Genomic DNA, 115,343 nt, shown 5'->3' on the forward strand with positions numbered 1-115,343 from the left:
GGCGTAAAAGTCCTGCACCTGCGGACCGGTATCAATCGGGAAGGGGAAGTTTGGATTTCCCGGCGTGTAGTTTTCGCGTGAGTTCCAGAAGCCGAAGAGGCGATGTCTTGTGCCGATGTTCTGGTCAATCCGGATGCCGTAAACCGATTGGGTATTGGTGCTGGTGGTGAAGTAGGCAAAGTTGTTGATCTGTCCGGGGAGATTGGGTGGAGGAATGTAGGCCAGGATTTTCTGTGCCAACTGGCTGCGGTTGGTGGGGACCTGGTTGTTTTGAAATTCGGTGCGGCACATCACTCCATTTACGGTCTGGGTCGTGTTGGGGTCGAAGATCTGGCCAGTGAGCAGGACCCGGCCGGTGCATGGGTTGACGGGGTTCCCGGCCACAGGGCCGCCCAAGGTAGCAGAAAAATCTCCATTCCGCTCTGCGGCCGTGGGAACGGTGCTGAGGGCCGTACCGCCGTTGTTATAGCGCAGCTCCTCAAAAGAGAAGAAGAAGAAAGTCTTGTCGCGGCCGTCGTACAGATGGGGGATGCGTACCGGACCACCCATGGTGATGCCATAGTCGTTCTTGGTGTCTGGAGGGCGTTTGAACTGGCTTTGTACGGAGGGGTTTCCCGCGTTCAGGGCAAGGTATCCGTTGTTAAACCAACTGTTGGCGTCCAGAGCGGCATTTTTGTAGAAATCATAGATGACGCCGTGGTAGCTGTTGGTGCCGCTGCGGGTCTTGAAGTTGGCCAACCCGCCGGTAGTGCGGCCGAACTCAGCAGGCAGGGAGGTAGTTTCGACGCGGAACTCCTGTACGGACTCGACCGAAGGCGTGGTCTGGTCAAAGAGGCCGGACCCATTTTCCGAGCGCTGTGTGCTGATGCCATCGAGCAGATAGTCGCTGCCCAAGGTCTGGCCGCCATCAATCTTGGCGTAAGTCGTACCACCGGAGGTGCCGGGTCCGACAGCGCCTGGGGTGAGAAATTCGAGCGTCTGAAGCGAGCGAAGCGCACCGGAGACCGCCAGCGGGAGTTCCTCAACCTGCTCGGAAGTGATGACAGTACCGATGTCGGAGGTGGAGGTTTCCAGGCCGGGGCCATTCGCCGTGACCTGCACGGTTTCAGTGGCTGCGCCGGCCTGCATGGTCACATTTTGCGAGAAGCGTGTACCGATATAGACCCGGATGCCGGATTTCTGAAAGTCACGAAAGCCACTATAAGCGACCGTGAGGGTGTAGGTGCCGGGGCGGACGGACGGAAAGACATAGTATCCGGTGGAGGAGGTCCTGCCCTGATATTTGGTGCCGGCATTTTGTTCGGTCAGGGTGACGGCGGCATTCGCAATGACGCTGCCGCTCGAGTCTGTGACGGTGCCATCGAGAGAGCCGGTGTCCAGCTGGGCGAAGGCGGGGTAAAGCGGGGTGAGAAGCAGTGGTATCAAAAGGATAAAGGCGAACTTGTGGAAACGTATTCCTGGAATCACTGGGATTGCCTCCTTGTAAACGGGGCCGCTTGGTCCGTTCGAATATTTCTTGAGTAATCGTTTTCTAAACTAGGTAAGACCTTTAGCAACTTCAACGAGGAGATTAGTGGAAGAAAAAATACACTGTCAAGGATTTTTGTATCTGCGCCGACGGAAAACAGCCGGCGAAGGCCTGCGGGATAACGTTAGGGCCGCCCTCTGCGTCCTACAATGAAACCATGCGTGCGCGAGCCTTTTTTTTTCTTCTTGTGCTGCTGATGACCGCGGCTTATGGATGGTCTGCATCGACGGCGAGCGCGCCGCATCTGAGCGTGCAACTGGTTGTACCCCCAGCGGAGATTTATCCCGGGCAGAGTTTTACGGCGGGGCTGTATTTCAGGCTGGAGCCGGGATGGCATGTGTACTGGATCAATGCCGGGGACTCCGGTGAACCGCCGCATTTGCGCTGGACGCTGCCGAAGCAGATAAGCGCTGGGCCGATGCAGTTTCCAGTACCGAAGCGGCTTCCCCTAGGGCCGCTGATGGACTTCGGATATGAAAATGAAGTGCTTTTTCCGGTCCCCATGCACGTCGGGCGGGACTTCCGACCGCCTGCAGACGGCAAGCTCGTGCTGGGTGCGAAGGCAGACTGGCTGGTCTGCCGCGAGGTCTGCATTCCTGGCAAGGCGCAACTGGATGTGGAAAGGAAGGCGCTTGCGGCGCAGCCGGACGCTCCTGGTCTGATCGACAGCGACGAGCAACTCATGGCCCGGATGGCAGGAACACTGCCAAAGCCGCTGCCGGCGGGAATGCAGGCGAGGTTCCTTCCGACGGCGACCGGATTCTCTCTGACCGTCCTGACGGGAGAACGCGAGACCGCAGCCGAGTTCTTTCCCTTTGAGCAAAATCAGATGGCCAATGCCGCGCCGCAAAAAGTAACTCCGCTGAAGAATGGAGTGCGGATTGACATCAAGAAAGATGAAAACCTGCAAAAGCTGCCCGATGTTCTGCATGGGTTGGTGGTGCTTGCCGGCGGGCGTGCCTTTGATGTGAATGCTGTCCAGGGGACGCTGGGGGCACAAGCGGACGCTGCGGGCAGCGCGGGGATGCTTGCTCGGGTGTTGTGGCTGGCTTTTCTGGGAGGCATCGTTCTGAACCTGATGCCGTGTGTGTTTCCGGTGCTTTTTATCAAGGGGTTGTCGCTACTGCACTCCTCAGCGCAGGAACGGCGGAAACTCCGTGTACATGGGCTGGTGTACACGCTTGGCATCCTGGTTTCGTTCTGGTTTATCGTCGCGCTGCTTCTGCTGCTGCGTGCTGGCGGGCGGCAACTGGGATGGGGTTTTCAGTTCCAGTCGTCGGGATTTGTTGCGATGATGGCGCTGCTGCTGTTTTTTCTTGGGCTTTCGCTCGCCGGGATGTTCGAGATCGGACTTTCGTTGACGAGCGTGGGTTCCGGCCTGGCGGCAAAAGAGGGCAACAGCGGCAGCTTTTTTACGGGCGTACTGGCGGTCATTGTGGCCACGCCGTGCACGGCCCCGTTCATGGGGGCAGCCATCGGATATGCTTTGGCGCATTCGGCGCTGGTGAGTTTTCTGGTTTTTACGGCGCTGGCGGTGGGCCTGGCTGCCCCTTACCTGCTGTTGACGTTTCAACCCGCATGGACGAGGGTCCTGCCGCGACCGGGAGTTTGGATGGAGCTCCTCAAACAGGCCACAGCCATTCCTGTTTTTGGAACGGTGATCTGGCTGGTGTGGCTGTTTACGCAGACCGCGGGGGCGAATGCACTGACTGGTCTGCTGAGCGGGTTTGTTCTGCTTGCGGTTGCCGGGTGGATCCTGGGCCGCTGGCCGGCCCGGAGAACGGCAACGATAGCGGCGGTGCTGGTGGCACTGGGTGCGGCGGCAGTGTCGCTTGTTTCTGCGAGCCGCCTGGCAGAAGTCCCGGTCCGGGCGCGCGCGGCAGCAACCTCAGAATGGCAGCCGTTTTCTCCGGGGATCGTCGCGCGATTCCGCCAGGAAGGACGGCCAGTCTTTGTGGATTTCACGGCCAAATGGTGCCTCAGCTGTCAGGTGAATGAGCGTGTCATTTTGCAACGCGCCGATGTGCAGCAGAAGTTTCGGCAGGGAAATTTTGCGTTGGTGCGCGCAGACTGGACCAACAGCGATGAGGCCATCACGCAGGCGTTGAATGCATTGGGTCGCAGCGGGGTGCCGACCTATGCAGTTTATGCCGCTTCGTCGCAGGACCCTCCGCAGGTGCTTCCCGAGGTGCTGACTCCGGGGATTGTATTGCATGCTCTGGATGAGGCCCAGGGAAGACACTGAGGAATCACCGGTCTCTGGCTCAGGATGGTTGTGTGATGGCGTTTTCCGTTCCGGCGGGCGTCGCCGCACTTTGCTGCCAGAGTTCACTCATCAGCAGGCCCCGCAGGTACTCGCAGCGCTGGACGCGCCGCCATCCCGCAGATTGAAGTGCTGAGGCATGGTCGGGCAGTTGCTGCGGACCGAGCGCGGTGAGCAGGCGAAACACTCGGTAGAGGACAAAGACCACGGCTGCGGCAACAGGACGCATCCAGCCGCCTGAGGGAACAGCAAATTCTGAGATGGTCCAGAATGCGCCTGGGCCGGAGAGAGCAGAGACACGTTGCGCCAGCCGTGCGACCTCAGCAGTTGTGAGGCAGTCCAGAAAGAAGTGGGTCGCGATGAGATCGAAGGGAGGGTTCAGGGATGCGGAGCGTGGGACGTTCCACTCGCGCAGGTCCGCCTGTTCCAGGGTCAACCGGTCCGTGGCGTTCACCTTTTTCGCCCGACGGTAAAGCGCCGCCAACATCCCGGCACTGCAATCGACGGCATGGACCCTGGAGTCCGGTGACTGCGCCAGCAGTTGCGCTGTGAAGCGTCCATCACCATCGCCCAGCACCAGCGCGCGTTTCTGTCCAGCCATCGTATGCAGAAATGTAAAGCGGCAGCGTTCCAGTGCATGTCCGAAGCTCAGGTATTCCAGCCAGCGGTATGGTCGTGCGAGCAAACAAAAATGCGGAATCGAGCCGGGCCGAGGATGCTGCCTGCGGGTGCTCATGATCTCGAATGCAGAAGTCCCAGCAAGGGGGTCAGCAGGACCAGGTCGGCGGCGGCGCGCAGATGGAGGGCCTTCAGATGGGTCCGGTTTCGGTCCAGCCAGGCCAGTAAGAGAGCACTGGCAGCAAGCTCAAGAAGAAAGGCCCCGGCGGCACTGGCATGAAGAAGCAAATCGGCGGTGCCGAGGAGCAGCATCCCCAGGGCAAAAGCGATCTGGCGCGATGTGCCTCCGCTGTGTCCGGCCTCCCATTGTTCAATCAGCCAGCAGTTCATCCATGCCAGAAGGAAGCAGGCCGAGACTGGCAGAAACAGGTCAGCAAACCGGCCGGCGGGGCATGCGGCAGCAGGTGCTGCGCAGACCAGCGCGAAAATCAGCCCGACGATGGCCTCTTTGGAGAACCAATGGCGAAGTATCGCAGCCGGACTGCCGGTTGCCGGAGCGGTGGACCGTTCATGAGGATGGAGATTTTGCGTCCCGCGGTTATGAACGGTCACGAAATACACTGTTGCGGCCAGTGCCAACAATGAGTCATGTTCGCGAATGACCGCGGGCATTTGCCAGACAACGAGGGCCAGAGCCACCAGAAGGTTGATGACGGCCAGAGGCAAAAACAGAAGGCGATGCCGCCAGTGGAACCAGTGCCGCGTGCGCAGGGGAACCATGGCACGTCTGGCGTCCAGGAGTCGATCACCCAGGTAGACAGACCAAGTGCCGAGTCCCAGAGCGGCGGGCTCCCAGAGAGGCAGATGGGTGTGAGTCACACGGGCCAAAGCGAGACACCAGCAGACCGCAACCGTCGGTGCATCCAGGCTGGTGAGGTGCCAGATGCTCAGCAGCCGGGCGAGTCGATGGAAAACTGTGGGGCCAAGGCGCTTTCCCAAGATGCGAGAGACAGAGATTTGGGGGGCAAGCTCCACAGCATTGATTTTACGGCGCGCCCTGGAGAGCAAGGCGGGATGGTGTCACACTCCAGGGGAGGCGGGAAAGGTCAGGTCCAGGACTCGGGGTATCGGGATTTGGGGTATTTTGAAAGCGCCCCTGCGAGGCCGCAGGGAGAAGGATCCAATGGTCGGGACGGGCAGATTTGAACTGCCGACCCCTCGCACCCCAAGCGAGTGCTCTACCAGGCTGAGCCACGTCCCGACAACAGAGGTCTTTTTCAGTGTACACGGTTTTTGATGGTCTGTTTACCTGTGGAAGACCTGGCGGCCGAGAGGAGTGCGGCCGGATCCGATGAGGAGGCCAGCAGGGCCGTGGCCCTTCTCAGGGGCGGCGTCTGTTCCTTACAATCAAAGGCATGGTTTCAGCAGTGCTCCGGAAAATCACAGTTTTAGGCATGTGTCTGCCGCTGGTGCTGGCGGCACAACAGATGAAGCGCGGACGCAAGTACACACCGCCGCCGCCCACATGCAAGATCACGGTCACAGTCACGAAGGCGACCAATGGCAAACCTGTTGAGAATGCCGGAGTGGTTTTTCATCCCATCAGGAATGGTAAAGATGACGGCAACATGGAGCTCAAGACCAATGAAGAGGGCAAGGCCGTACTGGATGTCATTCCGATTGGCGATACGGTGCGGCTACAGGTCATAGCAAAGGGCTTCCAGACCTATGGGGCCGATTATGTGCTGGAAGGACCGACGGAAGAGATCCAGGTGAAGCTGAATCCACCGGGACGCCAGTATTCCATCTATGAAAAGCACGACGGCTCACAGGTAGGAGGGCAGGATGAGGTGACCACGCCTGCGTCTCAGGAGGGCCATTCCCAGCAGCCGCATTAAGGGACTTCTGTGTGGCACTCAGTCTGCATCGTCCGGATAGAGGGCGGTGATTTCGATCCTTCCATCGCAGACGGCCAGAGGATGATTGATGGTGAAAGTGTCCGATGATCCCGGAGCGGAGATTGCGATGCGGGAAATCTGCGGGCAGCCCTCACCCGTGGTCCATCCCATCTGAAACCAGACTTCGCCGCGAGGAGCAATCAGCAGCCTGGGCTGGGGTGTGACCGAGGCCGACTGAACCGGCCCCTGGGCAAGTTTCGCGCGGACGGTTGACTCCGTCACTCTTTCCACCTTGATGCTGGAGACTGGGTCGCCGTTTTTATCCAGAAGGGACACGGTGGGGAAGCCGCTGATCCTGCAGGGAGCCAGGCCCTGGTTATAAAAGGCCAGTTTGACCGCGTGATAGTCGCCATTGACGGAGGCAGCAATCTCTGTCACGGTGAGGTCCCGGCTGTCGCAGGGTCCGGCGGCGCTGGTGTCTCCCGATTCTGGGCGCTTCAGGAGCTGCGGTTTCGCCGCAGCGACGAGATAGGGCGCATTCGGGTTGCCTTCGGTCCGCAGGAGTGGTGCGTCGTCGTTTTTAAGGCCGGGGGCGCTGCCATTTGCAAGGCTGTTATGGGCCGCATGGGAACACCCTGCCAGGAACGGGTACACGACGAGAGCAAAAACAGCAATGCGGGGTAGCTGGGAGAGCATGGTACGGCCTCAGACGTTGCTTAAGTGGCTTGGATGCCGGATGCACTGCTTGTGTTGCAGTCCGGGTGATACGCCTGCCGGAAAGCGACGCAGATCCAGCAGGTAAAATCAAGGTATATGGATAGTTTACAGGGAAAGGCCGCGCTGGTCACGGGCGCGGCCCGGCGTATCGGGCGCACACTGGCCCTGACGCTGGCCCGTGCCGGGGCAGACGTCGCGATTACCTACCGCAGCTCGGAAGAAGAGGCCAGACGCACACTTGAGGACCTGCGTGCGCTGGGCGTGGCCACATTGGGGATACGCTGCGACGTGCGCAATCCTGCGGACGTGGAGGAGGCAGTGGCGGCCACGGCAAAGCATTTTGGTCGGCTGGACCTGCTGGTAAACAATGCCGGCACTTTTGAGACGGCCAGGCTGGAAGAAATCTCCGTGACCCAGTGGGACAGCATGTTTGAGACAAATACGCGCGGGCCCTTTCTGATGGCGAAGGCTGCGTATCCTCACTTGAAGGCAGTGCGTGGGAGGATCATCAACATTGGCTCTCTGGGAGGGCTGCACCCGTGGCCGACGCATGGGCACTATTGCACATCCAAGGCCGCCCTGCACATGCTGACACAGACCATGTCCAAGGCGTTTGCTCCGGAGATCAGCGTGAACTGCGTGGCCCCGGGAATGATTGTGAATGGAGAAGTGCCCGAGAACTACGAATACTTTGCGCAGAAGACGCCGATGAAACGCAATGGCAGACCTGAAGATGTGGCCGCGGCGGTGATGTTTTTTGCTACCGGACCGCACTTTATCACCGGACAGATTCTGGGGGTCGACGGGGGCCTAGGGCTGTAAAGTCTGGTACATCGGGCAGGACATCGTGTTCCGGCCAAGGCGGGCAGCGCAGATAATCAGAGTGTGGACCCGGTACGCAACACAGAGAGCATCGCAGAGTACCTGAACTACTTGCGCGTAGAAAAGGGGCTGCGTCCTCTGACCTGTGCGGCCTATGAGCGGGACCTGCTGCAGTTTGCCGAGTATCTGGAACGAGAAAACAAACGGCTGGTTGCGGCGGACCAGAGGGATGCGGCCGGATTTCTGGAACACCTGCGGCATCATGCTGTGGAGGCCCGCTCGATCGCAAGAAAACTTTCCTGCCTGCGCGGATATTATCAATGGCTGCTGCGAGACAAGCGCATTCCGAATGATCCTACGGTCAATCTGGAATCACCGGATGCATGGAAGGTGCTGCCGAAGTCACTGGCTGCGGCTGAGGTGAATGCGATGCTGGAGCAGGCGGCAACGGCTGCCGGACATCCGGAGGCGGACGCACTTTCCCTGCGGGACCGGGCCATCCTGGAGCTGTTATATGCGGGCGGTCTGCGGGTTTCTGAGCTGACCGGGCTGTGTGTTGCCGATCTGTCGCTGGAGGCCGGACGGGCGATGGTGAGGGGCAAGGGAGACAAGGAACGAATGGTACCGCTCGGTGTGCCGTGCATCCGGGCGGTCAAGGAATATCTGGAACGGGGACGTCCACTGCTGGCCCGCAAGGGTCGATATCATGAGGTCTTTCTTTCCGCGCGGGGCAGGCCGCTGTCACGCCAGTGGATCTGGCGGATGGTGAAGTCCCATGATGTGCACGCAAGTCCGCACAAGTTGCGGCACAGCTGCGCCACGCATATGGTCGAGCATGGCGCAGACCTGAGGACGGTGCAGACATTGCTGGGACATGCAGACATTGCGACGACGCAGGTGTATACGCATGTAGCGCTGGGGAGGCTTCAGGCGGTGGTCCGCCAGCACCATCCGCGGGGGCGCAGAGGCCCGGCCGCAGGGGCAGGAAGTCCTTTGGAATGAATGGGCGAGACCTTTTGGCATCTACCAGGAACGAGCTTTATGACAGAAGCGGATTTTGGTGTTCAACCGAAAAGGCTGGTTGGGCGGGAAGGCAAGCCGCAAGCAAAGGTGCTTGTGGAGGAGTTTCTGTCTGTTCTTGGCAACGAGCGCGGCACCTCTCCGCACACACTGCGGGCCTATGAACGAGAGCTGCGCGGATTCGCGGAGTACCTGTCCCGTGCGCAGGGGACGCAGGTGGAACTGGAAAGGATTGAACACCTGCAGGTCCGCGCCTACCTGGGAACACTCTATGCAAAGGGTTTGTCCAAAGCCTCAGTCGCGAGAGCACTGGCGGCCATCCGGTCCTGGTTCAAATGGCTGGCAAAGGCAGGGTATGTGCAACAGAACCCGGCAGCGCTGGTGGCGACCCCCAAGCTGCCCCGGCACCTGCCGCGTGTGCCCACGATCGAGGAGATGAACCGCGCTGTGGACGGCGTGAAGGAAGAGACCGCGGCGTGGCCTGCGCGCGACCGCGTCATTCTTGAGCTGCTCTATGGTTGTGGAATTCGCAATGCGGAGCTCGTCGGCCTGGATCTGGACGACATTCTTTGGACAAACGACGCCATTCTTGTACGCGGGAAAGGCCGTAAGGAGCGATATGTTCCGCTGGGAGACGGGGCAGCAGAGGCTTTGAGGGCGTATCTGCCAGAGCGGCAGCAGCGGTTGCAGGGCGCCGGAAAACACTCCCCGGCGCTGCTGCTGAATGCCAGGATTCGCGGCAACCCGCGGCTGACGACGCGCAGTGTAGGGCGCATCGTAAAAACGTTGGCAGTGGCCAGCGGACTGCCAGCGGAAGTCCATCCGCACACATTACGTCATGCTTTTGGGACGCATCTGCTGGAGGAGGGCGCAGACCTGCGCGCCATCCAGGAGCTGCTGGGACATGAGAGATTATCGACCACGCAGAGATACACACAACTGACGGCCAGACAGGTGGCTGAAGTGTATGATCGGACCCATCCCAGGGCGAAGTAGTCCCCTGGGTTCGGGCCTGGAAGCCCGTGCCTTGCTGAGCAGCGCTGTCCGCCAGACATTGTGAGGGTGAGATGTGAGGCCCTGGGGGCAAGGATCGACCTCGATTCACAATGCAAATTTTTGAGGAACTGGCAGGTCAAGGCCGGCGTAAAGGGATGTATGCAGGCCATCTTTGAAGACATTCGTTATGCACTGCGGCAGTTTCGCAAAGCGCCGGGATTCACCATCACAGCGGTTTTGACCCTGGCGCTCGGGATTGGTGCCAATACGGCGATCTTCAGCGTGGTATATGCCGTGCTGATGCACCCTTCCGGGGTGGATGCGCCGGAGCGCGTGGCTGTGATGCGGACAAAATATGCGGCCCTGGGCATGGATTTTCCCGTCGTCTCCGTGCCTGATTTTGCCGATGCGGCTTCATTGAAAGAGCAAGTGGAAGCGGCGGCATTGGAACGCGGCAGTAGCTACAACATTGTCCACGACGGAAGAACGGAACACCTGGACGGGTCGCAAGTGACGTGGCAGTGGTTCAACGTTTTTGGGGCAAGGCCGATCCTGGGACGGACATTTTCTCCCGAAGAGGACAGGGCCGATGCGAATTATGTCGCCGTCCTGAGCTATGGTGCATGGCAGAAACTGTTTGGCGGTGCGCGCAACGTCATCGGGCAAACGATCATACTCAACGAGAAGTCTTATCGCGTCATTGGCGTAATGCGCAGCGACTTCGACTGGCCCCGAGGCAATGAATTGTGGACGCCCATGGGGCTTGATCCCAAAGAATACGACCTGAGCAACCGTTTTAATGAAGGCTCGACGGCCTTTGTGCGTCTGCGACCGGGAGTAACACTGTCGGCGTTCAATGCCGGGCTGGCAGCGAAATCGCGCGATGAATATCGGCGGGAGGGGGCCAACAGCTTTGCAAAAAGGTCACAATGGGGCATGTCCTCAACTCCGCTGACGGAATTTGCCGCCGGGCCTTTGCGCAAACCGCTTTATGTGCTGCTGGGAGTGGTGGCGTTCGTATTGCTTATCGCCTCAGCAAATGTTGCTGGACTTTTTCTGGCGCGGGCCTCAGCGCGAAGTCGGGAGTTTGTGGTGCGGACTGCGCTGGGCGCCAGCGCATGGAGACTGGTCCGCCAACTGCTGGCTGAGACTGTACTGCTTTCCGGCGGTGCTGTGTTGCTTGGTGTTCTCCTGGGGCCGGTATTCGGACGCATGTTGCTGTGGATGGTCCCGCGGGGCCTTGGGGAAGGTTATGCCGTAAAGATGTCCAGCGAAGTGCTTGCGTTTACGGCAGGGGTGGGCCTTCTGACTGCACTGATCGCAGGCATAGGACCGGCGGCGAAGATTGTCCGCTCGCAGAAAAAGCTTGATTTGCATGAGGGAGGACGGAGTGTAACGGCCTCGATTGATAAGCAGCGGCTGCGCAGTGCGTTTGTGATTGGTGAAGTCGCCATGGCCTTTGTACTACTGGCCGGCGCAGGGCTTTTCCTGGCCAGCCTGCGGCAGCTGCAACAGGTCCATCCCGGGTTTGATCCGCATGGTGTGCTGATGGGCACGGTATATCTCTCAGGAGAATCCTATAAAGAAAACCGGGAGCGGCAAGGGAATTTTGTGAATTCCGTGCTGCAATTCATGGAAGGCCAGCCGGGAGTGAAATCCGCAGCCGCCGCAACCTTTGTGCCTTTCAGCAATCAGGATGCGGCCAGCTCCTTTACCATTGAAGGTCGCATAACGGGACCGAATGATCCGGGACCGCACAGCCAACTGAACTATGTGACAGCAGACTATCTGAAGGTCATGCAGATTCCATTGCTGGCCGGACGGTGGATCCGTGATGAAGACCGCGCGGATACGCAAACGGTGGTCGTGATTGACCAGAAGCTGGCGAAGAAATACTGGCCGAATGAGAACCCCATTGGGCAGCATCTGCGGTCCAGCCGTCGGGATGCATGGGCCGAGGTGGTGGGGGTGGTGGCTGAGGTGAAACCTGACTCACTCGAAGAGGACACCAGCGATGGCATCCGGTATTACTCCTACCAGCAGGGAACTCCGGGGCAGGCCACTTTTGTTGTGCGAACGAACGGTGATCCCTATTCGCTGGCGTCCGCGCTCCATCGCGCCGTTGCTGCGGCGGATTCTTCCCAGGCGGTGTTTGATATCAGCTCTCTGGAATCGCGCGTGCAGGCTTCGCTGGCATCGCGACGATTGATTGTGTGGCTGTTGACGGCCTTTGCCGGACTGGCGCTTCTGCTTGCGCTGATTGGAATCTATGGACTCATCAGCTATGTGACGCTGCAGCGTACGAATGAAATCGGTATCCGCATGGCGTTGGGCGCACAGCGAGCGCAGGTGGTTGGGCTTGTTCTGAAGGACGCGCTGCGCTGGGTGACAGCAGGACTGGTGGTAGGGATGGGACTAGCGCTGGTTGCAGTTTCCGTCCTGAGACATGCTTTTGCCGGGTTTGGGGAAGGCATGGCCGTGTCGTTTGCCGTATCTCTTACCGCACTGCTGGTTGCTGGTGCGGCCGCCGGGCTACTTCCGGCGCGCCGGGCCGCGTCCATTGACCCGGCGAAAACGTTGAGGAACGAATAGGGAAAGGGCCTACCGGGTGTGGACGCCGGCAAGATAGACTGTCTTTCCATTGGTCACGGTCCGAAGCACCCGGGTTTTCAGAATTTCCGGCGGGGGGACGGTCGTCACATCCCGATCCAGTACGACAAAGTCCGCAAGAAAACCAGGGGCCAACCGTCCCTTTTTCTGCTCCATGAATTCCGCGTAGGCTGAACCCTGCGTGTAGGCGTAGATGGCCTGCCAGATCGTGATCTTCTGCTCGGGGTGAAAGTCCATCGTTCCGGCTTCATTCATTCGAGTGATCGAGGCATAGAGTCCGCGGAATGGCGTGATGGGTTCGACCGGGTAATCGGTGCCGAAGGCGAGGGGAACGCCTGCATCCAGGAACGACTTCCAGGCATAAGCGTATTTCGATCGTTCGGGGCCCAGACGCTGTTCAGCCCAGTTCATGTCTGTGAGCAGATGGTTGGGCTGCATGGAGGCAATGACGCCGAGCTGGCGGTAACGGGCAAAGTCGGCGGGGTCGACCACCTGCGAATGTTCAATGCGGTTGCGCTGCCCAGCCAGGGTGGCGCGAAGGACCTTGTGCGTACCGACGCGCAGGGACGTCATGTTGGCCCGTAAGGGGCCTGCGTTCTGTGCTGCGGCGAAGGCATCCAGCGCCATGCTCACGGCGCGATCACCGATGGCATGAAAGCCCATCTGAAAGCCGGCCTGCGCGCGCTCGGCAGTCATCTGATTGAGTTTCTGCTGGTCATAGCGGGGGATCCCGGAGTTGCCTGGATCATCGCTGTAGGGGGCCTTGAGCGCAGCCGTGCGCGAACCGAGTGATCCATCCATAAAACCCTTGAGCATGGTTGTATGCAGCATAGGGTCATCCTGGGGATGGGAAGACTGGTACTGCTTCAACTCCTCCACGGAGAGATTGAAGGGCATCCATTCGCTGATGCGGACGGGCAGCTTGCCCTCGCGCTCCAGCTGCTCGTAGATGAGGAAATCCTCGCGGTCCGAGAAGTCCTGCACGGACGTGACGCCGTGCTCGACTGCATCGGCAAGGGCAAGCTCGATGCCGCGTCTGCGCAGAGCCAGGTCGGGCGGAGGAATGTACTTCTCCACCAGCGATTGTGCTGTTTCGCGGAGGATGCCGGTGGCGTCGCCGCTGGCATCGCGGTCGATCTTTCCGCCTGGGGGGTCGGAAGTGTTCCGGGTGATTCCGGCAGCGGCCAGCGCTGCGGAGTTGGCGACGGCGATGTGTCCATCCACGCGGACGAGAAAGGCCGGATGGTCCCCGGTAACGGAATCCAGGTCACTTTTAGACGGCAATTTTTTCGTGGGCCAGAGGGTATGGTCCCATCCACCTCCAGTCAGCCATGCTCCCGAGGAGCTGGATTTCGCGGCCATCTGGATGCGCTGCTGCATTTCGGCGAGGGAACGGACCCCGGTCAGGTCCACGGAAAGCTTAATGCGTCCCGCATCGCCCAGATGGGCGTGGGCATCATTGAACCCGGGCATGACAAAGGCGCCATGCAGATCCACTACCTGGGTAGCGGGGCTTTTCCAGGGCTGGATGTCCGTCTCGCCTCCGGCAGCGACAATGATGCCGTTGCGGATGGCCAGCGCTGAGACCCGCTGCGGGCGGCCAGATTCGAGGTCCACGCCGGTGAGAATGTTGCCATGCAGGTAGATGGCGTCAGCGGGCTTCGTCGTCTGCGCTCCGGCAACCGAGGCAAGGGTGGCAAGGAAAATTGCAAATCTCTTCACGCAAGGGAGTCTATCAAAGCGCGGAGGCGAAGACTCACGCTTGCAGAATGTTCAGGAAGCGGTTGGGCGACAGCTGCGCTCCTGGAAAGACGAGGTCCAGTTTTGTTGCCCCGATGGTGCGGTAAGCGGCTTCGCCGAGGACCTGCCGGAAGTCAGTGGTGATAGCAAGGTCGCGGCCCTCGTAGAGCTGTTCTTGCTTCATTCCTGGCCATTTGCCATAGACGCGGCCGCCTTGGACCGGGCCTCCCAGAACAAACATGACGTTGGCGTGGCCGTGGTCTGTGCCGCCGGTACCGTTCTGATGGACGGTGCGTCCGAACTCTGACATGGTGACGAGGACGATGTTTTCCGCCTCATTTCCCATGTCTGTCCAGAAGGCGGCGAGGCCTTCGCTGAATTCCCTGAGGCGGTTGGCCAATTGTCCGTTGACGCTGCCCTGGTTCTGGTGGGTGTCCCATCCGCCGATGTCGGCAAAGGCGGCTTCGACGCCGAGGTTGGCCTTGAGGAGCTGGGCCATCTGGCGCAGGCTGGACCCAAAGGGGCCGTTGGGGTAGTTGGCCCCGGGGGCAGGCGTGTATCGGGCAGGGTCCGCGGCCTTGAGCATTTTTACGGCCTCGAAGGTCTCCGTTCCGGTACCGTGAAGCACTGCATTGACGCTCTCGTCGTACATGCTTTCAAAAGAGGCGGCCACGGGGGCCGAGGCGGGGTCCGGACTGCCGACGGTGAAATCACGCAGATTGCTGAGGGCGACCGCGGGGATTTTGCCTTGCAGGGTACGAGGCAGCTGTGGTCCGAGGGCCACAGCGCGGAAGGCAGAGTCTCGGCCGGAATGGGGCGGCCCGGCCTGAAGAGCGCGGTTGAGCCAGCCATCGGGCGTGGACTTGAGACCGGGGGTACCGCTTTCCATAAAGTCCTGCGCATCAAAGTGCGAGCGTGTTGGGTCCGGGGAGCCACAGGCATGGACGATGGCCAGATGCCGCTGGTCCCAAAGAGGCTTGAGGGGCTGAAGGGCCGGATGCAGCCCGAAGAAGCCGTCGAGGTCCAGAACCTGATTGGGCGGAATGGCGATGGAAGGACGGAGTCGATAATATTCGCTTTCGCGGTGGGGGACAACGATGTTGAGGCCGTCGGCGGCGCCACGCTGGAAAATGACGACAAGCTTTTTACCCTGGGACCGGGCCGAGGCGAGCTCGCCGAAGACGGTGCGAGTGAGAAACGCGGGAACAGCGGAGGCGCCAACGACGGCCATCGCTCCATTCTTCATGAATATCCGCCGGGTGATTGGCATAGGGACGGCTCCTGAGGAAATCTGCCTCTCTGTACATGCAGACTCAGGGTGGGGCAGGAAGTTGCGGTGGGGCGGGGAAAAATCCGGCCAGAGGCGAGAGAAAAGCCACGATCAAGGTCATCGGAAATTCATACAAATCGCCTGTATTGATGCGGTCGTTCCTGATATTCTGAAGTGGCTATGCCTACCAAACAGGAACTTCTGAAAGACCCCATCCAGCACATCGACATCAAGAAATACAACGTGGTGGAGCTGGTGGAGGCCATGAAGCACATGGCCTACAGCTCCCGTGACCTCTACCGGGCAGCTTCGATTTATGAGCGCATGCTGCGCGACAAGGAGTGCGGGGTGATCCTGTGCCTGGCCGGGTCGCTGATTTCGGCCGGTCTGAAGCAGATCTTCATTGACCTGATTCGCAACAACATGGTGGATGCTGTTGTTTCCACGGGTGCGAACATCGTGGACCAGGACTTCTTTGAGGCACTGGGTTTTCGGCACTGGATCGCGGACGACATTCTGAAGCAGGGCACCGAAGACGCCATGCTGCGGGAGCTGATGATTGACCGCATCTACGATACGCTGATTGACGAAGAAGAGCTGCGGATTTGCGACGAGACCACCGAGAAGATTGCCAATGCGCTTGATCCGCGGCCTTACAGCTCCCGGGAGTTTATCCGTGCGATGGGGGCATATCTGGAGCAGGAGGGCAAGACGCCGGAAAAAGGCGGCGTGGATTCGATTGTTTACGCTGCGTACCAGAAAGATGTGCCGATTTTCTGCCCGGCGTTCAGTGACTGCTCGGCGGGGTTCGGCCTGGTGGCGCACCAGCATGCACGCCAGGACAAGCCGAAGGTATCCATTGATTCTGCGAAAGACTTTTACGAGCTGACACAGTTGAAGATTGCCAATCCAACAACAGGCCTGCTGATGATTGGCGGCGGTGTACCGAAGAATTTTGCGCAGGACATTGTGGTTGCTGCCGACATTCTTGGTAATGAAGCGCCGATGCACAAGTACGCCATTCAGATTACGGTGGCCGATGTGCGCGATGGAGCGCTGTCCTCCAGCACGTTGAAAGAGGCCAGCTCCTGGGGCAAGGTCGATACAACTTATGAGCAGATGGTCTATAGCGAAGCCACTCTGGCCCTGCCTTTGATTACGGGCTATGCCTATCACAAGAAGGCGTTTGAGGGCCGCCAGGAGCGCCGCTGGGCGCGTCTGCTGGAGCCGGTGACCGCCTGATCCGGCCAAGGCAGGAATGCGGAAAGCATCAAAAATGGAGGCCATCAAAAGGCCTCCGTTTTTTGTTGGTCGGCCCAATTTTCCTCAGAGAAGACCTGTTCAAGGCGGATTTTCCGGGACTATAATGCCCTTGATTCATTCAAAAAACACAGGATTTCTTTTCCCCTGATGGAGTAAACGATGATGCTGGTTGTTGCTCTCATCGCCGGAGTCTATCTGGCCTGCTTTCTTTGGTTCCGCTCGCTGTGCAAGTCTGCCTTACGGTTCCACCACTTTCCCATGCATCAGGGCCGGGTGTCGAACCTGGTCCCTTTTGAGCGGGGTCTGGAGATACGTTCCCGAAGTCAGAACGCATGATGTTCCTCCTCAACGATGACCGGCTGGGAAGATGAACCGGAAGCGCTGTTTACGGCTTCGGCTTCGGCCCGAATCTGCAAGACGGACAGCCAGTTGTCCCGGCGAGGGTGTTCTGAGATCCACGGCGGCAAGGGCATACAGAGATAGCTGCTTAGTGCCTGGGCGTGGCCCTCGTACATCTGGCGCAACTGCTGTAATCGCTGTTGGGAACGGGGATCGCGACAAAGGCGCATTCCGGACTGGCATAGCTGGTCGTAGAGCATATGAAACTGCTCTTCGGTGAGCCGGTTCGGGAGGTTGGCAACGGTTTTCAGGGAAAAAATCTGTGCAAGGTCAGCCAGAGCATGACGGGCCATGGCAAAGGTAAGTTGTGCCTGGCGGGCGGGGCGCTCCTGTACCCCGGCGATGAGCAGGGCACAGGTGTCCAGGACGGCGGTGAGGGCACTGAGCCAGCTCTGGTGTGTGTGCTGCGAACGGAAATAGCAAAGCAGCGGGTATGAGATGTGGCTTTCCAAAAGCTCGGCGGACCAGCGCTCCCATTCTTCGAGGAGCAGTGTGAGCGCGGCATCGCCGCCAACAAAAGAGTGTCTGCGCAGAAGTTCCGCTGCAGTGGGAGGGGATCCTGCGCGTGCGTCTAACAACGAAATACTGACTTCGCGGCGCGAAAAGGCGCTGTAGAGAACAGGGAAATACCCGATGACCATGGCGACGAAGCCGAGGCCCATGCCGGCTTCCAGAATGACCAGGTCGCGGATGAGGTAGCTGTGTGGTACCACGTCGCCGAGGCCGAGGGTGAAGAGGGTCGTTCCGCTGACGTAAAGGTCCGAGCGAAGCCCGACGGGCCGCCCGAGAGGGTCAAGGAAAGGCGAGCTGAGGCCGTAAAAGATGAGGGCGAAGCCGAGCACCAGCGCCGCGGCCCAGATAATGATCAACAGCACAAGCGAAAGCGGACCGTAAAAGCTGAGCATAGTTTCGCGCTTGCGTTCGTTGCTGACGCGGCAGGCAAGCCATGCCCAGGGCCTCCAGGTAATAGCGTAGAAGAGGTGGGTGATGCGGAAGCGGCCGGTGGCGCGTCGGGGAAGAATGACGGTCTGGAAGGCATCCAGCAGCGCCAGCATGAGACAGGCGACTCCGGCAATCAGGCTGAACAGGGGCATTGGATTTCTTCCAGTGGAGTTAGGGGAACATGGAAACGCGAGTGCGTCAATCGCTGGCCAATAAGATTTCCTGCCGCCGCGATTTTACATCACGCATCGGAGGCTGGCCGAAGAAGCGGCAATATTCGCGGCTGAACTGGCTGGGACTCTCGTAGCCAACCTCAAAGGCGGCGCGGGTGGCGTCCAGGCCATCGTGCAACATGCGTTCGCGCGCCATGTGGAGGCGCAGCTGCTTCTGGTATTGCAGAGGACTCATACCGGTGAGTGAACGGAAATGATGGTGGAAGGTGGAGACGCCCATCTGGGCGAGGGCAGCAAGCTCCTCGACGCGGAGGGGCCGGGCATAATTCTCAAGCAGCCATGCGATGGCCCGGGCGGCCCGGTTGCTCTGCTCGCCCAGTGTGGCGATGGCGCGCAGGTGTCTTCCCTGCGGACTGCGCAGCAAATGATAGATGATTTCGCGCTGCAGCAGGTGGCTAAGGAAAGGGACGTCCTCCGGGGTGTCCAGCAGGCCGACCAGGCGGCAGCATGCATCCAGCAGCGCTGGGGACGCGACACCAATGGCCATGCCTAGTGCTTCAGAAGGCGATGGGGGCGCGGGAAGTTCGGCCTCATGCAGCACCCGGCGGACTTCGGGCAGGTCCAACTTCCACAGCAGGCTGAGGAGCGGCTTCTGCGGGGTGGCTTCGAGGACCTGACTGACAACGGGCAGGTCCACCGAAGTAAGCAGAAATGAAGACCCATCACAGAGATAGGAGGTCTTGCCGATGTTGACGCGCTTTTTTCCCTGTACAAAGAGGACCAAGCCAGGCTTGTAAGCGGCCGTGGTGCAGGCGCTGGGCATGCTGCGGCGGTAAAGTGCCAGACCGGGTATGGCGGTAAGGTTCTCGCCCTCCTGCGGAGTGCGCGCAGCGATGCGCCGAACCAAGTCAGAGTGCAGGGCGGAGGTCTGCTGCCTCAGGTCTTTACTGGAATGGGGTTGGCTAAACACGGGCCTCCACTTTCAGGGTAACTCCAAACCTGGGCCGGAAGTGCATAAAAATCCAGAGTTCAAGAGAAATAGGCAAGAAATCGGCAGAATCAGGATATTCTCCGGCGGCCGCTTTCGTCTCTAATCCGGTAGAGAGCAACTACACAAGACTTTCTCTCTGAGGAGTGTGACATGTACAAGGCCAAGGCCTATGCGGCCAAGAGCGAGACCTCTCCGCTTGCGGCGACGACGATCCCGCGACGCGAACCGACGGAGCAGGATGTGCAGATTGAAATTCTGTATTGTGGCATTTGCCACTCAGACCTGCATCAGGTGCGGAATGAGTGGAAAGAGGTCATGCCCACGGTCTATCCCTGTGTGCCGGGGCACGAGATTGTTGGGCGGGTCACGAAAGTGGGTGCAGGTGTGACGAAGTTCCAGCCTGGGGACCTGGCCGCGGTCGGCTGCATGGTGGATTCTGACGGGACGTGTCCGGAGTGCAAGGCCGGACTGGAGCAGTTCTGCGCAAACATGACCCTGACCTATAACTTTCCGGACAAGCATCTGGGAGGCGTGACCTATGGCGGATATTCGGACAGCATCGTTGTTGATGAGCGATTTGTACTGAAGGTGCCGGGGAACCTGGACCTTGCCGGGACGGCACCGCTGCTGTGCGCCGGCATTACGACCTATTCGCCCATGCGGCATTGGGGAGTGACGAAGGGAAAGAAGGTAGGCGTTGTTGGACTGGGAGGTCTGGGGCACATGGCAGTGAAGTTTGCGCATGCGCTGGGTGCGCACACTGTGGTCTTTACGACTTCGCCCGGTAAGAAAGAAGACGCACTACGGCTGGGTGCAGATGAAGTGGTCATCTCGCGCAACGCAGATGAGATGAAAAAGCATGTTGGCAGCTTCGATTTCATTCTGGATGCGGTGTCAGCCGAGCACGACATCAACGCCTACCTGCAACTGCTGCGAAGGGACGGAAACCTGACGATGGTCGGTGCGCCGGAAAAGCCGCTGCCAGTCAGTGTCTTTGGTCTTATCTTTGGACGGCGCAGCCTTTCGGGTTCTCCCATTGGCGGGATTGCGGAGACCCAGGAGATGCTGGACTTCTGCGGGCAGCACAACCTTACGGCGGACGTAGAAGTGATTCCGATCCAGAAAGTGAACGAGGCCTATGAGCGCCTGCTGAAGTCGGATGTGAAGTACCGCTTTTCGATTGATATGGCTTCACTCAAGGCTGAATAAAGGCAGAAGGAGATCCATGCCCCATGTAACCGTGAAGTTGTGGCCTGGTAAATCGGAGCAACAGAAGAAGCGCCTTTCCGACGAGATTGTGAAGGATGTGATGTCCATCCTGGACTATCCCGAGGAGTCGGTTTCCATTGCGATCGAAGAAGTTGGACCAAAGGAATGGACGAAAAGCGTGTACGAACCGGAGATCCAGGCCAAGTGGGACAAACTCTATCACCAGCCGGGGTATAAGCCATCGGGTGATGAATCGAGGCAAATTGGAATGAGCAGCATGACGCAGAAAACCTGGTCGAAGGACGAGTTGCGCAAGATTGCCCATACGGATGATCTGCACATTTCGCCCTTTCGCGAAGACGGCAAAACCTATGGCACGCCTACATGGATCTGGTCTGTCGTTGTAGACGATGGTCTTTACGTTCGGGCCTATAACGGAAAGCACTCACGCTGGTACCAGGCAGCGATGCGACAGAAGGCAGGCCGAATTACCGCTGGCGGCATCACGAAAGAAGTGTCCTTTGAGCCGGTCGAGGGGGCCATCAACGACCGCATCGATGATGCTTATCGCGCGAAGTACAAAAGTAGTCCGTACCTGGGGCCGATGATAAGCGCCAAAACGCGTGCAGCAACGGTAAAAATCGTGCCCCGCGAGCCCAACGCATCAGCGTTCTAGCATCTACAGGCGGACATGGGAACCAGGCATTCAAGCTGGTGAGAAAGGAAAGGGAATCGGAATGGAGATCAAGAGAGCAGGCTCGCAGGCATCGGCCAAAGGCCCATCCGATTGGTTTACAGGTGCGGTGCGAATGGATCCACTGTTCGCCGCGCCTGCGCCTGCGCGTGACCTTTGAGCCGGGAGCGCGGACGGCCTGGCACACACATCCGCTGGGACAGACGCTTCTGGTGACGGCGGGTGTGGGATGGACGCAGCGCGAAGGAGGCCCGGTAGAGGAAATCCGGCCGGGTGACGTGGTGTGGTTTGCGCCGGGGGAAAAGCGTTGGCACGGCGCAACAGCAACGACAGGGATGACGCACATTGCCATACAGGAAAGTCTGGACGGCAAGGTTGTGGAGTGGACGGAACAGGTGAGCGAGGAGCAATACAAGGGATCAATCTACAAGAGGTGAGAGATGGAAAAACGCAGATTAGGAAAGAGCGGCCTTGAGGTTTCTGCTCTTGGTCTGGGCTGTATGGGAATGAGCTTCAGCTATGGGCCACCGAAGGACAAGCAGGAGATGATCTCGCTGCTACGTGCAGCCTTTGACCGGGGTGTTACGTTTTTCGATACGGCAGAGGTGTATGGACCCTATCTGAATGAAGAACTGTTGGGTGAGGCGCTGGCTCCGGTGCGCGGGCAGGTGGTGATTGCAACGAAGTTCGGTTTTCAGCTCAAGCCGGACGGCAGTCCGGGATGGCTCGGGCTGAACAGCAGGCCAGAACACATCCGGCAAGCCGTGGAAGGCTCGCTGCGGCGACTGAGGACGGACGTGATTGATCTTTACTATCAGCACCGCGTGGACCCGGACGTGCCCATCGAAGAGGTTGCCGGAGCGGTGAAGGAGCTTATCCAGCAGGGCAAAGTCAAGCATTTTGGATTATCTGAAGCGGGAGCACAGACCATCCGCAGGGCCCATGCGGTGCAGCCGGTTGCGGCGCTGCAAAGTGAGTACTCCTTGTGGTGGCGGCGGCCGGAAGAGGAGATCCTGCCTTTGCTTGGGGAGCTGGGAATCGGATTTGTTCCTTATAGTCCGCTGGGCAAAGGCTTTCTGACGGGGGCCATTCAGCAAGATACGCAGTTTGACAAGTCAGACTTCCGCAGCACACTGCCGCGCTTTACTCCGGAGGCACTCAAGGCGAACCACGCCCTGGTGGATCTGCTCGGACAGATTGCACAGAAAATGAAGGCGACGCCGGCACAGATTGCCCTGGCCTGGCTGCTGGCACAGAAGCCTTGGGTGGTGCCCATTCCAGGTACGACGAAACTCGCGCGGCTGGAAGAGAACCTGGGCGCAATCCATGTGGAGCTGTCTGAGGAAGATGTGCGGCAGATCGGCGATGCAGCCGCCAAGGTGCCGGTGCTGGGCAACCGTTATCCGGAGCACATTGAACAGATGACATACCGGTAAGCATGGACATGGGCGGCCAGAAGATGCAAGGGGCCTTTCTCGTCTACACTCGTAGCATGAGTGAGATGGGCCGCCTGCTCATGGGGCTGGGACTTCTTTTGCTCGTTGTTGGCGGGGCCATGCTTTTGCTGGGCAAGAGCGGGCTTCCGCTGGGACGACTGCCCGGAGACATTTCTTACCGCGGGAAAAATTTCTCATTCTATTTTCCGCTGGCTACTTCCATCTTGTTGAGTCTTGTGCTTTCAGCCCTTTTCTACCTGTTCTCGCGCTTCCGGCGGTAGACTAAGAAATTGTGAGTCAGGCAGGACAACTGGGCTTTACCTTTGAGCCAGTACGGGAGCCGGCGAGGCATGTCTGGAAGGTATCCGAACTGGTTGGTGAGGTGTGCGCGCACCTTGAGCGCCAGTATGCCGATGTCTGGATTGAGGGCGAAATTTCAAACCTAAGGGCTGCTTCTTCCGGCCATATTTACTTCACCCTAAAGGATGATGAGGCACAGCTTGGAGTTGTGCTTTTTCGCAGACAGGCCTCTCTTCTGCGCTTCCGGCCGGAAGATGGTTTGCAAGTGCTGGTCCGCGGCCGTGTTTCAGTTTATGCGCAGCGCGGACAGATGCAGATGGTTGTAGAATTCCTGGAGCCGGTGGGGGCCGGATCGCTCCAGATCGCATTTGAACAGCTCAAGGCAAAGCTGCAACAGGAAGGGCTTTTCGATCCGGCCCGCAAGAGACCTCTGCCGGCTTATCCACGCTGTGTGGGCATTGTTACTTCACCGAGCGGAGCAGTCATTCAGGACTTTCTGAACATCGTCAACCGCCGTCACGCTGCACTTGATGTGCTGCTCTATCCGGCGCTGGTACAGGGCGGGTCTGCTGCGCAGGAGATTGCATCGGGAATTGAGTATTTCAACCAAACGCGCAATGTGGATGTCATTGTGATTGCACGCGGAGGCGGATCGCTCGAAGACCTTGCTCCATTTAATGCAGAGGGGTTGGCCCGGGTGATCGCGGCTTCAGAGATTCCGGTCGTTTCTGCAGTGGGACATGAGACAGACTTTACGATCGCGGACTTTGTGGCGGACCTCCGTGCGCCGACGCCGTCTGCTGCTGCTGAGTTGATCACCTCTGCGCTGCACAGGGTGGAAGAGCATGTTGCAGCGCTGGCTCTGCGTCTAGACCGTGCCTGTCGTTACCGCCTGCTCCATGCGCGCGACCGGCTGGCGCGGTTGCATGCCGAAGTGGTGTTTGCGCGTCTGCGCGAGGGATTTGGCCGCCGCCAGCAGCACATCGATGAGCTGCGCTTCCGCATGGACGCAGCGATGGGGGGCGCCTTCCGTAGAGCAGCACTGCGTCTGCATGAGGTTTTATCGCGTCTGCAGCGGCAGGATGCGACCCATAAGATGCAATTCTGGAGGGAGCGCCTCGGTGCTTTGGAATCCCGGCTGGCACATGCACTCCAGTACCGAGTGCGTCAGGGAACAGCCAGACTGGATGCAGTCGTGAGGCAATTGAGTGCGCTGTCTCCTCTGGCGGTTTTGCAGCGAGGCTATGCCCTGGTTTTTGACGAAGGTGGAACGCTGATAAGACAAGCGGCCCAATTCAGTGCTGGAGAACAGATGACGGTGCGGCTGGCCGATGGAAGTGTGGAGGGCCGCGTGACAAGAATTCTTCCGGAAAGAACATCGAGGCAATGAGGAAACTTTTTGGTACGGACGGCATCCGCGGTGTGGCGGGAGAGGCGCCGCTTGATGCAAAAACAATTTTTGCAGTTGGAGTTGCGCTGGCGCATCAGGTAAAGGCGCGAAACAGCCATCCTCGCGTCCTGCTGGGTATGGATACACGTGAATCCAGCGCCTGGATTGCTGGTGTGCTGCATGCGGGACTGAAGCAGGGTGGTGCTGAAACAGAAAATGCAGGCGTCATTACGACGCCTGCGGTCGCGTATCTTGCCCGGAAGTACGGCTTTGATGCAGGCATCGTCATCTCAGCTTCCCATAATCCCTGGCAGGACAACGGCATCAAGGTCTTTGGCGGGGATGGTTACAAGCTGCCCGATGAAACAGAACTGCGAATCGAAGAGGAGATCTTCCGGCAGCTTGAAAGTGTTTCCGCGCCGGACAGGTCTGCGACCTCTGCTCCTCTGCCGGAGGAGAAATTTCGCAGAGACTATGAGCAGTTTCTGCTCTCTGTTGTCCCTGGTCTGGACCTCGCAGGGATGAAGCTGGTGCTGGACTGTGCGAACGGGGCGGCCTCGGTGATTGCTCCGGAGCTTTTTGTGCGACTGGGCGGGCAGGTCCACTTTACGCATGTTGCGCCGGATGGCCGGAACATCAATGCCGAATGCGGGGCCCTGCATCCAGAGATTGTTGCTGCGGAAACGAAGTCTGCACAGGCCGACATGGGAGCGACCTTTGACGGGGATGCGGACCGGGCCTTGTTTGCTGACTCCCGAGGGAATGTTGTCAACGGAGACGCGGTGCTTCTGCTGGCGGCCCGCGACATGCAGGCGCGAGGGCTGCTTAAGGGCAATGTGGTCGTGGCAACAACCATGTCCAATATGGGACTGGAGGCCGCGCTCCGCCGTAGCGGCATCCGCATGTTGCGCGCGCCGGTGGGCGACAAATATGTACTGGAGCGTATGCAGCAGGAGGGTGCTTCTCTTGGCGGGGAGCAGTCAGGGCACATTCTCTTTCCACACCTGGCGACGACAGGCGACGGGCTGATGACTGCACTGGTGGTGCTGGACATTGTGCGGCGGGCAGGCAAGCCGCTGCACGAGCTGGTAGCCGACCTGAAGGTGTTTCCGCAGGTGATTGTGAATGTGCGGGTAAAGGAGAAACGGCCGCTCGAACAAATTGCAACCGTGACAGATACGATTCGCGAGGCCGAGTCGAGCCTGGCCGAAAATGGCCGTGTGGTGGTGCGCTATTCAGGGACGGAGGCCCTGGCCCGCGTGATGGTTGAGGCCGAATCGGAAGACAAGATGCGGTACCATGCAGAGCGGATCGCGGTCGCTATTCGGGAAGCGCTGGGGGCATGAAGAGCAGAGGATGGCGGTTTATGCCGGCGCCGCCGTCACGCTCCGATATACGGGCGCAAAGCCAAGCTTTCGCGCCACGCCCAGAATCCTGTCAAAATCAAGGCTGATGGTGGCACCTGCCTTCTGCGTGACCTCATCTTCGATGGGAAGGTCGAAATCATCGGCGCCATAGAGAAGACCTTCCAGCGCGCGTTCGTTCTGCGTCAGGACAGAGGTCCGGATGCGGGGAATGTTGTCCAGATAGATGCGGCAAAGGGCAAGATGGCGCAGGTATTCTGCGGTGCTGACTTCAATGCCGCCAAGCTGCGTGAAGTAGGGTTTGTAGGTCCAGCAAAGAAAGCTGGCAAGGCCGCCGGTTTCATCCTGGAAGCGGCGTGTACGGTCCAGATGGTCCAGCCGCTCGTCCAGCGTTTCATCAAAACCGATGACCATGGTGGCAGTTGTTTTCAGTCCGGCCTGGATGATGGCGCGCTGCGCTTCAAAGTATTCAGCCACGGTGTATTTGAATTTGCTGTGGCGGCGGCGGAAGTCTTCGGTCAGGATCTCGGAACCGCCGCCGGTAATCCAGCGGACCCCTGCGGCTTTGAAGCGCAGTGCGGCGGTAGAGTAGTCGAGTCTGGCATGGTCGGCGAGATACATGAATTCAGCGATGGTCAGCGCATAAAACTCCAGGCGGTCTCCGTAACGTGCACGGATGGCGGCGAAGAGGTCGCAGTAGTAGTCGAGCGGCAGATGCGGATTGAATCCGCCATTGAAGGCAGCAAGGTCGCCGCCAAGGGCCAGCAGCTCATCCAGTTTGGCAAAGACCTGTTCCTGCGAGAGGACATAGCCGGCCTGATCCCCGGGCAGGCGATAGAAGGCGCAGTAGTCACACTGGGCCACGCACACGTTTGTATAGTTGATGATGCGCATCACCATATAGGTACAGGAGCCGGGAGCATGGTAGCGTGACCGGACAGCAGCGGCCAGCTTGCACAGGTCCGCATCGCTGGCATGGTGCCAGAGCCAGCGCGCCTCATCGGTGGAAATGCGCATCCCGGTGTGGACCTTCTGCTGGATCTCCTCAAATGTTGCGGTGGATGGGCTCACGAGGTTATTTTACCTGTGCAGCGTAATCGCTTGATTGGCTCATCCTATTCTTGACGAGGGCAAGGTACTTTCCATGCGCAACATCCTACGAAGTGTTGTGGCCGCTTTCACCGTGATGGCGGCCATCACCTGTTTTGCTGAGAAGGCCCCGGTGGTGAAAACGGACAAGGGCAAAGTGAAGGGATATCTCAGCACTGATGGCAAGGTCCGTGTGTTCAAAGGGATCCCCTACGCTGCGCCTCCGGTGGGAAAGCTGCGTTGGCGGCCTCCGCAGGCCGCTGCAAAATGGCATGGAACGCTGGATGCGACAAATTTTGGCCACCACTGTATGCAGCCTGCTGTTTTTCAGGACATGATTTTTCGTGATCCTGGCCCGAGCGAGGACTGCCTGAATCTGAACGTGTGGACCCCGACAACAGACAAACATGCAAAGTTACCGGTGATGGTCTGGATTTATGGCGGAGGTTTCTATGCCGGGGCCGCCTCCGAGGCGCGGCAGGACGGGGAAAACCTGGCGCACCGGGGTGTGGTCATTGTTTCCATGAATTACCGGTTAAACATCTTCGGATTTCTGGTCCATCCGGAGCTGACGGCCGAGTCTCCGCAACACGCCTCGGGAAACTACGGCCTGATGGACCAGGCTGCTGCCATCCAGTGGGTGCGGCGGAACATTCGAAACTTTGGCGGCGATCCGGACAATATCACAATTTTTGGAGAGTCGGCGGGGTCCTTCTCCGTGAGCGCACAGATGGCCTCGCCTTTAGCAAAAGATCTGATTCATCGCGCCATTGGAGAAAGTGGCGCGGCATTCAGTCAGCGGGAGCCCTTCCCGATGCGAGAGCAGAGGGAGAAGGAAGATGTGGAGAAGCTGGAGGAGGTATTCGGCACATCGAAGCTGAGCGATTTGCGGGCGATGGGCGCAGATGAGCTGCTTAAGGCAGTCACCCCGCAGCCGGGGCATCCGCCGGCGCGCTTCTGGCCGGACATTGACGGCTATTTCCTGCCGGCACAGGTCGACTCCATCTACGCCGAAGGCAAGCAGGCACATGTTCCTTTGCTGGCAGGATGGAACCGGGACGAAGGCAATATCCCGCAGAAGAGTATCACGATGGCCGAATACCGCAAGTTTGCTGAGAAAGAGTTTGGTCCGGATGCAGAGAAGTTTTTGTCTGCCTATGCAGCAAATGATGAAACAGAGGCCATCCGCGCACTGCGCGACTATGCCGGGGACCGCTTCCTGGTATATGCCACCTGGCGATGGATTGAAGCTCAGGTGGCCACCGGCGGCCAGCCCGTCTATCGCTACCATTTTGAGCTTCCTTCGCCGGGAGACAAATTTCACCCGGCAGGCACAGCCTTTCATTCCGATGATATCGAGTACGTCTTTGGGACGCTCGATTCGCGAAAGGAAATGGCGGTGCGTCCGGAGGACAGGGCCTTGTCAGAGCTGATGCAGAGCTACTGGACGAACTTTGCCAAGACGGGAGACCCCAATGGTCCTGGTCTTCCGCAATGGCCCCAGTACAACGCGGCCACCGGATGGCAGGTGATGCATTTGAATGCTCAATCCGAAGCGCGTCCGGACAAGACTCGAACACGATATCAATTTTTGAACGAAGTATGGAGCAGGCCCGCGGCACAGTGAGTCAGAAATGAGAGCAGACCTGCTTTGTGTGCCTGTCCGGGGCAGGAGGAGCGGGCGCAGACTGGATGCTACTCTTCTTCCATGTCCCGCTCGGTGCGTGCGCATCTATTGCTGATTGCTGTTGTTTTTGTCTGGGGCGCGACGTTTGTCGTCATCAAAAACGCGCTCCAGGACATTTCTCCTTTGCTGTTTAACCTCATCCGGATGGCCCTGGCCTTTGTGTGCATGGCCGTGGCTTACCGGCGTCAATGGAAGGACCTGACCTGGCGCGCTCTTGGGTATGGGGCCATGGCCGGTTTCTGCCTGGCCCTGGGGTATCAGTTTCAAACGGCAGGCCTGCGTCTTACCTCGCCCTCAAAATCGGCCTTTCTTACCGGGTTGACTGTGGTCATGGTCCCGCTGTTGTGTTCTGTACCGTTTTTGCGCCCGACAACCTCGCCTGCACCCCGCTGGAATGCGTATGTGGGAGCAATGCTGGCCTTTGCAGGAATTGTCCTGCTAACGACGCCAGCGCATGTCTACGCAGGACTGGGGGCGATGAATGCAGGCGATCTTCTGACGCTGGGATGTGCCCTGGGGTTTGCATTGCATGTACTGGCCCTGGCCCATGCTGTGCCACACGTTGCCTTTACGCAGCTGGCACTGCTGCAAGTTGGGTTTTGTACGTTGTTTATGGCCATGACCGGGCCCTGGCTGGAGCATTTCTGGGTGCACTGGACCTTGCGTGTGCTGCTTGCTCTGGTGGTGGCGGCCTTGCTGGCAACGGCTGCCGCTTTCACAGTCCAGTCCTATGCGCAACAATATCTGCCGCCGACGCATACGGCATTGATTCTGGCGCTGGAGCCTGTTTTTGCCTGGGCCACGTCGTTTCTTTTGCTGCATGAAAGGCTTGGCCGGAGGGCGTCTGCCGGGGCCATTCTCGTGCTGGCTGGCATCGCGCTGACGGAAATGGTTTCGTCTGCCGGGGTAGCCACGGCGCATGAAATAGCATCTACGGGGAAAGAGGGGCCATAGATGACCCGATGTTCTGATTTTCTTCAGTCTGGCAGTGACATCCGGGCCGGATTTGGCGTCTAACAGCATGAGAAGAGAAAGTGAACCCTGCCCTTTCGCACGCCATCTGCTTCATTTCCCTCGGTATACTGAAGTATTGGACGGCGGCTGCGCCGGCAGTTCTGAGTGCATTTCCGAAAAGATACGAGGTTAGATCGAATGAAATCCCTGCTTGAACGGCTTCGCTTACGCCGTCTTACCACGACTTTTACCATTCTAGCTACACTCTCCGCCGGGATCATCATTGGTTCTGTCATGTCCCATGGGGTCCACGGACAGGAGACGAAGGTGGACAGCTCAGATGCAACTCCGCTGAAGATTCCTTCGCCACGCGATCTTTCCACGGACTTCACCCGGATTGCGAAGGAAGTAGGCCCCGCGGTGGTGAACATCAATACGGAGACTTTGCCGAAAGAGCAGCAGGGGCGCAATCTGCGGCGCTTCCACCGTATGCCGCAGAATCCGGATGATAATGACAACAACGACAACAATGACAATGATGACAACGGTGACCAGGGCGGGATGCAGGATTTCTTTAACCGCTTCTTCGGGATGGGCCCGGACTTTGGCCAGCCCGACGACCAGGCGCGGGAGGCGCTTGGTTCCGGCTTCATTGTTGACCCGAAGGGATACATCATCACCAATAATCACGTTGTGGAGAAGGCCGACCGCATCTATGTGAAACTGGCCAGCGATCCGGAAGGTGACCAGGGACATCCGGCCAAGGTGATTGGCACAGACAAGGCCACGGACCTTGCAGTCATCAAGATTGACGTCGACCATCCGCTGCCAACGGTCAAACTTGGCAATTCCGATTCGGCCCAGGTAGGCGACTGGGTGATCGCCATCGGCAGTCCCTTTACCCTTCAACAGACGGTAACGGCGGGCATTATTTCTGCAAAAAACCGCAGCATTCAGGGCGGCCCGCAGGGACAATTCCAGCATTTCCTTCAAACCGATGCGGCCATCAACCCGGGAAATTCCGGCGGCCCTCTGGTGAACATGGCCGGAGAGGTGATCGGCGTGAATACGGCCATCTTTACGCAGTCTGCTGGTTACCAGGGAATTGGTTTTGCGATGCCTTCCAATACCGTGGTGAATGTTTATAACGCGCTGATCGGACCGGAACACCGAGTGGTACGTGGATCGATTGGCATCCGGTTCCAGCCCAATATTTCGAGCGCCGTGCAGCGTGTTTATGGCGTGAAGAACGGTGTCATTATCAGCGCAGTATCTCCTGGATTACCGGCCGATAAGGCGGGCCTGAAGACAGGGGACGTCATCGTCAGCGTGGATGGTCGTCCGGTGAAAGACGGAGATGATCTGGTGAACCAGATCACCGCACGGAAACCTGGAAGCACGGTACAGATTGGCTATCTCCGTGATGGTCAGCAACATACGGCCACCGTCTCGATCATGGACTTTAACAAGATGGAGGCCATGTCGGGAGAAGCGGAGCAGGAAGGGCCCTCCGGTGGAAACGGCGGAGCGGATACATCGCAGAGTAAGCTGGGCATTACGGTCAGCGACCTGCCGCAGAATGCTCCGGGTAACCTGCACGGTGTGCTGATACAGCGTGTGAAGCCCGGGTCTTTTGCTGACAATGTATTGCAGCTCTCCGGCGCGGAAGGACAGCTCATCACCTCTGTGAACAAGCAGCCGGTCCATAACAAAGCTGAGTTTAATGCCATTGTTTCCGGGCTGAAATCGGGACAGGATGTGGTCCTGAGCCTGGTCGATCCTCAGCGACCGAATGCAGGCAGCACACTGGTGGGCGGAACACTGCCGTAACCGCGGGTGTTCCTTTGGGAACCAAACTGGCCAGGCATCCCAGAATACACGGGGTGCCTGTGCTGTTTTACTTGCAATGAAGCCGGTTCCCTTATAACCTCTCGGAAAGAACGCTTTTCAAAGTCCCTGTGCGAGGTTTTTCGTCCATGCTTTTTGTTCGAGCATGCCCAGCCATTTTTTTAACTGCGGTGTTGGTGGTAACGCCTGCATTTGCGGGGCGCAGTCATCGTGCAGCCACTTCAGGCCACAGCAAAAAGAGGCTTTCCCACAAGCACCAGGTCATTGGACAGCGTGGAATTGACAATGAGCGCGCAAGGGAGATCCAGGAAGCGCTGATCCGCGAAAAATATATGAGTGGCGAGCCTTCCGGCCAATGGGATGCAGAGACGGAGGCGGCCATGCAGAAATACCAGTCTGATCATGGCTGGCAAACAAAACTGGTCCCTGATTCTCGGGCCTTGATCAAGCTTGGCCTGGGACCAGACCACTCCGGTGCCCTGAATGCCTCCACTGCTGATCCGGCCAGTCCTGGAGTAAGTTCCGGGGCTGCACCCCAGTCCTCTGGACCTGTGACTCCCAGCGTGGCAGCAGCCAACACTCTGGCTTCGGCACATACCATCCGAGACTGACAGACAGGGTGGCCGTGGCGGGCCTGGTGCGGCCGGTTCGGGGGCCGTATGAGTCCCGGAGGGCCTGATCTTTTTCCCAAGATTGTTTCGGGGAAAGGTCCGGTCCGGTTTCCTAGCGCACTGGTTTTGCTTCAGAAAACGGTCACGGTGTGATACACCTAGAAAGTAGTGTCTTCTTCCACGTTGACACTTGATTTTTCACTCTGTTACAACCTATACGTTCTGCAACACCCTCCAGAAAGTGAATCCCAGGCTGAACTGGCGCTTTGAAAGCTCGCCGAAGCCGAAGTGCAAGGCGCTGGAGGTGGTGTGGACGAGCTGTAGAACATGGACGAGATACTGCGACAACTCGGGGATCTGGGCATTGGCTCCGTGCCGACGATGATTCTTTTTCTCCTGCTGGTGCTGGCCTATCGGTTTCTGGTGTATGGGCCGCTCACCAGGACACTGGCCGAACGCCGCGAGCGGACAAAGGGCGCCATTGAGCGTGCGCAGGCCGCCATTGCTGCTGCTGACGCCAAGACGCAGGAATATGAAGCAAAATTGCGGGCGGCGCGGGCCGATATTTTCCGGCACCGCGAGCAGCGCATCCAGCAATGGAACACGGAGCGCGACCATGCGCTGGCATCGGCGCGTCTTACCGCGCAGGAGCGGGTCCGCGCGGCACAGGCTTCGATGGCCCAGCAGGCGGCCGAAGCGCGTAAGCAGATTGAAGGCTCGACCGAACAGTTGGCCCAACAAATTCTTCAAGCCATTCTTCCAGCAGGTGTGGCTCCGGTGGAGAGTGTCCGTTGAAGCGTAGTTTCTGGCTGAAATCAGCAATATGGATGGCCGCGGTCCTGCTGGTGATTGCTCCGGCAATGCGTGCTTTTGCTCAAGAACCGGCGCAAGCGCAGCCTGCCACAACCAAGTACGAAAAGATGGATGCCCCAGAGACGAACAGCGAAGAAGAGGGCTATCGTCATTCAGCGGCCGTCCAGATGATTGCAAAGTGGCTGCACACGGACACGGAAACGGCCACGCAGATTTTTGAGGACTTCAATTCGGCGGTGCTGATTCTGGCCATTGCCGGATTTCTGATCAAAGTATTGCCGAAGGCCTTCCGTAAGCGCTCAGAGACCATCTCAAAAGAGCTGGCCGATGCACGCACGGCGACAGAGGAAGCCAGCAGACGGCTAAGTGAGGTCGAGGCGCGGCTGGCGAAACTCGACTCGGAAATTGATGCGATTCGCCGCCAGACCGAACGGGAGATTGAGGAAGACGAGAGGCGCATCAAAGCCCAGATCGAAGAAGAGCGCAAGCGAATCATTGAATCTGCGGAGCAGGAGATTCAGGCCTTCAGTGCGGCCGCGCAGCGCGAGCTGAAAAAGTTTGCCGCGGACCTGGCCGTGGAACGGGCCTTGCAGCGCATCCATCTGGGTGCGGATGCCGATCGGATCCTGGTGCAGAACTTTACGGCTGAACTTGCCAGCACCCAGAACGGAAAAGGAGGGCAGAATTGATGGCCTCCGTAGCGATCGCTTATGCGCGGGCATTCGCTGATGTGGTGATGGAGGCCCATCTGAATGCAGACGAGGTCCAGAAGCAATTGGACAACTTCCTTGGAATCTGGTGGGAGAGCGATGATCTGCGCGAGGTCTTTCTGGATCCGTCATTTCCGGCTGACCAGAAGGTGGCGATTCTGGACAAGTTGAATGAGCGGCTGGGGATGTCACAGCAGGTGAGGAACTTCCTGGCAGTCCTGATTCAGCATGATCGCATGGACGTTCTGGGCGAGATTCTCGATGAATATCGCAAGGAAACGGACCGTCGGCTGGGGATCTCTGAGATCCAGGTGACGACGGCGCGGGCCCTCGAAGCAGACGAGCGGAGGGGGATTGAGCAGCAGGTTGCTGTCATGACCGGGACCCGGGTGCGGGCACAGTATTTTGAAGACAAGTCGCTCCTGGGCGGGGTGGTCGTCCGCGTAGGCAGCACGGTGTATGACGGTTCAGTACGCGGCCGGCTGGAACGCTTGAGGAAGCAGTTGGCGGGGTAGGATTCGTATCCCAGCCTTGGCCATGCAAAGGATGGGGATGCGCAAAAAGTTTTTGAGCTTTGGGAAAGAGAAGCAATGGCGCTGATGAGAGCAGACGAGATTACGCAGCTCCTGAAGGAGCAGATCCAGAATTACGATGCAAAGGTCCGTGTGGATGAAGTGGGTACCGTCATTTCGCTGGGCGACGGCATTGCCCGTATTCATGGCCTGGACAAGGTCATGTATGGCGAGATGATTGAGTTTCCGCACGGCGTGTATGGTCTGGCCATGAACCTGGAAGAGGAGCAGGTGGGCGCTGTGCTGATGGGCGACTACACCGAGATCCGCGAGGGCGACCAGGTCAAGCGCACAGGCAAGATCCTGAGCGTGCCGGTGGGCGAGGCCCTGATTGGTCGTGTGGTCAATTCTCTGGGGCAGGCGATTGACGACAAAGGCCCCATCAACACGAGTGAAACGCTGCCGGTGGAGCGCATCGCCCCGGGGGTGATTGACCGCCAGTCGGTCCGCGAGCCGATGATGACCGGAATCAAGGCGATTGACAGCATGATTCCGATTGGCCGTGGGCAGCGCGAGCTGATCATCGGTGATCGCCAGACGGGCAAGACCGCGATTGCGCTGGACACCATTCTCAACAATGCGAAGAACGACCTGATCTGCATCTACTGCGCGATTGGGCAGAAGCGCTCCTCGGTGGCGCAGGTAGTGCAGACGCTCACCGAATATGGCGCGATGGATTACACCATTGTCGTCGCTGCAACGGCGTCTGAGCCTGCTCCGATGCTCTATCTTGCGCCGTATGCGGCATGCGCGATGGGTGAATATTTCCGCGACCGAGGCAAGCACGCACTGGTGATTTATGACGATTTGTCAAAGCACGCGGCGGCCTATCGTGAAATTTCGCTGCTTTTGCGGCGTCCACCGGGCCGCGAGGCGTATCCGGGCGATGTGTTCTACCTCCACTCGCGTCTGCTGGAGCGCGCTGCCAAGCTGAGCAAGGAAAAGGGCGGCGGGTCACTGACGGCACTTCCGGTGATTGAGACACAGGCAGGGGACGTTTCGGCATATATTCCGACAAACGTGATTTCAATTACGGACGGGCAGATTTTTCTGGAAACCGACCTTTTCAACTCGGGCGTCCGTCCGGCGGTGAACGTGGGACTTTCGGTTTCGCGCGTAGGCTTTTCAGCGGCGATGAAGGCCATCAAGCAGGTTGGCTCGACGCTGAAGCTGGACCTGGCGCAGTATCGCGAGCTGGCGGCGTTTTCGCAGTTCGGCAGCGACCTGGACAAGGTGACGCAGCAACAGCTTGCACGCGGTCAGCGCCTGACGGAATTGCTGAAGCAGCCGCAGTTCCAGCCGCTGACGGCCGAGCACCAGGTGGCGGTTCTGTTTGCTGGGACCCAGGGCCTGCTTGATGACGTGAAGGTAGAAGAGATCCGCGCGTTTGAAGAGGGTTTTCACAAATATCTGGATTCGGCGCAGACAGCGTTGCTTAAGGAGATCGGAGAGAAGAAGGCGCTCGATGATGATTTGCGGAACAAGCTGAAGGCCGCGATCCAAGAGTACAAGCAAAACTTCTTCGCCGAGCATGAGTCGGCGCAGGTTGTGGCCGCAAGGTAGCAGGAATGGCAAACGTTCTCGATTTACGGCGGCGCATTCGCAGTGTGAAGAACACGCGCCAGATCACCAAGGCGATGAAGATGGTGGCGGCGGCAAAATTGCGCCGGGCGCAGGAAAAGGCATTGTCCTCGCGTCCTTATGCGATGATGATGACCTCTGTTCTTCAATCGCTGAAGCGACGCGTGGACACGGTGGACCCACAGACGGGGCAGCCGCACCCGCTGCTTGCGGTGCGTCCGGAAAAGAACGTGTTGTTGATTGTCGTCTCGGGTGAGGGTGGGTTTGCGGGCGCATTCAATGCGAACATCATCAAGGCCGCGAATACCTTCATCGCGCAGCACAAAGATGTGCAGATTGACATTGAAGCCATCGGCCGTAAGGGACGGGATGTGCTGCGCAGGCGCTATCCGCTGGCCCAGTATCTTGAATCGCAGAAGCAGGGAGATGATCACTTTCCTGCTGCCGAACGCCGCCGCGTGGCCCCGATTGAACTGCTGGAAGACCACCATCATGGCATTCTGCATAAGCTCACTTTTGAGCAGGCGAGTGAACTGGCGCACGAGATCACATCGCTCTACGCGCACCAGAAGATTGACGCAGCATACGTGGTCTACAACGAATTCAAGTCGGTGATCCAGCAACGTGTGGTCGTCGAGCGGGTCCTTCCGATTCTGGAAATCGGAAAGAGGGAAGTTGCACTGGCCCAGGAGATGACGCAGGAAGAACGCGAGCGCGCAGGCGAAGCCGCCATCTCCTCCGGAGTGACGTTGAGCGAGGCGGAAGCTGAGGCCGATGCCAAACAGGCCGAAGAAGAGTCGCGCCGCTTTGGAACGGCGGACGTGGATTACATCTACGAGCAAAGTCCGGGTGAGTTATTCAACGCACTGCTGCCGCGCTATGTGGCTACGCAGCTATATCATGCGATGTTGGAATCGGTGGCAGCGGAGTTTGCTGCACGAATGACGGCGATGGATTCGGCGACGAACAATGCTTCCGAGCTGATTGATTCGCTGACGCTGGCGATGAACCGCGTGCGTCAGGCGGCCATTACCAAGGAACTGATTGAGATTGTCAGCGGCGCAGCCGCATTGTAGAGAGAACGAATTTCTTATGGCAGAAAACATTGGCAAAGTGATTAAGATCGCCGGACCGGCGGTGGACGTGCAGTTTGAAGAATCCAAAATGCCGCCTATCTTTCAGGCGCTTCGTGTGGTGAGCGAAGGGTTTGATGTGCCCCAGCCCATCGATGTGATCCTGGAAGTCCAGCAGCATCTCGGTGAGGGCCGCGTGCGCTGCGTCGCCATGGAGCCGACCGAAGGCATGGTGCGCGGCATGAAAGCCATCGATCTTGGCGGACCAATCACCGTTCCTGTCGGACGCGAGACCTTGGGCCGTGTGCTTAACGTCATCGGGAAGCCTGTCGATGAGCTTGGTCCTGTCCACGCCAAAGTGCATCTGCCGATCCACCGTCCAGCCCCGGCGTTTGACGAGCAGTCAACGCGCGAAGAGATGTTTGAGACGGGCGTGAAGGTGATTGACCTTATTCAGCCCTTCCTGAAGGGTGGCAAGATCGGCCTCTTTGGTGGTGCCGGAGTGGGCAAGACGGTCATCATCCAGGAGCTGATCAACAACGTCGCGCTGAAGCACGGCGGCTTTTCCGTATTTGCTGGAGTCGGCGAGCGCACCCGCGAGGGCAATGATCTCTGGATTGAGTTCCAGGAAGCGGGCGTAATTGATCTGAAGGACCTTTCAAAGTCGAAGGCGGCGCTGATCTACGGGCAGATGACGGAGCCGCCGGGTGCGCGTCTTCGTGTGGCGCTCACCGGGCTGACGGTGGCTGAGTATTTCCGCGACAACGAAGGTGCGGACACGCTGCTGTTCATTGACAACATCTTCCGGTTCACGCAGGCCGGTTCTGAGGTTTCAACCCTGCTGGGCCGTATGCCTTCGGCGGTGGGATATCAGCCGAACCTCGCCACGGAAATGGGCGAACTACAGGAGCGCATCACTTCAACGAAGAAAGGCTCGGTCACCTCGGTGCAGGCCGTGTATGTTCCGGCAGACGATCTGACCGATCCTGCCCCGGCAACAACCTTTGCCCACCTGGATGCGACGACAGTGCTCTCGCGGCCGCTGTCGGAACTGGGAATTTATCCTGCTGTCGATCCGCTGGCTTCGACCTCGCGCATTCTTACTCCGCGCGTGGTTGGACAAGAGCACTATGATGTGGCGCAGGGTGTGAAGCGTATCCTGCAACGCTATAAGGACCTGCAGGACATCATCGCCATTCTCGGCATTGATGAGCTTTCTGAAGAAGACAAGCTCACGGTGGCGCGTGCACGCAAGATCCAGCGCTTTTTGTCGCAGCCGTTCCATGTTGCCGAGCAGTTCACCGGTATCCCGGGGCGCTACGTCAAGATTGAGGACACGGTGCGCAGCTTTAAGGAAGTGCTCGAAGGCAAGCACGACGATATTCCAGAGCAGGCGTTCTATCTGAAAGGCTCGATTGAAGACGTGCTGGAAGCCGCAGAGAAGATGAAGGCGAACGCATAAGACCATGGCGAACCAACTGCACATCCGGCTTGTCACTCCGGACCGCGTTCTGGTGGATTCCACCGCCGACGCAGTCGAGCTTCCTGCGCGCAACGGCTATATGGAGGCGCTCTTTGGCCACGCTCCACTGCTTTCTGAATTGGGTGCGGGCGAAGTGCGTACACACGGCGGCCGCGCGGGAGAGCAGCGCTATTTTGTAAGCTGGGGTTTTGTGGAAGTGCTTCCGGACCGCGTGACGGTGCTGGCTGAAACCGCCCTGAAGCCGGAAGAGATCAACGCAAGCGAGGCGCAACAGGAGCTGGATCGCGGCCAGAAACTTTGGAGCGAGGCCGGCGATGACGCCGAAAAATACGAAGAAGCCAATCAGGTAATCGAAGGGGCCGAGGCGAAGCTGGCGAGCGCAGGACAGCGGTCTTCCTGAAGTCCATAGCGGAATCGTCCTGAAACCTATCATTTCTTCTGCTGAATCAGGGGCAAGGGAACTTTCTTGCGATTTTCTTGCGTCCCGTCTTCAGGCCCATCGTGTATCTTGGTCCATGGCAAAAGATGCGTGTGGAAGCAGCAGCATTGTCAGATGTAGGCCGTCTTCGCTCGGTCAACGAAGATGCCTACGGCCTTCTGCCACAGGCGAATTTCTTTGTCGTGTGTGATGGGATGGGTGGGGCCGCTGCGGGTGAAGTGGCCAGCCAGACCGCGGTTGTGGCCGCCCTGGAAGAGACGGAAAGCCGGAAAGAAAAAGGTCCCGACGAACTTCTGAAAGCCATCGTCGCCACAGCCAATCAACGCATTTTTGCTCATTCGCTACAGGACCCTTCTTTACACGGAATGGGCACGACGCTGGTTGCGCTCCTGGTTTGTGATGAACAGGTCTGGATCGCGCACGTGGGCGACAGCCGTTGTTACCGCTTTCGTGCCGGACATCTGGAACGATTGACACAGGACCATTCACTCGTGGGGGAACAGGTACGGATCGGGCAGCTTACGGCTGCTGAAGCCGAACGCTCTCCTCTTCGCCATGTGATTACGCGAGCGGTAGGGACGCAGGAAAGGGTTGTTGCGGACATTGCCCAGCTTTCGGTGCAGCCGGAAGATCTGTTTCTCCTGTGTTCCGATGGGTTGACGAAGGAAGTTTCCGAGCCAAAAATTGCGGAGGTCCTCTTGCAGGAGGGAGATTTACGGCTTCTTTGTCAGCGATTGATTGATGAGGCGAATGCAGCCGGCGGGGAAGACAATATTACCGTGGTCCTGGTGCAGGTGAAGTAGCCTGCTGACTCGCTGCCACCCTGACTTGCCTGATACACTCATCTGTTTTGCTTGAGGTGATGCGAATGAGTGAAATCAGAAGAGTAGGTGTTCTTGGCGCCGGGACCATGGGTAACGGAATTGCACATGTCTTTGCGCGCAGCGGACTGGAGGTCTGGTTGTGTGACATTGAGCAGCGATTTCTCGACCGCGGTCTGGAGACCATCCAAAGGAACCTTGAACGCGAGGCGGCGAAACAAAAAATTTCCGCCGAAGAAGCTGCAGCAGCGATGGCACGCATTCAGGGAACGCTCGACCGGAAATCATTGGCAGAATGTGATTTTGTGATTGAAGCTGCCACGGAAAAATTTGAGGTCAAGCGCCAACTCTTTACCGAGCTTGACACACTGCTTCCCAAGCACGTGATTCTGGCCTCTAATACTTCTTCCATTTCCATCACGAAACTTGCCGCCCTGACCAAGCGCCCGGAGCAAGTCATCGGAATGCACTTCTTTAATCCGGTCCCGGTGATGAAACTGGTCGAGGTGATTCGTGGACTGGCGACTTCGCGGACAACCTACGAAAGTGTAAAGGCGCTGGCAGAAAAGCTGGGAAAAACCCCGGTGGAAGTGAATGATGCTCCGGGGTTTGTGTCGAATCGTGTGCTCATGCCGCTGCTGAATGAGGCGATGTATGCGGTGATGGAGGGTGTGGCCACTCCTGAGGCCGTGGATGAGGTCTTTAAGCTGGGCATGGCCCACCCCATGGGGCCTTTGACGCTGGCCGATTTTATCGGACTGGACGTCTGCCTGGACATTATGCGTGTGCTGCATGAAGGGCTTGGAGACCCAAAATATCGACCGTGTCCGTTGTTGATAAAAATGGTGGATGCGGGCTGGCTGGGCCGCAAAAGCGGCAGAGGATTTTATCGGTATCAATGATGAAGGAAGGCCAGGGGCCTTCTGTTTTATGACCGGCGAGGAGCTGGCCATTTCTCACAATGCCATATTTCGAATCAATGGTGTTTTCGCCGGGCGCCGGTGTGTGCAGGGTGTCGCCGGCCCATCTTATGCTCTTTCGCAGGCGCTGGAGTCGATGTCTGCTGCGGAGCAGGCAAAGCTCCTTGGGGAGCGGCAGGCTCAATTTTGCGGACGATGACCCCTTCCAGGCGATAGCCTAGTTCTTCTGTGTGCGCCGGATGCGAAGCCCCGGTGGAAGGATCGATGGCGATCGAATCGTCCGAAGCGACTCGGAAGAAAAAGACCGGGACCCTGCCGATTTTGTCGAAAGATTGTGTGCCAACGCGCACGGGGAGGTATCCCTGAATGTTGCGCTGCCGGAAGGCCGTTTCATAACGGTGTTTTTTTGTATTCCAGGTAAAGACGCGCACCTGGTCAAAATCATAAGGAAGGCCATCTTTATAGGGCCCCAGCACGGTCACGTATTCGGGGACCTTGCCTTCAGGAAAATTGGCAGCCTCGGGATCGTAAACGGTTGTCAAAGGGTAGGCCCCGACCATGCGCTGGCCTTCCGCGTAGCCAGCAATGGCGTCGGGGACATCAATATCAAGCCGGCGCGAAAGCGTCCATCCCACCCTTCCCTGCGCATCACGAACGAGCCACCAGTCTTCCATCGGGGGCGCTTCCGGTGCTGATGCGGCCTGTTTGTCCTTCCTGGATTGGTCAGCTTTGCCGTTGGCTTTTGCAACAGGCAGAGGGAGGGCCTGAGGCGGCACCGGTTTTGGTACAGAGGCCCGGACGAGCATTTGCAGCTTATCATTTTCGGGAAGGAGGTAAAAACGGGCCTCCTGTCGGCCTGGTTTCAGGTGAAGATAAAGATCATCGCGCAGCGTGGCAGTGGCGATGACCGGATCATTCTGATGCTGTTTTTGAAGGTTGAGAAACTGCTGAAAAGTGTCCTGATCAATGACTCCATGTTCTTCGATCCAACCGATTTCTCCCTTGTCTGTTTTTACCTTCAGGAAGCGGCGTGAACGCTCCAGAACTTCCAGCCGCTGTCCGTTTGTGACATTGGCCACCCGGTTGGAGACTGCGGCGATGCGGTCGCGCAGAAAAGTCTCTTTTGCGACGACATAAACATATTCCCGGGGTGGTTTTGGACGGAAGCGGCCACATCCTGAGAGAACCAACACAACAAGGAGCGATACAGAAAAAATCCGGCGTAAAGACATGGAGAAAAGAACGAAAGCGCAGGTAAAGGCGCACTTCCGCTATTGATTTGAGCATAGCATCGAAACATGCCTTAAGCGACGGAAGGATGCGTAAGAGGGCATTTTATTGGGTTGCAACAACCCGATAAGCACCGGCAGGGGAGGTTGATGCCGTAGAGGCAGTAGCAAAAGAGATGAGTTGGCCTGCAGTTGCGGCGGTGGTGTCTATCTTAAAGACCTGAAGGTCAGGGCTTCCTCCGGAACAGACGACCGCAATGTAAGTGTCCGAGCTGTCCTCGATCAAGTCAGAAGGGTTTGTGCCGGTTGTGTACGGCGAATTGGGCAGCGAGGTGAGGGCGCCATTGGCAGACAGCGCAAAGCCATCCACAACACCGCTGTTCGTGGCGACGTAAACATAGCTCCCATTGGAGGAGACGATGACTGCCATGGGCCCCAGGTCAGTTTGAACGGGCGAGGTGGAAAGCTCGGAGAGTGCGCCGTTGGCTGCGATTTTGAGCACACGCAGACCATTGGTGCCATTGACGACCGTGCCGGTTTCCGTAACAAAAAGATAAGTGCCACTGGGATCGACAGCAAGCCCATAATCAGCATTGCTGGAATTCTTGGGGTGAAGGTTCTGGAAGAGGCTGAGAGTCCCGGCGCTGGCACTGAAATTCAAGATGTCTACCCCGCCTGTACCCAATGAGATGTAAACGAGCTGGTTGTTTGGAGTCACGGCGATGCGCACCGGGGTCCCAACATCGAGGGTGAGAGCGTTGCCTTGCGCGGTCAGGGCACCGGTGCTGGTGTTGATGGCGAAAAGGTATGCTGATGCATTGGTCCCGGCCACACCTTGTGCTGCAATCAGCCAGTTTCCGGTGGTATCGACTTTCAAGGCAGAGGGAAGAATTCCGGTCACCAGGGGGTTACCGCTGTTCAGGATACTGAGTGAGCCGTTGCTGTTGATACTGTAGCCATAGATGCCGCCATCGATGCTGCCCACAAATAGAAAGCTGTTTTGGGGAGTGATGGCCAGAGCGCTGGGGGTCACCAGGCCAAAGTTATAAGGAGATCCGGAAAGTGAGGCCACACCGCTGCTGGTGATATTGAAAGCCGCAAGAGTCAGGGGATTGGTGCTGATGTTCGCAATATAGAGATAGTCTCCGCTGGTAGTGTTACCTCCTCCGCCTGAATGATTTTCATCGGGGAAAAATTTGCCTCCGCACGATGACAGAAAAAGGCATCCTGCAAACGGCAATATCAGGAGAGAGCGAAACATCCAATTCATTTTTCACCAGTCACTTCCATCTTACTTAAGCGAGAAGAGCGGGTATACTTCCCATGAACATATGCGATACCGTTTCTGGCTTGTTTTTCTGGTTTTTCTGCCTGCCATTTTCTGCCGCGCCTCCTGGGCCGAAGAGCCCCGGTTCTGTGAGCCGTGCGTACGTGCGGACGAGGATTTTCTGGCTTCAGACGTTCTACGGGGGCGGGGCAGCGCAACCCGAGATGAGCACCTGGCCGCAACTTTTGTTGCCTCCTTGTTTGAAGGCTTTGGGCTGGAGCCGGGTGGTGATCACGGTAGTTTCCTTCAGAAAGCTCCTTTACCGAACCCGCTTCCGGACCGTGTCCAGCGGCATCTTGCATCCTTTGAAAATGTGCCACGCACGGAGACATGGAATGTTGTTGGCATCCTGCGGGGGTCCGATACAAAGACGCGGCAGGACGCGATTTTGCTCACCGCCCACCTTGATCATTTGGGCGTGGGTCAGCCTGTGAATGGAGACAGCATCTATAACGGAGCAGATGATGATGCCTCCGGGACGACGGCCGTCATTGAGTTGGCCCGGGTGTTGAGCCAGGGAAAGCGTCCGAAGCGTACGGTGCTTTTTGTGCTTTTTGGTTCAGAGGAGCTGGGAGGCTTTGGCAACCGGTATTTTCTGGACCATCCGCCCGTACCGCTGGACCATATTGTTGCCAACCTGGAATTTGAGATGATTGGGCGACCGGATCCAGCCGTGCGTGCGGGTCATTTCTGGCTTACCGGATACGAGCGCAGCGATCTTGGTCCAGAGCTGGCCAAGCACGGTGCGCACCTTGTGGCCGATCCGCACCCGGAGCAGAAATTCTTCCAGCGTTCGGACAATTATGCCTTGGCCAAGCGCGGGATCATTGCGCAGACGGTCTCCAGCTTCAATCTCCATAAGGACTATCACCGTCCGAGTGACGAGATCAGCAAACTGGATTTTGCTTATATGACGACCGTGATCTCGTCCATGGTGAAACCGGTGCTGTGGCTGGCGAATACGGAGTGGAAACCAAAATGGAACCCGGGCGGAAAGCCATAAAGTTTTCTGGCCCGCCCGTTGACGTGGTACAACCGGCGGGCCGCTTCTTCTGATTAGAAGTTGAAGGAGGCCTGTAGCGTAAAGCTACGGTTGCCAGGTGTACGAGGTCCGAAAAAGCCCCCGGCTAGCGACTGCGATTTGCCGAAGAAGGGGGAGAGCAGAGTTCCATTCGGTGTACCCAGGTTCTCATGATTCAGAATGTTGGTCCCGAAGGCCGAAAGGGTCAGGCTGTATTTGCGCGAGACTGTCTGGTCCAACCGGCCAGGGCCACCCTGGTTGCCGCTGAGTCCCATAAAGCCTCCGCGTCCGCGACCCCCGCCAGGACCGTGCGGGCCGCCGCCGCTGGCCCCTCCGCCCTCTACCCGCGGCCCGATGCCGATGACTTTGCTGACGCGCATATTCAGGCTGATGTTCTGTGGTCCTGTGCCGTATCCATAGGGAATGATCTTTTCATTGGTGCCAGCCGGATTGGTATTGAGGCAAGGCACGCCGTGAAGACCATAGTTTGCCGGATTGATGGCGCCCTGTTCTGAGCAGCTTGCTGCAAAGGTAGGACGGGCATTGAACTGATTGTTTGCAGTCAGATCGCTGCCGATTGTGATGTCATAAGGGGTACCGGAGTTATAGGCCACCATCGGAGAGAATGACAAGGCCCAGGGCGCCTGAATATTTCCAAGAACAACAAACCGCTGATGGATATCAAAGCCCATGCGTCCATAGTCCAGCTTCAGATCATGTGGGTTGGATGGCATGGAGTTTACCCCACCGGTATTGCCCAGTGCGTTGTTGTACATGTAAAAGCCAAAGAGAGTGAAGCGGCGGAAGCGCGCATTTCCACTGGCCAGGATCTGGCTCTGGCGATAAAAGCCCTCAGACTGATAGGTGTATAAGTTGATGGGCGGAGCCGAGAAGCCGGACGCGGGGATGTTCTCATAAGTGCCGTCTGTGGAGTCCCAGAAAGGCGCAGTAATGTTGTTGGTAAGGTACTGGTGGACGCCCTGGCTGTAGAGATAGGTGACGTTCATCGTTGCCGTTTTGCTCAACTGCCGGTCAATCCCAATCGCTGCTTGCATGTCCAGCGCAGCATGGAAGCGTGAATCTGTCTGATAGTACGTCGGCGCGGTGTTTTGATTGCTGGAATTGTTAAAGCTCTGGATGTAGATCTGTTGTGCAGGGTGGTACTGGTTATAGCGGATGGTGAAGATGGGGAAGGGAGTACTGCCTCCACCGCCGAAGGTGTTGGCAACGCCCCAGCGCTGGAAGAACCAGCCGTATCCGGCACGCAATACGGTCTTTGCCGGCTTGCCATCGCCGCCATCGAGGGCATAAGCAAGGGAAAAACGTGGTGCCCAGTCGTTGATGTCGTGAATATAGTTCTGGGCCTCCCACCGGAGTCCGTAGCTGAAGGTAAATCGAGGATTGACTTTTAAGTCATCCTGATAGAAAAGGGAGGCGTCAAAGAGGGTTGCGCGTGCAGTGTACTGACCGTTGTTGATGATCGTAACTTGGTACTTCTGCGGATTATGGCTGATGTAATCGGACAATGATTGGTAGGTATAAAGACCGTTTGTGCCGGCGTTGCTGAAGTTGGCGTCGCGCGTGGCGCGAAGTCTGGCACCAAAATTCATGGAGTGCTTTCCGGCCGCTGCTGTGAAGTAGTCCTGCAGCTCAAAGTAGTCCTGATTATCGCGCACCGTGCCGCTGTTGCTGCCACCAGTTGTGAAGGCGCCCTGCACAGAGATGGTGGGATCCACAGAAAGCGGCGTCTGCGTGGACCGGCTGCGAGTATATTCAAAGCGCATGTCGTTTACCACGCGCGGACTCATGACCCAACTGTTGCTGAGCTGAATCTCGTTTTCAATGCTATGGGTGTTATAGCCGGTCGAAGGCAGGCTGGTTTCACCGATGCCGGAGTTGGATTGCTGGTTACGAGTAAAACTATAACGGAGCGTGAGGGTGTTATTTTGCCCGAGTTGCACGTCCAGGCGAGGACTGACGTCAATGCGCGTGCTGGGATTGCCGACGGTTTCATTCAGATAAACGGGACTATTTGCATCCGTTGTGTTTACGGGGTCAATCGCATCAATGATGTTGACGTTTTGATTGTTCCTGCCAAAGGTACTCAGAAAGAAAGAGGCGTTTTTGGAAATCGGACCGCTGACATCGCCATGGATGAAGTAGGAATAGTATGGCGGCATCTTGATAGGAGGCAGGGTCGTCGATCCGGTCTGCCGGTTAGAATTCAAAATCGGGTTGGATGAATTGAATGCCGAGTCATTGCCAAAGACGTTGACGCTGCCGTGAAATTTGTCAGTACCTGGTTTAGTAAAGATTTCAATCCGCCCATAGCCTAAGCGGTCGTACTGAGCAGAAAACGGGTTCTGGTTAACGCGTATCTCACGGATGGCCGATTTGGGAGGAAGCTGTCCGCCGGTGAAGCCATCAATATAAATCTGTCCACCATTGGGACCAGCAGAAGGGCCGGCAAGCGCCTGTAGTTCGTTTTGCAGCTCGTCGGGATCGTCAGAAAGCGCGTCGAGGTCCTTGCCCTTGATGACAATTGCGTTGGCATTGTTCTCAGGGTTGGTGTCCACGGTAGTGGTTTCCGCCTGGACCTGTACCTGCTGTTGCTCAACCTGGATCTGAAGGGAAACATCGTACTGCTTGGATTGTCCTGCAGTAATTGTGACCGCCTTGGATTGCGACGGAGCAAAGCCCTGCGCCGTCACAATAACAATATAGGTGCCGGGAGCAAGATTGCTCACCTGATAGGCACCCGTTCCATTGGAGGTGACGGTGGCGACCGTGTGACCGTCCGGCGTTGTCAGGTTGACGGCTGCGTTCGGAATGACGGCGCCAGTCGGGTCGGTCACCTGGCCATGTAGCGAACCTTTTGCGGACTGGGCCTGAGCGCCGCAGGTCAACAACAGACCAAGCAAGACAGGAAAAAAAGATAGCAGAACTCTCCGTTTCACAAAACTCTCCAAGATTGCAATTCGTTCGTGCGATATGGTCTTCTTTGAACATCAGAGCATTTGCCCCGATGTTTACTGCGGCTGACCAGCACCGCTGGCGGCCGCATCACCTCCACTGCCGAGGCTCCAGGAAGAAGAGAAAAGGCTCTGGCTTTCTTTGGTAGAAGCCTGAAGCATGGGTTCGACTCCGGCAAGCAGCGTAATGGCAGTAGCGCTTTCCGGTGACCCTTCCGTAGCGACGATCATGACTGCGTCACCTTGATGCAGATCAGAAATCTGCACTGTGGGGGCGCGCTGAATGACCTGTTGAAGGTCTCCGCTGTGTTGCTGCGGTTGGCCGCCCATGGGCATGGGACGAGCAGCGGCCTGTTCCGGGACTCCGTTTTGACGGGCAGCGCCTTTCAGGCGCATGGCGATCATCTGTGCCATCTGTGGGTCAAGCCTGTGCAACTGCGAGTCAGGAGTGAAGTGGATCGTGACCGGCTTTTTTGTGGCAAGGTCGGTGACGGTAATCACCTGGGCCGCAGCATTCACGCTTAGGACCGTGGCCGCGATATTGCGGAAAGTCCCGGCGACGATTTCATCTGCGTTGAGCTCATTGCCGTCCGGACTGCGGTCTCCGCGAGCGCGCAACTGGTCTCCAGGCCTGATCTGGTCCAGAGTAGAGGTCTTGGCATCATCGAACTTGACTGAGTCCTGAGCATAGCGGCGGACGATTGTCCTGGGAGTGGCATGGATTGTGATTGTATGCGTACCTGAGGCCACGATGATTGTTCCGGTGGAGGGGTCCACAGACTTGACAATGCCTCCGGCGCCTCGGCGTTGCCAGTCCTCGCGCTCCTGCTGTTGCTTCTGAGCGATGTCGCTTTGTTTCATCGCAATGATGGTCTGCGCCGTATAGCTATTCGGACCAGCCGCAGCGCTGGCGCGGACGAGAATGCGATCGCCGACGGCGAGGTCCTGGACGTGGATGGGCGTTGCGCTGCTAAGGTCTTTCTGGCCAGGCTCGGCACGCAAAATGCGCGTTGAATCGGTCGTAGCAATCGTGGAAATTGCGCCAGAATCCGTCTTGATCGTGAGAGTGTTTCCATTGATGGTTGTGACTGTGCCGATCAAACGAGCTGCTGAGGGCGCCTGTGCATACAAGGCCGCCACCGAAGCGGACACCATGAAAGCGAGAGTGGTGCGAGCAAATGGCATATTCTTCCCGATACCTGGCCCCCGAGGGCGGTTGCTCTGCGGGGAAAACCTCAGTTGGTAAGACGAACAGATTGCTGGAAAGACGCAGAAAAATTACGCTTAAGGATTGTTTAAGCATTCTTTCAGGGCATTGGATCTGCCCGGAAACGGGCTTATCCATTTATTATCAGCAAAGAACCAAATCCGGAACCTCTGATGGCCATCACAAATGTGAACAAATCTTCTATGAGTACCATTGCGTCCCCTGGCGGCACGAACAAGAGTGCGATGGCAATGGTAACAACGCTGTTTTTTGTGTGGGGTTTTTTGACATCGCTGAATGACATTCTGATTCCCCATCTCAAGTCCATTTTTTCGCTGAATTATGCCGAAGCGATGCTGGTGCAGTTTGCTTTCTTCTGCTCCTATGCAGCATTCGGTATCCCCTCCGGCAAAGTGGTGGAATGGATTGGCTATCAGCGCACGATGGTGGCGGGTTTGTTTACGATGTGCGCTGGTGCGCTGCTGTTCATTCCCGCTGCCAGTGTGCCCTCGTTCGCCCTGTTTCTGACGGCCCTGATTGTTCTGGCGGCGGGGATCACGGCCTTGCAGGTGGCGGCGAACCCCTATGTTTCTGTGTTGGGTCCTTCGGAAACGGCTTCAAGCCGGCTGAACCTTACGCAGGCATTCAATTCCCTGGGCACGGTGATTGGACCGCTGCTGGGAGGCTGGCTGATTCTGCGCGGAGCCAAGGTGCTCGATACGAGCGGATTCTCACCGGAGCAACTGCGAGCCTATCGCATTCATGAGGCGGCAACGGTGAAGTTTCCTTACTTCGCGATTGCTCTGGCCCTGGTGGTGCTGGGACTGGCGATTGCGCTCTACAGGTTTCCGCGGATTGACGCCACCAGAGATTACCGTCCCATGGGCGAGAAGAAGGACAGCATCTGGCGCCATCGCCATGTAGTCCTGGGGGCGGTCGCAATCTTTGTCTATGTCGGCGCAGAGGTTTCGATCGGCAGCTTTCTGATTAACTACTTTAATCAACCGGAAATTGGAGGACTGAGTGCTCTTGCGGCTTCGGCCCTGGTGCCGTTCTACTGGGGTGGCGCAATGGTAGGCCGCTTCATCGGTTCAGCCATCTTACAGAAGATGCAGACCGGAAGACTGCTGGGGCTGTGTGCAATGGTGGCGAGCGTTCTGGTGGTGGTATCCATGCTTACGCTTGGCCATGTGGCCATCTGGAGCATCCTGCTCGTGGGTCTCTTCAATTCCATCATGTTTCCCAGCATCTTTACCCTTGGCATTGCTGAAATGGGACCGCTGACCGGAGAAGCTTCCGGATTGCTGGTAACTGCGATCGTTGGCGGCGCCCTGATTCCTGAAGTGCAGGGAGTGCTGGCCGATCGCATCGGCATTCACCACGCCTTTGTATTACCTGTGCTGTGCTATTTGTTCATTGCTTATTACGGATTCAGCGGATCACGGGTCATCGCGGCTGAATCATAAGGCGCAGCGCAGACAAGGTGCGACCACAGGAGCCTTACTGCTCTTTCTGCGGACATTCACAATAGCAGCTCGGGACCGGGCTGAATCGCTCTTCGTTCAGGGTGCTGTAGGTCCGGCGCATTCGTCTGCTCTGTTCATGCAATAAAAATCAGGTCAAAAAAAATATTTAACCAAACGGTTGACAGCGGTCTCTGGGTGGCCTAAGATTCAACCAAATGGTTAAGTCTTCCACTGCGCAGCTTGATTCTATTTTTCATGCCCTTTCAGATCCGACGCGGCGCTCGATTTTGCGCGTCATAGCGGGCAAAGAGAAGACGGTAGGGGAAATTGCACGTCCTTATCGGATTTCTCTGGCTGCTGTTTCCAAACATCTCAAGGTGCTGGAATCAGCGGATCTGATTACGCGTGAAAGACAGGGGAGTTTTCAGGTTGTGCGCCTTAAAGCCCAATCGCTGAAGACAGCCGAAGAGTGGCTGTCTTATTACAAGCAGTTCTGGAATGAGAGACTCGATGCTCTCCAAAACCTCTTTGAAGGAGACAAAGAATGACGGACACACTGAAGCTGCAACTGAAGCGTACGATTAAAGCCTCCCCTGCTGAGCTTTTTGCTGCATGGACCCAACCTGAGCTGATGAAAAAATGGTATGCGCCGGGAACAATGACTGTCCCGGTGGCGGTTTCTGACTTGCGTATCGGAGGAAGCTATCGGTTGGAGATGGCAGATGGGCCGGAGCAGAGGCATGTTGCTGTTGGTACCTATAAGCAGATCATTCCCAACAAGCTGCTGGCCTTTACCTGGAATTCAGATTGCTCTACGGACACATCAGCGGAAACGCTGGTCACGATTGAATTCACAGAAGTGGCTGGTGGGACCGAACTGGTCCTCACCCATGAAGGGTTCACAGATGTGGAGACCAGAGACAAACACGAGCATGGCTGGAACGGATGCCTGGACAATCTGAATCAGCTGGCAGCAATTGTCCCTGTTCTGATGTGAAGCGGAAAGTACGCTGCCATTCTTTTCTGAGCAGCAGGGAATGGCAGCGGGTCTTCAGTCTCGCATACGTGATACATCATAGGCCCGCCGCACTACAGGAGAGGAGAGCACAATACTCGTTGTAGGAATCCCATAGGGCAGCAGGCGTTCGATGATCCGCTCTAGTTCTTCAATGGATGCAGTGGTCACCTGCAGAAAGAAGGCGTCGCCGCCCGTAACGTGATGGCATTCGCGTACCTCAGGCAGATCCTTCACGAATTTCAGAAATGGGTGATATCGCGGACCGTCGCAGGTCATACGGATGATGGCAAGAATCGGGTGGCCGAGGGCCTTGCGGTCTATTTCAACCGAGTAGCCGCGGATCACTCCTGCCTCCTCCAGGCGGCGGAGGCGCTCGGCCGTAGCTGAAGGAGAAAGTCCGATTCGGCGTCCTAACTCAGCATAAGAAGCGCGGGCATCTTTTTGCAGCTCTTCGAGCAATTTTCGTCCGTATTTGTCTAGTAATTCAGAAGAATCCATAGGCAAATCGCCAAACTTCCATTTAATCAATCGTAAATGATGGTATTGTCCGTGGAAATGCCGTTTACGAGACAGTTACGATTTTCTAGCATTCAAGCCATGGGTCCCCAAGGAATTCTGGAACTTTCCGGGCAGCCACTAAAAATCGAGGAGATTGCCTCCGTTGCGCATCGAAAGCGCAAGGTAGCTGTTGCGAAAGATGCATGGCGCAAGGTCAATGCGTCGCGGTCCATAGTGGAAGGCGTCATCACGAGCGGGGAAACGACTTACGGCATCAACACTGGATTTGGCAAGCTGGCCGACGTGCGGATTGCTGATGAAGACCTGAAGGCGCTGCAACACAACCTTGTTCGCAGCCATGCGAGCGGCGTGGGAGAGGCGTTGCCGGAGCCGGAAACGCGGGCCATGTTGCTGCTGCGTGCCAATGTTCTGGCCAAAGGGCACAGCGGTGTGCGGCCGGTTGTGATCGAAACACTACTCTCGCTTTTAAATCACGAAATTCATCCTGTGGTCCCTTCCCGCGGTTCTGTCGGAGCAAGCGGCGATCTGGCACCGCTGGCGCATCTGGCGCTGGCACTGATGGGCGAAGGGGAAGTTTTTTATCAGGGCAAGCGAACCAGAGCGTGCTGTGCTTTGAAAGAAGAGGGAATTTCGCCTCTTGCGCTGGAAGCAAAAGAGGGGCTTGCGCTTCTGAATGGTACGCAGGCCATGGCTGCTGTTGGAGCGCTTGCGCTGGACCGGGCCCAGCGCGTAACGCTGCTCTTTGACCTTGCCGGAGCCATGTCCCTCGAAGCCCTGCGCGGCACACCAACACCATTTGATGAGCGTATCCATGCCGTGCGGCCCCATTCTGGACAGGTCCAGGCCGCCGCGCACCTCCGCTATCTGCTGCAGGACAGCGAGATACGCGAGTCGCACCGCCACAACGATCCTCGCGTGCAGGACGCATATTGTCTCCGTTGCATGCCGCAGGTCCACGGAGCAGCTCGGGGCGTGCTGGCCCATGTGCGTGAGGTGATCGAGACAGAAGCGGGTTCGGCCACAGACAATCCATTGATTTTTCTGGATGAAAACGGCATTGTTTCTGGCGGTACGATCCTCTCCGGCGGTAATTTTCACGGTGCTCCATTGGCCCTGGCGCTAGACTACGCCGCCATTGCGCTCACTGATTTGATGAGCATCAGCGAGCGCCGTATTGATCGCCTCATCAATCCCGATATCAACGAAGGGCTTCCTCCATTTCTATCAGACACGCCCGGAGTGTCATCCGGCCTGATGATTGCACACGTTGCTGCTGCCGCGCTGCTGAATGAAGCAAAAGTATTGGCGCATCCTGCAAGTGTAGATTCAGTGCCGACATCGGGCGGCAAGGAAGACCATGTTTCCATGGGCATGACATCGGCCTTGAAGCTGCGCCAGATCGTAGAGAACGCCGAGCGCGTGCTGGCCATCGAAATGATGACTGCAGCCCAGGGGCTCGATTATCGTCTGCCACTGAAGCCCGCGCGCGAAGTTGCAAAGGCGAAGGCTGTGGTGCGCAACTGTGTGCCGCACCTCAAAGAAGACCGCGTGCTCTCAGGAGACATAGAAAAACTGACGGCAGAGATTCAATCAGGCACGTTTGATGTTTGGAGAAACTAAATCGGACAGAGCAGGAGAAACAACATGCTGCAAACCACCCCAGAAACAATCCGGGCGCCGCGCGGCAACAGGCTCAACACCAAAGGCTGGCAGCAGGAAGCTGCCCTGCGCATGTTGATGAACAACCTTGACCCGGAAGTTGCTGAGCGCCCGGATGAACTTGTCGTTTACGGTGGAACCGGAAAGGCAGCGCGTAACTGGGAGTGCTTCCATGCAATCGTCCGTGCGCTGAAGTCGCTTGAGAGCGACGAAACACTCCTTGTGCAGTCAGGCAAACCGGTGGGCATTTTTCGGACACATGAGGCTGCGCCCCGTGTGCTGATTGCCAACTCGAACCTGGTTGGCCAGTGGTCAAACTGGGAACATTTTCACGAGCTCGAACAGAAGGGCCTGATGATGTATGGCCAGATGACTGCCGGCTCGTGGATCTACATTGGCAGTCAGGGCATCGTGCAGGGAACATACGAGACTTTTGCCGAGGCAGGCCGCAGACATTTTGGCAGCCTGGATGGTAAGTTTGTCGTTTCTGGCGGAATGGGCGGAATGGGTGGCGCGCAGCCCCTGGCAGCCACTATGAATGGGGCACGCTTTCTCGGAGTCGATGTTGATCCGGCGCGCATTGAGAAGCGCTTGGCCAGTGGATACTGCGACCACATTGCGCATACGCTTGATGAAGCGCTGAAAATATTGGATGCTGCCAGGCGCGCGGGCAAGGCCGTTTCTGTTGGGTTGGTGGCCAATGTAGCTGACGTGTTGCCGGAGCTGATTCGCCGCAACATTGTTCCTGATCTTCTGACTGACCAGACCAGCGCGCATGATCCGCTCCAAGGATATGTTCCGAATGGGATGAACTTGCGCGAAGCTGTTGAGCTGCGTCAGCGCGATCCTGAAGAATACAAGCTGCGTTCTATGCGCACCATGGCCGAGCATGTAAAGGCGATGCTGGAACTGAAACGGAGAGGTGCAATTACCTTTGATTACGGCAACAACCTGCGTACCCAGGCCAGGATCGCAGGTGTAGAAGATGCCTATGAAATTCCGGGATTTGTGCCCGAATACATTCGTCCACTTTTCTGCCAGGGAAAAGGCCCATTTCGCTGGGTCGCACTCTCCGGTGACCCTGAGGACATTTACCGCACAGACAGGCTTGTTCTTGAACTGTTCCCGGAAGATGCAAGCCTGCACCGCTGGATCGAACTCGCGCAGAAGCGCATCCACTTCCAAGGCCTGCCTGCGCGCATCTGCTGGCTTGGCTACGGGCAGCGGGCAAAATTAGGTGTGGCGATCAATGAGCTTGTCCGCAAGGGTGAGATTTCTGCACCGATTGTCATTGGGCGCGACCATCTCGATGCAGGCTCAGTCGCCTCGCCTTATCGAGAAACCGAAGGGATGCGCGACGGTTCCGATGCCGTGGCGGACTGGCCTTTGTTGAATGCACTGCTGAACACAGCCGCCGGAGCATCCTGGGTGAGTATCCATAATGGCGGCGGAGTGGGCATTGGATACTCGCAACACGCCGGAATGGTGGTTGTTGCTGACGGCTCTGAGCTGGCGGCACAGCGCCTGGAGCGCGTTTTAACTACGGACCCCGGCATAGGCGTGCTTCGTCACGTAGACGCAGGCTATGCAGAGGCGATTGCCTGCGCAAGAGAGAGGAAGGTCCGCATTCCCATGGACGAGGGCCACGCGTGATCCAACTACACGAAGACAGTTCCTGGCCGCGCGCACATTGCTGGCTTGCAGGCAAACCTATGGCTTCAGCGCGTGGATTGCTGCGCGTGCTCGGAGCACCGCTTACGCTTGGATCGATCACACCCAGCCACTGCGATCTTGCTCCAAAGGCAATCCGTGATGCGCTTGTAAGCTTCAGCACCTGCGACATCATGCACAACCGGGATGTGCGGGAGCTTCGCGTAGAAGACCTTGGAGACCTGCCGCTTGCAGAGCAGAGTGTTGAATCAGCGCAGCAGCCTATCGAACAGGCAGTAACAAAGGCTCTGCAAAATGCCGATGCCATCGTCCTCCTCGGAGGAGACAACTCTATCACCAGGCCGGCACTGCATGGCATCAACAGTAATTTGCAACAGTGTGGGTTACTGACTCTGGATGCGCACTTTGATTTGCGTACACTTGAAGGCGGCCTGCGCAATGGAAACCCAGTCCGTGCGCTACTCAACGACGGTCTGCCGGGCGAGAACATCGTGCAGATCGGCATCCAGTCCTTTGCAAATTCCTGGGAGTACTTTCGTGTTGCAAAAGATGCGGGGATCCACGTCTGGCCGGTGGAAGCGGTGCAGTTGCAAGGCATCCGGAGAGTCGTCTGCGATGCCTTAAATGAGCTCGCACAGAAAGCGGAAACCATTTACGTCGATCTTGATCTTGATGTGATGGACCGCGCCTTTGCACCAGCCACAGCAGGTGCGCGTCCTGGTGGTTTGACTCCATCCGATGTGCGAGAGGCGGCGTATGTCTGTGGCGCCCATCCGAAGGTGAAAGCAATGGACCTGGTCGAAATCGATCCCACACGCGACATGAACACAATTACATCGTTGACCGCCGCATCTTGCCTTTTGTCTTTTGCTTCAGGACTGCTGGAACGCCTGTCATGAACCAAAACGAACCACTCCTGGTTACAAATTGCGCGCAACTCATTACTCTGGCTGGGCCCACACGCCCACGTGCTGGCCTGGAGATGCGCGAGCTTGGCATCATCCCCGATGGGGCCATGCTGATCAGCAACGGGCGTATTGCTGCCACAGGTCCCCAAGCAAAGATTGAAAAGCTGGCCAGTGCAGACGTGCAGGTGGTGGACGCAAATGGGCGAATTGTTCTGCCGGGATTCGTGGATGCACATACACATCTGGTCTTTGCCGGGAACCGGGCCGACGAATTTGAGATGCGCTGTATGGGTGCCACCTACCAACAGATCGCGGCGAGTGGCGGTGGAATCCGTTCGACGGTCCGCAAGACACGCGCTGCAACTGAGGCGCAATTGGTGGCAGCAGGAGAGAAATATGCAAAATGGTTTCTTGCCGGTGGAACAACAACCATTGAGGCCAAGTCTGGCTATGGACTGACAGTCGAGGACGAGTTGAAGCTTCTGAGGGCCATCCGGAGTGTTGCAAAAAATACACCGCTGCGCTGTATTCCTACCTTTCTTGGGGCGCATGAAATTCCAGAGGAGTACAGGTCCGATTCCGATGCTTACGTGGACCTTGTTGTGAAACAGATGCTGCCGCGGGTGGCCAAAGAGAAGCTTGCGGAGTTTTGTGATGTCTTTTGTGAAGAAGAGGTCTTCACCGTAAAGCAAGCGGAGCGCGTATTGATGGCGGCCAAGCAATACAGGCTGGGACTAAGACTCCATGCAGACCAGTTCACGTGCTGCGGCGCAGTTGAATTAGCGGCAAGGGTGGGAGCGAAGACAGCAGACCATCTTGAGCAGACAACATCGGAAGGCATTGCCATGATGAAAAGGGCGGCCATCCAGCCCGTTCTGTTGCCCGCTTCGGTTTACGCCATTGGCTCGCAGAAATACGCTCCGGCGCGAGAGATGATTGATGCAGGACTTGCGGTTGTGCTTGCCACGGACTTCAATCCTGGATCGTCGCCTACGACTTCTATGCTGATGGTCCTCTCCCTGGCCTGCACCCAAATGAAAATGACACCAGCGGAGGCCATGACCGCGGCCACGATCAATGCTGCGCATAGCCTCAATCGTGGCCAAGAACTCGGCAGTCTTGAACCCGGAAAAATCGCTGACTTTGTCATTTTTGATGCAGAAGATTATCGTGAACTGGCCTATTTCTTTGGTATGCCGCGGACCGTAGCAGTCTTTTCTGCGGGCCGACAGGTTGACCTCTGCCCAGTACTCTGATACTCATAAGTCAACCACCATGCAACCCCTGTCCAGCCGCCGTAATCGCGCTACAACCGTGCCGCAGGTCTCTATTTGCCTCAGCATGATTCGAATTATCTTCGAACATTGTGCGGGTGCGTAAGGCAACGGAGAGCCAGTAAGCAGCAAAGGCCACCACCCGCAGCGGGACGGTGGCTTTCTTATTTTCAGAGGAAAAGGAAGCAAGCATGAACGATGTTTCACTCAATGATGTACAGGCCGCGCGCGGGCGTATCCGCGATTTTATTTACTGCTCTCCTGCGCAGCACTCGGCGGCCTTGTCACAGATGACTGGCCAGCAGGTCTTCCTGAAACTGGATAATCTACAGCGCACCGGAGCATTCAAAGAGCGCGGTGCTTTGAACAAAATCCTAACCTTGACAGAAGCTGAAAAGCGGCGCGGTGTGATTGCTGCCAGCGCTGGCAATCATGCACAGGCCGTCGCCTTCCATGCCACGCAGCGAGGGATCCAGGCGCGGATTGTGATGCCTCTGATGACACCTCTGGTCAAGGTGTCCTCAACTGCTGGATATGGTGCGGAGGTTGTTCTGCACGGCGCAAATTACGATGAAGCTTGTGCCGAGGCGCTGCGGCAGGCAGATGCCGAAGGCCTGACCTTCCTCCATCCATTCGACGATCCCGATGTCATTGCCGGACAAGGCACCATCGGGCTGGAGCTTCTGGAGCAGGTCCCGAACCTTGAAGCAGCGGTCATTCCGATTGGCGGAGGAGGTCTCATCAGCGGAGTCGCCTGCGCCATCAAGGAAAGCAATCCAAAGGTCCGCGTGATTGGTGTGCAGACAGAACGTCTGCCTTCCATGCTGCGCGCGACCGAAGCAGGCAAGCCGGTCACGATCCCTGCTGAAGCGACCATTGCTGACGGCATTGCAGTCCGCCGCGCAGGCGATGTTACGCTCTCGCTGGTGCAGCGCTATGTGGATGAGATCGTCACCGTCGACGAAGAAGAGATTGCGAAGGCAATTCTCGTTTTGTTAGAGCGCGAAAAGACACTTGCAGAGGGCGCAGGCGCTGTGGGGCTGGCAGCATTGCTGCAAAAGAAAACATCGCTGATGGGCCAGCGTACCGCGGTCCTGGTCGGAGGTGGCAACATTGATGTCAGTCTCCTGGCCAAGATTATTGAACGCGGGCTGGTCAAAGACCATCGCTGGACAAGACTGCGCATTCACCTCACAGACAGGCCCGGATCGCTGCATCAGCTTACGAAAATTATTGCCGATGCACGGGCCAATATTGTGCAGACGTCCTATGACCGCGCTTATTATGGCGTGAATCTTGGCGATACGGTCATTGATTTTACGCTGGAGACAAGGGGCAGTGATCATGTGCAGCAGCTGGCTGAAGCCCTTACTGCATCTGGCTATCGTTACGAGTGGATCCAATAACGGAGTAAAATAAATGACGGCGCTTCACTCGCCCTTTGAGGAGGCAGCCGAGGTCACTATGGTACATCTTACGGGAGCGGCAGCAGCTGAACTGACGCTTGATCCGCCCAACTGGAGTGAGCAGCGACAGCTTGCACATCGCATGCTCGACGATATCTTCGATCATCTTGAAACGCTGCGCGACCAGCCAGCTTGGCAGCCGGTTCCGGCGCACGTGCGTGATTCTCTGCGCGAGCCGCTGCCGCGCTTGCCGCAAGGAGAAGAACGGGCCTATCAGGACTTCCTGCACAATGTGTTGCCCTACGCTTCTGGAAACCGGCATCCCCGCGCGTGGGGGTGGGTCCGCGGCAATGGCACTCCCTTTGCCATGCTGGCTGAGATGCTTGCAGCCGGCATGAATACACACGCGGCCGGGGGGCAGCAGGCCGCAACTTATGTGGAAGAACAAACCATTGCCTGGCTGGCGCAAGTGATGGAGATGCCTGTTGGATCAAGTGGAATTTTTGTCAGCGGCGGCACGATGGCCAACCTGCTCGGTCTTGCAGTGGCGCGCCATGCAAAGGCAGGATTTGATGTCCGTGAAGAGGGGTTACAGGGAACGCATCAGGCCCTGGTGGTTTACGGGTCCACAGAAACCCATATGTGGGCACAGAAAAGCCTGGAGTTTCTGGGCCTTGGGCGCCGTGCCTTCCGCAGGGTCCCGGTCAGCGAAAATTTTCAAATCGACACGGAGGCCTTTCAGCAGCAGGTCCGCTGTGACCGCGCTGCCGGATTCCGCCCGATTGCTGTCATCGCCAACGCCGGCACGGTCAATACTGGTGCGATCGACGATATCCTGACGCTAAAGAAGATCTGCGAGGAAGAAGACCTTTGGCTGCATGTAGATGGTGCTTTCGGCGCGTTACTGAAATTCTCACCCGAATACAGGCACCTTGTCGCCGGAATCGAGCTCGCCGATTCGCTCGCGTTCGATCTGCACAAGTGGATGTATCTTCCTTTTGAGGTCGGATGCCTTCTGGTGCGCGACGCAAAGGCCCATGCTGATGCATTTGCTGCACAGGCCAGTTATCTTGAAAAAGCAAACCGAGGGATGCTGGCCAATGGGCTTCCTTTTTCCGACCGCGGCATCGAGTTGAGTCGCGGCTTCAAGGCGCTGAAGGTCTGGATGTCGCTTAAGGCCTACGGAACAGAAACGCATGGGCAACTTATTGCGCAGAATGTTGAACAGGCGGCGCATCTGGAAATGCTGATCCGCAAACACCACAAGCTCGATCTGCTTGCTCCCCGAGTGATGAACGTGGTCTGCTTTCGGTACCGTCCGCAGGACCACATGGGTGTGGAAGAGATGAACAAAATCAACCGTGAGATTGTTCTGCGCCTTCAGGAATCCGGCGAGTTCGTGGTTTCAGGCACTCTGCTCAGAGACGATTACGCCCTCCGTGTTGCGAACACGAACCATCGCAGCCGGATGGAAGATTTTGCTGCGCTGGTGGAGGCAGTCGTACGTCATGGAGACGATCTCTGCAGCGGAGCTTCGCCCGCGTCGATGTAAGTCCGTACTCCAAAAAGGCGCGCGTTTGTGAGGTCTAAAACAGGTTCTCTCCGGCTTCGCTCCTGACTGCCTCAAGAAAACTCCGGAGCTCGCTGATACGCGGCAAGGCCAGATCTTTCGTGCTTTGCAGACGGATCTTAGCAGGCAAGGTGTCCAGATGTTTTTGTAAGGTCTTGATGGCATGAGTGAAAGTCTGGAAGCGTGTGTCGCGCCCTACTTTGGAGACGGTGCGCAAAATGCCGATTGCGCCAAGCTGTTCAAGGATGTCGGCATCGCGCAGAATCGTGGCTTCCAGGCTGGTAGGTTCATCCTGCGGCTGATGTTCGCGAATAGCGTCAAGGACAGCGGCGATTTTTTCGTTCGGGAAGCCAATTCTGTTGAGGATGCCTGGGGCCTGTCGGCAAATGTAGGAAACGTGGTCCCAGCGAGCCAGTTCGGAGGGGTCTTCGGGACGGTGTCCGACAAAGACACCAAGGTCATGCAGCCAAACGGCGGCGAAGACTACGTCGTCGTCATACTCCAATGATTTACCAATTTGACGGGTAAGCTCGTACAGCCGTGGTTGATGTCCGTATTTGTCTGCTGGTTTGGCTTCGCGGTGAATGAAGTCAACCAGAGCAGTGCGAAACTCGGGAATCATCTGAGTTTAAGGGTATCAGAGCAAGGGGCAGGGATGGGGAGAAAAGAGGACCAGGCCTGCATCAGCCTGGTCCTGGGTGGAGCGTTCAATCGCCAAAGGCGGCAGCCGGGTGTGGGGCGTATGCGTGGGAATCAAACGCCGGACGAAGGGTGCGTCTGCTTTCTTCAAGTTTGAAGCGCGAAATATGTTCCTGAAGGCGTTTTGCACCGGCCTGGACAGAGTTGACGATGGCGTTGCTTTCAGGAATGGCAGCTGCATTTTCCTCGCCAAGGCGATTGATCATGTCCACGTTCGCACTGGACTGTCTGGCTGCCTCAGACTGCTGCATGGCCGCGGCTGCAATCTGGGCGATCATGCTGTCCACCTGATCTGCCATGTGGATGATGCGCTGGAGCGCCTCTCCGGCGCGGGTGGTGGTTTCCACGCCCTCATTGACCGTAGCAGTACCGGCTTCCATTGCTTCGACAGCGGAGCGGGTGTGAATCTGGATGCCTTCGATCATCTGCGCGATTTCGCTGGTGGCATTGCGTGTGCTTTCAGCCAGGCGGCGGACTTCTCCGGCGACTACAGCAAAGCCGCGGCCCTGTTCACCGGCGCGGGCTGCCTCAATGGCGGCATTTAGGGCCAGCAGATTGGTTTTCTGCGCAATCTCTTCGATGACATTCACAATGCGGATGATCTGCTCAGATTCCTTGCCCAGGCGCTGGACGGTGGCTGCAGTATTACGCACGGAGTCGGCGATGGACTGCATCGAGAGGAGCATTTGCTCTACGGTGGATCCCCCTTCTTTTGCAGTCTTTGAGGCCTCTTTGGCGTTTTCTGCCGCATTTTGGGCGTGTCTGGACACCTCGGCAATACTGATGGACATCTCCTGCATGGCTGTGGCCGCCTGCTGGGTCTGGAGACTCTGCTCCTTGGTGCGCCTGAAGGATTCAGCCGACGAATGGGCCAGCTTTTCAGCGTCACCATTCACCGTGTTCGAGATTTCCATCATGGTGCGGATCATTTCACGCAGGTTGTCCTGCATACGGTTGATGGATATGGCAAGGCTGCCGACTTCATCCTGGGAGTCGGTGTGCAGCGCTTCTCCTGTCAGGTCTCCTTCCGCGATCTGCTGCGCACGATCTGCCACAAGAACAACGGACCGTACGATGCGGCGAATCGTCAGTTCAGCAAGGGAAGATCCGATTAGGCCGCCAAACAGAATGGAGAGCCAGAGATAGATGGCCTGTAATCTCATAGAGTGGATGGTTTCATGCAGGCTGCTATTCGTTGTGTGCATCAGCGCCGAGACGACTGTGGCCACTGTGTTCCTGCAGGCCGCCTCATGGTTCGCGACCTCTCCCTGCAAAAGATCGTAGGCTTTGCTTGTGGCGTCGCTGCCCTGGCCGATGGCCATTGCTTCTACCCGCTGCTGGCCCTGTTCGAAGGCCCGATATTCATTGAGGAGTTTGTCTACCTGTCCGGTACCAGTCATGGAATCAATGACATCGCGCTGCGCTGCAATCCGCGAAACAGCGTCCTCAGCCTGCGCTTTGCTCTTTTCCAGTAAATCTTTGTAGCGGTTGGCCATCGCTGGATCGATACCAAAGAGCATGTATGCCTTAAGGGCGTTGGAGGACTCAAGGATGGCCGCCCGCAGGTCCCGAACGGCACTTAGAGCTGGAATCTGCTGGGACGTTACATTTTCTGCCAACTGGCTTGCCTGCCGCATCTTAAGATAAGCAGCCGTTGAACCGAGAAGAATGCTTAACAGTAATACACCTGTGCTCAGGCGTAGTTTGTTTGTCAGGCGTGACTGGGTAAGTGTCATGGCCTCATCACTTCCTTTTTGGGGGATCACTAGTTCAGTTCAAAATTGATGTCCACGCCAACCGTGGCCGGTCCATCTCCCGGGGCAAACTTCCAGCGCTTGACGGCCTCTTCCGCAGCCGGGGACAGCATCTTGTTTCCTGATACCGCTTTGACTGCGGTAACACTGCCGTCAGGGGAGACTGTGGCCTCCACATGTACAATGCCACCAATTCGCATACGCTTGGCTATCTCCGGATACACTGGCGGAACGCGCTTTTCTACGCGGCGTTCTTCGCTGTGGCCAGGAAGTGCCCATAACAGAAAGGCGAAGGTCAGCGCCAATCGCCACAAGATTCCAAGAGCAGATTTACTGTGTTTTTGAGATTTCATAGCGACCTCAGACGTTGTCTGAGAAGCTTATCGGCGAAAATGAGCGAGACTTGAGATGCAATCAGGAAGGGGTTCTCACCCTCGACAAGGGTGTTTGAGAAAGGCTGGCGGGAAAGGAGCCCTTTCAGCGGGCCGCGCCAACGGCTTCAAAGGTCAGGTCGGTTGCTTCCATGCCAGTCCGGGCGCGCCATTCCTCAAAAAGCCGTCCATAGCTCAGCGTCAGCATTTCAGAAGGGGAAAGCCCAAGTTTTTTTGCGATGGCATCAATCCATTCATCAGGCCCTTCCAGCTCTGCAAACAGACCAATCGGAGTTTCGTCGAGAACACAATGACCGATGGAATCTGCATATTCGGTACGCCATTTCTCATAGGTAAAAGCTGGCTTGTAGCCAAGCTCCGCAAAGATTGTGGCCATGGCCTCCCCGTCTTTCACCTCCGTTTCTGTTTCCACGCGATGCTTGTGCCGGGAATTGTGCTCGTGACCGGGTGGCAGGCATTTGTGGGTGACAATCCACTGCTTGCCATAGCGGCGCAGGCGCAGGATGGATTGTTTGGCGCGAAGTGCGCGGTCGGAAGTGTCAAACAAAACGTTTCTCTCAAAGGTACGCGGCGTAATCTGACGGAAGCCCAGAGAAAATAGCTTCTGCTCAAGGGCCGCAGCGTCTGCAACCCGAAACTTCACTTCGATTTCGACGGCACTCATGGATTCAGAGTATCGTGCGTGCGGCCGGTGCGTATAGGGTCTGATTTCGGGGAGAGAGAAAAGAAAGGCGGAGATCGGAAGGAGAAAAATCTCCGGGGCCGATGTTTACTTCTTTGTTAATTCGTCCAGGAGTACCTTGGCTTTCGTTGCCAGCGTATTGGCGCCATCCAGATCATTGTCCAGCAGGGCCTGCCGGGCCTTAGCGAGAAAAGTTCGAATCTGGATGGCGGTTTTCTGCTGGTCGGAATTGAGACCACGTTCGATTTTGTCCAGTCCCGTTTCCGTGTTGGTAATCATTTGTTCGATGTCGCGCCGTTGTTGAAGATTGGTGGCATCTCCACCGGCCGTCAACTGTCCAATTGGAGAAGCGTCGGCGGGCGGAGCCATGGAGGCCAGATCGCTGGGTGATGGTTGGGCTGCTGGCTTTTCCGCAGCGGTTTCAGCAGAGGACGAAGCTGTTCGGGAGGAACCGGGTTTACGGCGCGAGACATGATGCGGCCGTGATGGTGTTGTCGCCTCCTGAGTATTCACCAGCTCAACCCGTGGTGGAATCGGGGGGGGCAGAGCAGGCAGAGCAGGATAATGGGCCATGGCTGATGGCGGAGGTACAGGGGCCTGGGCCTGTTGAGGAAGCAGGGGCTTCTCCTTGTGACTGCACCCGGTCACAGAGAGCAGGAAAGAGAGTGCTGCTGCGAGCACCGCGGTCCGACAGGCGGTGTTCATCCCCAAGGCTCCTTTGCAAAAGGCATGCTTTTAACCGCATCTGCATCCAGATGCCCACGCAGTCTGGAGTCGGAAGCGGTCAGGGCCGGAATCTGCAGAGTGAAAGTTGTTCCTTTGCCTACCTCTGATTCTACGCTAATCTGTCCGTTGTGCATCTGAACGATGCGATAGGTCATGGCCAGCCCGATTCCGCTGCCTTCCTTTTTGGTTGTGAAGTAGAGATTAAAGATTTTTGAGCGGATGTCAGGGGGAATGCCCTCGCCTTCATCGCTGATCCGCAGATAGCCCCAGCGCCCATCTTCACTGAGAGTGACGCGGAGAACACCCCCTTCCGGCATGGCCTGTGCCCCGTTCAGGACAATATTCAAAACAGCCTGCTTCATCAGGTCTGCATCGATTTTGGCCATGACCGGATGCGCGGGCATGGAATGGACAACATGTACATTCCTTGTTTCCAGTTCAGCCGAGGCGAGGGCCAGCACGGCGTAGACTACCGGTCGGAGGTCCTGCTCCAGGAGTTTCAGCTCAACCGGCCGTGAGAAATCGACCAGCGTTTGGACGACACGGTCCAGGCGCTGAATTTCATTCTGGATAACATCGAGGTGGCGTTTGGCAGAAGCGTCGTTGGTGGTAAGTTTATTGCGCAGCAGTTCCAAATGTACCACGATTGCATTGATGGGGTTCTTTACCTCGTGGCCGACTCCGGAAGTAAGCTGGCCAAGGGCGGCCATGCGGCGCGAGATTTCCAGCTCTGACTCGATTTCCTGCACGGATTCAAGATCATGCAGAGTGAGCAGAGATCCAAGGCCATGCCGCTGCTGTGAAGCACGATCGTCATAAATAAAGTCCAGTGAAATTTCGACACGCCGTCCTGTTTCTGTTGTGATCTCTTCCTGTACCAGTCCGAGCCCGCGGTCGAATGCTTCACGCACAATCCTGCCGAGAATTGTGGAGGAATCGAAGATTTCCTGTGCGCTGGCGCCGAGGATCGTATTACGGTCCTTCCCGAGAAAACGCTCTACTGAGCTGGACACCAGAACGGCACGGCCGTCGCGTGTGAATAAAATAATGCCATCCTGCAGGTTGGAGAGGATCTGATCAAGGTTTTCCTTCAGAGAAGAAAAGACCTCTTCCACATTCCTCATGCGCCTGCCGAGGCGTTCAATTTTGTTGGAGACCTGAAGAATCGCGTCACCATTGTGGTCTGAGGGTTCAGGTTCAGTTGCTACGGGGCCAGTTTCCTGCGCCTGGATCTCTGCGGTCAGTAGATCAAGACGTTTGCTGATTCCTTCGATAGGTTTGAAGGTATAGGTGGCCACAAGTGCCGCGACCACAAGAGAGATGACCACAGCAAAACCAATCAGGCTGGCCGCTTCCAGAAACCATGGGCGGAAGGCATTGCTTAAAAACGTGGTCCGGATGCCAATGTGCACAGTCACAAAAGGCTGGTTGTTGCGCTCCAGGGCAAGAGAAACATCGTAAACGCGCGGCGGACCGAAGACCACCTTCAGAATCTGCACCATAGACGCCTTGCGAAGAGAAGCATAGGCAGGACGCTGAGGAACAATCTGGTCCTGAAGAACGGGGTCGGTGCTCAGATAGGCGCGGCCGTTCTGGTCAGCAATGGAGATGTCAAAGACCGTGGGCGAGTAACTGATTACAGAATTAAGAAGCGCTGTCAGCGCGGTGTCTTGGCGCAGCGCATTGCTTACGGCCGTGCGCACGGCAGCCGGATCATTTGGGTCAAAGGGCTGGTTGCGGGTCCCATTCTCGATGGCCTGCCGCGTCGCGAACAAGAGCTGGTGCGCAACAATGTCGGTTGCATTGTAAGACTGGTCAATGTGCTGTTGCAGCAACTGGCTGAAATAAAGCCAGGAAAAGACGGACACTACGGCAAACACGAGTCCGGTAATCGCAAGAACAAGTTTCGTCTTCAGCCGCATTTCTGGTCCTTAAAAAGTAAGAAAGAGGAGGGAACAACTCTACAGCCCTCTTTGCTGCTGAATGTGCATTATTGTATCGCCAACCAGGCGAATGGCTGGTGAAATCTTAATCGTCAGACTCAACGCCGTTTCCGGATCCCCCATATTCTTTCAGCTTGTTGTGAAGGGTCTTGAGGCTGATGCCCAGGATCTCTGCTGCTTTCGTCTTATTGTTGTTCGTGGATTCCAGGGTCTTCATAATCAGACGGCGTTCGGCCTCATCGACGGTGGTGCCTACCTCGACCTGAACAACATTTCCTGGGCCCTCCGGCAGATGTTTGGCAGGTCTGCTGCCAAATCCTGGGGGGAGATGTTTCGGTTCCAGATAACCATTGCCACATAGAATCACGGCGCGCTCAATCGTATTCCGTAATTCACGAACATTTCCGGGCCAGTCATAGGCCATCAGACGGTCCATCATCTCAGAAGTCACCCCTGCCACCTGACGGTCATGCTTTTCGTTCATGTCGCGCAGCATGGAGTCTACAATTTCAGCGATGTCCTCTTTGTGTTCGCGCAGGGGAGGCATGTGGATATTGAAGACATTCAGGCGGTAATAGAGGTCTCCGCGGAGGTGGCCGTCCGCTACGGCGGTTTCGGGGTCTTTGTTTGTGGCGGCCAGGACCCGAACATCGACCGGGGATTCGACTTTGCTGCCTAGACGGCGTAATCTTCGGTCTTCCAGCACACGCAGAAGTTTTGCCTGTGTGCCAATTGGCATTTCACCGATTTCATCCAGCAGCAAAGTACCCTCTTCGGCCAGCTCAAAGCAGCCGGCGCGACGCTCCAGCGCGCCTGTGAAAGCACCTTTCTCATGGCCAAAGATTTCACTTTCGATCAGAGTTTCCGGGATTGCGGCGCAGTTTACGGCGACAAAAGGCTTGCTTTTGCGCGGGCTCAGGTCATGAAGGGTACGTGCTACAAGCTCTTTGCCGGTACCGCTTTCACCGGTAATCAGAACAGAAACATTGTTGCAGGCAATGCGCTCGATGAGAGCATAAAGCTCCTGCATTTTTCTGGAGGAACCTACCAGATGGCCGAGTACCCCGGTTTCGCGCAGTTTACGGCGCGTCACCTCAAGTTCCAGCTGGGTTTCCCGCTGGCGAGTAGCATTGGCAAGAATTGTGCGCAGGCGGTTGGGATCAATCGGCTTCTGGATGAAGTCGTAGGCGCCCATTTTCATGGCCTCTACGGCCTGTTCAATGCTGCCCTGAGCGGTGAGGACGATGACTGCAAGGTTCTCCAGCTTCAGCTCTCCCAGACGCTCCAGAAGCTGCAGGCCGTCCATGCGAGGCATCTTCAGGTCAGTGATAATAATCCCTGGCTGCCAGGCTTGGGCACGGTCCAGTCCTTCTAGCCCATCGCGCGCTGTCTCTGTTCGGTAACCCCAGCCGGAGACCAGTTCTGCCAGTCCCGTCAGAGCATTTTCTTCGTCTTCAACGATCAGGACTTTTTCTTGAATCGGCATAGATACTGCGCATTTCCTTGTTGAAAGAGGCTCTTTCGTTTGTAACACGGGGCCGCTTGGTTTGACTCACAAAAGGCGAGTCAGGAAAGGTCTGATGCAGCTCCTGTTTTGTAGTAAAATAAGAGTGCATATCCGAGGTCCTTCTTCCGGAAGTCCGGATACCCCAAAGCTTTGTTGGCGAGCTTTCCAGCCCCTGAACATAGCGACACTTAATGATGATTTTGAGGAGACAGAGTTTCCATGGCTAAAATCGCCAAAACAGCAGACCGCAAAAAGGTAATGGATACGTCTAAGAGCACCGACTGTCCAAAATGCAGTAAGCCTACCAGAATTGTAAAGCGAGTTAAGGACCGTGAGCGCGGGATTCCCGGTGGAATCTACATCTCATGCTCTGCCTGTGATTTCTACGAAAAACTCTAAACTCTGGTATAACGACGCGAAGGGCCGGCATCGATTTTTCGGCCTTTACGTTTTAACTCCAGGAGCAGCCTTGCGAGGCTGCTTTTTTTGTCCTGTTGTGCCGCTTCCCGGATTCTTTCTCGAAAAAGAAAGCGGTAGCAGGTTCCGCAATGCTACCGCCCAAAAAGCCTGAAAAGGCAAACTTGAAGCTCATGGTCCTTGCACGGCTATGCCAAGGACTGTATAAGCAGGCACCTGAATATTGGCGGTGTATGATCCGTTCGACTGTGTAAGTGCCAGCGACTGGCTGTTGATTCTCTGCCCATCCACAATCTGGTAAAGCACGGCGTGAGGAGAAGAGTAGCCGGTGTTTTGCAGATTGATCGTGATGGAGGAATAGTTTGCTGACGTCGGGTTGATGATCAGCAGAGAATCCTGGTTGGGCGTATAGAATGCAGTGGTTACTAAACCTCCGCCACCCGAGGGCGGGGCAATAGAAGCTGCCATGTAACCACCGGAGTTCATGTCCAGATAACTGGAGGAGGCCATGAGCTGGTAGGCGTAGAACTGCGGGTACGGTTGCGGAGTGCTATTGGTAGTGTATTGGCAATCCATATGGCTATCCCAGGTCCCGATGATGCAGAAGTAGGGATAGTTTGTAGCGGCGTAATAGGCCAAATCCCCTGGTACAGCTGCTGTTCCGGAGTAAACGGTGTTGAGCAGATCACTGACGTACATCGCGTTCCAGAGGGGAGCATAAGTGGGGTCGTTCCGGCAGCAGTCCTGAATAAATGCCCAGTTGGTATTGAATTCATCCACGTAGATGGGTGTGAGTGCGCCTGCGGGCTGTTGTCCCGCCGCAACCAGGGACGCCACCTTTGCAAACTGCGATGCCGCGCCTCCCGGTGCCTGAGTTCTTTGATACAGAGAGTTGTTGCCGTTGTAAGTGTCCCAGGTGGCATTCACATCCTGACTAGCCATGATGTAGTTGTGGTAACTTACGAAGTCCACATAAGGCGCGGTGGAAGAATTGGTAAGCAAGGCTGTGATCCAGGTCTGGTTGGCCCCGGCTGTGGTTGGGCCTCCGACGCGGATGGTGGCGCCATCGGCAGCGGCCTGCTGCTTCATAAGCGGAGCAGCGGCAGCATAAAGTGCGAGATAGGTATTCAACCGGTTCGTGTTACCACATAAGCTTCCGGAATCTGGCTCATTCCAGATCTCATAGTCGGTCACAACTCCGGGAAATTTCTGATCCATATGGGCGACGTAGGAAGCTGCCAACTGGGCCCAGGTATTGATGTTTGTCGGTGCGACAGTGGTATTTCCCGCTCCGCAGGGGTTGGGATTCGGTTGCAGCCAGACCGGAGTATAGGCAACTTGCAGGATGACATGGACTCCAAGTGCTTGCAAGTTAGCAATTAACGGATCAATCTTGGTCCAGTCTGGAGTTTGAGTTGCATAAACCAACGGCACGTTCGCGTAAGTGCGCGAGACCTTGAATCCAGCACTAGCTGCCAGTGCCATATCTGAGGGATTGTGTAGGCCGTCCAGGTGATTAATGGCCAGAATGCCTGATGGAATGGGGTACTTCGTGTTGTTTCGAGAACCAAAATCAACACTGATTCCAGAAAAGACGTTGACGACGGCACCACTTGTTTTGTTGAGAGTGGGATCGGTGACCCGAACCGTATGTTTTCCCGGAGTGGCCGGTGCTGTATAGAGGCCATCGCCGGCGATGGTACCAACGGTCGTGTTGCCTCCCACGATGTTGTCTACCGAAAAGGTCACATTATTGTCAGGAACATTGCAGATCTGTCCCTGGAAGGTCTGCTGTCCATTCACGGGAATGGAAGAGACGTAAGGATCAATGGTGAACAGCGGGCTGGTCGTAACGCTGATGGTAGTAGAAGCGGAGGCCGATGTTACCGCCTGGCTTACCGCTTTGACGGTATGCGTTCCAGTCGATGCCGGGGCTGTATAAAGTCCTGAAGTAGAGATGAAGCCAACGCTGCTGCTTCCATTCTGGACTCCATCCACATACCATGTCACAGCCTGATTAGAGTTATTGCGGACTGTGGCGGCGAACTGCTGCTGGCCCGAGGGCAGAACACAGGAGGAGCGTGGCGTAATTTGAACGCTTGTTGATGTATCTCCCACGATCCCTGTGCCGGTGTAGGAAACTGTAGCCGGGCTGCCGGATGCATTAAACGATACGGTGAAGGCGCCGGAAACGGATCCTGTCGCAGTAGGAGTGAAGACTACGCTGATCGAGCAACTGGAGTTTCCAGCTAAGGTGCCGTTACTGCTTCCGTTGGGAATGCATGTATTGGTTACCTGGAACTCGTTGCTGCCGGTGACGGCAATGGAATTGATGGTGAGCGGCGTGGGCTGCTGATTAGTCAGGGTCACGGTTTGCGGCGTGCTGGAGCGGCCTACAATCTGGTTGCTGAAGCCCAGACTATTGTTGCTCAGCGTTACGGGAGCATAAGCGTTGCCCGCAATGGCAACCGTTTGCGGCGAGTTGCTGGCATTGTCGGTGATGGTAAGGTTTGTACTACTGTACCCAACTGCGGTGGGAGCATAGGTGATGGAGATGGTGCAGGAACCGCCTGCTGCCAGCGTCCCTCCGCAGTTATTGGTCTGCTGAAATGGTGCGGAAATCTGTATCGAAGAAATGGTAATGGCCGTAGATTGTCCATTCGTGAGTGTGATCGTCGCCGGAGAACTGGTTGTGCCGATCGGCTGATTTGCAAAGGTGTACTGTTTTGGCGAAACCGTAACGTTGCCCGTACCTCCTGTTGAAGTCGACGAACCTGTTCCCGAACCTGAAAGATAGAGCTGCGTGACCGCACCAGTGCTCAGCTTCGCATTTACGACACCAGTAAAGGCCCCGGCCGTTGCAGGTGTTGAAGTTACTGAGATGTTGCAGCTGGCGCCAGCAGCCAGAGTATTCGGACTGATCGGGCAAGTGTTTGTTTGTGAGAAATTGCCGTTCACCGTGATGGTGTTCAGAGTTAGCGCTCCTGTGGTGGTATTCGTGAGCGTGGCTGTCTGCGGAGAACTCTGTGAGCCTGTGGTTACAGGATCAAAGCTGAGTGAGGTTGGATTAAACAGTAAGGACCCTGTTGTCCCCGTACCTGTGAGCGGAACAGACTGCGGGCTACCGGAACCGTTATAGGTAAAGGTAGCAGCCTCGGCTTTGCTACCAGTAGAAAGCGGACGGAAAGCCACCGATATGGAGCAGGATGCCCCAGCGGCCAGAGAAGCCGGCGATGTAGGGCAGGTATTTGATGTTGTGATGAAGTCCTGTCCCAGGCTGATCGAGGACAGGGTAATTGCCGTAGAAAGTCCATTCGTGACTGTAAGGGTCTTTGCGCCGGAAGTTTGGCCGACGGCTGTGGTCCCCCACGATAAATTTGTTGGTGAGAAAGCTATCCCGCCGGAAGTACCGCCACTGGGGGCACTGGCTGTTGCCGTTAAATAGAGCTGCGTGACCGCTCCGGTGCTGTCCTTAGCGTTGACGGTACCAGTAAAGGTTCCGCTGGCTGTAGGGTTTGCCGTCACCGTGACGGTACAACTCGCGCCAGCAGCCAATGAGCTTGGACTTATCGGGCAATCATCGGTCTGAGAAAAGATCCCATTGACCGTGATGCTTGTAAGCACGATAGGGGAGGATGTCTGGTTAGTCAGCGTGGAGCTTTGCGTGGCGCTGGAAGTTCCCGCGGTCAAAGAGGAAAAGGTGAGCGAGGAGGTGTTGTAAAGCAGGGGACCAACCGTGCCTGTTGCAGTGACTGGGACTGACAAAGGAGTGTCAGAACCACTATAAGCAAAAGTCAAGGGCTCACTCTTGGTCCCGCTGGAGAGCGGACGGAATGCCAGCGTAACCGAGCAGGAAGCACCAGACGCCAATGTATTTGGAGACAAGGGGCAGGTATTTACTGTTTGTACAAAGTCCTGTCCTGAGGTGATGGATGTGATTGTTAATGGCGTGGACTGGCCATTATTGAGCGTGATGCTTTTGCTACCCGAGGTCTGCCCTACCGAAACCGAACCCCAGGACAGGCTGGAGGGTGAGCTATAGACCGTGCTTCCTGTTTGTGGCGTTGTATCTGCTGGGGAATTGGCCGTGCGTATATCACTTGGTACTCCGCCCATGCCGCTTAGATAGAGCTGTGTCGTGTTGTTCGATCCATCCTTCACATTGATCGAACCGACGGTGCTGCCATACCCAACAGGATTCGAGGTAACGGTAATGGTGCAGCTGGCCTGGGGAGCCAGAGTTCCTGGGCAATCGTTGGTTTGGGCAAAGTGTCCGCTGACGGTAATGCTGGCCACTGTAATCTGCGAAGATGAGGTCTGGTTTGTCAGCGTGGCTGTTTGCGGCGGACTTACGGTGTTCGGCGGAACACCAGCAAAAGAAAGGGACGGAGGACTGAAGAGCAGTGACCCGATTGTTCCCGTCCCCTGTAATGTGACATTCTGCACACCGCCAGCAGCATCATCGGTGATGGTGAGGTCTTCATTTTTGATGCCAGATGAGAGTGGACGAAAAGCGATCGTGAGTGAGCAGGATGCGCCAGCGTTCACCATCATTGGAGCAGTAGGGCATGTAGTGGACGAAAGGATAAAATCCTGCCCCAACGAAATCGAGGAAATCGTAAGGGGGACCGTCTGATTGTTCGTAAGAGTGACGGTCTTCGGGCCTGAAGTCTGGCCTACGGAAATTTTTCCCCACAAAAGTGAATCTGGCGAGAAGGTCACCTGCTCGGTCGTGCCTCCAAGCCCTTTCAGATAAAGCTGCGTTGTATTTCCCGATCCATCTCGAACATTGACTGAGCCAGTGAAAGTACCTGTGGCAACTGGATTGGATGTAACGTTGAACGTACAACTGGTCTGCGGAGCCAAGGTGCCGGGGCAGTCATTTTTTTGAGCAAAATGGCCGCTTACTGTGATGGTTGCAAGGGAAACATTGGCTGAGCTTTGATTCATCAAGACAGCCTGTTGCGGTGAACTTGCCTGTCCTGGAGCCACTCCGGCAAAAGAGAGGGAAACGGGATTAAAGATGAGAGATCCCGTTGCGCCGGTGGCGCTTAATAGTGCAGAGTGCGGACTTCCAGGAGCATTGTCAATCAGTGAAAGAAGCTCTGTCTTGGATCCTGACGAAGTCGGACGAAAAGCAACGGAAATTGTGCAGGATCCGCCTGCCGGGATTGTAGCGGGGGCGAGCGGACAGGTTCCGCCGGTCTGGATAAAATCTGGCCCTATGCTGATATAAGAAATCGCAAGGGATGTGGTCTGGTTGTTCGTGACAGTGATGATCTTCGAACCGGAAGTCTGTCCCACGGTCACAGTGCCCCAGGTCAGCGATACGGGAGAAAAGCTCACAGACCCCACAACAGGTTGTCCACTGTCCGATCCTGAAAGATAAAGCTGAGTTACATTTCCGAAGTTGTCCCTAACATTGATCGAACCAGTGATGCTGCCGGATGCGACGGGTTTCGAGGACACCGTGACTGTACAGCTTTCACCGACTCCCAAGGTGCTTGGTGCGATAGGGCAGTTCGTGCCTTCTACAAAATGACCGCTGACAGTAATGCTTTGGATGGTCACTGGAGAGGACTGCTTATTTGTCAGTGTCGCATTTTGCGGCTGACTTGTGGACCCGGCCGGAACTCCAGGAAAAGAAAGAGAAGTGGGGGAAAAAATGAGGGAACCAGTCGAACCTTTGGCAGCGAGAGCAACATTGTGAGGGCCGTCCCACGCATTGTCATTAATCAACAATGACCCGGAAACATTGCCAGTAGAAGTGGGCCGGAATGCAACAGATATCGTGCATGAAGCACTGGGGGCCAGAGTAGCGGTTCCTGTCGGACAGGTATTTCCGGTTACGAGGAACTGATCGCTCGCAGTAACAGAAGCGATCGAAACTGCGACGGACTTGCTCATATTTGTGACCGTCACGGTCTTCGAGGAGGAAGTCTGCCCCACATTGACACTGTGCCAGGACAGAGAGCTGGGAGATACAGACAATTGAGCAATCGGATTGGCATGGATCCCGCACCCGCAAAGGTTAAGGAGGAAAAGACCCAAAAATAGGACCTGGATTTTGCTGAAATCTACGAGAATGCCTGATCGATTGCGTCGCATGGGAACCTTCTTCTGTGAACTGGACAGTTTTTAATAACAAAAAATAGTGCAATGAAAGAAGCAATTAGTTAACTTGTTTTGACTTAGATATGTTTGAGACTAAGTAGCTCCGGAATAAACTTAAAGCGTGAATGGCTTTGATGCCGGTCACGCGGAAATGGATATCCCTCCACAACAAACATTTCGGTACGACTATGCTTTTCCAGACGTTTCTGCCTATCTCGCTCGTGAACAAATAGGACAAATCGCATGTGGAATAACATCCGCTTCTAGCTCCAGTCGGGATGACCAGATCTTGCATCGTTGAGTAAAAACTAAAAAATCAGACCCTATCTTATCTTTTAAATAGAAAATTCACACGAGGTATTTAGTAACATTAGAGGGCAATTACTATACTCCTACTCGCATGAGTATTTATTCTTATCACGCGATGAGAGTTTTATCTCCAAAGGGAAAGGCGAGAGATATTAGAGGCCAGGCAGGGTACGGGACTTACGCCATGAATCGAGAAATTCCATGTGCCTGGTAAAGAAATTTCATGGGAAGCGTGGACAGGAAGAGAGAGGCGAACTAGCGGGAAACCATGCGACGGCTCATCGCGTAAAGGATGGCTTCGGTCCGGCTGGAGACTCCTAGCTTGTCGAAGATGTGAAACAGATGGTTTTTAATGGTGTGCTCGCTTAGATTCAGTGAGGCGGCCATTTCGCGATTAGTCAGGCCCTCAGCCAGCAGGTGCAGGACCTCTTCCTCCCGCGTGCTCAGGATCGCGTCTCCCTTAGAATCAACAATTCTCAGAGACTTGAGACTGGACAGCGATTCAATCAGATATCCTAGCTGCTCACTATTTGCCCAGACTTGTCCTTTATGAACGCATGTCACACACTTGCAAAGTGTGGCAAAGTCTGTATGGTCCGCAGCGAGTACACCGCGGGCCTGTGCGCGGAAAAAGGCTACCACATGCTCTTTGGTCAGATTGGAAGAAAGCACGATCGATCGCGCTGAGGGGCACATGGCAGAGACTTTATCCAACACAGTAATAGCCTGAGGCTGGTCTTTCTTGTCTGAGCACTGAATCAGAACAATGTCGGGTTGTTTTTGGGAGAGGAGCCTGGTGAGTTCATCCAAATTTTTTACGCAACCCAGGATGGAAAATTGAGGATGTTTGGAAAAGGCCTGTTCAAGCAGCTCCGAAGTAATTCGAGTCGAATCAACAATGACAATAGAGATACGCGACTGAGTAGGGAAAGTGCTCATACATGCCTTTCGTTACAAATACTTATATCCTATGGCAGTTTATAAGAAATGAGAAATTACAAAAAGTCGTTGCCGGGCGAGGATATTATTTTTTGTGGTTACACCGGTTTATCAAGCTATGCAGATGCAATGATTGAAATTGCTATGCAGAGCTAAGTTTATAGCGAAAATACAGTTTTTGTGCTTATCAAAAAAGTAACGAATACTGATAGCGGCAAGAGTAATCAAAATGATCAATCAAATATTACTTTTGCAGTGATCCGGAGTTCCCATTTCCTATTTGATGCCATTTCGTCCTAAGGTTATTTCTCATTTTCTGCCTGGCGGGAGGATGGGCCGGGAGTAGGAACTGGATAATCGAAACCTTCTCTGGTTTTTCGGCTATAGGCCGGTCCTGAGGCCGGCTGCTTTCCGTCAGAAGTGTATCGTCTAAGATCACGAAGCGTTTCCTGTTTGTCCCAGGCATACTCTATGGCGAGACGAGTCAGGGCATAGGTCACAATATCGCTGTGGTGAAGGTCCTGCATCTCAGGGTCTCGGCGGAAATTCAACCATAAGCGATGGACGAGCTGCACATCATCTGCCTGGAGGGCAGGGGCATGAGGACCAATATGGAAGCCCTGCGCTTCTCCATTGGACATGACCACGTAAAAGGTAAACTGCCGCTTCGGCTCCGGAAGGTTTTCCCAAGCCTGACCAATGTGGTAGGCCTGCTCCTGCGCAGACATTTTGGTGGAAAGCCCGGAGACCAGGGCAGACACTTCAAGAGCATTGGCAGTTTGGACTAATGCGGCAAAAATATCACCTGCCGGGACTACCAGCAATGAAATGTGTTTTCCAAAGCTCTCGGCAATGGACACCGCCTTGGTAAAGATCATCTGTTCATGCTCGCTGAACAGCTGGTCTGCGGCCTCGATGTATTCCGGGCCGCCCGCACCTACCATGCGCGCGGTCAACACCACAATGTCCTGATCATCAGTGTTTGTGCGGGAAAGGGCCCATTTGAGCGCAAGGGGGTTGGCAGAATCGCGCATTGTAACCAGAACTCCGCCTGGCCGAATGCCAAGTGTTTCCCGGCTTATGGTGCCCTGGTTTTCGAGCTGGAAATGCTCCTTCATCTGTTTGACGGTGGCGGCATGTTTCTTTTTGTTCCGGCTCTCTGAAACAGTAAAGATGGCATAGAAGGCCGCTGCGAAGGCGACGCCGCTTTCCGTAGCTACGCTTTTGGTGAAGAGATTTACGATGGCGATGGTCAGAAGGGTAAGGAAGACACACAACAGGCCAATCGGCAGCTCGGTGTTGCCAATGCGGACGTTCAGCGGGACTTTCCAGCCACGATCCCCCTTGTATTTCCAGCGCAGGACCAACATGGCAAGCGAGTTGAAGGTAAAGCTCCAGATGACGCCAAAGGCATAGGCTTCACCCAGCGTAATGACATTTCCGCGGCTTACGATGATGGTGAATAGCTGCAGCGCGGTCACAAGATTGATGATGCGATAGCTGGTACCAAACTTCCGGTGGGGCTTGCGAAACCAGTCCGTCAGCACTCCGTCTTCGGAGATGCGCATGAGAACGCCGGTGGACCCGATGAGGGAAGTATTGATGGCCCCGGAGAGTATCAGAAATCCGACGATGACGACAAAGACACGGAAAACAATGCGCAGAGAGAGCGGTCCGACCATATACATGGCCAGTCCGGCAATCAGATTGTCGCGGTAGACCGGAACACGCACCGAATCGGGAATAATCATCACTGCAAGCAGCGAGACGATTCCTGTAAAGACAAAGCTGTAAATGGCGATGACAATGGCTGCGCGCTTGAGGTTTTTCAGCTTCGGATGTTCAATTTCCCGATTGACCTGGGCCAGTGTTTCTTCGCCGCTCATGGCGAGAATCGAATGGCCAAAAGCCATCAGAATGCCGAAGAGCCCGAGCGATGTCGCAAACTTTGTTCCCGCCAGAAAGCCGAGGGCGTCCTTTGAAAAGTGCAGATTGGACGGTACCGGAAGCGGGGGCAGGCTGGCGCCTACATGAAACGCTGTATAAAAACCCCAGGCCAGCAAAAGAACAACCATAATGGTGGTGATCTTCATCACCTCCAGGGCTTTATCGCTGGATTCCTCAATGCCCTTGATGTTCTGCCACCAGTAGTAAATTGTGACAGCGGCGCAAAAAAAGGCCGATGTTTCATTCATCGGCAACTGGCGTGCGGTGTGTGCGGCGCTTAACAGGGCAGGAGGCAACCAGCCGTGAGAAGCGCCAACTTGCATCAGTTCATTTAATAAGCCGGTAATGTACTGGCCGGCAGATACCCCAGAGATCGGTCCGGTCAGAATGTAGTCAAACATCAGTGCCGAGACGCTGAGTTTAGCGAAAGTACCGCCCAGTGCCTCCTTGACTACACGGTAGACGCCGCCGCGCGTAAACATGGAGCAGCTTTCCACGTATACGGCACGAACGGCGAAAGAGAAAAGCATGACACCCAGAATGAACCATGGAGCTGCTTTTCCAACGGCCTCCTCTGCAATGCCACCGGCATAGAAGGCCGATGATCCCAGATCGTTCAGGACGACGGCGGCCGCGCGCCAGAACGAAATAAATGTGAGCATCACCGAGGAGGCAACAACCAGCCGTACCCGGTTTGATTGTGGAGCGGAAAAGGTCTGACCAACAGGCATGGTTATGGGTGAATCGTTTGCTACCCAATGCAGGGCGAACATCTGCCTCGGCAAGGACGCTCAGCGCTGAGTGTATGTCCTGACCTCAATGCAGTCAAATCCTGTGCTCGGCTCATTCTCCGAAAAGCTCCTGCAAGTCTTCAATAAAACTGATGATAATTACAATGGCCGAACCCGCAAGGCCGATAAAGAAAAGTATCGTCAGCAGGTGCATCCCGAAGTGAATGAGCGCGCTCACAATGAATATTGTACCGCCAGGCCAACCAGACAGTGTTAGACTCAGCCTCGGATGCGACTTTTGACCCGTCACCCTGTGCTGCTGGGGCTGATTTCAGGTATTCTGCTGGATTTGCCGTTTCCGATTGCAGGCCCTTTACCGCTGTGGCGCGCGGTCTTTGCCTGGATGGCCTTCGTGCCATTGCTCTATGGGATCCTCAGCGAAGCCAATCTCCAGCATCCACGTTATTTGCGTCGTAGTGCTCTGGCTGGTTACACGTGCGGAGTATCGTGGTATGTCCTGAACTGTTATTGGATCTACGACACCATGCACATTTACGGCAATGTGCCGGGGCCGGGCGCGGCAGGAATTCTGCTGCTTTACAGCATGGTGCTTGGCCTGTACTTTGCCCTGTTCGCACTGCTGATGGCCATCTGCCGGAAAGCCTTCAGCAAAGCTGCCATTGTACTGGCATGCGCACCTTTTTTCTGGGCAGCCATTGAACTGGCTGCTTCGCGCATAACCAGCGTTCCCTGGGACCAGCTTGGATATTCGCAGGTGGACAACTTTCTTCTGACTCGACTTGCCCCCTACACCGGCGTTTATGGTATCTCTTTCACCCTTATGGCGGGAAACTCGCTGCTGGCTGCCGCCTTGCTTGCGCATTCCGTACATGTAAGGCTGCGGACAGGCGTAGGAACAGTCCTGCTGATTCTTTTGCTGCAATCCGGGTCCTTCGTTCGGCCCAAACCGGAACCGACCTCGGACTATGCTGTGCTGCTTCAGCCCAATCTGGACGTAGGCGTTTCAAATTTATGGGTCGGGCCCGAATGGAATGAGAATGCCATGCAGATTCTCAATCAAAGTCTGGTCCACTGCACGCCCATGATCGCCGGAATGCCTTCTGTTCATGCAGCGGTCGTGCAACCAAAGTGTCCGCAGGACCTGCCTGCTCCGGGACTGGTCGCATGGCCTGAGTCCCCGTCAGCCTTTCGCAGCAATGATCCACGCTTTGTTGCTCTGATGAGAGAGATTGCTACGGCAAACCGCAGTCCTGTAATTGCAGGGGCCATTGGAGAAGACGAGACGGGCGAGTACAACTCGGCGGTTTTTACGGCCCCCGATGGCAACATCATCGGACGCTATGACAAGATCCATCTGGTGCCGTTTGGCGAGTTTGTCCCTTACCGCGAGATCTTTTTCTTTGCAAAGCACCTTACGCAGCAGGTTGGAGACTTTAACCGGGGCAGATATCGCCGGGTCTTCCGTGCCAATGGGCATGAGTTTGGAATCTTTATCTGCTATGAATCGATCTTTGCCGACGAAGTGCGTCAGTTTGCCGTGAATGGAGCACAGGTTTTTGTCAATATCTCTGACGACGGCTGGTATGGGGATACCAGCGCTCCATGGCAGCACCTGAATATGGCGCGAATGCGCGCGATTGAAAATCATCGGTGGATCCTGCGCGACACAAACAATGGGGTCACAACGGCCATTGACCCGCTGGGGCGTGTGACCTACAGTGCTCCCCGGCATGAAAATACATCCCTGGCGGTCCGCTATGGGTATGAAAATGGTCTCACCTTCTACTCACGAAACGGTGATGTCTTCGCGGGGCTTTGTGGGATAATTTCCATAGCAGCGATTGCGCTGGCATTGCGTTTTCGTCTGCAAATCAAGGCAAAAGTCAGGTCTCATTAGGTGCTGAACGATCTCGAATTCGCTTATGCTCCCGTGCGCGACAAAGTGCGCGACCTGCGGGAGTATCTTTGACCCGAACGGGTTACGCAAACAACTAGCGCAGATTGAAAGTAAACTCTCCGACCCCGGAATCTGGGCCAATGCGGCCGCGTCACAGCCTCTGATGCGTGAACGTAAGCGTATGGAAGAACAGCTTGCCGCAGATGAAGAACTTGTGCGCCGTACCAGCGACATTGAAGCGTATTTCGACCTGGCACGGGAGGGGGAGCCAGTTGAGGAAGATCTTGCGCGTGAAATCAAGGCGCTGGATGAGTATGCAACGAAACTGGAAGAGCGCACGATGCTCTCCGGCGAGACCGATCCGCTCAATGCAATCGTGACAGTCCATCCAGGAGCCGGTGGAACAGAGAGCCAGGACTGGGCTGAGATGCTGATGCGTATGTATCTCCGCTGGGCCGAACAGCAAGGGTTCAGGACGGAAATGAACGATTACCAGGATGGCGAAGAGGCCGGAATCAAATCCGCAACCTTTACCATTTCGGGAGAGTATGCATTCGGATTGCTTTCGGGGGAAAGCGGAGTGCACCGTCTGGTGCGCATCTCCCCTTATGATGCAGCGAAGCGCAGGCATACTTCATTTGCATCTGTCTTTGTTTCTCCAGAAATTGATGATTCGATTGAAGTGGAAATCAAAGCGGAAGACATTCGCGTAGACACGTATCGCTCGGGCGGCAAAGGCGGACAGCATGTCAATACCACCGACTCCGCGGTGCGCATTACGCATATTCCTACCGGGATTGTAGTCTCTTGCCAGAATGAGCGGTCTCAGCACAAGAACCGTGACAAAGCAATGAAGATGTTGCGTTCGCGGCTCTATGAATACGAGTTGGAAAAGAAGAAGGCCGAAACAAAAAAGCTTGAAGACGCGAAGCTGGACATCAATTTCGGATCGCAGATACGTTCTTATGTGCTGCAGCCTTATCGCATGGCCAAAGATCATCGCACCAAAGTAGAAGTGGGTGATGTTGATCGGGTCCTGGATGGTTATCTGGAGCCGTTTATCCGCGGATATCTGCTTATGCGCAGAAACGGTGGCATACCGGCTGCCGCCGATGCAGAAGACGACCTGGAGTAGGCTCACTGAAGGAGAGGTGGCCGGGTTCTTCCCAAGAGATGGACCCGGCCCTCTGCTTCAGATTCAGAAGGCCAAAGTCTTTTTTGATGGGTCTCAACCCTCCTCGCGGGGCTTCTGTCCCGCCATCTGGGACAGGGAGCTGAATGACTTGACAAATCTCTCTTTGAATGATTACGTTGGCAACGTTTCCAAGCCTGCACCTTTCGCATAGGTTTTGTTGGATGTTACAGCAGAGGGCAGGGGAAATGAGATGTAGTTTTTCGAGGAGGCGGTATGAAATCGGTAGGCCGGGGTCTTCTTGCCTTTCTGGCGGTAGTTTTCATGATTGCTGTGACGATGTTGCCGCTTACGGTCCATGCTCAGGCCGTTTCCGCGACATTATTGGGCAGCATCACTGATAAGACCGGGGCGAGCATCCCCAACGCAAGAATTGTTATCCATGAGCTTTCTACTGGCATCCAGCATGAAACAGTAACTAATGGAAGTGGTAACTACACCTTCCCCGACCTGCCACCGGGTGCATACTCCGTTACAGCAGAAGCCACCGGATTCAAGAAGGAAACCCGTGCTAGCGTGGATGTTGTTGTAAATACCGCTACGCGTGTAGACCTGGAGCTTGAGCCCGGAAGCGCTACAGAAACCATCACGGTGACGGATGTTCCTCCGATTCTGCAAACAGACCGTGCTGATGTGAGCACGAAGTTTGAGGCGCGTCATGTGGAGGACATGCCATTGAGCGTAAACCGTAATTTTCAAGGCTTGTTGAATCTGGTGCCGGGAACGACGCCCGCCACGTTTCAGCACTCACAATTTTTTAATGCGCAGAGCTCGCTTCAGACAGAAGTAAATGGGATACCCCGGATGGGGAACAGTTATCAGATTGAAGGGATTGATGACGATGAGCGGACCGGTCTGCTGCAAATCATGATTCCACCTGCTGATGCCATACAGACAGTAGACATTTCTACCAACAACTTCGAAGCAGAGCTGGGCCGCGCCATTGGAGCAGTGACCAATGTGACATTAAAGTCCGGTTCCAATGCTTTTCATGGTTCGGCGATTGAATATCTGCAAAATAGTGCGTTTGACGCGCGATCATATTTCAGCAAAAAAGTCGGCCATGTAGCTTACAACTACTTTGGCGGGAACTTCAGTGGCCCGATCATTCGAAACAAGCTTTTCTTTTACGGGGACTACTATCGCACATCCGATCATGAGGCCAATTCCAATACACTCACCATTCCTCCCAAAGAGTTTTATACGCCGAATGCGAATGGTTACATTGATTTGAGCGCGCCTTTGAAGAGCGATGGTACGGGCCAGATTTACGACCCGAATACGGGAAACCCTGATGGCAGTGGGAGGACACCATTCCCGAACAATCAGATTCCCTTCAATCGGGTCAATCCTGTTTCCTTAAAGCTGCTGCAGCTTCTGCCAGCTGAGATCCCGGGTAGCTCGCTCGCGGCACCCAGTAACAACTACTTTGCTGTGCTGCCCTTTCAGAAGACGGCAGATTCATATGACGCGAAGATTGATGCACAGCTTACTGAGAAAGACCATCTGAGCGGTCGATTCAGTTATCAGCATGTGAGTGTATTTCAGGCACCGGTTTTTGGAGACATTGCCGGTGGTCCGGCGCAGGGAGCATTTGAAGGAACGGGAATCCAGAATGCCATGAGCACTGGAGTCAATTATGACCGTGCATTTTCGGCCACATTGCTTACCGAGGTCCGTATTGGCGTTGCGCACTACCACAACGATGCGACGCCGGCAGGGTATGGCCATGACTATGCAACGCAGATTGGTGTTCCTGGCGTGAATATCAGTCAGTTCACAAGCGGACAGGTAGGGATTGATCTGGGATCGTTCAGCAGTCCGATTATCGGGTACTCAGCATCATTGCCGTGGAGGCGTGGTGAAGCGAATATTGATTTCGTTAATCACTGGACAAAAATCCTCGGCAACCACACTTTCAAGTTTGGTGGAGACCTGCGCCGGGTCCAGGACAATCTACTGCAGGATCAGACTTTCAGTCCGCGCGGAGTGATTCAGTTCCGCGAAAATCAGACTTCGATCAAGGGCGGCAAGACGAACGTCGCCAATGATATGGCCAGCTTTCTTCTGGATGTACCGAGTCAGGTGGGACGCGACATCAACACTTACTCTCCGGCGTATCGGCAGTGGTGGTTGTTTCTTTTTGCGGGAGATAAATGGCAGGCCTCTTCTAAATTGACCTTGGACCTTGGACTACGCTGGGAGTTTTATCCTCCAGCTACGCCTGGCAAAGCCGGCGGGTTTTCCAATTATGATCCAACAACCAGTACGCTGGTCATTGCTGGAGTGGGGAACAATCCTTCAAACCTTGGCATGAAAACACGCTACACCTATTTTGCGCCGCGTACAGGGTTTGCCTTCCGCGCAACGGACAAGACGGTGCTGCGAGGCGGATTTGGCATCAGCTATATGCCCTTTCCTGACAATACTTACGCTTACAACTATCCAGTGCGCGCCAACAACAGTTATCAGCCGCTGGGTGCTTATACCGCTGCTGTATTGGACAATGGCCAGATTGCTACATTCCAGGCAGGATTTCCGGCGCCGAAGCCAATCGAGGTCCCCTCAAATGGTTTGCTGGCTGCGCCTAAGAACCAGTCTTATGTCGTAATTCCGAAGGACTATCAGAATCCTTATGTAGAGTCATGGAATGTTGCTCTGGAGCAGGCCTTGGCCGGGCAGTTCACCATGCAGCTGTCCTATGTGGGCAATCATGGTGTCCGTATTGGTGCGGCACAGAACATAAACCTGCCACCCGCGCTGGGATTGGGTCCGACCGCAGAACCAGAGGCCATTGCGTTTGGCCGTACTGCCGCTACCAACGTGTATTTCCTTGGCTTTTCATCGAATTATCAGGCGCTTCAGGCGCAGCTTCGGCGGAGATTTACCAATGGTCTGGCCACAGAAACCGCGTTTACCTGGGGTAAAGGGCTCGGCTACCAAAGCGGCGATGATGGAGGATTGACCTTCTGGATTGATCAGCGCCGCAACTATGCTCCTAACGACTATGATCGTCGCCTGAACTTTGAGGAGAGCTTTACGTATGAGTTGCCATTTGGAAAAGGAAAGCGTTGGCTGAACCGAGGCGTTTCCTCTGTTGCCTTCGGAGGATGGAAACTGTCAGGCATCATTTCCATTGTGTCAGGAACGCCATTTACGGTGACTGCAAATGGTGGCTCAATCAATACACCCGGTCAAACGCAGACGGCAAACCTGGTGAAGCCCTTCCATGTCCTTCATGGAATTGGTCCGGGCAGGTCATGGTTTGATATCACCAGCTTTGCTCAGCCGGTGGGATGCACCGGCACCCCTTGTGCTGTTCAGTATGGAATCACGATGGGCAATACCGGGCGCAACCAGTTCTATGGGCCGGGTTTTATTCAGGACAACGTTTCTGCCTTTAAGACCTTTCCTCTTTGGGAAAGCCTGACACTGGAGACCCGTGTGGACGCCTTTCAGCTAAGCAATACGCCGCAATTTGCAAATCCAAGCTCTTCTTATACCAGCAGCACGTTTGGTCAGGTCACTTCCACCATTGGCAGCGGATCGGGTGTGAATGGGACCGGAGGCGGTCGCGCACTTCAGCTCTCTGGAAAGATTCGGTTTTAATGACAGAGATACCGGTTTCCGGTACAGAAGTGACGGGCCAGTTTTCCCAATGTAAAAAAATCATGCGAACGGTTTACCATGAATTTGTCTGCAATGCAGGAGGTTGAATGTCGACGTCGCGCCGCGCGTTCCTGGCCGGATTTGCTGCAACCGGAGTCATGTCTCAGATGCGAGTCATGGCCCAGCGCATGAAAAACTGCCCCTTCCGTCTTTCAGTCATCAACGACGAGATAAGCCAGGATTTTGACCATGCCTGCTTCGTGGCGGCCAATGATTTCGGCCTGGACTGGATTGAACTCCGCGGGATGTGGAACAAGAACATCAGCAATCTGGATGCGAGTGAAATTGCGGAGTCGCAGCGCATTCTTTCGAAATATAAGCTGCGCGTAACAGACATCGCGAGTCCGCTATTTAAGACCGACTGGCCTGGGGCCCCAGTTTCAAAGTTTTCCGAGCACCGCGACCAGTTTAAAGCCAGCTTCGATTTCAAGCAGCAGGATGAGCTGCTGGATACCTGTATTGAACTGGCCAAAGCTTTCAAGACTGAGCGGATCCGGTGCTTTGATTTCTGGCGGTTGGACGATCCGCAGAAATACCGTGCGGCCATCAACGACAAGCTGCGCGAAGCCGCGGCAAAATGTGCAAAGCACAATCTGATTCTTGTGCTGGAAAATGAGATGTCCTGCAATACCGCCACTGGAGAAGAGGCAGCAGCTGTCCTTAAGGCCATTCCCGACAGAAATTTCATGTTGAACTGGGATCCAGGCAATGCGGCAACTTTTCCTGACAACACACCCTATCCCAATGGATATGATCGATTGCCCAAAGACCGCATTGGCCATTGCCATTGCAAAGATGTGAAACGCCTGGCCGGTGGGAAATATGAATGGGCCCCGGTCGGAGCCGGTGTTGTGGACTGGGTAGGTCAATTCCGGGCCTTGAAGCGTGATGGCTATCACTACGCAGTGAGTCTGGAAACACACTGGCGTGGTGCAGGAACTCCGGAGGCTTCAACGCGCATCAGCATGAAAGGCCTGAAGGACACATTGCAAAAGGCCGGAATCGAGTGCTGAGGCCGTGTCCTGGAAGCTTACGTTTTTGCTTTCCTTGCTGTGCAGCATAGGCTGCAATGCTTTGGCGCAAAGCAAGCCGCAGCTTTTCACGATTACGCATCCGGCAATGGGTACGGTCTTCACCTTATACATTTATGCAGGCAGCAGGGAAGAGGCTGATGCTAAGGCAAATCCTGTTTTTGATGAGATTGACCGGCTGGATGACCTGCTCAGCAACTATAAGGAAACCAGCGAGCTTTCCCGCATCAACCGTCTGGCAGCCATACAACCGGTCACAACAGATCCAGAAACATTTCAGTTCCTGGCTGAGGCCCTTGACTGGAGTGCGCGAAGTGATGGTGCATTTGATATTACCGTAGGAAAACTGATGAAGGCGTGGGGATTCTTCCGCAAACAAGGGCGCGTTCCCATGCCGGCGGAATTTGCGACACTACGCAAGCAAACCGGATGGCAAAAAGTCAGACTGAATGCCGCCAGGCGTACCATTCGATTTACCTCGCCGGGGATTGAGCTTGATCCAGGAGGTATTGGCAAGGGTTTTGCTGTTGACAAGGCCGTCAGCATACTTCGCTCAGAGCAAGTTGCGGCTGCAATGTTGTCGGCGGGCAGCAGCACAATCTACGCTTTAGGTGCGCCTCCGGGGGAGACCGGGTGGAAGGTGGAGGTCCCGGACCCCCGCAATCCTGCAATTGTGCTTTCGACAGTTACATTAAAGGACATGTCGCTTTCAAGCGCCAATTGCTCTGAGAAGCATTTTGTTCTGAATGGTCATCTCTATTGCCACATTATGGACCCGAAGATGCTGCGGCCTGTAGAAGGGATGTTACAAGTAACGGTAACGGACCCGTCGGCCACGAATAGTGATGCTCTGTCGAATATTTTGTTTGTCAGAAACCCAGAAGACAGCAGAGCGTTGATGCACTCACTGCCTGAAGATTCTGCACTTGTGATTGCCGGAACACAACAGAAATCCGTTTGCTATTTGATGAACTGGAAGGCCCCGGTGGCTCCAGGCCACTGCTGAAGTGAGGGACAAGAAACATGAACCGCAGAGAATTTGTGCAAGGTATTTCCAGCGCCGCTGTTACGGGCGCGGTACTTCGTACTTCCGGGGCGAAGGCGCTTTCCGCCAATGACCGCGTACGCGTGGGAGTCATCGGCCCGGGTAGCCGCGGGCAGGAGCTGATCCGCCAGCTTCTGCATCTTCCTGGTGTTGAAATTGCAGCGGTGTGTGATGTCTATGATCCTCGTTTTGCTCAGGTGAACCATCTGGTAGGCAGACAGGTGCCTGGATATCAAGACTACCGACAGCTGCTTGCGCGCAAGGACCTGGATGCAGTTGTGGTATCTACTCCGGTTTCGCTCCATGCAGAGCATGTCATTGCCGCCGTTCGTAGTGGGCGGCCGGTGTATGGAGAAAAAGCGCTCGGATTCACCCCGGAGGATTGCAGAAAGATTGTGACCGAGGTAGAGAAAAGCGGGCAGGTCTTTCAGATTGGTCACGAATATCGCTATGCAGCCTGGGTACAGGAGAGCATCAAGCGCGTTCATGAAGGCCGCATCGGAGAGCCCACACATATCTATGCTTATTGGCATCGTAATAACAATTGGCGCAGACCAGTTCCGCAGCCTGATCCGGAAGGCAAGTTGGAACATCTGATTAACTGGCGGCTCTACCGCGAGACATCGGGCGGTCTATTGACCGAGCTTGGCTCACATCACATTGATCTTGCTAACTGGGTCTTTGGCGAGCAACCATCCAGTGTGCTGGGAACCACCAGTATTGTGAAGTATCACGATGGCCGAACGGTGGGCGACAATGTGCAGGCGGTCTTCAAATATTCCAAAGGCAGACGGCTCTTCTTCAGTTCGCTGACAGACAACGCTTCCTTAGGGAACCAGCTCTGGATCTACGGTACCGAAGGGAGTGTACAACTGACGATTGAAGATGCAACCTTCTATTACGAACCCAAAACGCACCACGCAACGCTTGCACAGGAGACTGTAATCCAGCGAGGAATTACTACTGGTGCCTCTTATCAAACCAAAAATGAGATGCCCTATCGCGGCCCCGGGGAAAAAGTGAATACCCCAGACGCCGAAGACCCGACTTTGGCCTCGTTGCGGTCGTTTATCGAGTGTGTTCGGACCAGGCAGAGGCCCTTTGCCGATGTCTATGTCGGTTATGCCTCTGCAATTGCGACTTCGATTGGAAACCAGGCCTTGGTAGAAGACAATGTTCTTGCAATTCCGAAAGCCGACCAGCCAGCCCGATAAGGGCCACTCGGTATTCTGGTAGGCGAGGCAGGGATCGAACCTGCAACCTACGGCTTAGAAGGCCGTTGCTCTATCCAATTGAGCTACTCGCCCGTGGAAGGTGCTGTCTCTATTGTAACGGTGATTGCGTGATTCAGCGCAGTGGCAAAGACGGACTGCGCGGCGCTCAGGCTGTTGGAACACGCTGTGACGTAAAGTGTTATGCCGTAGCCCTCATGATGATTCACGACAGCCGGACGAAGGACCCAATCGGCGCGGCATAATGGTTGTTTCACCCGCCGAAGAGAGAGCGCTGCAGTGCGGACCCAGGCTTCATGAAGATCGAACGCGGCAAAGAGTTTCGGGTCCCGCAGTAGGATGTCGATGTAGCAGGCAATTCCGGTATGGGCAGATTCTTGTCCGGCATCCAACTCGTAAGGATCCAGATCGGCGGCGCCCAGAGGCCAGAGATCACATTTGGAGGTAAACACCGGCGAGCCTGGTAAATGGAGAGTGTGCAGTGCATCAGCCAAAGCTGGATTGCCTGCCGCCTCGGATATTTTGCGCAGATCCAGGACCTCCTTCCGCAGATCTACAAATCCATGCCAGGGAACAACAATCACTGGCAAATCGGGGCCGATTTCGGCAGACCAGTCAGCTTCCATTGGTTACGATTCCGGTTGTAGCAAGAAGGAACCCGAAGAGGGTCTTCTCGGCCCAATATCCGTCATCACCCAGGCCTGGTGCAAGAAAAGCACAATGGCCGCCATGCCCGGTTTCGATGAAGCTTACATGCGGATTGTTGAGGAGAGCCTGACGGGTTTCCGGGCGCATGCGGATGAAAGGGTCATCGAGGGAGTGAACAATCAGCACGGGCAGTCCCAACTGTGCCGCTACGTGGGAGCTGGCCACGGCATCGTAGTAATCATCGGCACTGGCGAAGCCTCCGAACGGTGCGACCACGTATTCGTCGAAGTCCCTCATGCTGTGGATTTTCTGAAGAATGCGGTTGGTACAAAGCGACAGATATAGGCGAGGGAACAGATCTGCTTTCCGCCGGATGCGTGCCAGCATCGAGCGTAAAAAGTATTGCTCGTACACCCGGTTTTGCGGCTCATGCAGCGCGGAAGAAGACACGGCCAGGTCCATCAGGGGAGAAATTCCGATTGCGGTCTTTAGGTAAGGCGGAACATGATTGCCGAACTGACCGGCATAGTTGAGCACCAGATTTCCACCCATGGAATAGCCGATGAGGGCGACGGCATGCAAGTGGTGCTGTTGTACGATGTGCTCCACCACCCGCGCCACATCCTGCCAGCAGCCGGAGTGATAGATGGCTGGAGAAAGTCTGTCGGTTGCGCCGCAACTCCGCATATTCATGCGGACCACGTTGCAGCCGGCCTTCCAGGCGCGGAGTGCGTTTCCGAGCATGTACTGCGAGGCAGAGGAGCCTTCCAGCCCATGAACCAGAAGAACGGTCAGCCGTTGCGAGCGGACCTGTTCGGGCTGCCAGTTGACATGACACAGGACGCTGGAAGGCCCGTATTCCTCATACCCGGGAATAGGGTCCTGCACTTTGACCAGAATTGCTTCCGGTTCAGGGAGAGGGCCGTGAGGACGTGGCAGGAAGTTGCCGGCCAGGGTCATCAGATGGCCATTGCGCAGAAGGCGGCGTGGGGTGAAATCGGTACACCATCCGTTTGCGGAAGCGTTCTCTGCCAGCTTGATGAATGTGTTTGTGCCGCTCATGCAGGCCGCAGCTCCTGGAGCAGGGTGGCCGCGTGGAGAACGCCCTCCGGTGTTTCTTCGTGCTTGAAATAGGCGAAAAGGTCGCCTTCTGCGACACGCATTTTGATCAGATTGCGTATCCGCGCCAGTTCCTGAGCAGGATAGCTGCTTTTGCGAAAGCGATAACAGGAGAAGGGTGCGGTTTTTTCATCTGGTGTGCTCAAATCATCGCTTTCTGCCACGCAAAGGGCCGTCTGATGTTTGCCGAGGATGGCGTAGACCTCTTCTGTAAACCAGGAGCGGTGACGAAATTCAAAGGCCAGACGCAACTCTGTGGCTGCGGCCTCTGCGAGGAAGGAGGCGAGCCGTTCCGGATGCGCCGGAAAATTCGGCGGCAACTGAAAGAGAACGATGCCCATCCGTTTTGCATCCAAGAAAGGTTGAAGAGAACGAAAGAAGGCGGCCAGGCTCTCCTGGTACCCATCGAGACGAAGGATGTGCGTGATACGCTGGGGCGCCTTAAAGGAGAAACGGAAGTCCGAACCTGTAGCGGCAAGCCAGGCCTGCGTCATGGAAGCGGAGGGAAGGGCGCGGAAAGTGTAGTTGACCTCGACGGAATTTACGCGCTGGGCATAAAATTCAAGGAATTTTTTCGAGGAGAGTTTCTGAGGGTAAAAATCCGGTTTCCAGCTTGAATACGCCCAGCCGGAGGAGCCGAGATAAATCGTTCCAGACATTCAGAATTTGGGGAGGTCAGAGCCCTGGGGCGGCTAGTGGGGATCGAACCCACGACATCCTGAGCCACAGTCAGGCGTTCTGCCGCTGAACTATAGCCGCCGTACAGATATTGATTGTAGCATTTTTTGAACATGAAGCCGCAGATCTTGTCACAGGCAAGTGGAAATCTGAAGTCGAGGACACGGCTGGGGTCCGGGCTCTTCGCAAACGAGAATCTGGACCTGCTCTCGCGTGTGCTGGATGAATGGTTTCGGATTCCCGGCACCTCCATCCGGTTCGGCCTGGATGGTATTGTCGGATTGGTGCCCTGGGCCGGCGATGTATTGGCGGGGTTCGCTTCATGCATCATCCTTGTGGCGGCATGGTTTCGCGGCGTGCCCTACGTCACACTCGTGCGAATGCTTGTGAACCTGGGAGTCGATGTGGTGGTCGGTGCAATCCCGGTCATCGGAGATATTTTCGACATTGCATGGAAGGCAAACCGGCGTAACTATGCGCTGCTGGCGAGGCATCTGGATCAGCCGCATCGTCACACCTGGAAAGACTGGACATTCCTGCTGCTGATGGCAGTGGTCCTTCTGATGATTTTTGCTCTACCCTTGTTTTTGCTGCTTCTGGCTGTGGAGTGGTTGAAGGCCCACATGATGGCGGGTGGTCCCCACTAATCAAGGACCAAACTTCCTGTACAATGAAAGAGAAATCGGGGCGTAGCGCAGTCTGGTAGCGCATCTGCTTTGGGAGCAGAGGGTCGGGGGTTCAAATCCCTCCGCCCCGACCATTGAGATCCTGCTATTGATTCAAGCGAGGCGGCCTATCTCGGCCGACACACCCGCCTAGTTCAGTTTCGTCGGATGGATTGGATCTGCTGAAATCGTCTGGTTGCTTTTATGTTTGGAGTGGAAGGCAAGATGGGGTTTCAGCAAAGAGAAAAGGCCGGGATGGTCCCGGCCTTCGTGACTGATTTGAATAAAGCTTACGCTGCTTTTGCTGAAAGCGCCTTCAGGCGTGCAGCCAGCCGGCTTTTATAGCGGGAAGCTGTATTGTCGTGCAAAATCCCCTTTTGCACGCTTTTGTCAATCTGAGAAACAGTTTTGCGGAACTGCTCGCTTGCCGCCGCCGCATCGCCCTTGGCAAGTGCCTCACGCAAGGCACGGATGGCCTTGCGGACCCGGCTTCTGTTGGCGCGGTTGACTGCAGTCTTTCGTTCTGTCTGACGGGCGCGCTTGAGCGCCGAAACATGGTTCGCCATTGTATTCCTTCAATTTCCTTTGGAAATGGGATGCTGGCAGAAGAGACGCTTGCCGCATCCGCCGCAAAATATAAGTTTACTGATTTCAGGAATGCAGGTCAAGATGAGTGCCAGGCGCGAATCCTTGAAGGTGCAGGTGCTTTGAACAGATTAGGGAGCCTGTTTCCCGCTTAGTACTTTCAGAACGATGACGGTTTCATCATCAAAACGCTCTGTAGTCTTTTGAAATTTGCCCACTTCAGTCATAATCGCATCGGCAATTTTTGATGCGGATTTGTGCATGTTCTTTTTAACGACTGCGGCCAGGCGTTCGCTGCCGAACATCTCTCCAGCCGCGTTCTGGGCGTCTACAATGCCATCGGAGTAAAAGATCAGCGAGTCACCGGGCTGGGTGGAAAGGGTGAACTCCTCATACTTTACATTGGGGAAAAGTCCAAGAGGAAATCCTTCTGCTTTGACAGTTTCCACTTCTCCATCCCGGCAGAAGAGCGGCTGGACCGCCCCGGCATTTGACAATTGCAAAGTTAGATTTTCATCGTTCCATACGGCATACAGCATCGTGACATACTGCGAATCAAGATGGCGCTCCTGCAGAGCATCGTTGAGGGTCTTGAGCATTTCCGACGGGGAGAGCCTGTGCGTGGCTTCAGAGCGCATAATTCCACTCACCAGAGCAGCATAAAGTGCAGCAGGAGCGGCCTTTCCGCTGACGTCGCCCAGCACAATGGCGCTGCGGCCGGATTCGTAAGGGATGAAATCATAAAGATCGCCGCCGAGGGTACTGGCAGGCAAAAATCGCGCTGAGAGCTCCGCGCGTGTATGTTTCGGCTTTACTGCCGGCAGCAGGCGAAGCTGGACTTCGCGGGCCATGGCCAGGTCAGCTTCCAGGCGCTGTTCCTGCTGGGCCACTCGCTGATACAGCCGCGCATTTTCAATCGAAATGGCCACCTGAGCAGCCAGAGTGGTGATGGCCCTTTCATGGTCCTCGTTAAAGAAATGAGGGCGTGTATGTTCGATGTCAAGAATGCCAATGACCTTGCCCTTATAGATGAGAGGCATGGCCATCTCGGACCGCGTCTCCGGATTAAACATGCGATAGCGAGGGTCTTTGCGCACATCGGGGGCGTGTATCAGCCGCCTTTCGGCGATGGCAGCGCCCACCAGTCCCTGATCCAGGGGAAGTTTCTCCTCAGGATAGAACCGCTCTCCGAAACGCAGGGCGAAGCGGTTTTCCAGCACCTGCTCACGTTCGTTCAGAATCCAGATGGAAAACATCTGGTAATCAATCACACGGCGCAAAAGCGTACCGATTCTCTCCAATAAGGACTCAAGGTCAAGAATCGAGGTGATTTCCCGGCTGATTTCATTCAGCACCTGGAGCATCTGTGCCTGCCGGGCCACTCGCGTATACAGGCGAGCATTCTCAATGGCCTGCCCAATACGGGATGCTGTGAGCTTCAACAGATGCAGATGTTCCTGCTGGAAGTAATCAGGCTGCTCGGATTGGATATCAATGACCCCGATGACCCGATTTTTCACAATAAGCGGTACGGCCAGTTCAGAGCGTACATCCGGATTGACATTGATGTAGTTGTCGGCAACTGTTACGTCTGGCACGAGTACCGGTTCTCGCGTGAGCGCTGCCTGGCCAACCACCCCCTTGCCCATGGGGATGCGCATCCGTTCAGCCTCCGGGGTATGGCCGATCTGGAAGCGCATGCGCAATTCATTGGTTCGGTCGTTGAGCAGAAGGATGGCAAAGATCCGATAATCGATGACCGCGCGCACCAGATCTGCCGTGCGCTGCATGAGTGTCTGGAGGTCGAGCGTCGTATTGAGCGCATCTGCCAGGCGGACAAGAAATTCCGTCTGCAGCGGCTCAACGCGCACCTGGGTTTTCGGTGGAACTGGGGACGGTGGTCTATAGTCGCCCTCAAAGGAATGGTCTTCGGGGCGTGCCTCGTCTCCGTTCCGGGCCCTGACTTGCTCTTTGCTCACGAAACTCCTGTTGCGCCCCAGTCGAAAAAAGGTACAGGAGCCATCATATCGCGTCACAATGGGCTGCTGTCACGCCGCATGGATGAGGAAGATGGTTCCTGTCATTACTGTGCGTCAAACTCGTGCAGGATGCTGACCGAAGCGCTGGCCCCGATGCGGTTGGCCCCAGCTTCCAGCATCGCCCGTGCATCGGAAAGGGTACGGATCCCGCCTGAGGCCTTTACGCCACATCGTGAACCAGCTACGCCGCGCAGCAGCGCTACGTCCTGAGGAGTAGCTCCTCCAGTGGAAAACCCAGTACTGGTTTTCAGATAATCTGCTCCTGCGGCAATCACCAGTTCTGAAGCCCGCAGTTTTTCCTCAACATTCAGCAAGCAGGTCTCAAGAATCACTTTTACCAGTGCACCTGCCTCATGCGCCACCTCTACCACCCCATGAATGTCCTGCTGAACACGGTCATTCATACCGGATTTCAGCATGCCGATGTTCAGGACCATATCGAGGTCATGCGCGCCCAGCTTGATCAGCTCCACGGCTTCTTCGCGTTTGGTAACGGAAAGAGAGCTTCCCAGCGGAAACCCGAGGACCGTACCAACGCGGACACCAGTTCCAGCAAGAACAGAACAGGCTGTGCTTACCCACGACGGATTGACCATGGCACAAGCAAAGCCATATTGCGCAGCTTCTTCGCAGAGCCGCACCACTTGATCTCGGGTGGCTTCCGGTTTCAGCAACGTATGATCGATTACGGCAGCCAGATGGGTCCGGCTTGAAAGGGCTTGACCTGCAAAAGCGGCTGCATCAAAAAATCCATTACGGAACTCTTCTTCAACGGTTGCAACTTTGGTCGTCATCTTTGAAAGAACTACTCCACGGCGATTACTCGGGATAATCCGGGGGCATCAGACAGATATCAGGGAGGTTACGAAAGCGTTCTGCATAGTCCATTCCATAACCCACGACGAACTTGTTCGGAATGCTGAATCCTACATAATCCGCATCGATTTTCACCAACCGGCGGGAAGGTTTGTCCAGCAGTGCGGCGATGCGCAGAGACCGGGGCCGATGCTGTGCAAAAAGCTTCTTGAGAAAGTCGAGCGTGAGCCCGGTATCAAGAATATCTTCCACAACAATAACGTTTTTGCCTTCGATGGGTTGGTCTACATCTTTGATGAGTTTGACTGCGCCGCTGGTTTTCTGTCCCTTGCCATAGCTGGAAACCGCAACAAAATCAAATGTATTCGGTACGGTAATGTGCCTTGCCAGGTCTGCCAGAAAGATTGCAGCTCCTTTCAGCACACCCAGCAGAACGATGTTCTCTCCGGCATAATCCTGGTCAATCTGGCGTCCCAGCTCAGCGACACGTTCTGCAATCTGCTCACGGCTGAAGAGGACCTGGAGATCGGGCGAGGTTTTCGTGCTCATCACTGACTAGAATAGCCCGCTATACTCAATTACGTGTACCCTTTTATCCACATTGGCAGATTTTCCATTGGTACCTTCGGCATCATGCTCTGGCTGGCTGCGGTCTGCGCCTGCTGGGTGCTACACCGCAACTTTCGCCGCTGGAAGATAGACGCGGATGCAATCGGAATTGTTGCGTTATCCACGGTGGCCGGTGTCATCGGCGCAAAGTTGTGGCACGTGCTGGAAAGTCCGCAGGTTCTCCTAGAGAACCCCTGGGGAACGCTTCTGGACCGCGCCGGGTTCGCCTGGTTCGGCGGTCTGGTGCTCGGGATCCTTGCCCTTCTTTGGCAAAGTAAAGGCGCTGGTTTAAGCAGGCTGGGGATGCTGGACCTGGCTGCTCCTGCGGCGGCCGTAGGCTACGGTGTAGGTCGGTTAGGTTGTCTTACTTCCGGAGACGGCGATTACGGGATCCCGACGAACTTGCCCTGGGGTATGAGCTTTCCCAATGGTCTTGTACCGACCCCGCCGGGTGTTAAAGTACATCCTACGCCGATCTATGAATTGATTGCCGCATTGCTGATTGCGTGGTTTCTCTGGAAGCGGGGAAGGCCTTCCACCGGACGTCCAGCGGGAGAAATCACGGGCGAATATCTGGTCCTGAGCGGTCTGGCGAGATTCCTGGTTGAGTTTATCCGGATCAATCCCAGGATCTACTGGGGAATGAGCAATGCTCAGGTTGCTAGTATCGGATCGGTCCTTGCGGGCCTGCTGCTGATTTTGTGGGCCCGCAGGGCCCGGAGACCGGTCGTGATTCCGGCAGCGCCGCAGGCGAGCCAGACCCGTTAAGTCCCTTCGATCAACTGCGGATGACCGAGCGTATCTGAGGCAGCCCCTGGACCGAAGCGCTCATTTCCGTGTTTCTGTTGATTTTTTGAATCAGATTTCGGGTGATTTCCTCATCTGTTTCCGTGCTGTTCTGCAGGCTTACTGGATAACGGACAACAGCCTCAAGTCCGCTGCTTGTCAGCTGCAATTGCGCTGTTGGTTTCAGCGGAGCAAGGGGAAGTTCATAGCGTCGTTCCAGATTGCCATGCTGGCGGTCCAGCGTTTCCTGATATTTCTTGTATGCGTTGTTTACGACATCGAGCATGATGGATTCTACCAGCTCATAGTTACCCGAAGGTTGCAGCGAGATGGCCACTTCATGCCAGGTATAGGCTGTGCCTGGCACTTGACGGAACATGGGCGTGGTGGACTGAAAGAGAACGGAATTGGCAAAGGCAACAATCCTTCCTGTGGGATGCAGATCGGCGCCTGTTCCTGATAGTTCCAGCAGGTAAAAGCGGACAAAACCAACGTCAATGACATCTCCGGTAACACCAGCGATACTGATGCGGTCACCCACTCGGATGCCATAGCGCCCGATGAGAAAAAAATAGGCGGCCACGCAGAGAAGAATTGTTTGCAGTCCTACGGCCAGACCAGCTGTAATAAACCCGGCAAAGGTGGCCAACGAGCTGAATTCACTCACCACACTGAAGATGAGTACCAGGCCAATTAAAAATCCAATCACAAATCGGCGGACGACAAGAAACTGCCTTCTTCTTCTTGCGTCAGTGACATAACGAAAGATGGCACGCTTCCATAAGTTAGAGACCAATAGAAGAATGCCCAGAATGCCCAGCAGAACAGCCACAGTGATGAAGATAGAGCGAAGAATGGAACCGTATTGGCCGGCGATGGAGGCGCGCCAATCAAGAAGGTTGGCCTTGCTTTCTTCCAGAGCAGCCGCTTCTTTGCCTAAAGGAATTTCGACCGCGGCAAGCTGGTTGAATTTGGCCGCAAGCGCATCAAAATCCTGCCTGGTGGGGACGGCCTGACCAGCCTGGGGATTGTCTGCCGCAGCCGACAGTGCGCGTCCCTGCTGGACGGTCTCCTTCATCGCGTTGCGCAGAGGAGTACGCATGTTGTTGATCAGGTCTTCCAAGCGCGCCGTCTGATCGGTCAGTGTGTCCAGTTCATGCAGTGTCAGCGATTGTGTATAAAGACGCCGCAATTGCCCAAGAAGCCCATTGGAAGGGGTGGATTGTGGAGAACTAGCTGGAGTGGATGGTTTGGTGCCGGGATTGAAGACTTCCGGAACAGAGTTCTTTAACTGCGCCACACTGGCAGCGAATCCGTTCTGCGGGACCTGCGTTTTCTCCGGATTTTGTTTGTCTTTCTGGCTTTGTTTTGCGTTGACTGCAATCGGGTTGGAGGTTTGCGTGAGTTGCGTGAGCGCGCCCACCATGGACTGGCCAAGGTCCAGTTCTCCCTGAAGACGGTCCCGCTGCTCTGTCAGAGCTTGGACGTTTCTTCGGGGGGCCACAGAAATCTGGTTATTTAACTGGGTGATTTGCTGTTGCAGGGCGGCGTTATGGGCCTTGGTGTCTTCGAGAAACTTAAGCATTTGCTGCCGCGAAGTCGAGGTTGCGGATGCGTTATTGTCATTCGGGAACAACGGTGCAGCATTTTCAGCCGATGCAAAGGCATCGGTTACCACCTGGGCAGCTATGGATTCCGCGTTGGCCTGGTAGAGTGCGTCCGTGGGCAGACCGGCGGGTTCCACCTGCGTCTTGATATTTCGGTACCAGGTAATGACATCATTCAGATGCTGAAGGACCTGGTCGTCAGTCAGCAGCGGCGCATTTGCTTGCTGGGCAGAAAAAGGCAATGCCGCAAAAAAAATTGCAACCCCAGAAAGGCCGCGTGCGAGCCGGGGAGAGCTGAACAATCGCATGATTTTCATTGTAAGGGGCTTGTCTTTCAAAGAATCTTTTGCCTCCAGACTGCTTTTTGCGCATTTTCTGCTTCTTAGTGGAAGTCAAAAGGTACAGCTATGAAGAAAACTGGACCGGCATGGTTATTTTTGGTTGCAGGGATGACAGCAATGGTTGTCAGCGGATGTTCGGGAAGCAAAAATAAAGCAACAGCGGAAAATTTTCAGGCGGCGCTGAATACGTATTTCGCCACTCGCAGCCAATGCCTCTTTCCTATCGCACTGCATTTTCCGTATGAAGTGGATCCATCCACCAGCCCGAAAGTGGAACAGGCCCGCATGGACGCGCTGATGCATGCTGCGTTACTCAAGCGGGAAGCAGACAAGAGCATCCATGTGTATATCTATTCACTGACTCCGGCAGGAGAGAGAGCCACCAGCAGCTTCTGTTATGGTCACCGGCAGATAACCAGCATTGATCATTTCACGCCCCCGGCAAAAGCGAACGGATTTCTGCAAACCCAGGTGAGCTATCACTACACCGTGACCGAGGTCCCGGTCTGGGCGAAGACTAAGGAAATTCAGGATGCTTTTCCTGAGTTGGCAAAGGCGTTGGCTGGAAATGCAACCGGAAAAACGACTCTAGCCAATGCTGGAGCGGGCTGGCAGGTACCTGAATAAACTCAGACAATCCAGCCGCCGCCCACAACTTCGTCGCCGTCGTAGAAGACGACAGCCTGACCCGGCGTAACCGCCCGCTGCGGCTGGTCAAATGTGGTGAGGACTTCCGCCGGGCCACACATTTCAATCGTGGCCCAGGCAGGTTCGTGGCGGTGCCGGATCTTGGCCTTGACGCGCATCGGCGCTTCGAGCGAAGGGACGGAAATCCAGTTCAGATCGCGGGCCCGAAGGGTCCGGCTCATGGTCTCAGGCTCTCCGCCAACGGTTACCCTGTGGGTGACGCTGTCAATCTGAATCACGTAAAGCGGTCTAGGCGAGGAGACACCGAGGCCCTTCCTCTGGCCGACGGTGAAATTGTGGATGCCCTGATGATGGCCGATGACTTCGCCTGAGGTCGAGACAAGTTCGCCAGAGGTGTCAGGCATCGCTTCTCCCTGTTCGTCCAGATAAGCGTCAATGAAGCGCTTGTAGTCACCGCCGGGGATGAAGCAGATCTCCTGCGAGTCCGGCTTGACTGCGATGGCGAGCTGATGCCGGCGGGCGATGTCGCGGACCTCAGGCTTAGTAAACCCGCCAAGCGGAAAGAGGGTGCGCGAGAGCTGCTCCTGTGTCAGGCCGAAGAGGAAGTAAGTCTGGTCCTTGCTCAGGTCAGCGGGGCGCTTCAGGATCCACCGGTTGCGCTGCGGATCATACTCATTACGGGCGTAATGGCCAGTGGCAATGCGGTCGGCGCCAATCTGACGCGCACGAACAAGAAGCTGATCAAACTTGAGGTGATTGTTGCAGAGCGAGCAGGGAATCGGCGTGCGTCCTGCGAGGTATTCCGAGACGAAGGGGCGGACGACATCAAGCTCAAAACGCTCCTGTTCATTGATCAGGTAGTAGGGAATGTTTAGCGCTTCGGCGACACGACGGGCATCATAGACGTCATCGATGGAGCAGCAGCGGCCCTGCACCTCAGCGGGCATTCCCTCGCGTCCGGCAAGGCGGCGCTGGTTCCAGAGCTGGAGCGTCAGGCCAACGAGTTCGTAGCCCTCGTCCTTGAGCATGGCAGCGACGGTGGAGGAGTCCACGCCGCCGGACATGGCCACAGCTACCGTATTGTTGAAGGTCTCGTGCATGGGGTCCGCTCTTACCAGTATCTCATTTTCCACAGGTCTGCGCCGGCGTCGTTCAGCGTGGCTTCAGACGTTTTTCAGGCAGGCTTCAGGTCGCGTTTCTACAGTGAAGTCACGAGGAGAACTTGTTATGAAGCCAATCATCACAATTGCAGTCGTCAGCATTCTGGGCATGGCCAGCGCGGCCATCGCAGAGAAACCGATCAGAAAATCAGAGATGCCCCCAGCCGTGCAAAAGACCGCAGACGAGCAGAGTGCGGGCGCAACGGTCCGGGGCTATGCCAAAGATGTGGAAAACGGAAGGGTGGAGTACGAAGTGGAATTGCTCGTGAATGGGCATACGAAAGACATAACGATGGACCCGCAGGGCCGTGTGACTGAGATAGAAGAGCAGGTGGAAATGGCCTCGTTGCCGGTGGGTGTGAGGGAGGCGCTGCAAAAGCGCGCCACTTCGGGAAAGATTGTGAAGGTGGAGTCATTGACCAAGCATGGCAGCTTGGTTGCCTACGAGGCCCAGGTGGTCAAAGACAGCAGGCATTTTGAGGTTCAGGTCGGCCCGCAGGGACAAACGCTGGACCATGAGGAGTAAGAGGAGTGTCCCAGGTGTCGGAAAACCTGGGACATTCCTCTTTCGGCTGGATCTGGTGCCTACTGACACTGTGTGAAGGCAAGGGTCTGTACGTTTACGGTGAAGGCATTGGAAAGGGTATAAGACTGGCTCTTGATCTCCGACGGATTGCAATCAGTAACTCCTCCCGAAGAAGGCACGAATGCCTGTCCGTCGATGACATACGTCGCCAGAGGCGCACTGAGAGTAAGAGTGATGCCGCTGGACGAATAAGTGCCTATGTAAGCACCTCCGGCTGGAAGCACCATAGAGTAATTTACGCAGTCTGTTCCCGTGGAGCAGGAAGAATTGGCCGCTGTTTCTACGGTGAGTGTGGCTGCGGACTGGCTATGAATACCCGGCACAAGAGGCAGGGTGTAGGTCGCACTGTTGACTGTTTCCAGAGCGCTTAATTCGACATCGGTCACGGCCCCGGCATTGGAGCTATTCTGCGAAGTCACCAGTCCGGAGAACGTAGCTGTGCTGTTCGTGACGGTTCCTGGCCATAGGTCTACGTTTCCAACGGTTTGACCATTCGCCACTCCGGTGATAATCGAAGGCTGATAGGCGGTGCCTCCGGAGGTGACGCCTAAAATGACCACATCATAAGTACCTGCGGGAATCGGGCAAAATACGAAGGACCCATCCGCTCCGGCCAGAGTGGACATGATGATGCGGTCCACGCCGGTAGAGTCTTTCTGTTCGAGTGCGACGAGGACCGTACCATTGACAGGCTTTCCGGTAGACTGGTCCAGCACCGTTCCGTTGATGGAAGTGGAAGTAGTGCTGACTTCTCCGGCGTGGAGCACTGGTTTCAGACGATACTGACCGTTGCCTTCCTGTACGATCGAGGCGCAGGTATTGAAATCAATATTTAAATCTTTAGTTTGGCCCGCGGCGATGTTAAATCCGCCATTTGCGATTTGCCCCGAAGGTATTTTCAAGCCCGTCTTTGACTCACTTGAAAGCTGGAGTGTGTGGATGCTGCCGTCTGAGGCAAGGACAACGCAGTTTGCTGATCCATTGCAGGCATTGTTAGAAATGCTCATGCTATTGTCGGCGAGAATGAGGCGAATCTGCTGGTAATTGCCTGCCTGAAGCTGCTGTGCATCTCCCAGTGTGGCAAGAAAACATTGGTTGTTTGCCTGTCCAAGGAGGTCAATCTGCTTAGGACTGGATTTGAGACTAGGAGTCAGGTCCTGCCAGCCGGAATCATTGTCGCCCGCTGTAGGACTAACGTTCGCCTGGACGTCGGTTATGGTGACATAGACATGGGCGAATGGACCATCAGGGCCAGCGCAGGTTGCTGGGTCACTGATGCTTACCGTCGCCATGCCCATGCCGCTGCCTGAGCCTGCTGAATTCGCGCTGCTTCCGCAGGCTATGGCGACAAGGCCAGCGAGCAGTACGCCACTGGACAAACAGAGAGAAAGAAGGATCTTGCATTTCATGTTTTTCTTCCTTTCGTGGGTCTTCTCACACACAAGGAAGGAACCAGGGCGCGTTCTATGAGAACACTGGACCAGGAGAAAAGTTGCATTTCCTCCTTTTATCGGCTGCAAAGGTGTTTTGAAAGGGAAGTTGCGGTCTCCTGCTGACCGGGCGCTTCGAGGAGCTAGCCCAGAGTACCCGCGTTTACGGGGGCCAGCTCACGCAGACGGGCAGCCGCCTGCGGAATGATTTCAAGCGCAAAGGTGATGTCGTCTTCAGTGTTGAGCTTGCTGAGCGAGAAGCGTAGGCTGGCGCGCGCCCTGGCCGGAGGGAGACCCATCGCGGAGAGGACGTGAGATGGCTCTGTGGCTCCCGAAGCGCAGGCAGATCCGCCAGAGGTGGAAAGCCCCTTCAGGTCCAGCGCGATGACCAGGGCTTCGCCTTCGAGGTTGTCGAAGTAAATGTTCGTGGTGTTTGCGACACGAGCCACCTTCCGGCTGTTGACCCCGGTGTCTTCTACCTCCGCGAGGATGCCCTGCTCCAGGCGGTCCCGGAGCGCTTTGATGCGCTCGATGGTGCCGTCCGTGAGTGCAGCGCAGGCAACTTCAGCAGCTTTACCGAGGCCCACAATGCCGGGAAGGTTCTCTGTGCCGGCGCGACGCTGGCGTTCGTGGGCCCCGCCAAAGAAAAGGGGTTCCAGCTGGGTGCCACGGCGCACGTAGAGGATCCCTGTACCTTGCGGCGCGTGCATCTTGTGTCCGGAGATGCTGAGCAGATCGCAGCGTAGACTCTGCACATCGATGGGGAGTTTGCCTGCAGCCTGGACCGCATCGGTATGGAAGTAGATGTCGGCCTCCGAGGCGATGCGGCCGATTTCGCTCACTGGCTGAATGGCCCCGGTTTCATTGTTGGCCATCATGATGCTGATGAGCTTTGTGTTGGGGCGGATGGCGCGGCGCACCTCCTGCGGGTCTACGACGCCCTCACTCGATACGGGCAGGAAGGTGACCTCCATGCCACGCTCGCGTAGCTTTTCGGCAGCGTGGAGGACGGCGTGGTGCTCGATGGACGAGGTAATCAGATGGTCGCCCTGCTGCATAAGACCGAACAGTGCCATGTTGTCACTCTCGGTGCCACCTGAGGTGAAGACAATTTCCGCCGGTCGGCAGTTGAGCAACGCGGCCACAGATTCGCGCGCGTGTTCGACCGCAGCGCGGGCCTGCTGGCCCTGCTGGTGGATGGAGGAGGCGTTGCCAAACCGCTCAATGAAGTACGGGCGCATGGCTTCGAGCACCTCGGGCAGCAAAGGTGTCGTTGCATTTGCGTCCATATATACCCGTTTCATTGTGATGGCCTCTCCCTGTAGAGTATTTTACGGCCTTGCGGAGGAGAAGAATCTCTGAGTTTTGTGGTTCAGTCTCAACGAAGATTTGACGCACATCGTATGCGGCTTCTGTTAGGCTTTGTGGCGCAATCATTTTCAAGAGGAGGAACGACGTGAAAGCAATCAGGGTCTTTGGTATTGCGTTGCTTTGTTGTTTGATGGTCCCGACAACGCGGGTTTCAGCACAGGGCACGGCGGCGCAGGAAACTCCTGCGCAAACTTTTAACGGTCTCATGAGCCTTCTGGAAAAGGAAGTTGTGAGTGCAGCAGAGGCGATGCCCGCCGACAAGTATAACTTCGCTCCCACGCAGGGCGAGTTCAAGGGCGTACGCACTTTCGGCGAACAGGTGAAACACGTGGCAGAGGCGAACTACGGGTTTTTTCAGGGATGGAGCGTTCCCGGTGCGGTGAAGAGCGGGGACATCGAAAAACTAACGGGCAAAGACGACATTGTGAAGGCGCTGCGGGACTCATACGCATACGCGCACAAGGCCCTGGATACGCTGACTCCGGCCAATGCGTTTGATGAGATGAGCTTTGGTCCAGCGAAGACGACGCGGACAGGGATTGCTGCCTTCTGCATTGCGCATTCCATGGACCACTATGGGCAGATGGTAGTGTATCTGCGTATGAATGGGATTGTTCCCCCGGCCAGCCGAAGAGGCAATATGTAAGGCCACAAATGCAAAAAGCCCGGGTCTATGTGAATCCCGGGCTTTTTGTCAGGCGTGTTTCTGGCCCGCTATCGTTGCTGCAAAGGGATATATTTTGCAGGATAAACGGGTCCGATGTATTCGGCGCGCGGGCGGATGAGGCGGTTATCATCAAGTTGTTCGATAACGTGCGCTGCCCATCCTGCAATGCGACTGATGGCAAAGATCGGAGTGAAGAGGTCGAGATCAATTCCCAGGGTCGTGTAGGTCGAGGCTGAATAAAAGTCTACGTTTGCGTTCAGCTTTTTCTCTGCCTTGATGAAGGCCTCGATCTTCTGGGACATCTCAAACCATTTTGTATTGTTGGCTGAGCGTCCTAGGTCTTCTGACATTTTGCGCAGGTGCGTAGCGCGCGGGTCTTCAGTGTGGTAGACGCGATGTCCAAAGCCGGAGACCTTTTTCTTCTGCGCCAGCAGGCCCTTGACGTATTCTACGGGGTCCGTACCCTGCTTTTCGATATCAAACAGCATCCGCATGACGGCCTCATTTGCACCGCCATGCAATGGGCCTTTAAGTGCGCCGATGGCACCGGTGATTGCGGAATGAATATCGGAGAGGGTTGCGGCGATCACACGCGCTGCAAAGGTAGAGGCATTCAGTTCATGGTCGGCGTGGAGGATGAGCGCGACATCGAAGGCCCGGGTCGCCGTCTCTGAAGGCTTTTCTCCATTGAGCATCCAGAGAAAATTTCCGGCATGGGAAAGCGATTTGTCTGCTTCCACAACAGGCTTGCCTTTACGGATGCGGTCAAAGGCCGCGACAATCATGGCAATCTGTGCGGTAAGCGCAAAGCTCTTCCGTACGTTGGAGTCGTGGTCAACGGCCTTTTCATTTTCGTCGTAGAAGCTCAACGCGGATACGGCAGTCCGCAGGACCTCCATCGGAGTAGCTGTTTTGGGAAATTCTTTGAGAAGTTTCAGGATGTCCGGAGGAAGTTGGCGGGCATCAGAGAGTTTTTTCTTAAAGGCTTCAAGTTCAGACGCCGTAGGAAGTTTTCCATTCCACAGCAAATATGTGGTTTCCTCGAATGTTGACTTTTCGGCCAGTTCATGAATGTCAATACCGCGGTAGGCCAGCACCCCGGCATCTCCATCAATCCAGCAAATGCCAGAGTTGGCTGCAACAATCCCTTCGAGTCCTTTAGCGGCTACTGCGGTTGACATGCTGAGTAAGGTTCCTCCAATGCAGAATGAACGTTGTTTTGATGCGGCCCCCGAATGCGGGGAAGCGGAACTTTTCGCGTAGCAAGACGCGACCCGGAAGCCAGAATCGCGTAAGAATCCCAACTATTTTTTATATCAGTGCAGCGATTGGGTTGTCACTTTGCAGCAGCGGAGTGGCCTGCCACATTCGCGATTTCTCAGGGCAATTCCGCTGCCATAAGCTCTTCTACTGTTTCCCGTCTGCGTATCAGGCGATGCTTTTTGTCTTCTACGAGCACTTCGGCGGCGCGAGGGCGTGAATTGTAATTTGAGCTAAGAGAAAACCCATAAGCTCCCGCATCCAGAATGGCGAGCAGGTCTCCGGGCTGGACTTCCTGCAGCTTGCGGTCGCGGGCAAAAAAGTCGCCTGTTTCACAGACAGGGCCGACGACATCCACTGTCCGTTTCCGCGCATCCTTGTGCGGGAAGACGGGAAGGATCTCATGATGGGCCTGGTACAGCGCTGGACGGATCAGGTCATTCATGGCGGCGTCGGTGATCACGAAGGTCTTTTTCCCGTTTTTCTTTCGATAAAGTACGCGGGTAAGCAATGCTCCTGCCTGCGCAACGATGAACCTTCCCGGCTCCAGCAGTAACTGCACATCCTTGAGAGGACGAAGTGCCTGCAACAGGGCCAAGGCGTACTGGTGGATTTTCTGCTTTGGATCAAAGCTCTGTCCGGCGTGATATTCGATCCCAAGCCCTCCGCCTACATCCACGGCGCGGATGGGTAGGCCGTCGCTGCGCAATTCGAGGACGAGTTGCGCGATGCGGTGGGCTGCTGCTCCAAACGGGTCCGCGCTGCGGATTTGGGAGCCAATGTGCACGCTTACTCCATGGGGGAGCAGGTATTTCTGCTTGGCCGCTGATAGGTAGACACGGCGCGCTTCGCGGATGTCTATGCCGAATTTATGCTCGCGCAGCCCGGTAGAAATATAGGGGTGGGTCTCAGCGAAGACATCAGGATTGACGCGCATCGCCACTCGCGCGCGGATGCGCAGTCTGCTGGCGCGTGCGGCGAGCAGGTCAAGTTCGCCAGCGCTTTCCACATTGAACATGAAGATGCCTGAGCGGAGCGCCAGGTCGATCTCTGCTGCGGTCTTGCCCACCCCGGAAAAGACGGTACGGCCTGCGGCCTCTTTGCTGACGCGCAGAACACGCTCCAGTTCACCTCCGGAAACGATATCGAAACCGGCCCCTTGTTCCGCCAGTAGCTTCAGAATGGCCAGTGAGGAATTGGCCTTGACTGCATAACAGACAAGGTGAGGCACCGTCTGAAAGGCCTTTGTAAAGAGCTGCAGGCGGTAAAGGATCTGCTGGGCCGAATAAACATACAGGGGAGTGCCATATCTTTTTGCCAGAATGTCAAGGCCCACACCATCACAGGCGAGTGGTGAGTGCGCATCAGGGTATACAAAAGGGCGTGACGGATTCAAGCTGCCTCAGAAGATGACTCAGGGAGTTAATTTGAGCCTAAATATCTTTCCGTTCGACGTCCAGTCCTGGAGCATCTACCGGATGGGTGGGTAGGGCGGATATGCAGAATATTTGCGTCGGCGGATCAGCGCGACCAGGCCATAAAGGATCAGGACGAGAATGATGACAGGCAATACAAAAATCACAAGAGGAAGTTGTACGCTGTCTCCGTTGATGGAGGCATCATCACTGCGATCGAGCGGCGCCCCGAAAACAACGCAATCCCCTCCAATGTGTGCATCTCCGTTCAGCTTGACCGGACCGAAGAAGGAAACGACGTCCCCGCTGGCTTCTGTATTGTTCAGCAGCACCCCGCCAAAGAAGGACACAACATCTCCATTTATTTTCCCGTCGGCATGGACAGTGCAAAAAAAGCACACTAGGTCATCGGTCTCCTCTGCTGCGCTTACCTTGATGTCGTGAAAAAAGGAAACCCGGCTGCTGGAGGCATAAGCGCGCGGTACAAAACTACATACACAAAGCAAGACGATACAGAAAAGATGCAGCAAACGGCGTGACATGCGGACTCCTCTCTGCAAATACGCTCATCGGCTTTTCTTGGTTCCACTACCCAGCTACGGAATCAAAGAAACGTCGCAGAATGGGACCAACCGTTTCCGGTTGCTCCCAGGGAGCATAGTGACCACCGTCATGCAGGACATGGAATTCAGCGCCGTGGCCTCCGTTCCGGATCGCTTCGGCAAGCAACTTCATGTCCTCCACAGTACTGCCGGGGTCTTCTGCGCCGGCGATGACACAGCAGGGTACGCTGATTGTGCCTGCGGTGGCCACCGAGTCGGGCCGGGCGGCAAGGCCTTGCTGTACGGCGATGACGGCCTCAGGTGTCATTGCCTCCATCATCTTCCGCGCTTCAGCTAGCTTATGGGGGAATCGGCGCTGTGCCGTGGGTCCAATGAGAGTATGCAGCATCTGTTCAAAGAAATCTCCGGTTCCATGCAGCCGGATGGCCTCCATCCAGTCGTGTCGCTTGAGGCGTGAAGCTTCAGAATCGGCTTGCGGACGGCAGCAACAGAAGGCAAGAGCACGAACACGCCCTGGTGCCCGTCGCCAAAGCTCATACAGCGTATATCCGCCGATCGAGCATCCTCCGAAAAGCGCCTGATGGATGCCAAGCTCCTCAAGCAGCCGTTCGACATCTGCGGCGAGCTTTTGAATGGTGATGGGACCATCGCCTGCCTCGGATCTTCCATGACCCCGGAGATCTGGCAGAATGACGCGGTACTTCTGCGCCAGCATCTCGGCTACAGGGACCCAGAAGGTGTGATGGACCGGAGTAGGATGGAGGAGGACAACGTCCTCTCCTTCCCCCATAATCTCTGCGAAAAGGCGTGCTCCGTCTGAGGTGTAAAACACAACTCTATTTTAGCTGTCCGTAGGCTGAGGGTGGCCTTGAGAGGGAGGGAGCGCCAAGTGTTCTTCTGGCATCACCACCCAGAAGACAATATATGCGATAAGTCCCGCGCCGCTTGAAAAAATCGTCGCAAGTACTGTAATCACGCGCACCCATACCACGTCCCATTTGTAGTGAACTGCCAGGCCTGCGCAGACCCCTGCAACCATGCGCCCTGTGCGTGGCCGATATAATCTTGTCTGCGCGAAAGGAGCAGCCGGCGCATAAAGAGGTTTTCCGCATCCGGAACAGAAACGTGCATCCTCTCCCAGAGACTTTCCGCAATGACTACAGTAAATTGCCACGATGCCCTCCTATATTGATGCCGGAGAAAGTACGTAAAAAATCTTTTCCCAGGAAAGTACGCAAAAACCGAATCGTCTGTTCCCGGGTGGCGCTGCACATGATTGTATTCCTTCAGATACTGGTATGCGTGGCTACTTGCCGGTATAGGAGGTTTTCATAAATTTCTGCGCCTGCTGGCCCTGGACGGTATCAGCACCCATGTCGATTACGGCCTGATATTGCTCCTTGGCCCTGGCATGGTCGCGCATCAGGTCGTAGACCTCCCCTGCGGCGAGCAGGCAGCGGCGCTTTAGCTCAGGACTGGTTGTGGGCTGGAAGGCGCCCTCACGGTAGGCCTCAACCGCGTCGGCATACATTTTTTGTCCCCGCAGGCTGTCGCCCAGGCCGAAATAAACAAGCTCCAGATGCGTAGCAGGGAAATAGCCAGGCTTCTTTGCCAGATCGACAACTTGGCGATAGCTGGCAATGGCCACAGGACCAAGGCCGGCATCCTTTTGCAGGTTGGCGACTTCAAGCCGAAACAGAAAGTCGCGTGGATACTGGGAAACCAGCGACTCGGCGATTTGGGTTGCTTCGGCATATCTGGCCTCACGGCGCAGAAACAGCATCATGCATGTGCGCGATTCCACAGAGGTAATGATCCCCCGGGCGGCTGCATCCCGCAGCATCTCCATGCCGGTGGCCTTGGAGCCGTGAATCCCCGCAATTCCAATGAGGAGCTTAAAAGGGAGGGGAAGTGCGCCGACAACATACTCGTACACACCTACCACCAGCTTTGCATCCACATAATTCGGATCAAGCTGCAGTACACGGACGTGGTCACTGCGTGCCGAAAGGGCCAGATGCAGGGCCGGGCCGAAGCTGCGCTCCACCATGGCAATGTAGGTTGCCTCCAGACTCTTTGCCCACCCTCGCGCAAAGAGGGCATTGACGTCGTTCTGGTTGGATTGAAGCTGGATGTCTGCCTGTCTCACAGCTTTGTCTGCCAAAGATTTAATCTGGTCGCGCACCTGCGGGTCTTCCACCACCGTGTGGCGTCCGGTCAGGAAGCCATCGTTGGCATAAAAAGTTGTGTCCAGAAGGTCAAGCCGGAAGAGCTCCTTAAAGAGGGTCGCGTAGAGCAGGTAATCCGTAGTGAGAGGACTCGTGGGGTGCTCGCCCTGAATGGTTTCAAAGCGGGAGATGGCCCCGTTGTAATCCATGATGTAGAAACGGTCAAAGGCCTCGCGGACTTTGGTGTCGCGGTTCAAGGGGTCGGTGTCCACGGTATCTGCATGGACCAAGATGGCTCCGCCCAACAGAAGGGAGCTGGCCACGACTCTCCAGGCCGATCGGATACGCAGAAGCATCATTCGTTCTGTCAATCTTAGACGAAAGCAGGCAAGTATTTGGACGACACAAAAAGGGCGCTTTCCTGAGGATCTTCCCGTCTTCTGCTTTTCTGCCGGACAAGCGGAAGACGGGATTCCCACTCGCACTTACTTTGCGTGGACCGGTAGTGGCATCTGATCAAGAGAAAGAAATTGACTGCTTTCAGGATGGAACGCCTCAACGATGCCATGGGGAATGTCATAGGTCCATCCGTGGAGCAGAAGTTGTCCGCTGGCCAGGGCCGCAGCTACCGAAGGATGTGTGCGGGCATGCTCCATCTGGCGGACCACATTTGCCCGGATCAATGTCTGAAGGCGCTGGTCGTACGAAGCCTCGGGACCAAGCGTTTTTTCTATGGTCTCCAGAGCAGGCCGGGAAAAACGCAGCCACGAGGCGGCATTGGGCAGGCTGTCGAGGCTGCGGTGATTGAGCAGGCCTTTCATGGCCCCGCAGTCGGAATGCCCACAGATGATAAAGTGCCTTACTTTCAGCACACTGACGGCATACTCGATGGTGGCGGAAACACCTCCCGGCATTTCTCCGTAAGGAGGCACAATGTTGCCCACGTCGCGGCAGTGGAAGAGGTCTCCGGGGCCCGTTTGCAAGACCAGGTCCGGGACAATGCGCGAATCTGAGCAGGTCAGAAAAAGCGCTTGAGGGTTCTGCGATTGCGCCAGCTGCTGGAACAGGTCCTGCTTTTCAGGGTAGACTTCGGAACGAAATTTCTTATATCCCGCAATTAATTTTTCCATGGCAGTTCTATCTTAATGAATCTCGGCAAAGGATGTATTTGTTTGGCCTTCCCTCTTCGGGATGCTCGCCCCGTATAATCATGATTTGACTGCGACAACTCCCAGTAAAACTTCTTCTTCCAAAGCGGCGGCAGTTGCTGTTGCCTCAGGAATTCTATTCAGCCGCGTGATTGGTCTGGTCCGGGAGCGCGTCTTTGCGCATTATTTTGGTACTTCCGCTGCGGCAGATGCCTTTCGCGCCGCCTTCCGCATCCCCAATTTTCTGCAGAACCTCTTCGGCGAAGGCGTGCTCTCGGCATCGTTCATCCCGGTATATGCCCGTCTGCGTGCGGAGGGACGTCATGAGGAAGCTTCCCGGCTGGCTGAGGCCATCTTCGCCCTGCTTTTTCTGGTGACGTCTGTATTGGTCGGGGCCGGAATCTTTGCCGCTCCCTGGCTGATTGATGCCATTGCTCCCGGATTTCATGGAGAAACCCGTCTATTGACCATCCGGCTGGTACAGTTGCTCTTTCCCGGGGCTGCCCTGCTGGTTTTTTCTGCCTGGTGCCTGGGGATCCTGAACAGCCACCGGAAATTCTTCCTCTCCTATGCGGCCCCGGTGGTGTGGAATTTGGCCATCATCGCTGTTCTTGTCTGGAAGGGTGGGAATCAGACCGAATCCAGACTGGCGGTGACTGCGGCCATTGGATCGGTAGTGGGCAGCGGATTGCAGTTTTTGATCCAGCTCCCAAGGGTGATGCGGTTTTTATGGCCCCTCCGGGCGCATTTACAGCTCGGTTCTGAACAGGTACGGGCTGTGACGCGGAGCTTTACGCCGGTGTTTTTCAGCCGCGGCGTGGTACAGATCAGCGCTTATGTTGACTCGCTGCTGGCCAGCTTTCTTCCTCAGGGCGCTGTGGCCGTTTTGAGCTATGCACAGACCCTCAGTCTTCTGCCGGTCAGCCTTTTTGGAATGGCAGTTTCTGCGGCGGAACTGCCAGCCATGTCGAGCGAGCTGGGCACCGAGGAGGAAGTTGCTTCTGCGCTGCGTAAGCGTCTGGCCGCCGGACTGCAGAATATTTCTTTTTTTGTTGTGCCTTCGGCCGTTGCGTTTCTGGCGCTGGGCGACATGATTGTCTCCATCATCTACCGTTCCGGAAGGTTCCACGGCAGTGATGTAACCGTCGTCTGGAGGGTGCTTGCCGGCTCGGCAGTTGGTCTACTGGCCTCCACTTCTGGAAGACTCTATTCATCGGCCTTTTACGCCTTGCGTAATACCAGGACCCCGCTGTATTTTGCGCTCATCCGCGTAGCATTGACGGTTGCTCTGGGCTATTGTTGCGCCCTTCCTCTGCCCCGGATGCTGGGAATCGACCGCCTATGGGGCGTGGCCGGGCTTACATTTTCAGCCGGGATTGCAGGCTGGGTGGAATTTATGCTGCTGCGGCATGCTTTGCACCGCCGGATTGGAACGGCCCCGTTCTCCGGGGTACGGCTGGCAAAGCTCTGGATGGCTGCAGCGTTGGCGGCGGCCATTGCTTACGGCGTCAAGCAGATTTTTTCCGCACAGCGGACGTTGGTTCTGGCTGCTGGGGTTCTGGTGGTCTATGCGCTGTGCTATCTCACACTGACAATGATGCTGGGGGTGGCTCTTCCGACGAGGCTGAAGCGGCTCCTGCGGCGGGAATAAACTTCATGTTTCCCGCCGTAAGAAGATGTTCAGAGGGTCAACGTAGCAGGTCTTCCAGCATAAGGCTAAGTTCTGTCTTTTCGTCACGATATTTGACGATTACCGGAGTGTAGATGCTGAGTCCCCAGTCACGTCCTTTGCCTTTCGTGACCGCACGCGCGCCCGGTACCACTACGGCATTTTCGGGAATGATCAGTGGAGTTTCGCCAGATGCCCGCAGGATCGTTTCATTCACGATGTCATAGACGGGGGTGCCGCGGGTCAGCACTGTTCCGGCGGCAAGCACGGCTCCTCTGCGCACGATCGTGCCTTCATAGACTCCGCAATTTCCCCCGATCAGTACATCGTCTTCCAGAATCACAGGGCTCGCGTTTACCGGCTCCAGTACGCCACCAATTTGTGCGGCAGCACTCAAGTGGACGCGTTTGCCGATCTGCGCGCAGCTTCCTACCAGAGCATGAGAGTCCACCATGGCTCCTTCGTCGACATAGGCACCCACATTGATATACATCGGAGGCATGCAAACGACGGATTTTGCCAGATATGCGCCGGAGCGGACCGATGACCCCCCGGGGACGATGCGAATACCGTCTTCCGGAGTGAATCTACGCACTGGATACGTGTGTTTGTCGACAAACGAAAGGTCTTCTCCAGAGGCAACCAGTTTTCCGAGTCGGAAACCCAGCAGGATGCCCCGCTTCACCCAGGCATTGACCCGCCAGCCTGTAGGAGCAGCAGGGTCCGGTTCGGCAGAACGCAGCGTGCCGTTTTCCAGGCAGTCGCACAGTTGTTGAAATGCCGCCATGGCCGCCGAATTGCCCACAGCCGCAGCGCCAGCAGCAAAATACTCTTCAATACTTTTCTGTAGATCGTTGGTCTGCATCACAAAACCGAGTCTATCAATTTTGCCGCCTACCACTCGTCAGCATACTGAAGCCAGCGCAGACACTCCGCAGAACAAGGGATGCGCAGATATTGCCTTTTAGATTCGCTGTAACAAGACAGCCCGGTCTGAGCTGAGGAAAAATGGGTAAGCAGAATAATTTCAGGAAAAGAAGTGCCCGTTTGCACACGGCTGACGAAACCCCAGCCGCCTCCAGCACTGGTGCCGAGTTCTTTTTGCCATGGCACCATGGATGTGGCCCCAGATGGCCCCAGACGGACAATCCAGACGGGGCAATTGTTATTTTCACCGCACATCGTATTGGATTGATAGCTAATGAGCAGGAGCTGGCCTTGAAGCGCCGGACTTTTGACGGCCTGAAATTGCAGTCGATCAGAAACATATTGCCGGTAGGCGGATTTGCTCCTCTCCGTACTGGCCAGATCAATTTCCGACAACTCCGCAATATCATCGTCCAGCGCGCGGAGTATTTTCTTCTGCTGCTCTTTAGGAAGAGAGGAAAGCGGAGCAGAGTTTTTAAACGAATGAATCCTTGCGGCGCAGGAAGAAGGGCCGGAAGCACCCTTGGAGGCTGGTACAAGACCCAGCAACAGCAGGAAAACAACTACCGGGCTGGCAGGTAAGCGCATGCTAGGGGATGGCCTTGATCAGCAGACCTGCTTCACTGGCCACCTTTTCCAGCCTAGATCGGGTAGCAGGTGTGACTGGAATAATAGGCAGCCGGCAATGTTCCTCGATGCGGCCCATCATGGCAAGGATGGCCTTCACCGGAGCAGGATTCGTCTCCCAGAAATTGGCCTGCATCAGGCGATAGTAGGTGCGATTGATGCGGCGCGCTGTGTCCCAGTCACCTTGAAGCGCTGCCTGGACCATCTGCGCCATTTCGCCAGGAATTTCATGAGAAGCAACCGAAACAAGGCCGGCCCCGCCGACTGCGATGACACCGAGGGCCATGTTATCGTCTCCGGCATATACGTGAAAGTGCTGCGGCGTTTGCGTAAGCAGTTCAGTGATCTGAGGCAGATTGCCACTGGATTCTTTGATGCCCACAATGTTCGGAGCATTTTCAATCAGACGCAGAACAGTGGCCGGTTCGAGGTTGGTGCCGGTGCGTCCGGGAATGTTGTAGAGAATGACGGGGAGGGACACGGCATCTGCGATGGCCTTGAAGTGCTGATACTGACCCTCCTGGCCAGGTTTGTTGTAATAAGGGTTTGCCACCAGAATTGCAGAGACGCCAGGGATCTGTGCTGCTGCCTGTGCTTTGCGCACAGCCTCCCGGGTTGCGTTGTGTGTGCATCCTGCCCAGACGGGAACACGGCCCGCCGCCGCATCCGTCACAATATGAATGACCCGCAGCCATTCGCCTTCATCAAGCGTGGGAGTCTCTGCCGTTGTTCCACAGGCCACCAGCCAGTTGATTCCGCTTTCGATTTGCCAGGCGGCAAGTGCTCGCAGTGCCGGTTCGTCAATGGCGCCATCGGCGCGAAACGGAGTCACCAGTGCGGTGCCGCAACCTTTTAAGTCCATCAATCATGAGTTTACACGGGAATGAGATGGGGGATTTTGTGACTTTTACAGTACTCAAAGTCTGGGCGATACCTTGAGAGTATCGCCCATAGTCCTGCGAAGAGAATAACTTCAGAACTGATAACGCAGACTGAACTGCAACTGACGATCGGAGGCATATGTGCTGCCTTTTGTCGTCACCTTTCCAAAGGTACTGCTGGTCGGATTTGTGTCTGGATTGCTTAGGTTGGGATGGTTCGTGAAGTTAAATGCTTCCGCCCGGAAGATGAGCTGATTATTTTCATGAGAAGGAATTACAGGGAATGCTTTCTGCATGGCTATATTCCAGCTCTGGAAACCGGGGCCGTAGATCTGGTTGCGGGTCTCACGGGGAGCAAACGTGCCCGCCGCGGGTTTTTGGAAGATCTGCTTGTTGAACCAATAAGCATTTCTGGAATTATTCGGGGAACTCTGTTTTAGCATCTGTACCGGGCCCGTTCTTACCCAAAGCTGATTGCCAGAGCCCGGACCGACGCCAGCAAAATCGTCTCCCGTGGATACCGATAAGGGAGATCCGCTTTGGAACTGCGATGTTCCGGAAATCTGCCACCTTCCAAACACATTTCGGATGGCCCAGCTAGAAGAGCTGTTGGCAAACGGGATGTTCCAAACATAATTGATGACAACGATGTTCCGGGTGTCATAATCGCTGGGTCCCCAGAATTCCATTGGATCGTAGTAGTTGGGAATATTGTTCCCCGCGTCGGATGTGGAATCCATACTTTTCGACCAGGTATAAGCGATGCCAAACATGAGGCCGTGGGTCACGCGCCGCCGCAGGTCCGCCTGCAAAGCGTGATAGATGGATTTGCCATCATTGGTCTGCTGCTGGATGACCGAATACCCCTGATAGGTACGAAGGACATCCGGCTTGCTGACTGGAGTTCTGATGAGAGTCCCGGGCAGCAGCTGGTTGATGTTTTCCAGGTGCTGAAGGTGAAGACCGCGCCGTCCTACGTATCCAAGCGTGAAGACACCGACTTCAGAAAATTCATGCTCTGCTGTGAGGGTCCACGACCATGCTTCCGGAGAGGGGAAGTGATAGGCGTAGGAAGTCATATTGATGGGATAGTTATTGGTTCCAATGCCGCCGGGATTGTCTACGGAACCAAAGCTGACGGTACCAGAGGGCTGGAACGGTGGATTGCCGCCGAGGTGCACGGTATCGCTTA

The 115,343-nt window shown here is 56.0% G+C and carries 95 protein-coding genes, 4 tRNA genes and 1 pseudogene (2 of these 100 running past the window's edge); 50 read left to right on the plus strand and 50 right to left on the minus strand.

Features of this window, described 5'->3' with window-relative positions:
- On the minus strand, positions 1-1,467 hold the beginning of the coding sequence (locus N655_RS0110855) for an outer membrane beta-barrel protein (RefSeq protein ID WP_238324680.1). The gene continues 2,160 nt to the left of window position 1, outside the view; 1,467 of the gene's 3,627 nt are visible here — the first part of the coding sequence; the start codon lies at positions 1,465-1,467; the stop codon falls past the left edge of the window.
- A gap of 218 nt (positions 1,468-1,685) precedes the next feature.
- Here N655_RS0110855 and N655_RS18460 point away from each other — a divergent pair, with 218 nt between their 5' ends.
- Entirely contained in the window at positions 1,686-3,773 is a 2,088-nt protein-coding gene (locus tag N655_RS18460; RefSeq protein ID WP_044934475.1) for a protein-disulfide reductase DsbD family protein, read from the plus strand.
- A gap of 19 nt (positions 3,774-3,792) precedes the next feature.
- On the opposite strand, the gene N655_RS18465 is transcribed toward N655_RS18460, so the two are convergent.
- The 3 genes from N655_RS18465 to N655_RS0110875 all read right to left on the minus strand — a co-directional run bounded on the left by N655_RS18465 (position 3,793) and on the right by N655_RS0110875 (position 5,670).
- The gene (locus N655_RS18465; RefSeq protein WP_044934478.1) at positions 3,793-4,527 is read right to left on the minus strand and encodes a class I SAM-dependent methyltransferase; all 735 of its coding nucleotides are present in this window, start codon (positions 4,525-4,527) and stop codon (positions 3,793-3,795) included.
- Positions 4,524-5,408 carry a hypothetical protein gene (locus N655_RS0110870; RefSeq protein ID WP_155987571.1) on the minus strand — a complete coding sequence of 295 codons (885 nt, stop codon included), beginning with the start codon at positions 5,406-5,408 and terminating at the stop codon, positions 4,524-4,526. Before N655_RS0110870 ends, N655_RS18465 begins: the two co-directional genes overlap by 4 nt.
- 185 nt (positions 5,409-5,593) lie before the next feature.
- Positions 5,594-5,670: transfer RNA gene (locus N655_RS0110875), tRNA-Pro, on the minus strand.
- Positions 5,671-5,863: 193 nt separating this feature from the next.
- Here N655_RS0110875 and N655_RS0110880 point away from each other — a divergent pair.
- Entirely contained in the window at positions 5,864-6,307 is a 444-nt protein-coding gene (locus N655_RS0110880; RefSeq protein ID WP_026443019.1) for a carboxypeptidase-like regulatory domain-containing protein, read from the plus strand.
- Positions 6,308-6,325: 18 nt separating this feature from the next.
- Here the strand turns inward: N655_RS0110880 and N655_RS0110885 are convergent, their stop codons facing one another.
- Positions 6,326-7,003, minus strand: coding sequence for a DUF4232 domain-containing protein (locus tag N655_RS0110885; protein ID WP_026443020.1), 678 nt, complete (start codon positions 7,001-7,003; stop codon positions 6,326-6,328).
- 117 nt (positions 7,004-7,120) lie between these two features.
- On the opposite strand from N655_RS0110885, the gene N655_RS0110890 reads away from it, so the two are divergent.
- The 4 genes from N655_RS0110890 (at position 7,121) to N655_RS0110905 (ending at position 12,454) form a co-directional block, all read left to right on the plus strand.
- The gene (locus N655_RS0110890; protein WP_026443021.1) at positions 7,121-7,846 is read left to right on the plus strand and encodes an SDR family NAD(P)-dependent oxidoreductase; all 726 of its coding nucleotides are present in this window, start codon (positions 7,121-7,123) and stop codon (positions 7,844-7,846) included.
- A gap of 63 nt (positions 7,847-7,909) precedes the next feature.
- Positions 7,910-8,848, plus strand: a complete 939-nt coding sequence (locus N655_RS0110895) for a site-specific tyrosine recombinase (protein WP_026443022.1) — start codon at positions 7,910-7,912, stop codon at positions 8,846-8,848.
- A 39-nt stretch (positions 8,849-8,887) separates the two neighbouring features.
- Entirely contained in the window at positions 8,888-9,862 is a 975-nt protein-coding gene (locus N655_RS0110900; RefSeq protein WP_081823813.1) for a tyrosine recombinase, read from the plus strand.
- 159 nt (positions 9,863-10,021) lie between these two features.
- Positions 10,022-12,454, plus strand: a complete 2,433-nt coding sequence (locus tag N655_RS0110905) for an ABC transporter permease (protein WP_238324681.1) — start codon at positions 10,022-10,024, stop codon at positions 12,452-12,454.
- A gap of 9 nt (positions 12,455-12,463) precedes the next feature.
- Here the strand turns inward: N655_RS0110905 and N655_RS0110910 are convergent, their stop codons facing one another.
- Both N655_RS0110910 and N655_RS0110915 read right to left on the minus strand, forming a co-directional pair.
- Positions 12,464-14,194, minus strand: a complete 1,731-nt coding sequence (locus N655_RS0110910) for an amidohydrolase (RefSeq protein ID WP_049961380.1) — start codon at positions 14,192-14,194, stop codon at positions 12,464-12,466.
- Between the two features lie 34 nt (positions 14,195-14,228).
- Positions 14,229-15,482 (minus strand): DUF1501 domain-containing protein, encoded by a 1,254-nt coding sequence (locus N655_RS0110915; RefSeq protein WP_044934481.1) that lies wholly within the window; start codon positions 15,480-15,482, stop codon positions 14,229-14,231.
- 180 nt (positions 15,483-15,662) lie between these two features.
- On the opposite strand from N655_RS0110915, the gene N655_RS0110920 reads away from it, so the two are divergent.
- Positions 15,663-16,724 carry a 1,9-bis(guanidino)-5-aza-nonane synthase gene (locus tag N655_RS0110920; protein WP_026443027.1) on the plus strand — a complete coding sequence of 354 codons (1,062 nt, stop codon included), beginning with the start codon at positions 15,663-15,665 and terminating at the stop codon, positions 16,722-16,724.
- A 344-nt stretch (positions 16,725-17,068) separates the two neighbouring features.
- On the opposite strand, the gene N655_RS18470 is transcribed toward N655_RS0110920, so the two are convergent.
- Both N655_RS18470 and N655_RS0110935 read right to left on the minus strand, forming a co-directional pair.
- Complete coding sequence (locus N655_RS18470; RefSeq protein WP_044934484.1) at positions 17,069-18,238, minus strand: potassium channel family protein; 1,170 nt, start codon at positions 18,236-18,238, stop codon at positions 17,069-17,071.
- A gap of 46 nt (positions 18,239-18,284) precedes the next feature.
- On the minus strand, positions 18,285-19,229 hold the full coding sequence (locus N655_RS0110935) for an AraC family transcriptional regulator (protein ID WP_026443028.1): 945 nt from the start codon (positions 19,227-19,229) through the stop codon (positions 18,285-18,287).
- A 171-nt stretch (positions 19,230-19,400) separates the two neighbouring features.
- On the opposite strand from N655_RS0110935, the gene N655_RS0110945 reads away from it, so the two are divergent.
- The 7 genes and pseudogenes from N655_RS0110945 to glmM all read left to right on the plus strand — a co-directional run bounded on the left by N655_RS0110945 (position 19,401) and on the right by glmM (position 25,625).
- On the plus strand, positions 19,401-20,459 hold the full coding sequence (locus tag N655_RS0110945) for an NAD(P)-dependent alcohol dehydrogenase (protein WP_026443029.1): 1,059 nt from the start codon (positions 19,401-19,403) through the stop codon (positions 20,457-20,459).
- A 16-nt stretch (positions 20,460-20,475) separates the two neighbouring features.
- Positions 20,476-21,135, plus strand: coding sequence for a DUF2255 family protein (locus tag N655_RS20325; protein ID WP_081823678.1), 660 nt, complete (start codon positions 20,476-20,478; stop codon positions 21,133-21,135).
- Positions 21,136-21,196: 61 nt separating this feature from the next.
- Positions 21,197-21,590: pseudogene (locus tag N655_RS18475) on the plus strand ((R)-mandelonitrile lyase).
- Between the two features lie 3 nt (positions 21,591-21,593).
- Entirely contained in the window at positions 21,594-22,589 is a 996-nt protein-coding gene (locus N655_RS0110960; protein ID WP_026443031.1) for an aldo/keto reductase, read from the plus strand.
- Positions 22,590-22,597: 8 nt separating this feature from the next.
- Entirely contained in the window at positions 22,598-22,870 is a 273-nt protein-coding gene (locus tag N655_RS0110965) for a DUF2905 domain-containing protein (RefSeq protein ID WP_238324682.1), read from the plus strand.
- An 11-nt stretch (positions 22,871-22,881) separates the two neighbouring features.
- Positions 22,882-24,279 (plus strand): exodeoxyribonuclease VII large subunit, encoded by a 1,398-nt coding sequence (xseA, locus tag N655_RS0110970; protein WP_049961381.1) that lies wholly within the window; start codon positions 22,882-22,884, stop codon positions 24,277-24,279.
- Entirely contained in the window at positions 24,276-25,625 is a 1,350-nt protein-coding gene (glmM, locus tag N655_RS0110975; RefSeq protein ID WP_026443034.1) for a phosphoglucosamine mutase, read from the plus strand. Before xseA ends, glmM begins: the two co-directional genes overlap by 4 nt.
- A gap of 18 nt (positions 25,626-25,643) precedes the next feature.
- On the opposite strand, the gene N655_RS0110980 is transcribed toward glmM, so the two are convergent.
- Complete coding sequence (locus N655_RS0110980) at positions 25,644-26,714, minus strand: radical SAM protein (RefSeq protein ID WP_026443035.1); 1,071 nt, start codon at positions 26,712-26,714, stop codon at positions 25,644-25,646.
- A gap of 73 nt (positions 26,715-26,787) precedes the next feature.
- Between N655_RS0110980 and N655_RS0110985 the strand changes: the two genes are divergently transcribed.
- The 13 genes from N655_RS0110985 to N655_RS0111045 all read left to right on the plus strand — a co-directional run bounded on the left by N655_RS0110985 (position 26,788) and on the right by N655_RS0111045 (position 40,226).
- Positions 26,788-28,359, plus strand: a complete 1,572-nt coding sequence (locus N655_RS0110985; RefSeq protein ID WP_026443036.1) for a carboxylesterase/lipase family protein — start codon at positions 26,788-26,790, stop codon at positions 28,357-28,359.
- Positions 28,360-28,440: 81 nt separating this feature from the next.
- Complete coding sequence (locus tag N655_RS18480) at positions 28,441-29,373, plus strand: DMT family transporter (protein WP_044934490.1); 933 nt, start codon at positions 28,441-28,443, stop codon at positions 29,371-29,373.
- 198 nt (positions 29,374-29,571) lie between these two features.
- Positions 29,572-31,203 carry a trypsin-like peptidase domain-containing protein gene (locus N655_RS0110995; protein ID WP_026443037.1) on the plus strand — a complete coding sequence of 544 codons (1,632 nt, stop codon included), beginning with the start codon at positions 29,572-29,574 and terminating at the stop codon, positions 31,201-31,203.
- A 146-nt stretch (positions 31,204-31,349) separates the two neighbouring features.
- Complete coding sequence (locus tag N655_RS18485) at positions 31,350-31,832, plus strand: peptidoglycan-binding domain-containing protein (RefSeq protein ID WP_081823679.1); 483 nt, start codon at positions 31,350-31,352, stop codon at positions 31,830-31,832.
- A 327-nt stretch (positions 31,833-32,159) separates the two neighbouring features.
- Entirely contained in the window at positions 32,160-32,627 is a 468-nt protein-coding gene (locus N655_RS0111005) for a F0F1 ATP synthase subunit B family protein (protein ID WP_026443038.1), read from the plus strand.
- A complete protein-coding gene (locus N655_RS0111010) occupies positions 32,624-33,334 on the plus strand; it encodes a F0F1 ATP synthase subunit B (RefSeq protein ID WP_026443039.1) in 711 nt (236 codons plus the stop codon). The genes N655_RS0111005 and N655_RS0111010 overlap by 4 nt, the downstream gene beginning before the upstream one ends.
- The gene (atpH, locus tag N655_RS0111015; protein WP_026443040.1) at positions 33,334-33,870 is read left to right on the plus strand and encodes an ATP synthase F1 subunit delta; all 537 of its coding nucleotides are present in this window, start codon (positions 33,334-33,336) and stop codon (positions 33,868-33,870) included. Before N655_RS0111010 ends, atpH begins: the two co-directional genes overlap by 1 nt.
- A gap of 75 nt (positions 33,871-33,945) precedes the next feature.
- On the plus strand, positions 33,946-35,490 hold the full coding sequence (atpA, locus tag N655_RS0111020) for a F0F1 ATP synthase subunit alpha (RefSeq protein ID WP_026443041.1): 1,545 nt from the start codon (positions 33,946-33,948) through the stop codon (positions 35,488-35,490).
- 5 nt (positions 35,491-35,495) lie between these two features.
- On the plus strand, positions 35,496-36,584 hold the full coding sequence (locus N655_RS0111025) for a F0F1 ATP synthase subunit gamma (protein WP_026443042.1): 1,089 nt from the start codon (positions 35,496-35,498) through the stop codon (positions 36,582-36,584).
- A 16-nt stretch (positions 36,585-36,600) separates the two neighbouring features.
- Entirely contained in the window at positions 36,601-38,043 is a 1,443-nt protein-coding gene (gene atpD / locus N655_RS0111030; protein WP_026443043.1) for a F0F1 ATP synthase subunit beta, read from the plus strand.
- 4 nt (positions 38,044-38,047) lie between these two features.
- The gene (atpC, locus tag N655_RS0111035) at positions 38,048-38,464 is read left to right on the plus strand and encodes an ATP synthase F1 subunit epsilon (RefSeq protein ID WP_026443044.1); all 417 of its coding nucleotides are present in this window, start codon (positions 38,048-38,050) and stop codon (positions 38,462-38,464) included.
- A 125-nt stretch (positions 38,465-38,589) separates the two neighbouring features.
- Positions 38,590-39,306 (plus strand): Stp1/IreP family PP2C-type Ser/Thr phosphatase, encoded by a 717-nt coding sequence (locus N655_RS0111040; RefSeq protein WP_026443045.1) that lies wholly within the window; start codon positions 38,590-38,592, stop codon positions 39,304-39,306.
- A gap of 65 nt (positions 39,307-39,371) precedes the next feature.
- The gene (locus N655_RS0111045) at positions 39,372-40,226 is read left to right on the plus strand and encodes a 3-hydroxybutyryl-CoA dehydrogenase (protein ID WP_026443046.1); all 855 of its coding nucleotides are present in this window, start codon (positions 39,372-39,374) and stop codon (positions 40,224-40,226) included.
- A gap of 74 nt (positions 40,227-40,300) precedes the next feature.
- Here N655_RS0111045 and N655_RS18490 read toward each other — a convergent pair whose 3' ends face one another.
- On the minus strand, positions 40,301-41,437 hold the full coding sequence (locus tag N655_RS18490; protein ID WP_238324683.1) for an SH3 domain-containing protein: 1,137 nt from the start codon (positions 41,435-41,437) through the stop codon (positions 40,301-40,303).
- A gap of 142 nt (positions 41,438-41,579) precedes the next feature.
- Entirely contained in the window at positions 41,580-42,734 is a 1,155-nt protein-coding gene (locus N655_RS0111055; protein ID WP_026443047.1) for a lactonase family protein, read from the minus strand.
- A gap of 70 nt (positions 42,735-42,804) precedes the next feature.
- Here N655_RS0111055 and N655_RS18495 point away from each other — a divergent pair, with 70 nt between their 5' ends.
- Positions 42,805-43,803 (plus strand): M28 family peptidase, encoded by a 999-nt coding sequence (locus N655_RS18495; protein WP_081823680.1) that lies wholly within the window; start codon positions 42,805-42,807, stop codon positions 43,801-43,803.
- A gap of 53 nt (positions 43,804-43,856) precedes the next feature.
- On the opposite strand, the gene N655_RS18500 is transcribed toward N655_RS18495, so the two are convergent.
- Together N655_RS18500 and N655_RS0111070 are read right to left on the minus strand one after the other, a co-directional pair.
- The gene (locus N655_RS18500; RefSeq protein WP_155987573.1) at positions 43,857-46,778 is read right to left on the minus strand and encodes a TonB-dependent receptor; all 2,922 of its coding nucleotides are present in this window, start codon (positions 46,776-46,778) and stop codon (positions 43,857-43,859) included.
- Between the two features lie 72 nt (positions 46,779-46,850).
- Positions 46,851-47,978, minus strand: a complete 1,128-nt coding sequence (locus N655_RS0111070; RefSeq protein WP_044934501.1) for a DUF5666 domain-containing protein — start codon at positions 47,976-47,978, stop codon at positions 46,851-46,853.
- Positions 47,979-48,203: 225 nt separating this feature from the next.
- Here N655_RS0111070 and N655_RS0111075 point away from each other — a divergent pair, with 225 nt between their 5' ends.
- From N655_RS0111075 to N655_RS0111085, 3 genes are all read left to right on the plus strand, one after another.
- A complete protein-coding gene (locus tag N655_RS0111075) occupies positions 48,204-49,466 on the plus strand; it encodes a sugar MFS transporter (RefSeq protein WP_238324684.1) in 1,263 nt (420 codons plus the stop codon).
- 215 nt (positions 49,467-49,681) lie between these two features.
- Positions 49,682-50,014 carry an ArsR/SmtB family transcription factor gene (locus N655_RS0111080; protein ID WP_026443050.1) on the plus strand — a complete coding sequence of 111 codons (333 nt, stop codon included), beginning with the start codon at positions 49,682-49,684 and terminating at the stop codon, positions 50,012-50,014.
- Positions 50,011-50,463: an SRPBCC family protein gene (locus N655_RS0111085; RefSeq protein ID WP_026443051.1), complete on the plus strand. Its 453-nt coding sequence runs from the start codon at positions 50,011-50,013 to the stop codon at positions 50,461-50,463. Before N655_RS0111080 ends, N655_RS0111085 begins: the two co-directional genes overlap by 4 nt.
- A 54-nt stretch (positions 50,464-50,517) precedes the next feature.
- Here the strand turns inward: N655_RS0111085 and N655_RS0111090 are convergent, their stop codons facing one another.
- Entirely contained in the window at positions 50,518-50,982 is a 465-nt protein-coding gene (locus tag N655_RS0111090) for an Lrp/AsnC family transcriptional regulator (RefSeq protein ID WP_026443052.1), read from the minus strand.
- Positions 50,983-51,081: 99 nt separating this feature from the next.
- Between N655_RS0111090 and hutH the strand changes: the two genes are divergently transcribed.
- The 6 genes from hutH (at position 51,082) to N655_RS0111125 (ending at position 59,473) form a co-directional block, all read left to right on the plus strand.
- Positions 51,082-52,623, plus strand: coding sequence for a histidine ammonia-lyase (hutH, locus tag N655_RS0111095; RefSeq protein WP_026443053.1), 1,542 nt, complete (start codon positions 51,082-51,084; stop codon positions 52,621-52,623).
- A gap of 24 nt (positions 52,624-52,647) precedes the next feature.
- Positions 52,648-54,315: a urocanate hydratase gene (hutU, locus tag N655_RS0111100; protein ID WP_026443054.1), complete on the plus strand. Its 1,668-nt coding sequence runs from the start codon at positions 52,648-52,650 to the stop codon at positions 54,313-54,315.
- A 59-nt stretch (positions 54,316-54,374) separates the two neighbouring features.
- Positions 54,375-55,232: an agmatinase family protein gene (locus N655_RS0111105; RefSeq protein WP_044934503.1), complete on the plus strand. Its 858-nt coding sequence runs from the start codon at positions 54,375-54,377 to the stop codon at positions 55,230-55,232.
- Positions 55,229-56,497 (plus strand): imidazolonepropionase, encoded by a 1,269-nt coding sequence (hutI, locus tag N655_RS18505; RefSeq protein WP_044934505.1) that lies wholly within the window; start codon positions 55,229-55,231, stop codon positions 56,495-56,497. Before N655_RS0111105 ends, hutI begins: the two co-directional genes overlap by 4 nt.
- A 209-nt stretch (positions 56,498-56,706) precedes the next feature.
- A complete protein-coding gene (locus N655_RS0111120; protein WP_026443057.1) occupies positions 56,707-57,921 on the plus strand; it encodes a threonine ammonia-lyase in 1,215 nt (404 codons plus the stop codon).
- Between the two features lie 13 nt (positions 57,922-57,934).
- A complete protein-coding gene (locus N655_RS0111125; RefSeq protein ID WP_238324685.1) occupies positions 57,935-59,473 on the plus strand; it encodes a pyridoxal phosphate-dependent decarboxylase family protein in 1,539 nt (512 codons plus the stop codon).
- A 34-nt stretch (positions 59,474-59,507) separates the two neighbouring features.
- On the opposite strand, the gene N655_RS0111130 is transcribed toward N655_RS0111125, so the two are convergent.
- The 11 genes from N655_RS0111130 to N655_RS21045 form a co-directional block, all read right to left on the minus strand.
- Positions 59,508-60,113 carry an HD domain-containing protein gene (locus N655_RS0111130; RefSeq protein WP_026443059.1) on the minus strand — a complete coding sequence of 202 codons (606 nt, stop codon included), beginning with the start codon at positions 60,111-60,113 and terminating at the stop codon, positions 59,508-59,510.
- 85 nt (positions 60,114-60,198) lie between these two features.
- Positions 60,199-61,926, minus strand: coding sequence for a methyl-accepting chemotaxis protein (locus tag N655_RS18510; RefSeq protein WP_044934507.1), 1,728 nt, complete (start codon positions 61,924-61,926; stop codon positions 60,199-60,201).
- A 29-nt stretch (positions 61,927-61,955) separates the two neighbouring features.
- The gene (locus N655_RS0111140) at positions 61,956-62,297 is read right to left on the minus strand and encodes an energy transducer TonB (protein WP_081823683.1); all 342 of its coding nucleotides are present in this window, start codon (positions 62,295-62,297) and stop codon (positions 61,956-61,958) included.
- Positions 62,298-62,421: 124 nt separating this feature from the next.
- Positions 62,422-63,000 (minus strand): class IV adenylate cyclase, encoded by a 579-nt coding sequence (locus tag N655_RS0111145; RefSeq protein ID WP_026443061.1) that lies wholly within the window; start codon positions 62,998-63,000, stop codon positions 62,422-62,424.
- Between the two features lie 105 nt (positions 63,001-63,105).
- Positions 63,106-63,723 carry a hypothetical protein gene (locus N655_RS0111150; protein WP_026443062.1) on the minus strand — a complete coding sequence of 206 codons (618 nt, stop codon included), beginning with the start codon at positions 63,721-63,723 and terminating at the stop codon, positions 63,106-63,108.
- Positions 63,720-65,666 (minus strand): two-component system sensor histidine kinase NtrB, encoded by a 1,947-nt coding sequence (locus tag N655_RS18515; protein WP_044934509.1) that lies wholly within the window; start codon positions 65,664-65,666, stop codon positions 63,720-63,722. Before N655_RS18515 ends, N655_RS0111150 begins: the two co-directional genes overlap by 4 nt.
- A gap of 106 nt (positions 65,667-65,772) precedes the next feature.
- Positions 65,773-67,173 carry a sigma-54-dependent transcriptional regulator gene (locus N655_RS0111160; protein ID WP_026443063.1) on the minus strand — a complete coding sequence of 467 codons (1,401 nt, stop codon included), beginning with the start codon at positions 67,171-67,173 and terminating at the stop codon, positions 65,773-65,775.
- 609 nt (positions 67,174-67,782) lie between these two features.
- A complete protein-coding gene (locus N655_RS0111170) occupies positions 67,783-73,719 on the minus strand; it encodes a choice-of-anchor D domain-containing protein (RefSeq protein WP_081823685.1) in 5,937 nt (1,978 codons plus the stop codon).
- Positions 73,720-74,289: 570 nt separating this feature from the next.
- On the minus strand, positions 74,290-74,973 hold the full coding sequence (locus N655_RS0111175; protein WP_026443065.1) for a response regulator transcription factor: 684 nt from the start codon (positions 74,971-74,973) through the stop codon (positions 74,290-74,292).
- Positions 74,974-75,275: 302 nt separating this feature from the next.
- A complete protein-coding gene (locus N655_RS0111180; protein ID WP_432757653.1) occupies positions 75,276-77,582 on the minus strand; it encodes an APC family permease in 2,307 nt (768 codons plus the stop codon).
- A gap of 181 nt (positions 77,583-77,763) precedes the next feature.
- Positions 77,764-77,889 (minus strand): hypothetical protein, encoded by a 126-nt coding sequence (locus N655_RS21045; RefSeq protein WP_285222252.1) that lies wholly within the window; start codon positions 77,887-77,889, stop codon positions 77,764-77,766.
- Positions 77,890-77,940: 51 nt separating this feature from the next.
- Here N655_RS21045 and lnt point away from each other — a divergent pair, with 51 nt between their 5' ends.
- From lnt to N655_RS0111225, 6 genes are all read left to right on the plus strand, one after another.
- A complete protein-coding gene (gene lnt / locus N655_RS0111190) occupies positions 77,941-79,569 on the plus strand; it encodes an apolipoprotein N-acyltransferase (protein ID WP_049961383.1) in 1,629 nt (542 codons plus the stop codon).
- A protein-coding gene (gene prfB, locus N655_RS0111195; protein ID WP_202900336.1) for a peptide chain release factor 2 occupies positions 79,570-80,704 on the plus strand; the annotation gives its coding sequence in 2 pieces (ribosomal slippage) (positions 79,570-79,638 and positions 79,640-80,704; 1,134 coding nt in all).
- Positions 80,705-80,977: 273 nt separating this feature from the next.
- Positions 80,978-84,370, plus strand: a complete 3,393-nt coding sequence (locus N655_RS0111205) for a TonB-dependent receptor (RefSeq protein WP_238324687.1) — start codon at positions 80,978-80,980, stop codon at positions 84,368-84,370.
- Between the two features lie 107 nt (positions 84,371-84,477).
- Entirely contained in the window at positions 84,478-85,443 is a 966-nt protein-coding gene (locus N655_RS0111215; protein ID WP_026443071.1) for a sugar phosphate isomerase/epimerase family protein, read from the plus strand.
- Positions 85,444-85,504: 61 nt separating this feature from the next.
- The gene (locus tag N655_RS18520; RefSeq protein ID WP_238324688.1) at positions 85,505-86,467 is read left to right on the plus strand and encodes an FAD:protein FMN transferase; all 963 of its coding nucleotides are present in this window, start codon (positions 85,505-85,507) and stop codon (positions 86,465-86,467) included.
- A gap of 17 nt (positions 86,468-86,484) precedes the next feature.
- On the plus strand, positions 86,485-87,720 hold the full coding sequence (locus N655_RS0111225) for a Gfo/Idh/MocA family protein (RefSeq protein ID WP_026443072.1): 1,236 nt from the start codon (positions 86,485-86,487) through the stop codon (positions 87,718-87,720).
- A gap of 16 nt (positions 87,721-87,736) precedes the next feature.
- Here N655_RS0111225 and N655_RS0111230 read toward each other — a convergent pair.
- From N655_RS0111230 to N655_RS0111250, 5 genes are all read right to left on the minus strand, one after another.
- Positions 87,737-87,813 (minus strand) — tRNA-Arg (locus tag N655_RS0111230).
- Positions 87,804-88,364 (minus strand): hypothetical protein, encoded by a 561-nt coding sequence (locus N655_RS20115; RefSeq protein ID WP_026443073.1) that lies wholly within the window; start codon positions 88,362-88,364, stop codon positions 87,804-87,806. The genes N655_RS0111230 and N655_RS20115 overlap by 10 nt, the downstream gene beginning before the upstream one ends.
- Positions 88,354-89,448 carry a YheT family hydrolase gene (locus N655_RS0111240; protein WP_044934513.1) on the minus strand — a complete coding sequence of 365 codons (1,095 nt, stop codon included), beginning with the start codon at positions 89,446-89,448 and terminating at the stop codon, positions 88,354-88,356. Before N655_RS0111240 ends, N655_RS20115 begins: the two co-directional genes overlap by 11 nt.
- Positions 89,445-90,164, minus strand: coding sequence for a DUF72 domain-containing protein (locus N655_RS0111245; RefSeq protein ID WP_026443075.1), 720 nt, complete (start codon positions 90,162-90,164; stop codon positions 89,445-89,447). Before N655_RS0111245 ends, N655_RS0111240 begins: the two co-directional genes overlap by 4 nt.
- A gap of 25 nt (positions 90,165-90,189) precedes the next feature.
- Positions 90,190-90,264: transfer RNA gene (locus N655_RS0111250), tRNA-His, on the minus strand.
- A 32-nt stretch (positions 90,265-90,296) separates the two neighbouring features.
- On the opposite strand from N655_RS0111250, the gene N655_RS18525 reads away from it, so the two are divergent.
- Together N655_RS18525 and N655_RS0111260 are read left to right on the plus strand one after the other, a co-directional pair.
- The gene (locus tag N655_RS18525; RefSeq protein WP_044934515.1) at positions 90,297-90,830 is read left to right on the plus strand and encodes a DUF4112 domain-containing protein; all 534 of its coding nucleotides are present in this window, start codon (positions 90,297-90,299) and stop codon (positions 90,828-90,830) included.
- Positions 90,831-90,866: 36 nt separating this feature from the next.
- Positions 90,867-90,943 (plus strand) — tRNA-Pro (locus N655_RS0111260).
- 195 nt (positions 90,944-91,138) lie between these two features.
- On the opposite strand, the gene rpsT is transcribed toward N655_RS0111260, so the two are convergent.
- The 4 genes from rpsT to hpt all read right to left on the minus strand — a co-directional run bounded on the left by rpsT (position 91,139) and on the right by hpt (position 94,837).
- On the minus strand, positions 91,139-91,414 hold the full coding sequence (gene rpsT, locus N655_RS0111265) for a 30S ribosomal protein S20 (RefSeq protein WP_026443076.1): 276 nt from the start codon (positions 91,412-91,414) through the stop codon (positions 91,139-91,141).
- 150 nt (positions 91,415-91,564) lie between these two features.
- Positions 91,565-93,412, minus strand: coding sequence for a SpoIIE family protein phosphatase (locus N655_RS0111270; protein ID WP_044934517.1), 1,848 nt, complete (start codon positions 93,410-93,412; stop codon positions 91,565-91,567).
- Positions 93,413-93,516: 104 nt separating this feature from the next.
- Positions 93,517-94,266, minus strand: coding sequence for a deoxyribose-phosphate aldolase (gene deoC, locus N655_RS0111275; RefSeq protein ID WP_081823687.1), 750 nt, complete (start codon positions 94,264-94,266; stop codon positions 93,517-93,519).
- Positions 94,267-94,291: 25 nt separating this feature from the next.
- Positions 94,292-94,837 (minus strand): hypoxanthine phosphoribosyltransferase, encoded by a 546-nt coding sequence (gene hpt / locus N655_RS0111280; protein WP_026443079.1) that lies wholly within the window; start codon positions 94,835-94,837, stop codon positions 94,292-94,294.
- Between the two features lie 33 nt (positions 94,838-94,870).
- Between hpt and N655_RS0111285 the strand changes: the two genes are divergently transcribed.
- Complete coding sequence (locus tag N655_RS0111285) at positions 94,871-95,665, plus strand: prolipoprotein diacylglyceryl transferase (RefSeq protein ID WP_026443080.1); 795 nt, start codon at positions 94,871-94,873, stop codon at positions 95,663-95,665.
- Between the two features lie 10 nt (positions 95,666-95,675).
- Here N655_RS0111285 and N655_RS20570 read toward each other — a convergent pair whose 3' ends face one another.
- Positions 95,676-97,607, minus strand: a complete 1,932-nt coding sequence (locus N655_RS20570; RefSeq protein WP_026443081.1) for a mechanosensitive ion channel family protein — start codon at positions 97,605-97,607, stop codon at positions 95,676-95,678.
- A gap of 90 nt (positions 97,608-97,697) precedes the next feature.
- Between N655_RS20570 and N655_RS0111295 the strand changes: the two genes are divergently transcribed.
- Positions 97,698-98,258: a hypothetical protein gene (locus tag N655_RS0111295; protein WP_026443082.1), complete on the plus strand. Its 561-nt coding sequence runs from the start codon at positions 97,698-97,700 to the stop codon at positions 98,256-98,258.
- A 2-nt stretch (positions 98,259-98,260) separates the two neighbouring features.
- Here the strand turns inward: N655_RS0111295 and mnmA are convergent, their stop codons facing one another.
- A complete protein-coding gene (gene mnmA, locus N655_RS0111300; RefSeq protein WP_026443083.1) occupies positions 98,261-99,379 on the minus strand; it encodes a tRNA 2-thiouridine(34) synthase MnmA in 1,119 nt (372 codons plus the stop codon).
- A gap of 127 nt (positions 99,380-99,506) precedes the next feature.
- Between mnmA and N655_RS0111305 the strand changes: the two genes are divergently transcribed.
- Positions 99,507-99,965, plus strand: coding sequence for a hypothetical protein (locus N655_RS0111305; RefSeq protein WP_026443084.1), 459 nt, complete (start codon positions 99,507-99,509; stop codon positions 99,963-99,965).
- A gap of 59 nt (positions 99,966-100,024) precedes the next feature.
- Here the strand turns inward: N655_RS0111305 and N655_RS0111310 are convergent, their stop codons facing one another.
- Both N655_RS0111310 and N655_RS0111315 read right to left on the minus strand, forming a co-directional pair.
- A complete protein-coding gene (locus N655_RS0111310) occupies positions 100,025-101,434 on the minus strand; it encodes a DUF4382 domain-containing protein (protein ID WP_238324689.1) in 1,410 nt (469 codons plus the stop codon).
- A 164-nt stretch (positions 101,435-101,598) separates the two neighbouring features.
- A complete protein-coding gene (locus tag N655_RS0111315) occupies positions 101,599-102,759 on the minus strand; it encodes a cysteine desulfurase family protein (protein ID WP_026443086.1) in 1,161 nt (386 codons plus the stop codon).
- A gap of 152 nt (positions 102,760-102,911) precedes the next feature.
- Here N655_RS0111315 and N655_RS18530 point away from each other — a divergent pair, with 152 nt between their 5' ends.
- Entirely contained in the window at positions 102,912-103,472 is a 561-nt protein-coding gene (locus N655_RS18530) for a DinB family protein (RefSeq protein ID WP_069955824.1), read from the plus strand.
- Between the two features lie 68 nt (positions 103,473-103,540).
- Here N655_RS18530 and N655_RS0111325 read toward each other — a convergent pair whose 3' ends face one another.
- The 7 genes from N655_RS0111325 to N655_RS18540 all read right to left on the minus strand — a co-directional run bounded on the left by N655_RS0111325 (position 103,541) and on the right by N655_RS18540 (position 110,029).
- A complete protein-coding gene (locus N655_RS0111325) occupies positions 103,541-104,674 on the minus strand; it encodes a citrate synthase (RefSeq protein WP_026443087.1) in 1,134 nt (377 codons plus the stop codon).
- A 197-nt stretch (positions 104,675-104,871) separates the two neighbouring features.
- On the minus strand, positions 104,872-106,149 hold the full coding sequence (gene lysA / locus N655_RS0111330; protein WP_026443088.1) for a diaminopimelate decarboxylase: 1,278 nt from the start codon (positions 106,147-106,149) through the stop codon (positions 104,872-104,874).
- Between the two features lie 75 nt (positions 106,150-106,224).
- Positions 106,225-106,710 (minus strand): hypothetical protein, encoded by a 486-nt coding sequence (locus tag N655_RS0111335; RefSeq protein ID WP_026443089.1) that lies wholly within the window; start codon positions 106,708-106,710, stop codon positions 106,225-106,227.
- Between the two features lie 46 nt (positions 106,711-106,756).
- Positions 106,757-107,521, minus strand: coding sequence for an alpha/beta fold hydrolase (locus N655_RS0111340; RefSeq protein WP_238324690.1), 765 nt, complete (start codon positions 107,519-107,521; stop codon positions 106,757-106,759).
- 51 nt (positions 107,522-107,572) lie between these two features.
- Positions 107,573-107,905 (minus strand): PspC domain-containing protein, encoded by a 333-nt coding sequence (locus tag N655_RS21050; RefSeq protein ID WP_081823689.1) that lies wholly within the window; start codon positions 107,903-107,905, stop codon positions 107,573-107,575.
- A gap of 132 nt (positions 107,906-108,037) precedes the next feature.
- Positions 108,038-109,258, minus strand: a complete 1,221-nt coding sequence (locus tag N655_RS0111350; protein ID WP_049961386.1) for a tetratricopeptide repeat protein — start codon at positions 109,256-109,258, stop codon at positions 108,038-108,040.
- A 126-nt stretch (positions 109,259-109,384) separates the two neighbouring features.
- Entirely contained in the window at positions 109,385-110,029 is a 645-nt protein-coding gene (locus N655_RS18540) for a carbonic anhydrase (RefSeq protein WP_044934521.1), read from the minus strand.
- 85 nt (positions 110,030-110,114) lie between these two features.
- Here N655_RS18540 and murJ point away from each other — a divergent pair, with 85 nt between their 5' ends.
- Positions 110,115-111,698, plus strand: a complete 1,584-nt coding sequence (gene murJ / locus N655_RS18545) for a murein biosynthesis integral membrane protein MurJ (protein WP_238324691.1) — start codon at positions 110,115-110,117, stop codon at positions 111,696-111,698.
- A 37-nt stretch (positions 111,699-111,735) separates the two neighbouring features.
- On the opposite strand, the gene N655_RS0111365 is transcribed toward murJ, so the two are convergent.
- The 4 genes from N655_RS0111365 to N655_RS0111380 form a co-directional block, all read right to left on the minus strand.
- Positions 111,736-112,581, minus strand: coding sequence for a 2,3,4,5-tetrahydropyridine-2,6-dicarboxylate N-succinyltransferase (locus N655_RS0111365; protein ID WP_026443093.1), 846 nt, complete (start codon positions 112,579-112,581; stop codon positions 111,736-111,738).
- 29 nt (positions 112,582-112,610) lie between these two features.
- Positions 112,611-113,231: a hypothetical protein gene (locus tag N655_RS0111370; protein WP_026443094.1), complete on the minus strand. Its 621-nt coding sequence runs from the start codon at positions 113,229-113,231 to the stop codon at positions 112,611-112,613.
- 1 nt (position 113,232) lies between these two features.
- Positions 113,233-114,132, minus strand: a complete 900-nt coding sequence (dapA, locus tag N655_RS0111375; RefSeq protein WP_026443095.1) for a 4-hydroxy-tetrahydrodipicolinate synthase — start codon at positions 114,130-114,132, stop codon at positions 113,233-113,235.
- A 111-nt stretch (positions 114,133-114,243) separates the two neighbouring features.
- Positions 114,244-115,343, minus strand: partial view of a carboxypeptidase-like regulatory domain-containing protein gene (locus tag N655_RS0111380; RefSeq protein ID WP_069955825.1) — the 3' portion only. Its footprint extends 2,344 nt past the window's final position; only the last 1,100 of its 3,444 coding nucleotides appear in the window; the start codon falls outside the window, past its right edge; the stop codon is at positions 114,244-114,246.

The organism is Pseudacidobacterium ailaaui (genome assembly GCF_000688455.1).
Lineage (GTDB): Bacteria > Acidobacteriota > Terriglobia > Terriglobales > Acidobacteriaceae > Pseudacidobacterium > Pseudacidobacterium ailaaui.

Excerpts from the sequence above, each read along its gene's own strand:
- N655_RS18460 (WP_044934475.1), top strand. The coding sequence starts at position 1,686 with ATGCGTGCGCGAGCCTTTTTTTTTCTTCTTGTGCTGCTGATGACCGCG.
- N655_RS18465 (WP_044934478.1), bottom strand. The coding sequence starts at position 4,527 with ATGAGCACCCGCAGGCAGCATCCTCGGCCCGGCTCGATTCCGCATTTT.
- N655_RS0110880 (WP_026443019.1), top strand. The coding sequence starts at position 5,864 with ATGTGTCTGCCGCTGGTGCTGGCGGCACAACAGATGAAGCGCGGACGC.
- N655_RS0110885 (WP_026443020.1), bottom strand. The coding sequence starts at position 7,003 with ATGCTCTCCCAGCTACCCCGCATTGCTGTTTTTGCTCTCGTCGTGTAC.
- N655_RS0110890 (WP_026443021.1), top strand. The coding sequence starts at position 7,121 with ATGGATAGTTTACAGGGAAAGGCCGCGCTGGTCACGGGCGCGGCCCGG.
- N655_RS0110900 (WP_081823813.1), top strand. The coding sequence starts at position 8,888 with ATGACAGAAGCGGATTTTGGTGTTCAACCGAAAAGGCTGGTTGGGCGG.
- N655_RS0110905 (WP_238324681.1), top strand. The coding sequence starts at position 10,022 with ATGCAGGCCATCTTTGAAGACATTCGTTATGCACTGCGGCAGTTTCGC.
- N655_RS0110915 (WP_044934481.1), bottom strand. The coding sequence starts at position 15,482 with ATGCCAATCACCCGGCGGATATTCATGAAGAATGGAGCGATGGCCGTC.
- N655_RS0110920 (WP_026443027.1), top strand. The coding sequence starts at position 15,663 with ATGCCTACCAAACAGGAACTTCTGAAAGACCCCATCCAGCACATCGAC.
- N655_RS18470 (WP_044934484.1), bottom strand. The coding sequence starts at position 18,238 with ATGCCCCTGTTCAGCCTGATTGCCGGAGTCGCCTGTCTCATGCTGGCG.
- N655_RS0110945 (WP_026443029.1), top strand. The coding sequence starts at position 19,401 with ATGTACAAGGCCAAGGCCTATGCGGCCAAGAGCGAGACCTCTCCGCTT.
- N655_RS20325 (WP_081823678.1), top strand. The coding sequence starts at position 20,476 with ATGCCCCATGTAACCGTGAAGTTGTGGCCTGGTAAATCGGAGCAACAG.
- N655_RS0110960 (WP_026443031.1), top strand. The coding sequence starts at position 21,594 with ATGGAAAAACGCAGATTAGGAAAGAGCGGCCTTGAGGTTTCTGCTCTT.
- N655_RS0110965 (WP_238324682.1), top strand. The coding sequence starts at position 22,598 with ATGGGCGGCCAGAAGATGCAAGGGGCCTTTCTCGTCTACACTCGTAGC.
- glmM (WP_026443034.1), top strand. The coding sequence starts at position 24,276 with ATGAGGAAACTTTTTGGTACGGACGGCATCCGCGGTGTGGCGGGAGAG.
- N655_RS0110985 (WP_026443036.1), top strand. The coding sequence starts at position 26,788 with ATGCGCAACATCCTACGAAGTGTTGTGGCCGCTTTCACCGTGATGGCG.
- N655_RS18480 (WP_044934490.1), top strand. The coding sequence starts at position 28,441 with ATGTCCCGCTCGGTGCGTGCGCATCTATTGCTGATTGCTGTTGTTTTT.
- N655_RS0110995 (WP_026443037.1), top strand. The coding sequence starts at position 29,572 with ATGAAATCCCTGCTTGAACGGCTTCGCTTACGCCGTCTTACCACGACT.
- N655_RS18485 (WP_081823679.1), top strand. The coding sequence starts at position 31,350 with ATGCTTTTTGTTCGAGCATGCCCAGCCATTTTTTTAACTGCGGTGTTG.
- N655_RS0111005 (WP_026443038.1), top strand. The coding sequence starts at position 32,160 with ATGGACGAGATACTGCGACAACTCGGGGATCTGGGCATTGGCTCCGTG.
- atpH (WP_026443040.1), top strand. The coding sequence starts at position 33,334 with ATGGCCTCCGTAGCGATCGCTTATGCGCGGGCATTCGCTGATGTGGTG.
- atpA (WP_026443041.1), top strand. The coding sequence starts at position 33,946 with ATGGCGCTGATGAGAGCAGACGAGATTACGCAGCTCCTGAAGGAGCAG.
- N655_RS0111025 (WP_026443042.1), top strand. The coding sequence starts at position 35,496 with ATGGCAAACGTTCTCGATTTACGGCGGCGCATTCGCAGTGTGAAGAAC.
- atpD (WP_026443043.1), top strand. The coding sequence starts at position 36,601 with ATGGCAGAAAACATTGGCAAAGTGATTAAGATCGCCGGACCGGCGGTG.
- atpC (WP_026443044.1), top strand. The coding sequence starts at position 38,048 with ATGGCGAACCAACTGCACATCCGGCTTGTCACTCCGGACCGCGTTCTG.
- N655_RS0111040 (WP_026443045.1), top strand. The coding sequence starts at position 38,590 with ATGCGTGTGGAAGCAGCAGCATTGTCAGATGTAGGCCGTCTTCGCTCG.
- N655_RS0111045 (WP_026443046.1), top strand. The coding sequence starts at position 39,372 with ATGAGTGAAATCAGAAGAGTAGGTGTTCTTGGCGCCGGGACCATGGGT.
- N655_RS0111055 (WP_026443047.1), bottom strand. The coding sequence starts at position 42,734 with ATGTTTCGCTCTCTCCTGATATTGCCGTTTGCAGGATGCCTTTTTCTG.
- N655_RS18495 (WP_081823680.1), top strand. The coding sequence starts at position 42,805 with ATGCGATACCGTTTCTGGCTTGTTTTTCTGGTTTTTCTGCCTGCCATT.
- N655_RS0111070 (WP_044934501.1), bottom strand. The coding sequence starts at position 47,978 with ATGCCATTTGCTCGCACCACTCTCGCTTTCATGGTGTCCGCTTCGGTG.
- N655_RS0111075 (WP_238324684.1), top strand. The coding sequence starts at position 48,204 with ATGAGTACCATTGCGTCCCCTGGCGGCACGAACAAGAGTGCGATGGCA.
- N655_RS0111080 (WP_026443050.1), top strand. The coding sequence starts at position 49,682 with ATGGTTAAGTCTTCCACTGCGCAGCTTGATTCTATTTTTCATGCCCTT.
- N655_RS0111085 (WP_026443051.1), top strand. The coding sequence starts at position 50,011 with ATGACGGACACACTGAAGCTGCAACTGAAGCGTACGATTAAAGCCTCC.
- N655_RS0111090 (WP_026443052.1), bottom strand. The coding sequence starts at position 50,982 with ATGGATTCTTCTGAATTACTAGACAAATACGGACGAAAATTGCTCGAA.
- hutH (WP_026443053.1), top strand. The coding sequence starts at position 51,082 with ATGGGTCCCCAAGGAATTCTGGAACTTTCCGGGCAGCCACTAAAAATC.
- hutU (WP_026443054.1), top strand. The coding sequence starts at position 52,648 with ATGCTGCAAACCACCCCAGAAACAATCCGGGCGCCGCGCGGCAACAGG.
- N655_RS0111105 (WP_044934503.1), top strand. The coding sequence starts at position 54,375 with ATGGCTTCAGCGCGTGGATTGCTGCGCGTGCTCGGAGCACCGCTTACG.
- hutI (WP_044934505.1), top strand. The coding sequence starts at position 55,229 with ATGAACCAAAACGAACCACTCCTGGTTACAAATTGCGCGCAACTCATT.
- N655_RS0111120 (WP_026443057.1), top strand. The coding sequence starts at position 56,707 with ATGAACGATGTTTCACTCAATGATGTACAGGCCGCGCGCGGGCGTATC.
- N655_RS0111125 (WP_238324685.1), top strand. The coding sequence starts at position 57,935 with ATGACGGCGCTTCACTCGCCCTTTGAGGAGGCAGCCGAGGTCACTATG.
- N655_RS0111130 (WP_026443059.1), bottom strand. The coding sequence starts at position 60,113 with ATGATTCCCGAGTTTCGCACTGCTCTGGTTGACTTCATTCACCGCGAA.
- N655_RS18510 (WP_044934507.1), bottom strand. The coding sequence starts at position 61,926 with ATGACACTTACCCAGTCACGCCTGACAAACAAACTACGCCTGAGCACA.
- N655_RS0111140 (WP_081823683.1), bottom strand. The coding sequence starts at position 62,297 with ATGAAATCTCAAAAACACAGTAAATCTGCTCTTGGAATCTTGTGGCGA.
- N655_RS0111145 (WP_026443061.1), bottom strand. The coding sequence starts at position 63,000 with ATGAGTGCCGTCGAAATCGAAGTGAAGTTTCGGGTTGCAGACGCTGCG.
- N655_RS0111150 (WP_026443062.1), bottom strand. The coding sequence starts at position 63,723 with ATGAACACCGCCTGTCGGACCGCGGTGCTCGCAGCAGCACTCTCTTTC.
- N655_RS18515 (WP_044934509.1), bottom strand. The coding sequence starts at position 65,666 with ATGCGGCTGAAGACGAAACTTGTTCTTGCGATTACCGGACTCGTGTTT.
- N655_RS0111160 (WP_026443063.1), bottom strand. The coding sequence starts at position 67,173 with ATGCCGATTCAAGAAAAAGTCCTGATCGTTGAAGACGAAGAAAATGCT.
- N655_RS0111170 (WP_081823685.1), bottom strand. The coding sequence starts at position 73,719 with ATGCGACGCAATCGATCAGGCATTCTCGTAGATTTCAGCAAAATCCAG.
- N655_RS0111175 (WP_026443065.1), bottom strand. The coding sequence starts at position 74,973 with ATGAGCACTTTCCCTACTCAGTCGCGTATCTCTATTGTCATTGTTGAT.
- N655_RS0111180 (WP_432757653.1), bottom strand. The coding sequence starts at position 77,582 with ATGCTCACATTTATTTCGTTCTGGCGCGCGGCCGCCGTCGTCCTGAAC.
- lnt (WP_049961383.1), top strand. The coding sequence starts at position 77,941 with ATGCGACTTTTGACCCGTCACCCTGTGCTGCTGGGGCTGATTTCAGGT.
- N655_RS0111205 (WP_238324687.1), top strand. The coding sequence starts at position 80,978 with ATGAAATCGGTAGGCCGGGGTCTTCTTGCCTTTCTGGCGGTAGTTTTC.
- N655_RS0111215 (WP_026443071.1), top strand. The coding sequence starts at position 84,478 with ATGTCGACGTCGCGCCGCGCGTTCCTGGCCGGATTTGCTGCAACCGGA.
- N655_RS0111225 (WP_026443072.1), top strand. The coding sequence starts at position 86,485 with ATGAACCGCAGAGAATTTGTGCAAGGTATTTCCAGCGCCGCTGTTACG.
- N655_RS20115 (WP_026443073.1), bottom strand. The coding sequence starts at position 88,364 with ATGGAAGCTGACTGGTCTGCCGAAATCGGCCCCGATTTGCCAGTGATT.
- N655_RS0111240 (WP_044934513.1), bottom strand. The coding sequence starts at position 89,448 with ATGAGCGGCACAAACACATTCATCAAGCTGGCAGAGAACGCTTCCGCA.
- N655_RS0111245 (WP_026443075.1), bottom strand. The coding sequence starts at position 90,164 with ATGTCTGGAACGATTTATCTCGGCTCCTCCGGCTGGGCGTATTCAAGC.
- N655_RS18525 (WP_044934515.1), top strand. The coding sequence starts at position 90,297 with ATGAAGCCGCAGATCTTGTCACAGGCAAGTGGAAATCTGAAGTCGAGG.
- rpsT (WP_026443076.1), bottom strand. The coding sequence starts at position 91,414 with ATGGCGAACCATGTTTCGGCGCTCAAGCGCGCCCGTCAGACAGAACGA.
- deoC (WP_081823687.1), bottom strand. The coding sequence starts at position 94,266 with ATGACGACCAAAGTTGCAACCGTTGAAGAAGAGTTCCGTAATGGATTT.
- hpt (WP_026443079.1), bottom strand. The coding sequence starts at position 94,837 with ATGAGCACGAAAACCTCGCCCGATCTCCAGGTCCTCTTCAGCCGTGAG.
- N655_RS20570 (WP_026443081.1), bottom strand. The coding sequence starts at position 97,607 with ATGAAAATCATGCGATTGTTCAGCTCTCCCCGGCTCGCACGCGGCCTT.
- N655_RS0111295 (WP_026443082.1), top strand. The coding sequence starts at position 97,698 with ATGAAGAAAACTGGACCGGCATGGTTATTTTTGGTTGCAGGGATGACA.
- mnmA (WP_026443083.1), bottom strand. The coding sequence starts at position 99,379 with ATGCACGAGACCTTCAACAATACGGTAGCTGTGGCCATGTCCGGCGGC.
- N655_RS0111305 (WP_026443084.1), top strand. The coding sequence starts at position 99,507 with ATGAAGCCAATCATCACAATTGCAGTCGTCAGCATTCTGGGCATGGCC.
- N655_RS0111310 (WP_238324689.1), bottom strand. The coding sequence starts at position 101,434 with ATGAAATGCAAGATCCTTCTTTCTCTCTGTTTGTCCAGTGGCGTACTG.
- N655_RS0111315 (WP_026443086.1), bottom strand. The coding sequence starts at position 102,759 with ATGAAACGGGTATATATGGACGCAAATGCAACGACACCTTTGCTGCCC.
- N655_RS0111325 (WP_026443087.1), bottom strand. The coding sequence starts at position 104,674 with ATGTCAACCGCAGTAGCCGCTAAAGGACTCGAAGGGATTGTTGCAGCC.
- N655_RS0111335 (WP_026443089.1), bottom strand. The coding sequence starts at position 106,710 with ATGTCACGCCGTTTGCTGCATCTTTTCTGTATCGTCTTGCTTTGTGTA.
- N655_RS0111340 (WP_238324690.1), bottom strand. The coding sequence starts at position 107,521 with ATGGGGGAAGGAGAGGACGTTGTCCTCCTCCATCCTACTCCGGTCCAT.
- N655_RS0111350 (WP_049961386.1), bottom strand. The coding sequence starts at position 109,258 with ATGATGCTTCTGCGTATCCGATCGGCCTGGAGAGTCGTGGCCAGCTCC.
- N655_RS18540 (WP_044934521.1), bottom strand. The coding sequence starts at position 110,029 with ATGGAAAAATTAATTGCGGGATATAAGAAATTTCGTTCCGAAGTCTAC.
- N655_RS0111365 (WP_026443093.1), bottom strand. The coding sequence starts at position 112,581 with ATGCAGACCAACGATCTACAGAAAAGTATTGAAGAGTATTTTGCTGCT.
- N655_RS0111370 (WP_026443094.1), bottom strand. The coding sequence starts at position 113,231 with ATGCGCTTACCTGCCAGCCCGGTAGTTGTTTTCCTGCTGTTGCTGGGT.
- dapA (WP_026443095.1), bottom strand. The coding sequence starts at position 114,132 with ATGGACTTAAAAGGTTGCGGCACCGCACTGGTGACTCCGTTTCGCGCC.